Source organism: Burkholderia sp. 22PA0106 (genome assembly GCF_047497155.1).
GTDB lineage: Bacteria > Pseudomonadota > Gammaproteobacteria > Burkholderiales > Burkholderiaceae > Burkholderia.
Genome location: NZ_CP163163.1, coordinates 1,600,672 through 1,715,187 on the forward strand (window position 1 = coordinate 1,600,672; position 114,516 = coordinate 1,715,187).

Below are 114,516 nucleotides of genomic sequence, written 5' to 3' on the forward strand. Positions count from 1 at the left end.
CGTTTTTTATTGAAAACGAGTTGTCTAGACAACATGAGGCGGATAGACTCAGGCCATTCCTTCTTTCCTTCCTGGGGCCGTCATGAACCATCCGAAGCATATCGATCCGCGTCTCGATCCGACCCGCGTGATCCGCGCGCCGCGCGGCAGCGAGAAGACTTGCAAGACCTGGCTGGCCGAGGCGGCCTATCGCATGTTGCAGAACAATCTCGACCCCGAAGTGGCCGAGCATCCGCATGCGCTGGTGGTGTATGGCGGCATCGGCCGCGCCGCGCGCAACTGGGATTGCTTCGACCAGATCCTGGCCTCGCTCAAGGATCTGGAGGACAACGAAACGCTGCTGATCCAATCGGGCAAGCCGGTGGGCGTGTTCCGCACCCACGCCGATGCGCCGCGCGTGCTGCTCGCCAATTCGAACCTCGTGCCGCACTGGGCCACCTGGGATCACTTCAACGAACTCGATCGCAAGGGCCTGATGATGTACGGCCAGATGACGGCCGGCAGCTGGATCTACATCGGCAGCCAGGGCATCGTTCAGGGCACCTACGAAACCTTCTTCTCGGTGGCGAACCAGCATTTCAACGGCGATCCGTCGGGCCGCTGGATTCTGACGGGCGGCCTCGGCGGCATGGGCGGCGCGCAGCCGCTGGCAGCCACCATGGCCGGCTTCTCGATGCTGGCCGTGGAATGCGACGAGTCGCGCATCGATTTCCGCCTGAAAACGCGCTATGTCGACAAGAAGGCCAGCACGCTCGATGAAGCGCTGGCCATGCTCGACGAAGCCAAGCGCGCCGGCAAGCCGGTGTCGATCGGCCTGCTCGGCAACGCGGCCGACGTGTTTGCCGAAGTGGTCGAACGCGGCATCGTGCCCGATTGCGTGACGGACCAAACCAGCGCGCACGACCCGATCAACGGCTACCTGCCGCAAGGCTGGGGCGTCGAGCAGTGGCGCGAGGCGCAGAAGGTCGATCCGCAAAGCATCGTGCTGCCGGCCAAGCAATCGATGGCCAAGCAGGTGCAGGCGATGCTGAGCTTGCAGGCGCGCGGCGCGGCCACGCTCGATTACGGCAACAACATCCGCCAGATGGCGCTCGACATGGGCGTGAAGAACGCGTTCGACTTCCCGGGCTTCGTGCCGGCCTATATCCGCCCGTTGTTCTGCGAAGGCAAGGGGCCGTTCCGCTGGGTCGCGCTGTCGGGCGATCCCGAGGACATCTACAAGACGGACGCGAAGGTCAAGGAACTGATCCCCGACGATCCGCATCTGCACAACTGGCTCGACATGGCGCGTGAGCGCATCGCGTTCCAGGGCTTGCCGGCGCGGATTTGCTGGGTGGGCGTGAAGGATCGTTACCGTCTCGGCCAGGCATTCAACGAGATGGTCAAGAACGGCGAGCTGAAGGCGCCGATCGTGATCGGCCGCGACCACCTCGATACCGGCTCGGTGGCCAGCCCGAACCGCGAAACCGAAGCGATGAAGGACGGCTCGGATGCGGTCAGCGATTGGCCGCTGCTGAACGCGCTGCTCAACACGGCGGGCGGTGCGTCGTGGGTGTCGCTGCATCACGGCGGCGGCGTGGGCATGGGCTTCTCGCAGCACTCGGGCGTGGTGATCGTGGCCGACGGCACCGATGCCGCGCACGAACGCCTCGGCCGCGTGCTGTTCAACGATCCGGCCACGGGCGTGATGCGGCATGCCGACGCCGGCTACGAACTCGCGCGCGACACGGCGCGCGAGGCCGGGTTGAAGCTGCCGATGCTGGGCCGATAACGCGCCATAAGCAAAACGCCGAGTTCATAAAAAACGCGACGCCCACTTCGGCGTCGCGTTTTTCCTTTACACCGCCATCCCGCTCATCAAGCCGGGTCGGCGTACTTCAGCGTCCAGCTCAACGTGCGGCTCTGCCCCGAGCCGAGCGTGAACGGCTGCGTCGTGCAGGCGAACTTCGAATGCAACTGCCCGATCGGCGTGGTCGACAGCGGATTGGTCGCGTTGTTCGCCGTGCTGAAGTCGGACAGCGCGCAGCTCGAGAAGCCCGTGGTCGCATAGCCGGTGGCCGCGCCGTTGCCGTAATTGACCGACACGCCGTCCGCGTTCGCCGTGGTGCTCGCCAGATCGTTGAACGCCGTGTAGTCGGTTTCCACCGCCAGGTTGCCGGTCAGCGTGGCCGAACCGAGCGTGTCGGTGCGCGAGATCGAGCCGTGCGCGAACGTGAGCACCGTATGCGTCTGCAAATCCAGGTCGGTCGACGCGGCGGCATTCTTCGACGCCACGCGGAACTTCGTCGTGTCGAAGCTCACGACCACCTGGCCGTTGCTCTCCTGCACGTTGAGGTTCTGGTAGTACGTGACCGGCTGATAGGTCTTGCCGTTGTAGCTGACCTGCGGGATCAGCAGCGCGTAGGCCAGATCGGTGGTGCCGTAGATCAGCTTGTCGGAGAACGGCACCGGGTAGTACGGCGTGAACGAGTTGTAGTCGGGCGCCTGGCTCAGGTTCAGGTTGATCACGCGCTTGCCGTCGCGCACCGTCACGAGCGCCGCGCTGTACGGGTGCGCGGTATCGGTCGGCTGGTTGTACCAGGTCAGCTTGACGTGCGGCTGGGTGCTGTCGAGCCAGGACTGGAACTGCGTGTCGGTCAGCGGGGCGGCTGCGCCGAAGCCGAGCTTGTTCCACCAGGCGTTCACGTACAGGTACTGATGCAGCAGGCTGAAATTCTCGCCCATCGCGCGCGGCTTGCCGCGATAGGTATCGGTGCCGCGGCCCTTGACCCACATGTTGACCGACGGCGTGGGCAGCGTCGGGTCGTACCAGTAGTTCTCGAAACGCAGCGCGGCGCGGTAGATATACGCGTAGGCGGCCTGCTTCTCGGCGTCGGTCAGCACGCCGGCATTGGCGGCCGCCGTCAGCACCTCCATGAACGCCGAATCGCCGTACGGGCCGATCGAGCGGCCGTAGTTGAAGCCTTCGCCGTCGGTATTGAGCTGCGGCAGGATCAGGTCCACCGACTTGCGCAAGTAGCCCTTCAGCTCGGGCGTCAGGTTCGCCTCGTTGCCCATCTCGAACGTGCGCTCGGTCACCTCGCCGATCAGCAGCGTGCTGTAGCGGTCGAAGCGCGCCTGATCGTAGTAGGTCTTGCTGGTGTTCGACGCCTCGTCGGAAAATCCGCCCGACGAATCGTTGCGGATATGGTTGGTCAGCGTATAGAGCAGGGCGTCGCGCGCGTTCATGCCGGTCACGCTCGCATCCGTCTTCGATGAAAAGCTCGGGCTGCTCCAGCCGAGCTTCTGACGCAGGCCGGCGATGCCGTACGACACCGCGTAGTAGTTCTGAGCAGTATTGAGCGAGGCGATGTCGATCGGCGTGCCGCTGGCCGGGCAGGTGTTGGTCTTGCCGCTGGCGTCGGCGCCGAACATGTCGCAGAACATCAGGCGCTGCTGGAGCGTGGCCAGCATCGTGCTGCTGAACACCTCGTCGAGCATGCCGTGCGCCTGGAAGTTGTTCAGCGCGACCAGGTAGTAGTACTCGCCCCAGGACGTGTTCGCATACAGATAGTTGCTGCCGTTCATGGCCATCATGGCCGTTGTCACCTTCTGGTAGGCGGCCAGGTAATCGGCGTACTGCGGATCGTTCTTCGACTTCATGTCGATCAAAATCCACGACAGGCCGAGCGCGAGCTTGCCGGGCAGGAATTTGTCGCCGGTGTTGGTGTCGAGCACGTGCACGGGGCTGCCGTCGCCGAGGTCCATTACCACTTGCGTGAAATCGGGCGCGGCCTTGATCCGGTCGAACAGCGCGCGCATCTGGCCCATCATCGTGATCGGCACGTTCGCGCCGCTCGGCACCGAGGTGGTGGCGGTGCCATACACGATGCCCTGCAACGAAGTGGCCAGCGTAGACGCGACGCCCGAACCGCCGGAGCCCGATGCGGGCGAGGTGCTGGTTTCGCCGCCGCAGGCGGCAAGGGCGAGCAGGGCAACGGCGGTGCTGACGGCGAGTGCGGATCGCGTCCGTGTTATCGAAAGCATGGTATCTCCATCGTTTTAATGTTGTGGTGTACGAAACAATTGCGCGGCGAGCGTCAATCCATGGGCGACCTCCTCGTGATGCCGGCTGCGCCTGCGGCCCGACGCGGGACGAACGGTCCCGCGCGACGGCGTTTCGGAAACGGTCGCGGCCAGGCAGCAGCAAGCGACGGCCGGTCGGAAACCGGTCGTGCCAGCGTGCAGGGTTTTAAATCATCAGTTATCGGACAACATGGAAAGGCATCGGCCGACGCGCGCGTTGTGGGCGGCATCGCGATCCATCTCCCCCTCGATTGCGGATTCGCATGATTCTGATACGTCGTCAAACGCCGGCCGTTTCGCCACAGCGGTCGTGTGGCGGGGCGGGCTGTCGTCCATTCGGGCACGGTGACGGACGACTGACTGCAGGCTTACCAATTTGTTGTCGGATATCCTATCTCGTAGAACGCGGGATGCCTGTCGGGGATAACCAGACGTCGTCATCATTGCTGGGCGGGGCGGTGCCGACGAGGTTCGCCGGGGCGGATGGCGCGAGCGAGAGGAGGTCGGATGACGGAACGCCGCCATCGGCCGCGCGGCGCGGCGCCACGCGCCACCATGAAAAAGCCCCTCGCCGGCACGCATGCCGACGAGGGGCCAACGCATTGCGAACGGATCGCGGCCGCGAGGCCGCCAGCGCTTATTCGCTACGCTTGCGCGCCACGAACTTGCCGTTGTAGCGCAGCACCGGGCGCGTCTGGCGCACCACCGATTCGCCCACCGCCAGTTGCCGCAGCGCGACCGCGGCCGGCGGCGTGATCGAACTGAGCGCGGCCGTGCGCGAGGCCGGCGCGAGCTGCTTCGAGACCAGCAGGCTCGCGTCGTTGCGCAGGTTGGTCAGCAGCACCGGGTCGGTGGTTTTCGACAGTTGCGGCAACAACGCGCTCCAGGCCGAATCGCTGTAGTTCGTCACGTAGTAGTCGAAGCCACTCGGGTTCGCGAGCACGGCCGAACAGCCGTCGAGCCGCACCTGCGCCTGCGTGTCCTTCAGCGCGAGCGTGGTGCGCTTGATCAGGCCGTCGCCATAGGCCAGCGTGACCGGCACCGTCCACTGCGTGCCCGGATACGCATTGGTGTTCGGGAACGGCGCCTGTTTGATCGTCACGACGTTCTGGTTCTTGGTCAGATCGCATTGCGCGTCGAGCGTGAGCAGCGGCACGCCGGTCTGGCGCACGAAGCTGTCGCCGATCGGGCCGACCTTCTGGCCGCTGGCGTTCGACAGCGCATCCCACAGCCGCTGCGGCGTGCCGTTGCCGAACGAGTAGTCGGCCAGATACTGCTGCAAGCCGCGGCGCATCACGTCGTCGCCGAGATAGCCCTCCAGCATCTTCAGTACGTGGCCGCCCTTGTTGTAGACGAACGCGCCCGCGTTCACCACGAAGTCGTTCGAGCCGAACGCGTTGAAGTTCGGCTGCACCGGGAACGCATTCGGGCCGATGTCGGCGCGGATCACGGCCGCCTTGTCGCCCACGTCCTGCACCCAACTGAAGCGGTCGGGGTGGAACTGGATCGAGGTGCGGGTTTCGAAGTACGTGGCGAACGATTCGTTCAGCCAAACGTCATCCCACCAGTCGAGCGTGACCAGATCGCCGAACCATTGATGCGAGGCCTCGTGCGTGAGCACTTCCATGCCGTACTTCGACATCGTCGTGCCGGGCTTCGGCAGGATGTCGTCGGCGAATTCGAGGATGGCCCCCCAGTTCTCCATGCCGCCGAAGTTCAGGTCCTTCTGCGCCTTGAACTTGTCGTTGGCCGCCACCGTGTCGAACTTGGTCAGCGGCAGCGGGATGCCGGTGTAGCGGTAGTAGTAATCGAGCGCCTGCTTGGTTTCCTGCATCGCCGGCTTGGCCCATTCGCTCATGCCCGGCGGCGTGAAGATCCGCAGGTGCATGCCCCGGCCGTCGGGCAGCGGGCTCGTGAAGTCGTCTTCCAGCACGTCGAAGCGCCCGCCGCCGAAGAACACCAGGTAGGACGGCATCGGCGGCGTCTTGTCGAACGACACCAGCTTGTAGCCGCCGCCCACGTTCGACGCCGGCTTTTCGGCCGCGTTCGACACCACGCGCCATTCCTGCGGCACCTCGGCCGACACCTCGTAGGTCGGGCGGAACGCCGGCTCGTCCCAGCCCGGGAACCACTGCCGCGACAGATCCGATTCGCCCTGCGTGAGCACCGCGCCGCTGCTGGTGCCGTCGGTGCCCACCAGATCGACGCGGAACATGCCCTCGGCGGCCGAGCAGCCCGGGTAGGGATCGTTGTCGCAACTGCCCACCGTGCCCTTGGTCGGATCGCCGTGCGTATCGAAATTGATGATGCCCTGCCATTCCATGTGCAACGAATAGCTGCCGCGCGCGATCGTGCCGCTGGCCGGGCGCAGTTGCACGTAATCGCCCTGGCCCTGCGGCGTGGCGATCAACTGGATGTTGCCCGGCTGCAGCGTGATGCGGCCATTGGTGAATTGCAGCCGGTGCGCGGCCACCACGATCGCGTCCACCGGCTTCAGCACGTTGATCTCGACGTCGGCGCGGCCCTGGAACTGGTCGAGTGCCGCGCTCGGCCGGAACCACAGCCGGTAATTGACCGGCACCACCGTGTCGGGCATTTCGACGGGTGCGGTGCTGCGGTTCGCGGCCGGCGCCACGGGCGCGGTGGTATTGGCCGTCTGATTGCCGACGGCGCCGAACGAGACGGCCGAGCCGGAGCCGCCGTCGTCGCCGCCGCAGGCGGCCAGGGCGAGCGCGGCCACCAGCGGCAGCAGGCGGAAATGACGAAAATGGCGAAGCGTGATTTCCATACCGATTCCTTTGAAAGTGGAATGAACGGTGAATGGCTGATTGAAATGCCGCGGGCAATAAAATGCCGTCGCCGGTATTTCGCAGCGAAATGAAATGGCATCGAGGTTTGAATGAAACGCGGGGAAGCGCCGGCAAAAGCGCTGGCGCTTTTAAGTAAAGTTCTGCATGTCTGAAGGCCCTGTTGTTTATCAAGCGAGCAGCAACGATCCGCGCTCTATGGCGCCGATTCGTACGCGGGTAAGCATGGCGTGGCCATGCGTTTTCACGCGGCAATGGACGCGCCGCGCGATCTTTTCTGCCAATGACGAATTGATCCGGAGGCCTGACGGTTTGATCCGGACGGTTCAAATGGAAGGCTTGCCGACAATCCCTGAACAACTGCCTGACAATCCAATCCGAGGCTGAATATACAGCGTAATTTTTTGTAATGGTTAAAAAAGTTTGGTGAAATAATTCAGGATGAATTTATTGCCGAATGAGATGCGAAGCATGAAAAAACTGCTGATTCCGGATTGAATCGGCGGCGTCATCGGGCGAATCCGGGTTAGCCCGAATGGTCAGGCCTGCCGGCCTCGTCGATCTTCACTGGATTGGTTGGACCTTTGGTCCGATGGGCGGCCAAGGCTCGGCCACCCCTGGATTCACGACATCACCCATTAGGAACGCGATCGATGCCCTTGCGTCTTGACGCCCATCAGCACTACTGGCGAATCGCCGCGCGCGAAGGCGAGTGGCCGCCGCCGAGCCTCGCACCGATTCATCGCGATTTCGGGCCGGCCGATCTCGCGCCGCACTTACATGAAAGGCAGATGGACGGCACCGTGCTCGTGCAGTCGCTGCCGACGCTCGACGACACGCGCGAACTGCTCGCGCTCGCCCACATCACGCTGAGCGTAAAGGCCGTGGTCGGCTGGGTCGATATGAAAGCGCCCGACGCGCCCGCGCAGATCGCCACGTTCGCCGCCGAACCGAAATTTCGCGGCCTGCGCCCGATGCTGCAAGCGCTGGACAACCACTGGATCGACGACGATGCGCTCGCGCCCGCGGTGGCCGCGATGCTCGCGCACGACCTGCGTTTCGATGCGCTCGTCACGCCTGCGCAACTCGATGCGCTGCATGCGTTCGCGAGCCGCCATCGCACGCTGCCGATCGTGATCGACCACGCCGCCAAGCCGCCGATCGCAAGCGGCGAACGCGCGCCGTGGCACGACGCGATGGCGCGGCTCGCGCAATTGCCGAACGTGTTCTGCAAGCTCTCGGGCCTCTGGACCGAGGCCGACGCGCACACCAGCGCGCAACAGATCGGCGCGTTCATCGATGCAGCCGCCACGCTGTTCGGCCCCGAGCGCCTGATGTGGGGCAGCGACTGGCCGGTGCTGCGGCTCGCGTCGGCGCATGGCGGCTACGCCGATTGGTTCGACACCTGCCGCCGCCATTGCACGCGCCTGTTCGGCGAGGACGACGCCGCGCTCGACGCGATCTTCGGCGGCACCGCGCAACGCTTTTATCGCATCGGCTGAAGCCCCGGCGGCGCGGGCCGTCGAGGGAAAACCCGCAGCGCGGATGGCGTGACGCCGCCCGGCAACCGACGTATGATGGCCATCAAATTGGTTGGACCATTAAACCAATAAGCGCGATGCCGGTACGCCGGCCGCGCCGTTCGCCCTCTCGAAACCCGGCAGTACGCAACACGAAACAAGACAACCGACCATGACGATCATTCGCTCGATGCGCGTCCTCGACGTGCGTTTCCCGACCTCGCAACGGCTCGATGGCTCCGATGCGATGAACCCCGATCCCGATTACTCGGCCGCCTACGTGATCCTCGAAACCGATCGCCCGGGCCTCGAAGGCCACGGCCTGACGTTTACGATCGGGCGCGGCAACGAGATCTGCTGCGCGGCCATCGAGGCCATGCGCCACCTGGTGGTGGGCCTCGATCTCGACTGGATCCGCGAGGACATGGGCCGCTTCTGGCGGCACGTCACGTCCGACAGCCAACTGCGCTGGATCGGCCCGGACAAGGGCGCGATCCACCTCGCCACCGGCGCGGTGGTCAACGCCGCGTGGGACCTGTGGGCCAAGGCCGAAGGCAAGCCGCTGTGGCAACTGGTGGCCGAGATGACGCCGGCGCAACTGGTGCGCTGCATCGATTTCCGCTACCTCGGCGATTGCCTGACCGAGCAGGACGCGCTGCAACTGCTGGAGCGCCAGGCGCCGGGCAAGGCCGAGCGGATCGAGACGCTGCGGCGCGAGGGCTACCCGTGCTACACAACCTCGGCCGGCTGGCTCGGCTACAGCGACGACAAGCTGCGCCGCCTGTGCCGCGAGGCGGTGGAGGCCGGCTTCGACCACGTCAAGCTCAAGGTGGGCGCGAACCTGGAAGACGACATCCGCCGCGTGACGATCGCGCGCGAGGTGATCGGCCCGGATCGCAAGCTGATGATCGACGCCAACCAGGTGTGGGAAGTGGACGAGGCGATCGACTGGGTGCGCGAGCTGGCGTTCGCCAAGCCGTGGTTCATCGAGGAACCGACCAGCCCGGACGACGTGGAAGGCCATCGCAAGATCCGCGAGGCGGTCGGCCCGGTGCAGGTGGCCACCGGCGAGATGTGCCAGAACCGCGTGCTGTTCAAGCAGTTCATCATGCGCGGCGCGATCGACGTGGTGCAGATCGATGCGTGCCGGCTCGGCGGCGTCAACGAAATCCTGGCCGTGATGCTGATGGCCGCCAAGTACGGCCTGCCGGTGTGCCCGCATGCGGGCGGGGTGGGGCTGTGCGAGTACGTGCAGCATCTGTCGATGATCGATTACCTGTGCATCGCCGGCACCCGCGAGGGGCGCGTGATCGAGTACGTCGATCACCTGCACGAGCATTTCGTCGATCCGTGCGTGATTCGCGACGCGGCCTACCTGCCGCCCGCCGCGCCGGGCTTCTCGATCACCATGAAGCCCGAATCGCTCGAACGCTACCGGTTCCGCGGCGCGCAGGCGCAGCCGGCCGACGCGGTGGCCTGAAGGAGATAACAACGTGCATCTCGATCTCGATGGCAAGGTGGTGTTGATCACGGGCGGCGTGTCCGGCATCGGCGGCGCGATCACCGAAGCGGTGGCGGCCGAGGGCGCGATTCCGGTCGTGCTCGATCGCAACGCGCCCGACGAGGCGTTCGCCTCGCGGTTGCGCGATCGCCAGCCCCGCACGCGCTTTTTGCGCACCGACCTGCTCGACGACGCGCAATGCCGCGCGGCCGTCGACACGGCAATCGCCGAATTCGGCCGCATCGACGGCCTCGTCAACAACGCCGGCGCGAACGACGGCGTGGGCCTGGGCGCGGGCCGCGCGGCGTTCGTGGCCTCGCTCGAACGCAACCTGCTGCATTACTACGCGATGGCGCACTACTGCGAGCCGCACCTGAAGGCGAGCCGCGGCGCGATCGTCAACATCTCGTCGAAGACGGCGCTGACCGGGCAGGGCGGCACCAGCGGCTACTGCGCGGCCAAGGGCGCGGTGCTGTCGCTCACGCGCGAATGGGCCGCGTCGCTGGCCGCCGACGGCGTGCGCGTGAACGCCGTGGTGCCGGCCGAGGTGATGACGCCGCTCTACGAAACCTGGCTCGGCAGCTTCGATGATCCGGCCGCCAAGCTCGACGCGATCACGCAGCGCATCCCGTTCGGCAAGCGCATGACCACGCCGGCCGAGATCGCCTCGACCGCCGTGTTCCTGCTGTCGCCGCGCGCCTCGCACACCACCGGCCAGTGGCTGTTCGTCGACGGCGGCTACACGCACCTGGATCGCGCGCTCGGCTGAGGGCGGCCCCACACACAAGGAGACACGACGATGCGGCACTGCCTGGCGCTGGACCTGAAGGACGATCCCGAATCGATCGCGCGCTACGAGGCGCATCACGCGCGGATCTGGCCGGAGATCGCCGCGCACCTGCGCGGGCAGGGCGTGCGCGAGATGGAAATCTGGCGGATCGGCAACCGCCTGACGATGGTGATGGAAACGGACGACGCGGTGTTCGACGCTGCCCGCATGGCGGCGGCGAGCCTTGCCGACCCGAAGGTAGTGGAGTGGGAGACGCTGATGGGCACGTTCCAGCAGCCGACCCCGTGGACCCCGGCCGGAACCAAATGGACGCCGATGGCGCGCGTTTTCGACCTGGCCGGGCAATGACGACAGCCGGCGACGGCACCCCGTAACAGCACATCGAGACTGACACGGAAGGAGACAGGAATCATGCAACAGGCATCGGGAGCCGGCTTGGCGCCGGCCGGCACGGCCGAACGTACGCGCGACTGGCGCACGGCGTTCATTTTGGTGACCAGCCTCTTTTTCATGTGGGGGCTGTCGTACGGTTTGCTCGACGTGCTGAACAAGCATTTTCAGGACGTGCTGCACGTCAGCAAGGCGCAGTCGGGCCTGTTGCAGGGCGCGTATTTCGGCGCGTATTTCGTGATGGCGATTCCGGCCGCGATGCTGATGGAGCGCTTCGGCTACAAGCGCGGCATCCTGCTGGGCCTCGCGCTCTACGCGATCGGCGCGCTGCTGTTCATTCCGGCCTCGTCGGCGGCGAGCTTTCCGTTCTTCCTGTTCGCGCTGTTCGTGATCGCCTCGGGCCTTGGTTGCCTGGAGACGGCCGCCAACCCGTACGTGACCGAACTCAGCACGCCCGAGACGGCCGAGCGGCGGCTCAATCTTTCGCAGTCCTTCAATGGCCTCGGCAGCTTTCTCGGGCCGCTGATCGGCGGTGCATTCTTCTTCCGCGCGTCGGCCGCGCCGCAGGTGGCCAGCGAAGGGCTGGGCTCGGTGCGCATCACCTACGTGGCGATTGCCGCCGTGGTGGTGCTGCTGGCGCTGCTGATCGCACGCACGCCGATGCCCGACATCCGCCGCGCGGCCTCGCCGGCACAGCGGGCGGCGGGCGCCTCGGTCTGGTCGCGGCCGCACTTCGTCGGCGGGATCGTCGCGCAGTTCTTCTACGTGGCCGCGCAGGTGGGCGTGGGCGCGTTCTTCATCAACTACGCGATCGTCCACTGGCCCGATCTCACGGCGCAACGCGCCTCGTTCATGCTGTCGGTGGCGTTGCTGCTGTTCATGGCCGGGCGCTTCATCAGCACGGCCCTGATGGCGAAGGTGTCGCCCGCCGCGATGCTGACCGTCTACGCGCTCGCCAACGTGGTGCTGACGGCAGTGGTGCTGGCCGGCATTCCGGTGGTGTCGGTGCTGGCGCTGATCGGCGTGTTCTTCTTCATGTCGATCATGTTCCCGACCATCTTCGCGCTCGGCGTCAAGGATCTCGGGCCGCACACCAAGCGCGGCGCGTCGTACCAGGTGATGTCGATCGTCGGCGGCGCGATCATGCCGTATGCGATGGGCCGGGTGGCCGATACCTCGGGCGTGAGCATCGCCTACGCGCTGCCGCTGGTGTGCTTCGCGATCGTCGCGTGGTACGGCTGGCGCGGCAGCCGCGTGGTGGATGCCTGAGCGCGTGGGGCGGGGCGAGCGCGCATGGTCCGGCTGCGTGCGGGCCGCTGGCCCCGGCCCGATACACGGCGTCGCGCGCGCCCGGCGCCGCAGCGGCGGCGGCCCGGCAGCGCGGACGTATTAGAATCGGCGTCTGGCTCGCGGTCGTTGCCTGAACGGCACCGGCCGCGAGCCGTTTCGATCCCGACGGGTCCCGCCAGCGAACGTATGCCGATCCAACCCATTCAGAACCGCCGCCTCTACCAGCAGATCGCCGACCAGCTTCGCGCGATGATCGAATCCGGCAGCTTTCCGCCGGGCAGCTACTTGCCGCCCGAGCGCGAGCTGGCCGCGCAATTCGGCGTGTCGCGCACCTCGGTGCGCGAGGCGCTGATCGCGCTGGAGGTGATCGGGATGGTGTCCGTGCGCGTGGGCGACGGCGTGTCGGTGCGCCAGCGCGAGCAGCCCGCGGGCGACACGCCGCCGGCGCGCGCCGCTGCACGTTCGAGCGTGCTCGAAGTCGATCCCGAACTCGGCATCGAATTCGATCTCGACGCCGAGATCCCGCCGTTCTCGCTGTTGCAGGCGCGCAAGCTGATCGAGCCCGAGGCGGCCGAGCTGGCCGCGCTCCAGGCGTCCGACGCGCAGCTTGCGGCGGTTCGCGAGGCGTTCCTGCGCAACCAGCAGGACAACCGCAGCGGCTCGACCACGCACCCCGGCGACCGGCTGTTCCATATCCGCATCGCCGAGGCCAGCGGCAACGAGGCCTACGCGATGATGATCAAGCAGTTGCTCGCGCATCGCTACGACCTGCTGTTCCAGCGCCTGCAAACGCTCTATACGCCGCGCGACATGCCGCATCGCTCCGAGGTTGAGCACCGCGCGATTCTCGACGCGCTGGAGGCGCGCGACGCGAAGGGCGCGCGCCGCGCGATGCTGACCCACCTCAATTCGGTGATCCGGATCTTTTCGCGGCAGTCGGCGTGATCAGGCCGGTTTCGCCAGCAACACCACCGTCAGCGAGCGCACGCCCTGTGCGCCCTGGATCAGCACGCCCTCGATGTCGGCCGTGGCCGACGGCCCGGTGACGAGCGCCGCGTAGCGCGCGCCGTGGAAATCGGGCAGGCGATACAGATCCTGCAAGCCGTCGACGAGATCGGCCGGATCGAGCAGCACCACCAGGTGCTGGACCAGATAGCCGAGCGCATTGACGCCGTATTCGGCCTCCGACAACCACACCGAGCCGGTTTCCGCCACGCCGTAGCGTGCCCGCACCACGCCCACCTCGACCTCGTGCAGCGAGGCCGGCGCGCGCGCCGGATCGAGCGGCGCGGCGCCCGGCACCTCGGGCGCGGCCGACAGCGGCACATGGCCCGGGAAGCGCTCGGCAAACCAGCCGGGCAGGTCCTGCACCGAATCGAGCGCGACGTGCTTGCCGCCCATCGTCGCGAGGCTCGCGCAGAAGCGTTCGCGGCGGTCGCCGGGCGGCGTGTCGAACACCGGCAGCGCGGGCAACGGATGCGGATCGTCGCCGCTGGCGGCCGCGAACGGCGCGCGCGCCGCGCCACCGTCCTCGCGCACGGCGACGCGCTGCGCCGCCCGCACGCGCAACAGGAATTCCTCGCGGGTGGTGCTCATCGTTGCGTCTCCTTGTCGGCGGCCGGGGTATTGGCGTCGGCCGGGGTGTCTTCGGTGGGGTCGGGAAGGTTTGGCGGCGTCGCGCCCTTGCCGCGATTCGCCTCGTACCAGTCGCGGAACGTCTGGCGCGGCGCGTCGGGCAGCGTGCGGCCCTTGCCCCAGGTGTTCAGCGGGTTGTAGAGCACGAGGTTCGGCAGGCGGTGCAGGGCCGTCTGCATCGAGCGCACCGAGGCGCGATAGAGCGCCGGGTTCGCCAGCAGCTTGCCGGCCACCTTGATCAGCCCGCGCTTGACGCGCGGCAGTTCGCCTTCCTCGGCCACGATCTGCCGCCAGCGGTAAAGCTGTTCGTGGATGTTGATCTTGACCGGGCAGACGTTGGTGCAACTGCCGTTCATGGTGGAGGCGAACGGCAGCGTGCTGAAGCGCTTGAGGTCGTAGGCCGGGTTCAGGATCGCGCCGATCGGCCCGGCGTAGGTGCTGCCGTACGACAGGCCGCTGCTGCGCCGGTACACCGGGCAGGTGTTCATGCAGGCGCCGCAGCGGATGCATTTCAGCGAATACCAGAAGTCGTCCATCGCGAGGCGCGCCGAGCGGCCGTTGTCGACGATCACGAAATGCATCTCGGTGCCGGGGCGCGGCTGGCGGAAATGCGAGGTGTACTGCGTGATCGGCGAGCCGAGCGCGCTGCGCGACAGCAGCCGCACGAACACGCCGAGGTCGGCCACGCGCGGAATCAGCTTCTCGATGCCCATGGAGACGATATGCACGGGCGGCACGTTCGCCGACAGGTCGGCGTTGCCCTCGTTGGTGCAAACCACCACCGTGCCGGTTTCGGCCACCGCGAAGTTGCAGCCGGTCATGCCCGCGCCCGCTTCGAGAAACGCCGGGCGGGTGGTGACGCGCTGGCTTTCGGCCAGGTAGTGGATGTCGTGATTGGTCGGATCGGTGCCGAGCGTGCGGCCGAACAGCTCGGCCACGTCGCCGCGCAGCTTGTGCACGGCCGGCATCACCACATGCGACGGCGGCTCGTTGTCGAGTTGCTGGATGCGCTCGCCGAGGTCCGTCTCCATCACGCTCACGCCGCGCGGCGCCAGATATTCGCGCAGCTCGCATTCGTCGGTCAGCATCGATTTGCTCTTGACCAGCGAGGTCACGCCATGCGATTCGAGGATTCGGTACACCGCCTCGTTGTGCGCCTCGGCGTCGAGCGCCCAGTGCACCTTGACGCCGTTCGCCTCGGCGTTGGTGGCGAACTGGTCGAGGTAATCGGCCAGCCGCGACAGCGTGTGCTCCTTGATCTGCGAGGCCAGCGCGCGCAGCGTTTCCCATTCCTCGATCGAGGCGGCCTGCGCGTCGCGCTTCTTGCGGATGTCCCACAGGCGGCGGTCATGGAACGCCACGTGATCGGTCTTGGCGAGGAACGCCTCGGCGGCCTTCGCGTGATCCACCTTGGGGAGGTTGCGGGTCGGCTTGCTCATGCGTGGGCCTCCTGGCCGGCGGCCGGCGCGAGTTGCGCGGCGTCGATGCCGTTCAGCACCTGGGCGATGTGCAGGAAGCGCATCGGAGTTTTCTCGCGCGCGGCGCAGCCTTGCTGGTGCATCAGGCACGACATGTCGGCCGACACGATGAACTGCGCGCCGGCCTGCAGGTGGTCGCGCACCTTGTCCTGGCCCATCCGCACCGACACCGCCGCCTCCGACACCGAGAACGTGCCGCCGAAGCCGCAGCATTCGTCGGGCCGGGCCGGCGCGGCGAAGCGGATGCCGCGCACGCCGTCGAGCAGCGTGCGCGCCTTCGACCACGGCTCGCCCGGGATCTCGCTCATCGAGGCCGCGTGCAGATGGCGGATCGCGCTGCAACTGTTGTGCAGGCCCACCGTGTGCGGAAACGCGGCCCAGGGGAACTCGCGCACCTTCAGCACGTCGTGCAGGAATTCGGTCAGCTCGTAGGTGTTGGCGCGCACCGCCGCGATGCGCGGCGATTCGCCCGCCGCCGTCAGATGCTGGCGCACGTGGTGGACGCAGCTCGACGACGGCGCGACCACGTAGTCGTAGCCCGCGAAGTTGTCGACGAACAGCGCTTGCGCGCCGGCCGCGTCCGAATCGCAGCCGTTGTTGGCCATCGGCTGGCCGCAGCAGGTCTGGCGGCGCGGGTAATCGACGTCGAGCCCGAGCTTTTCGAGCAGTTCGAGCGTCGCGATGCCGACCTCGGGGTAGAGCGCATCGATGAAACAAGGCACGAACAGGGCCACCTTCATGGAATTCTCCTGCGGGGGATGCGAGGCGCGCGTCGGGGCGGGCCGTGTTGTTCGGGGAGTCGCGGGCCGGGGCGCGGGGCGGTGATCGCCTGCCGCGTGCGTCGGACTGCGCAAGCGCCATGATCGACAGCCGGAGGGCGATCCGGCAAACTGGTACGACCAGTTTACCTACCTCGACCCTTCATGAAGACAGCCACCCGAACCGACCGCATCCAGCGCGAGATCGAAACGCAATTGCTGGAGGGCGTGTGGTTGCCCGGCGAGCGCATTCCGGGCGAGCGCAAGCTGGCGGACGCGATGGGCGTGGCGCGCTCGACGGTGCGCACGGCCTTGCAGCGGCTGGTGGCGCGCGGGCTGCTGACGAGCCGGCCGATGTCGGGTTTCTACGTATCGGAAAGCTTGCAGACGGGGCTGATCTCGCCGTGGCGGCAACTGGTGGGCGACCATCCGGAGCTGCGCCCCGACATGCTCGAATTCCGGCTGATGCTAGAGGGCACCACCGCGTATCTGGCCGCGCTGCGCGCCGGCCCCGACGATCTGCAACGGATTCAGGACGTGCTCGACGGCATGGTGGCCGCGCATCGCGACGGCGACCACGAACGCGAATCGCGGCTCGACGGCGATTTCCACGCGGCGCTGGCCAGCGCCTCGCACAACGCCATGCTGCGGCATCTGCAAGGCAGCCTCGCGAAGATGCTGCATACCCATATCTCGCTGAACAACCGCAACCTGTTCGCCTTGCGCGAGCAGGTGGGCGAGCAGATCCTCGCGCAGCATCTGGCCTTGTGGGAGGCGATCCGCGCGCGCCAGCCGGAGGAGGCGCGGCGGCGGATGGTCGAGCATATCGGCTTCGTCTGGCAGAAGCTCGAACCCGATCTGCCGGTGACGGCGATGTGAGAAGTGCGGTTCAGGCCAGGGGTTCAGGCCCGGGGTTCATACGATCGCCAGCGTGAAGAAGCCGGTGGCGGCATCCATTTCCGCCGTGACCTGGGCATTCGGATTCGTGGTGGTGGCCGTCGCGGTGGTCACGCCGTCGATGACGGCATAGAACGAATACGTGTCGCCGATCGTCAACGTCTGGGTGTCGAACGAACGCTCCACGACCACGCTTTGCAGCAGCGTGTCGTATTGCGATATCGAGAACGTCACCGGGCCGAGCGTGGTTTTCACGAACTGCAGTTGATCGGCGACGGTGCTCGCCCCGACCTCCATGTCGAAATCGTACGTGCCTTGCGGCCCGGTCTGCTTGACCTGCGCGAGAAAGCTGGCCTCGCCGGTGATGGTGGCCGGCGCCGACGTATACGTGTCGCCGTCGATCAGCGTGGAGGCGGTGACTTCGAACCTGTCGTTGGCGGCCATCGTCAAGCGTGCCTGAGGCTCCAGGCCCGGCGGCCGGGCAATGATCTGCTGCCCTCTAGCGACAACGAACTGCGCGATATACGGCGTGGTGTTCAGGAACGTCAGTTGGCTCATGGAGGTCTCCTCGATGCCGTTGCGATTGTGTCGTGAAATCTTGTCGAACGGGCCTTATCGCGCCGCGTCGTGTTCGCCTTCGGCCAGCGCTTTCGCGCGCGCCAGCCCCAGCGCATACAAGCCCTCGTAGTGCGCGATCATGCGCGCCGCGCCCTGCGGATCGTTCGGCTTGAAGCGGCTTTGCCAGGTGGCTTTCGCGCTCGCGTCGCCGGTGCGCTCGACCGACAGCGTGGCGATGTAGTCGGTCACCGGGTCCGGGCCTTCGAGGATCGTGTAGCTGTAGCGGCGCTCGGCGTCGCTGTGTTCGAGCAGTTGCTCGACCACCACCAGCCCGCCCCGGATTTCCAGGTGGCGCGTGCGGCCGTCGTCGGACAGCCGCGAGGCCAGCACCGGCGCGAGCCAGACGGGCAGGGCATTGAAGCCGCCGACGATGGCCCACACGCGTTCGGCGGGCGCGGCGATCTCGACGGATTGGCTGACATTCGGCTGGGTGGGCATGGTGCGCTGTCCTGATGATCGAAAAGGAGCGTCGAGTATGCGGGCGCGGCGCGCGGGCTGCCAGCCGCCGTCGATCGAATTTCCCTTGCCCCGCGATCAACAATCGGTGCGGCGGATTCAACCGGCCAGCGCTTCGGTCAATTGATAGATACCGTCGCTGAACGCTTGCAGGTCGGGCTTGCCGCCCTGGCGTTCGAGATCGCGTTGCGCTTCCTGCCAGTCGGGCAGGCAGGTTTCGTACAGCGCCTCGCCGGTGCGCGTCAGGCACCACAGATGCACGCGGCGGTCCGCCTGATCGGGCTGCGAGCGCACCAGCGCGCGCGTGCGCAGCGTGGCGAGCGTTCGGCTCAGGGTGGTCTGGTCGAGCAGCAGCGCGTCGGACAGCGCGCGCATCGAGGCGGGTTCGGCGCGAAACAGCGCTTTCAGGATCGTGAACTGCGTGACCCGCACACCGTGACGCGACAGCCGCGCATCGTAGATCGCCGTGACGGCGCGGGCGGCCTGCCGCAAGGTGGCGCAATGGCAATCGAGTTTCAACGGGCCGTGATTCATGCCGTGCTCACCTTATCCGGATCGAAGACTGCATAGGCTGCATGGGTTGTGTGATGGCGGCGTTTCCCGTCCGGCCAGGCCACGACGTACCGAGCGGCATCAAGCCGGCACGGCCGCGTCCTGTTCGAGCGGCGCGCGCGCCGTGCAGATCGCGTTGCGGCCTTGTTGCTTGGCGTCGTAAAGCGCGCGGTCGGCACGCACATACAGGCGTTCGAGCGTGTCGCCGTCCTCGGCCATCGCTACGCCCCCGCTGATCGTGTAGCGGCACGGCCCCGACGGCGTATCGGCCGTGTGCGCCGCCACCGCGATGCGCAGGCGCTCGCCCACCTGCCAGGCCTCACGCTCCGACAGCCCCGGCAGCAGCACGCCGAATTCCTCGCCGCCCACCCGCCCGAACGTTGCGTCGGCGCGCAGGTTCTCGAGCGCCAGCACCGCGAAATCGCGCAGCACGGCGTCGCCGCCCGCGTGGCCGAATACATCGTTGATCGCCTTGAAGTAATCGAAATCGATCAGCAGCAGCGCGACCTTGCGGCAAGACGTGCGCTTCTTCAACTGGTTGCGTGCGATCAGCTCGAAGCGCTTGCGCGACAGCAGGCCGGTCAGGTAATCGCGGTTCGACGCCTCGCTGGCATCGGCCAGCAGCTCGTCGTGCACCAGCATCATCGCGGCCATCGACAGCATCGGCAGCACCGCGGAGCCGATGGTCGAGAGGATCACGCTGCCCGGCGTGGCGAGCAGCGCCGGTGACGACGCGGCGTGCAGATGCAGGAACCAGAAGCCGCGCACCAGCTCCATGGCGGCGCAGATCGTGGCCAGCGTGGCGATCGCGAGATAGGGATAGCGGCGTCGGCCGGGCTGGCGCGGCCGGGTGATGGCGTAGACGGTGGCGAGGCTGGTGGCGGCGAAATACATGCTGACCGCGAACACGCGCACCTGGATGTTGTCGACCACGAAGCGCCAGTAGCCCAACACGCCGCCGAGCACGATCAGCGCCAGCAGCCAGGCGGGCCAGCCGGGCTGGCGGTTCATGAAGCGCGCGCAGCCGGCGAAGAAGCAGGTGGCCGCCACCGCCATCAGCAGGTTGGCCGGCACGATCACGAACACGTCGTGCACGTGGCCACGCAGCAGCATCAGGCTCAAGCCGAGCGCCATCACCAGGTTCGAGGCCATCCATTCCCGCACGCCGCGCACGCGCGAGTGCGCCAGCGAGCCGAGCAGCGCCAGCAGGAGCAGGCTCATCATCGCGGACGACACCAGGGCGACGGTTGGATTGGGCATGGCGTGGGCTAGGTCGGCAGATCGTCAAGGCGGCGCACCGGCTGTCCGCACAGGGCCGTCGAGCGAAGGCGGCCGACGCGGCGGGGTGCGGCGCTGCCAGCACGCATCGGCTCACCGGTCGGACGTTCTGCCCCGGACATGCTTGGTCTCGATCCCGCTGATTGAGTGATCCTGTTCGTGCGGTGCCCAGCCCGGCGGCTTCGCCGGATGGCTGCCAGGACACTGCGTCGCGTGATTGTAGGGGGTCAAAACCGGACTGGCCACAGCGCGCGCATGGATTTGTGCAAATTTTGCAAACAATATGCGATTCGAGTGCCTGGCATGCCAAGCACAGGCAGTTATTTTTACCGATCGTCAGGCGGCGGAAAGCGGACTGTCAATGGCGAACGCGCCGCCGAAGCGCGATGGCCATTCACATGACCGATCTGACAGCCAAGCCAGGCAAGGACTTAGGTAAATCCCTCGATTTATCGAATAATCGATGAGATAAATCATGATAAAAGTAACAATTACCGAATTCGGTCACGAGCGCGAAAAAATTCCTCTTAACAATGAGTGCGATCGATGTCTTGATCGCGACAACTGGGAGGCGAAATGGATCGCAAGTTCAACGTGCTGTTCCTGTGCCGGGCAAACGCGGCACGCAGCATCATGGCCGAGGCCTTGCTGCGGCAACTGGCGCCGGGCCGTTTCGAGGCGTTCAGCGCCGGCGTCGAGCCGGAGCAGGACGTGCATCCGCTGGCGATCGCGCAACTGCGCGCGACGATCGGCGATCTGGGCAAGCTGCGGCCCAAGAGCTGGCTGACCTACACGGCCGACGACGCGCCGCGCATGGACGTGATCATCTCGATGAGCCCCGAAGTGGCCGAGGAACACGCGCCGGCCTTTCACGGCGCGCCGCTGTTCTGCACCTGGAATTACCCGGACCCGTTGATGGCCGAAGGCAACGAGGCCGAGCGGCAGCGCGAATTCGAACGCGTGTTCCGGCAGATCCTGCGCCGCATGAGCGTGTTCGTGGCGTTGCCGCTCGATTCGATGCGCCGCGACGCGCAGCGCGATGCGATCGACACCGCCGCGCAGGGCGGCGCGATCGATCGGGCCAATGAACTTCAGCCCGCACCCTGAAGAGTTGCGCGTGTCGTGCCGTAAACCCATGTGCGGGTCGCCGCCGTTTTTTGCCCGTTTTTTGCCGTTGCGGGCACGCGGCGACCCGGGATCGGCCCACGGCGCGTCGACGAAAAAATTCGACGTGCCACGCGCGAAAGTCCCATGCGCACGGGCGATTCGAATTCCTCTGACGATAGGAAACGTTTGCGGAAATCCGCTTTCCGGGCTTTCGCAAATACACCCGATGTCGTACGTGTTTTGTCACATTGTGTACACGTAGACTCGTTAGCGTCCGTTGTTTCCTCCTCACCCGCCGCGTTGCCATGCATCCTGCTTTCTCGAGGTTCCGCCGTTCCTCAGCATCCGGAAACCCGCGCACGGCCGGCGATCTCTGCCACGACGTGCCCTGCGTCGATGCCGGGGATCCGAACTCGGTGGTGATGGAGATCTTCTCGTCGCGACGCGACATGGGCAGCCTGGCGGTGATCGAGGCCGATCGCCCGATCGGCCTGATCAACCGCAATATCTTCCTGTCGCAGATGAGCAAGCCGTTCCATCGCGAGCTGTACGACAAGAAGAGCTGCATCGCGTTCATGGACAAGGAGCCGCTGATCGTCGATGCCGACATCAGCATCGAGGCCTTGGCGTTCCGCACCGTCGAGGCGGGCGAGAAGGCGCTGGTCGACGGCTTCGTGGTGACGCGCGAGGGCCGCTTCGTGGGCCTCGGCAGCGGCCTGCAACTGGTCAGCGCGGTGGCCGAGATCCAGGCCGAGAAGAATCGCGAGGTGATGCAGAGCATCGAGTATGCGAGCGTGATCCAGCGCGCGATGCTGAGCGCCTCCAGCGAGACGCTGTCGAAACTGCAGGGCGCGGCGATGGCCTGGCAGCCGCGCGACGTGGTCGGCGGCGATTTCTACCATTTCTCGGCGAACGACAAGGGCTGGTTCGGCGCGGTGGCCGATTGCACGGGCCACGGCGTGCCGGGCGCGTTCATGACGATGCTGGCGTCGGCCTCGCTGTCGAAGGAACTGGAGCAGACCGGCCCGCGCGACCCGGCGGCGCTGCTGGCCGCGGTGAATCGCAACGTCAAGAGCCTGCTCGGGCAGGCCAAGGGTTCGGCCGAGCGCACGGAATCCGACGACGGGCTCGACGCGGCGTTCTTCTGGTTCGATGCCATCGAGAGCGTGCTGCATTTCGCCGGCGCGAAGATCGGCCTATATATCCTCGCGCCGGGCGCCGAGCAGTTCGACACCCTCGCCGCCGACCGGATGGGCGTGGGCTACGTGGACAGCCGCGCCGATTACGCCTGGAAGCTGCATTCGCTGCCGGTGGCCGCGGGCAGCGTGCTGTTCGTCTGTACCGACGGCCTGACCGACCAGATCGGCGGCCCGCGCAAGATCGCCTTCGGCCGCCGCCGCGCGCTCGATACGATTCGCGCGCATCGCGACGCTGCCCCTGCGGCGATCTGCGAGCGGATCAACGAGGCGCTGGCCGAATGGCAGGGCCGGCAGCCGCGCCGCGACGACGTGACGTTTTTTTGTGCCCGTATCTAGTCAACCGCAACCATGTCTCACATGCTCGAACAAGACAGCGCATTTTTCGACCTGGCGCAGCGCCGCAACGTGCTGTTCTATCACAAGGGTTACTTCTCCCATAACATCGTCGCCGCGATGGGCGAGGTGGTGAAGTTGCAACTGGAAGTGGCCGGCGTAGCCGGCCCGACACGCCGCAAGCTGTTCTCGTCGTTCATCGAACTGTCGCAGAACATCATTCATTACTCGCTCGACGCGCTGCAGCCCGGCGGCGACGGGCAGGGCGCGATCCGCGAAGGCGCGGTGTGCGTCTCGAAGGACGGCGACCGCCACGTGATGTGGTGCGTCAATCCGGTGGCGACCAGCCAGGTCGAGCCCCTGCGCAACAAGCTCGAACCGCTGCGCACCATGTCGCTGGAAGAAATTCGGCAGGCATACAAGGTATCATTGCGCGCCGAAACACCCGAGGACAGCAAGGGCGCAGGCCTGGGCTTCCTCACCATGGCGCGCGATGCCAGCGCGCCGCTGGAATTTGCTTTTTATCCGCGTGACGACGATTCCGGGATCACGCTGTTTTGTCTCACGGCCATCATCTGAGTAGGAGGCACTCGATCCATGGATAACCTTTACATTGCCGCCACGACGACGTCGCCTGAGATCGATTTCCGTTTCGATCAACATCAGCTGGCGATCAAGGGCGAGTCTTACCCCGAAAACGCGGCTGCATTCTATGCCCCCATCATCGAGCAATTGGGTCAGTACCTCGACGCCAGCTCCGGGGCCGAAATCACAATCAATGTCGCGCTGACCTACTTCAACAGTTCGAGCACCAAGATGCTGTTCAGCATTTTCGATTCGCTCGATCAGGCCGCCCAGTCGGGCAGCCATGTGGCGTTGAACTGGTATCGCGACGAGGAAGACGAGACGATCGCCGAATTCGGCGAGGAACTGAAGGCGGATTTCGGCGCCATCGAGTTCACCGATCGTCCAGTCGCGCATTAAGGAAGGCAAGGTGAGTTCGACGTCTTCACGAGACACGTCCGCGGGCGCCGCGCCCGATCTGTTCCAGAACGAGAGCGCCGCGCTCGAACGCGCGCGCGCCACGCACCTGGCGGGCGACGCCGATGCCGATACCTATCGCCGCTCGCTCGGCGAACTGATCGAGCATTACGAGCGGCTGATGCGCGAGACGCGGCGGCTGATCGGCCGCAGCGATCGCGCCGAGCGCGAGATGCAGGCGCTGGCGCAGCAACTGGCGCATCGCGCCTCGCACGATGCGCTGACCGGCGTGCTGAATCGCAGCGCCGTGATCGAGTTGACCGCCAAGACCTTGCGCACCAGCAACGCGGCGATGGTGGTGCTCGACATCGACGAGTTCAAGCGGGTCAACGACGATTTCGGCCACCCGGTCGGTGACCTGGTGATCCTCGGCGTGGTCGATTGCCTGCGGCGCATCGTGGGCGAGCTCGGTTTCATCGGGCGGGTGGGCGGCGAGGAATTCACCGTGCTGCTGCCGCGCAGCGATTTCGCCCACGCGGCCGACCTGACCGAGCGCATGCGGCAGAGCATCAGCGATTCGCTCTCGGTGCCGCAGGTGCCCCGGCGCATCACGGCCAGCTTCGGCGTCAGCGTCAACGTGGCCGGCACCAGCTTCGATACCGCCTACGGGCTGGCCGATGCTGCGCTGTACCGGGCCAAGCGCGGCGGGCGCAATCGCGTGGAATTCGCCGAGCAGTAAGGGGCGAGGGCGGCCATGGGCTGCCTCGTCCGGGTTTTTCTTCGGTTTTCCCCGTCGTTTCCCATGGCCGGCTTGCCCGGATTTTTCCGCCGTGCCGCGGCTTGCGGCGCATCGCATCCCATCTTCCGCCGTGCCGATTTCCCTGGCTGACTTGCCGTGCCGCTCGAACGCGCGCGGTCACGCCGCGCCGGGCAAGCCCTATGCGTGCTCAGCCGCCGCGCGCCGCGTGGCGAGCCGGTCCCACAGCAGGCTCGCGCGGTTGCCGCTGCGGCAGTACGCGAACACCGGCTTCGGCAGTGCGTCGATCAGCGCGGCGAACGCATCGAGTTCCGGCTCGCCGATGCCGTTGGCCGATGCGATCGGCAGATGGCGCGCTTCGAGGCCAAGCGCGCGGGCGCTCGCGGCGATCGTCTCGAAGGCCGGCTGATCGGCGCTTTCGCCATCGGGCCGGTTGCACAGGATCGAGCGGAAGCCCGCGTCGCGGATCGCCTTCAGGTCGGCCGGTGCGATCTGGCGTGACGCCGTGAAACCGCTGGCCTCGGCGGCGCGGCACGATGCGATGGCCCGGCGAAAACACTCGACGGCGAAATCGACGTCCTGTTCGGTCGTGAAGCGCCCGAAGCTCAGGCGCACGGTGCGGCCCGCCGCGCCGGCATCGAGGCCGATCGCGCTCAACACGTGCGACGGCGTGCCGGCCGCCGAATTGCAGGCCGAGGTGGACGACACCGCGAGCGACTCGCCGAGCATGAACGGCAGGAAGCCGGGCACGTCGACGCGCAGGCTCGAGGTGTGCGGAATGCGCGCGGCCGCTTCGGCGTTCTGCACCACGTTGCCGAGTGCCCGGATGGCCGCGCTCAGGCGCGCGTTGAGCGCCGCGATACGGGCGATTTCGGCTTGCAGCTCACTGGCCGCCAGCTCGCAGGCCACGCCCATGCCGACGATCTGATGGGTGGCCAGCGTGCCCGAGCGCAGGCCCTGCTCGTGGCCGCCGCCGTGCATCTGCGGCGCGATGCGGGCCGCGATCTCGCGGCGCACGTACAGCGCGCCGATGCCCTTCGGGCCATATACCTTGTGCGCCGACATCGACAGCAGGTCGATGCCGAGCGCCTGCACGTCGATCGGCGTCTTGCCGAGCGCCTGCGCGGCATCGACATGCAGCAGCGCGCCGGCCGCATGCACCACGCGCGCGATCGCGCCGATGTCGGTCAGCGTGCCGATCTCGTTGTTGACCAGCATCAGCGACACCAGGCCGGTGTCGGGGCCGATGGCGGCCGCCACGGCAGCCGCCGTGATCGCGCCGGTGGCGTCGGGCGCCACGTGGCTCACCGCCAGGCCCTGCCTGGCCAGATGCGCCATCGTATCGAGCACGGCCTTGTGTTCGAGGCGGCTCGTGACGAGGTGGCGCCGGTCGGTGGCCCGTTCGGCATAGCCCTTCAGCGCGAGGTTGTTCGATTCGGTCGCGCCCGAGGTCCAGACGATCTCGTCGGGCTGCGCGCCGATCAACGCGGCCACTTGCCGGCGGGCCTGTTCGACGCGCACGCGTGCCGCGCTGCCGGCCGCATGCGAGCTGGACGCCGGGTTGCCGAACACGCCGTCGAGGCCGAGGCAATCGGCCATTGCGGCGATCACGCGAGGGTCGGCCGGCGTGGTGGCGGCGTAGTCGAGGTAATGCAAGGTGTTCATGTCTGGCCTTCTGCCCCTTTCTGAGTGGAAGAAATGATACGTGGGGCAGCCCGGAAAAAATCTCCAAACTTTGTTCTGAAATCGCCGATCCGGGGAATAAATTTCTCCGCCGTGGCGGCGCGCGGCATTGGTGGCGGCGGCAGCAGCGGAGGCAGCGGGGGCACGACGGCGGGAGCGGGCCGCCGTCGCGTGGTGACGGGGTCGCGCCGTTCCTTCGTCGTGCCGTCAGGCGGTCGCGCCCATGTCCGCGCCACGCATCGACTGCTCGATGCGTGGTGTACGGACTTCAGTGCGCCGCGCTCGCCGTGGCGACCCACTGATCGAACTGCGCCTTGTTGCCGTCGAGCCAATCGGTCGCGAGCTTGCGGATCAGCGTTTGCGAACCGCCGTTGCGGCTGATCGCGTATTCCCAGCCGGACCACGTCGACGACGGGAACTTGATCTGCTCGACCAGCACGCGCACCGCCGGGTTCGCGGCGATGAACGCGCGGTTCGCCACCGAGGTCCAGTTCCACGAGGCCATCGCCATCCGGCACGGGTCGGCGTTGCCGGCGCAGCCCTGCACGCCGTTGACGAGCGGCGAGCCGGTGTTGCTGACGTTCGGCGGCAGCGCGGCCTCGGGCGTCGGCAGCCACACCACGTCCTTGCCGGGCACCAGCGCGTTGACCGTCCACGACGGGCTCCAGGCGTAGAAGAACGCCGGTTTGCCCTGCCGCACGCGCGCCACGGTATCCACCATCAGCGCTTCGTACTTGCCGCGCACGGCCCGCACGGTGTTTTGCAGCCCGAAACGATTCAACTGGTAATCGACCACGTCGCCGCAGCTCCAGCCCGGGTCGCAACTGATCAACTGAGCCTTGCCGTCGTTGCCGAACAGGGCGGCCAGCTTCGGGTCCTTCAACTGCGCGAGGTTGGTGATCTTGTAGGCGTCGGCCGTCTTCTTGTCGATCAGATAGCCGTTGATGCCGCCGCCGATGATCATGCCGGTGCCGACCACCTGCGCGTCCTTCTCGACCGAGCGGAACGCCAGCTCGCGCTGCGGGAAGTTCACGTCGGTCGCCAGATCCTCGTCACCCTGCGCCGCCGCCTGGAAGAACAGCGTCGTGTTCATGGTGGTCAGCTTCACGTCGTAACCGAGCTGTTTGATGCCCTGCATGACGATCTGGGTGGCGACGTAGTTGCCCCCGAAACTGTCGCCCTGCGCGTAATGCACGGTCTTGCCCTTGCCGGGCAAGGTTTGCGCCCCGGCGGGCAGGCCCGCCATCATCATCACCGCGAGCGCTGCCGCGCCGCATGCTGCCGCCAACGTCTTCATCAAGCCACTCCTGCATGGGTAGGATCGTCGTCCGGCGTTGCCGCCGGATGGCCCGGGCACGGGGTGCCGGGCCGGTTGGTTTTACTTCGAAACTTCGCAATGCCACGGCGTGCGGCGCGGCGCGCTTACAGCGCCTGCCGGCTGTCGCTGTCCTGCGGCAGCGGGTGGCCCGGATGGGAAGGCGGGGAGGCCGGAGCCGTGCCGCCGGCGCCGCTTCGGGCGGCGCGCTCGCCGCGCACGAAGCGGCCCAGCACGGTGCGCCAGCCGCTGCCGCCCGAGGGGCGGGCGCGCGCCAGTTTCTGCGTGATGCGGTCCAGCATCATCGCGAGCAGCACGATGGCGATGCCGCCGATCGCGGCCTGCCCGACGTCGAGCCGGCCGAGCCCTTGCAACACCACCAGCCCGAGCCCTTCGGCGCCGATCATCGAGATCACCACCGACATCACCATCGCGGTCAGCACCGTCTGGTTCAGGCCGCCGAGGATGGTCGGCACCGCGAGCGGCAGTTGCACTTCCCACAGCAGTTGCCGGCGGTCCGCGCCGAACGCGAGGCCGGCTTCCACCAGCTCGTGATCGACCATCCGGATGCCCAGATGCGTGAAGCGGATCAGCGGCGGCATCGCGGCCACCACCACGGCCACCTCGCCCGGCACCGTGCCGACGCCGAACAGCATCACCACCGGCACCAGATAGACGAAGGTGGGCGTGGTCTGCATCACGTCGAGCAGCGGCTGCACGATGCGCCAGACGCGCTCGCTGCGGGCGCAGGCGATGCCGACCGGAATCCCGATCGCGGCGCAGAACACGATCGCGGTGACGATCAGCGCCAGCGTGGTCATCGCGTCGGCCCACACGCCGAGCGCGGCGATCGCCACCAGCCCGGCCAGCGTGAATATGCCGATCGCCTTGCCGGCCGCGCGCCACGCCACCAGCGCGGCGAGCACCACGAACACCGGGAACGGCAGCGCGTGCAGCGCATCGACGTTCGCCTCCAGCAGCTTCTGGATCGGCCACTTGATCACGGAAAACAGCGGGCGCAGATGCAACGCGACCCATTGCACGAAGGTCTGGATCCAGTCCGCGACGGGGAATACCGCCAGGTCGTCGGCTTTAAGCATGATGGACTCCGTTGGCGCTTTGCGCGCCGATGCGGGCGAGCACGCGGGCCGCCTCCAGTTGGCCGACCAGGCGGCCGGCTTCGTCGGTCACGCCGATCGTGCCGTGGTTGCCGAAATGCGGCGCGGCGTCGATCAGGCGCGCCGAGGCGGGCACGCAGGCGATGCCGCGTTCGAGCGGCGGCAGTGCGCCGCCGTCGCGCAGCGCGGCCAGTTGCGCGGCGTCGCGGCGGGCCAGCGTGCCGAGCAGGCGCGTGTCGGCGTCCACCACGAACGCCGGGCCGGCCGCGCCGTCGCCGAGCACGCGCCAGCCGTCGCGTTGCACCAGCGTGTCGAGCGCGGTCATCGAGGCCTCCGCGCAGAACAGCCTGGCGCGATCCACCTCGCGCGTGAAGCCGGCCACGTAATCGCTGCCCGGCTCCGTCACGATCGATTGCGGCGTGCCTTCGCGCACCAGCCGCCCCTCGGACATGATGGCGATGCGCGTGCCGAGCTTCAGCGCTTCCTGGAAGTCGTGCGTGATGAACAGGATGGTCTTGTTCAGCGTGCGTTGCAGGCGCAGCAATTCGTCCTGCATCTCGGCGCGGATCAGCGGATCGAGCGCGCTGAACGCCTCGTCCATGATCAGCACGTCGGCGTCGGTGGCCAGCGCGCGGGCCAGGCCGACGCGCTGGCGCATGCCGCCGCTCAGTTCGTGCGGCATCTTCTCGGCCCAGCGCCCGAGGCCCACCACCTCCAGCACCTGGGAGGCGCGCTTGCGGCGCGCCTCGGCCGACATGCCGCGCAGCTTCAGGCCGAACTCGACGTTCTCGATCACGCGGCGGTTCGGCAGCAGTGCGAAATGCTGGAACACCATCGAGATGCGCTTGCGGCGCACTTCGCGCAGCGCGCGCTCGTCGAGCGTGCACAGATCCTCGCCGTCGAGCAGGATGCGCCCGGCGCTCGGCTCGTTGAGGCGGTTCACGCAGCGCGCCAGCGTGGATTTGCCGGAGCCGGACAGGCCCATGATCATGTACATCGCGCCGGCGGGCACGCTCAGCGACACGTCGTCGAGGCCGACGGCCTGGCCGGTGTCGCGCAGCACGTCGGCCTTGGTCGCGCCCTGGCGCAGCATGCCGAGCGCGCGCTCGGGGCGGTCGGTGAACACCTTGTACAGGTTTTCGATGGTCAGGCGTGGGGTCATGCTCGGAGCTCCTTCGACGGTTCGCCGGCGCCGGGCAGCGCGCGCAGCGGCGAGAATGCGGTCGGCACCAGGATGCGGTTTTCCGCGTGTTCGATCCACTCCGACAGGCGCGGCACGAACGCCTGCCAGCGCGCGTCGTCGGCGAGGCGCTGGCGGCGCGCGCGGCGATCTTCGAGATCGGCGTAGCCCCACCAGTGCACCACCTGGCTCAGTACGCCGATCTCGGTGGTGAAATAGCCGAGCAGGTTGCCGAGCACCGGCTGTTGCAGCGGCAAGGCCTCGTCGCGCACCAGCGCCAGGAAGCGCGCCATGCCGCCGTTGCGGATCTTGTAGATGCGTTCCTCGACGATCATCGTTCGTCCTCCTGCACATCCGGCGAAACATCCGACGAAACATCGAGCGTGGCGTCGAGCAGGAAGCGGCGTATCAGCGCGGCCACCGCATCGGGTGCTTCGTTGAGGATCGAATGGCGCAGGCCGGGCAGGATCGCCAGTTGCGAACGGGCGATCCGCTCGTGCATGTAGCGCGCCATGCGCGGGTTCGAGCCGAGGTCGTCCTCGCCGGTGGCGATCAGCGTGGGCACGGCGATCTGGTCGATCAGGCCGCCGAAATCGGTCTGCGCGAGCAGCCGGTAGGCGGCCGCGTAGCAGGCCGGATCGTTCTCGGCGTTGCGGCGGCGCAGCTCCGCCACCAACTGCGGGTGCGCGGCCTGGAACGGCTCGGTCAGCCAGCGCGACAGCGACGCGTCGTAGTGCGCGCCGCGCTCGCCGGCCTGCAGCGCGGCCAGCCGCGCCAGCACGCGGGTGCGTTCGTCATCGGTGCGGCCGGCCACGGTGGACAGCAGCACCAGCCGGTTCAGGCGTGCCGGCTCGGTCAGCGCAAGACGCTGCGCGACCAGCCCGCCGAGCGAGAAGCCCGCCAGGTCGAAGCGCGCGAAGCCGGCATGATCGGCCAGCGCGATCACGTCGCCGACGAACTCGTCGATCTCGTAGCGGCCCGGCACGCGCGTCGAGCCGCCGTGGCCGCGCAGGTCGAAACTGAGCACGCGAAAGCCGCTGCCGAGCGCGTCGATGGTGGCCTGCCACGCGTCGAGATACGAACCGACACCATGCACGCAGATCAGCGCGCGCGGGCCGTCGCCTTGCAGCCGGTAGTGGAGCGCCACGTCGCCGCGCACGAAGTGCGCGTCGATGGCCGAGGGCGGGGCGGCGGGAAGGGCGTCACGCATCGCTCAGGCCCCCGCCGCGGTGGTGCTCAGGGCCGCGCCGGCGGCCGGCTCGCGCGCCGTGAAATGCGGCATCACCTCGTCGATGAACAGGCGCAGCGTTTTCATCTGGAGTGCGAACGGCAGGTTGAACGACAGGCCCAGGCAGAATTGATCGACGCCTTCATCTTCGTAGATCTTCAGCTTGCGGATCACTTCGTCGGGCGTGCCGAACATCAGGTTGTCGCGCACCGCCTGCGGATCGTAGTTGGCGCGGTTCGACACGGTTTCGTACGGCACCGCTTCCGGAAAGCCGTTGCGCACCGTGCCGATATTCTGCATCAGGTTCTCGAAGTAGCGGCCGTAGTCCACGCTGTGGCGCACCGCCGTTTCCCAATCTTCCTGGCGGTCGTACACGCAGGTGCGGCGCTGCATCATGAAGCGCGGGCGCGGATGCTCGGGGTGGTCGGCCACCGCCTTGCGGAATTTCTCGCCGAGCACCGACACCTCCGAGGCCGGCGCGGACAGCGGCGTCGACAGGATGTTCGCGCCGATCCCCACCGCCCAGTCGAAGCTCGCCGGATCGCGTGTGGCGACCCAGATCGGCGGATGCGGCTGTTGCAGCGGCTTCGGCACCGAGGTGGCGAGCGGGAATTTCCAGTAGTGGCCGTCGTGCTCGTAATCGCCTTGCCACAAGCTGCGCACGGCCGGCACCAGTTCCTTCATGTAGGCCACGCCTTCCTGCTGCGGCATGCCGCCGGCCATCCGGTCGAACTCGTACTGATACGCGCCGCGCGCGATGCCGAATTCGAGCCGGCCGTTGGTCAGGTGGTCGCACATGGCGGCTTCGCCGGCCAGCCGGATCGGCGACCAGTACGGCGCGACCAGGGTCGCGGTGCCGAGCCGGATCCGTTCGGTGTGCTGCGCAAGCCAGGTCAGGATCGTGAACGGGTTCGGCGAGATCGTGCACTCGATGGTGTGATGCTCGGCGGTCCAGAGCGTCTCGAAGCCGCCGGCGTCGGCCACGCGCGCCAGCGCGAGCAGTTGCGCGCGGGCGTCGGACATCGAATCGTCGGGAGAAAAGCGCTCCATGCTGAGCGATACGGCGAATTTCATGCTTGCCTCAAATCGGAAGAAGGTTGCGCGTTCAACGCAGACGAATCACGAACGGGTCGTGCATCGCGCCGGAGTAATCGAGAACCACGTTCTTCACGCGCGAGAACTCGCGCATCACCTCGAAGCCGCCGCGCCGGCCGTAGCCGCTGTGCTTGAGGCCGCCGTTCGACGACATGTAGGCCGCCGAGCGATAGGTGTTGATCCACACCGTGCCGGCGTCGATGTCGCGCGCGAAGCGCATCGCGCGATCGATGTCGCGGGTCCAGATGCCGGAGGCGAGGCCGTAGTCGGAATCGTTGGCCAGCCCGATCAGTTCTTCCTCGGTCGAGAACGGCACCACGCCCACCACCGGCCCGAAGATTTCCTCGCGCATGAAGCGCATCCGGTTGGTGGCGTTCGTGAGCACGGTCGGCTCGAAATACCAGCCGTCGGCCAGCTCGGCGGCGGCCGGCGTGCGCCCGCCGGCCGCCACCTTCGCGCCTTCCTCGATGCCGGAGGCCACGTAGCGCTGCACCTTGTCGAGTTGCGAGGCCAGCGCGAGCGGGCCGATGTCGGTGTCGTCGTGCATCGGGTGGCCGACCCGCACGCGGCGGGTGCGCTCGACCAGCGCCTCCACGAACTGGTCGTGGATCGACGCCTCGACGAAGCAACGCGAGCCGGCCACGCAGGTCTGGCCCGCCGCCGCGAAAATGCCCGACACCACCCCGTTGACGGCGCGCTCGATATCCACATCGCCGAACACCACGTGCGGCGATTTCCCGCCCAGTTCCATCTGGCACGGCACCAGGTTCTGCGCGGCGTTGCCGGCGATCTTGCGGCCGGTGACGGTGCTGCCGGTGAACACGTACTTGGCGATGCCGGGGTGGCGCGTCAGCGCATCGCCCGTGCGCACGCCGTCGCCCGTCACCACGTTGAACACGCCCGGCGGAATGCCGGCCTCGATCGCCAGTTCGGCCAGCGCCAGCGTGGAAGCGGTGGCGTGCTCGGACGGCTTGGCGACGATCGTGTTGCCGATCGCGAGACACGGTGCGAGCGTGCCGGTCAGCATCATCAGCGGCGAATTCCACGGGATGATCATGCCGACCACGCCGATCGGCTCGCGCAGGTTGAAGTTCAGCGTGTCGAGCTTGTTGACCGGAATCGTGTCGCCCTGCAGCTTGTCGGCCATGCCGCCGAAATACAGGTAGGAATCCGGAATGGCGCGCATCTGCACGCGCATTTCCTTGAGCAGCTTGCCGTTGTCGCGGCACTCGATCATCGCCAGTTCGTCGGCGTGCTCGAGCACCAGCTCGCCGAGCCGGCGCACCAGCTTGCCGCGCTCGGTCTGGGTCATGCGGCGCCAGCTCGGGTGCTTCAGCGCGGCCCGCGACGAGCGCACGGCGGCGTCCACGTCGGCTTCGTTCGATTGGGCGAACTCGTACCACGGGCGGGCCGTGGTCGGATCGAAGCTCGGGGCGTATTCACCGCTGGCCGGCTCGACGAAGCGTCCGTCGATGAAGTTGCCGATGCGCCGGCCTTGCAGGGTGTCGATGGTGGTATTCATGAAGTGTTCCGGAATCCTGTCGGTTCGTCACTGCGGCGCGCGCGCCGCCCACGGTTGAGCGGCGCCCACGGCCGCGACGCGTCCGCCGTCGTGGGCGCCCAGATAGATCGAGTAGCCGGCGCCGCCGGTGGTTTCGAGCACGAAGCGGCGCAGCATGGCGCGCATCTCGACCGATTCGATTTCGTCGTACGGAAGGTTCGCCATCGGAAACAGGCGGAAGCCGGGCGGCAGCGCCAGCGCGCCGCGCGGCTCGGCCAGGCGCGCCCGGTAGATCAGGTAGCCGGAGTCGTGGCCGTCCACGTCGTACACGGAATAGAGGAAGGTGTCGTCGGCCACCAGCGCCAGCTCGCCGCCGCCGGCCAGCGGCAGCCGGCCGTTGGCGCGCCGGCGCGGCGCGGTGGGCAGCACCCAGCCGCCCTTGCCGTCGGACACCAGCAGCAGATCGCCCTGCGCCTCGATCAGATAGCCCACGATCATGTCGTTCGACGACAGCCAGCCGGCCGGCAGCGGATCCTTGACTTGCGCGTAGCGGCCCCGGCAGAAGCCGAGCGGCGCGGCCGGGCTGGTGCCGAACGCCTGCACGCGGCCGATCAGGATCACGTGATCGCCGGCATCCACGCGGTCATGCATGGTGCAGTCGAACCACGTCATGCAGTCGGTCAGCACCGGCGCGCCGGTGTGCACCACGTCATGATTGACCGAGGCGAACTTGTCGGCCGCCTTCGAGGCGAACAGGTTCGATACATCGGTTTGCGCGTCGCCGAGCAGGTTCACCGCGAAGCGCTCGGCCGCCGCGAATGCGGGGTAGCTCGACGCGCCCTTGCCGACGCACACCAGCAGCAGCGGCGGATCGAGCGAGACCGAGGCGAACGAGTTGGCCGTCATGCCGCGCGGGCGGCCTTCGGCATCGATCGTGGTGAGCACCGTGATGCCGGTGACGAAGGTCCCGAACGCGCGGCGCAGCGCGATCGGGTCGAGGGTGTTGCGGATATCGGATACTGCCGCTTGCATGGCCATTCACCTCGAACAGTGTTGCGTTGAGATGAATGTATGTGGCGGAAATTGGGATGGCTTCCTGCGGAACGAAGGAGAAGGCGCGCCGATTCCCCTTCGGTCTGTCGGACGTCGCCGCGCTAATGGGCCTCGTGAGCCGCGTGGGTGGCCAAGCGGGCGGGGTGGCCGCCTTCGAGCAACTGATGCAGTTGCAGCGCGAGTTCGATCGAGAAGCGCCGTTCGGGCGTTTCGACGTCGATGCCGAACAGTTCGCCGATGCGCGAGAGCCGGTAGCGCAGCGTGGTGACGTGCAGGCCCATCGCGTCGGCGCAGGCCTGGCTGCGGCAGCCGTGGCGGATGTAGGTGGCGAGGGTATCGATATAGGAGGCGCGATGCTGCTCGTCGTAGGCCACCACCGGGCCGATCGTGCCGGCGATGAACGCGCGCACGTCCGACGAATCGGCCGCGCCGATCAGCATCGGCAGCGGGCCGAGGTCGGGCACGCTGAGCACGCCGGTCTTGCCGAACGCGCGCGCCACGCGAATCATCCGCCAGCAACGGTCCCATTCGTTGGCCAGCGCGTCGAGCCCGGCCACCAAATCGCCCGCCACCAGCGTCGGCTCGCGGCCGAGCAGCGGCACCAGCGCCGCGCACAGCTGGCGCGAGAACGCCGCCACCGCCGCCGGGCTGCGCGCCGCCGCCTCGGGCAGCAGGCACACCAGGCCGCTGCCCACCGTGACCGGATGGATCGTCAGTTTCTGTTGCGCGGCCAGCAGCGTGGCGATCCGGTGGCACTCGTGCGAGCGGTCGAGCGCCGCGCCGTCGCGTGCCGGATAGTCGATCACCAGCAGCCGGCTCGGCGCCGCCAGCGCCACGCCCAGGCGGCTCGCGCGCGCGAGCAGGTCCTGCTCGTCGCGCCAGCGGCGCTCGACCACCTCGAAGAACAGTTCGGTCAGCGTACGGTTTTCGGAACGGAAGCGGATCACGCCGCGCATCAACTGCACGCTCATCGCGAACTTGGCGTTTTCGATCGCCACGGCCCGCAGTTCGCCAAGCTCGCCCGGTTCGCGATCGCCGAAGCCGAAACCGAGCAGCGCGCCCACCGTTTCGCCATCCACCAGCAGCGGCTCGATGTCGGCATGCAGCGCCGCGCCCGACGGCAGGTCGAAACGCACGCGCCGCAGCGCGCGCCGCTCGATCGCCTGCTGCACGTCGGCGCGGATCTGCAGGCCGGTGTCGCCGTCGAGCAGCGCGCGCCAGCCGGCTTCGTCGAGCGCGGCGTCGGGCGAATGCGAGGCCATCATCTCGCCGCCGTAGAAATCGATCACCAGCAGCGGCGCTTCCAGCAGGTCGGCCAGCATGCGCGTGAGCGTGGCCATCGAGCCGCCGGCCAGCACCTCCTGGAGCATCGCGCCCTGCACGGCGGCGATCCGCTGCATGCGCTCGGCGGCCGCGCGCTGGGCGCGCTGCTGATGGGCGCGCTCGATTGCGATGGCGCCCAGGTGCACGATGAATTCCATGAACGCGAGCAGCTCGGGCGGCAGGTCCACCACCTGCCGCGACGACACCGACAGCACCATCGGCCGGCCCTCGATGTCGCGGCTCGCCATCGGCAGCACCAGCACGGTGCGGTAGCCGCGCTCGGGCGCCTCGCGCCGGTAGCCGAGAAATTCGGTGGTTTCGAGCGCATCGCGGATATACACCGCCTCGTTGCGCTGCAGCGCCACCAGCGCCGGGCTGGTGGCCAGCTCCCAGCGGTCGGCCAGCGGCTTCTTGAGCAGGGTGGGGTCGCGCCGCGCGATCACGTGCGCGTAACCGTGCGCGCTGTCGACGCTCATGATCGCGCCGATATCCCAGCCGCCGTGGCGGCATGCCAGCTCGATCACGCTGTTGAGCAGCGCATCCGCTTCGGCATCCGTACTGATTCGGCTCGCAATGTCGCGCAGCGACGACATCAGCGCCAGCGTGTCAGGCATCGAGACCTCCCTTGGGTTGTGACGGACTATACGACTTATCGCAGTGTCAAAAAAGTCGGGCTTCCGCTGAATCGGAGGAAGACGCTCGATTTCACGCTACATAGGATTCGCTCCATCGTCACTGACCCGATGGAGAACGCAGATGAATACCGAAGTTCGCAAGATCGCCACGTTTGTCGAAACCCTGATGATCGAAGGCGGCAAGCCCGCGGAGCAGCCCATCACCACGGTGGTGGTGGCCGCCGTGCTGCGCAACCCGTGGGCCGGCAAGGGCTTTTGCGAGGATCTGCGCCCCGAGATCCTGCGGCTCGCGCCCGCGCTCGGCAAGGAACTGACCAGCCGCCTGGTGGCGCTGATGCCGGCCGAACGCGTGCAGGCCTACGGCAAGGCCGCGGTGGTGGGCGTAAACGGCGAGATCGAGCATGCCTCGGCGCTGATCCACACGCTGCGCTTCGGCAACATGTTCCGCGAGGCGGTGAACGGCACCACGTTCCTGAGCTTCACGAACACGCGCGTCGGCCCCGGCGCGATGCTGTCGATGCCGATGATCCACAAATCGGCCACCGGCCAGCGCTCGCACTTCCTGACGGCAACGTTTCAGATTGCCGACGCGCCCGCGCCCGATGAAATCCTGATCGCGATCGGCGCGGCCGACGGCGGACGCGCGCACCCGCGCATCGGCGACCGCTTCACGGACATGGCCGAAATGGACGAAGAGAAAGCGCAGGCCTGAGCCTGCTCCGCGCCCGGCGCCGCGCCATTGGATGACGCGGTCCCGGGCGGTTTCCTCCTACTTTGCGGTTTCGATGCCATGTCCGACGTCATCACGCTGATCACCCGCCTGCCGGCTGATCAGGAATCCGAATATCTTGCCGCGCTGGCGGCGGCCATGCCGGACGAAACCGTCGTGCCGTTCCGGCAGGCCGACGCGGTGCAGCGCGCGCGCAGCACGATTGCCGTGGTCGCGCGCCCGGATCCGGCCGAGCTGGCCGCGCTGCCGAAGCTCGCCTGGATCCAGAGCCTGTGGGCCGGCGTCGAGCAACTGGTGGCCAGCCTGCCGCCCGGCGCGCCGCCGGTGGTGCGGCTGGTCGATCCGGAGATGTCGCGCACCATGGCCGAGGCCGTGCTGGCGTGGACCTATTACCTGCAACGCGACATGCCGGCCTACCGCGCGCAGCAGCAGGCGCGCGACTGGCTGCAGCGCCCGTACCGCAAGCCGGCCGATACGCGGGTGGGCATCGTCGGGCTCGGCACGCTCGGCGCGTGCGCGGCGGCACGGCTGATCGAGGCGGGCTTTCGCGTGGCCGGCTGGAGCCGCACGCCGAAGCAGGTCGAAGGCGTGCAGGCCTGCCACGGCCCCGACGGGCTGATGCGGATGCTGGCGGGCAGCGACATCGTCGTGTGCCTCGTGCCGCTGACCGACGCCACGCGCGGCCTGCTCGATCGCGAGCGGCTCGGCGCGATGAAGCGCGGCGCGGCGCTGATCAATTTTTCCCGGGGGCCGGTGGTGGCGACGCGCGACCTGCTCGCCGCGCTCGACACCGGCCACCTGTCGCATGCCGTGCTCGACGTGTTCGACGTCGAACCGCTGCCGGCCGCCTCGCCGCTCTGGGCGCATCCAGCGCTGACGGTGCTGCCGCATGTGTCCGCGCCCACCGACGTGGCCACTTCGGCAGCCGTGGTCGCGGCCAACGTGGCCGCCTATCGCGCCACCGGGCGAATGCCCGACGCGGTCGATCGATCGCGCGGCTACTAGGCCGGCAGCAAGACCCGTAGTCAGACCCACAGTCAGAGCCGCCTTACCGGCAGTTCCCGCACGAAGCTTCCGCGCCGTCACGTCGAGCGCGCGGATTCGTGCTGCCGAATGTTTTCGATGGCTTCCGTTTCGCTTCATGTCACACCACACCACCCAGGGGAAATCATGAGATTTGCAGCACGATGGACGGCGGCAGCCGTGTTGTTCGGCGGCACGGCCGCGGTGGCGCACGCGCAAAGCAGCGTGACGCTGTACGGCATCATCGACGAAGGCCTGAACTTCACGAGCAACGCGCGCGGCAAGGGCACGTTCCAGATGAAGAGCGGCGACACGCTCGGCAGCCGGTGGGGCCTGAAAGGCGTCGAGGATCTCGGCGGCGGCTACCGCGCCGTGTTCCAGCTCGAGAACGGCTTCGACGTGAACAACGGCGCGCTGAAGCAGGGCGGGCGCGAGTTCGGCCGCCAGGCGTGGGTTGGATTGCAGTCCGAACGATTGGGCACGGTGAGCTTCGGGCGCCAGTACGACCCGACCATCGACCTGTGGAGCGGCTACACCGGCGCGGGCGGCGTGAGCGGCGACGTGGCCTCGCATCCGTTCGACAACGACAACGCCGACTTCGATTTCCGCGTGAACAACTCGGTGAAGTACGTGTCGCCGACGTTCGGCGGACTGAAGGCCGAGGCGATGTACGGCTTCAGCAACGATCCGGGCTTCGCGAACAACCGGCTCTACAGCGCGGCCGTGCAGTATCGCGCGGGCGGCCTGAGCGCGGCGCTCGGCTACCTGCGCACCGACGCGGCCGGTTCCGCCGGCTCGGCCAACGGCGCGGTAGGCAGCGACGCGGCGTTCAGCGGCTCGTCGGAGCAGAACATCGTGGCGGGCCTCAGCTATACGTTCGCCACCGCGAAGATCGGCGTGTCGTATTCGCATGTGGACGTGTACGACCCGACCGCCAGCGCCTATATCGCCGCGGCTGCCACGCAGCCGGTAGGCGGGCGCTGGCAATCGTGGAAGTTCGACAACTATGAAGTCAACGGCAAGTACTGGATCACGCCGGCCCTGTGGCTGTTCGGCGCTTACACGTTCACCGACGCGCGCCTGAGCGCCAACATCGGCACGTACCAGCCGAAGTGGCACCAGTTCTCGCTGATGGTGAACTACGACATCAGCAAGCGCACGGCGCTGTACGTGCAGGGCATGTATCAGCACGTGGTCAGCGCGCACACCGGCACGGCGTTCGACTTCGCGACCACGCCGGCCTCGGCCGGCGCGTCGTCGGGCGAGAACCAGACGCTGGTACGGCTCGGCATGATTCACCGCTTCTGAGCGCGGTGCGGCCTGAGCCGGCTCGGTGTCGGTTCAGTGCCGACTCAGTTTCGACTCAGGCACGCGGCGATCGCGATCCACAGCGCCGCGCTGGCCAGCAGCGCCCATCTCGCCTCGGCGGTCGAGCCGTCGGGGCGAGGCGAGCGCAACAGCAGCGCCAGCGAAACGAGCCCGCCGTGCAGGCTGATCACGGCCGTCAGCAGCACACCGAAATAAAGGACCAGGCCGCCCTCGCTGAACGTGGCGTGTTGCGCCGCGCGGGTATCGACCACACCATAGGCGATCAACCAGCCTGCCTGCGCCAGCAGGCCGAGCGCCTGCGCGATGCGGTGATAGCGTTTCAACGCGACGCGCTCCCGTCCGTGCCCGCCGCCTCGGCGAGATTGCGCACCGAGCCGCGCTCGACCAGCGGCCCGTCCAGCTTGACCGCATGGCGCCGCACCGGCACGCCGGCCGCACGGTTCTGCTCCTCCTGCATCAGCATGTCCACGGCCCAGCGGCCCAGCTCGTAGTTCGGCAGCACGATGGTCGAGAGCGGCGGATGCGTGTGGCGCGCGATTTCCTGGTCGTCGTAGCCGATCACCGACACGTCGCCCGGCACGCGCAGCCCCCGATGCTTGACGGCCTCGATCGCACCGAGCGCCATCAGGTCGTTCGCGCAGAAGATCGCCGTGGGCGGCTGCGGCTCGCGCAGCAGCGACAGCGTCTGCTCGAAGCCCGCGCCGGAACTCCAGTCGCCTTCGCGCACCAGTTCCGGCGCGTACGGAAGGTCGGCCGTGGCCAGTGCCGTGCGATAGCCCTTCAGGCGATCGCGCGCCGCATCCTGCCACGGCTCGCCGTTGATATAGCCGATCCGGCGATGGCCCGCGCGCAACAGGTGATCGGTGGCCAGTTGCCCGCCCGCCACTTCCGACGGCACCACCGACGACAGCGCGCCATCGGCGCTCGTGCAATTGAGCAGCACGGCCGGCACGTTCAGCAGCGCGGGCGGCAGCGTGACCTTGCGTGTGTAGACGGTGGCGTAGATCACGCCGAGCAGGTTCGGCAACGCCAGCACTGCATCGAGCACCTGGCGTTCGATGTCGGCATTGCCATGCGTGGAGTACACGGCAAGCATCTTGCCTTCGACATACGCGCCGTCGCGTGCGCCATCGATGCTGACCACCGGGTGCGGGCTGGTGGAAATCTCGTCGGCCAGATAGACGATCAGGTCGCGCTCGCCGCCGTGCGTCATGGCCGGCACGCGCGTCGCGAAGCGATAGCCGAGCGCGGCGGCCACTTTCAACACCTTGTCGCGCGTCGCGTCCGAGAACTTGGTGCCGGCCGCGTTGTTGAGCACCAGCGAGACGGTGGATTGCGACACGCCGGCCTGCTTGGCGATGTCGGTCATGGTGGGGCGGCGTTGCGTGGCGCGCTTCATGAGAACCGGTGCGGCATGAACGAACGCGGCCAGCCGGACGGCTGCCGCTGCATCGATACGATCATCGATGAACCCCGTAACGAATTAATATTATTAGTCATAGATACCCCCGAGCATCGAGCGTGGCGCAGGGCCGTGTCCGACGCGTTCATCACGTTAACGCAGCCGCGCAGGCCACGGCCATCACCGACCCTCGTCGTGGCGTCGAAACGACGAATCCACGCATGATCCAGGCCCGGTCCACGATTCCAAGCAGGCCGCCGGCGATAGTCGTGCCAGGTGCGACTACGGGATTATCCCGACTCGTAAAGTCGGCACATCAGGAAATATTATTACCAACAAATATCGCTAGAACATATCGCCTACTACGTTGATCCGCGGCACCGCCCGGACATGGAGACAAGGATGACAAGCCGTGGCAAGCGGCACGCTGCCGTCACGCCGCCGCAAGGCGGAGCGGCAGCACACACCGAACACAGCGCGCGGCGGCCGGAGAGGGGGCTTGACGGCCAGGCGCGCAGCAAGGGAACGCCGCCGGCGTTCCTGCCTTCCCGCATCCGTTTCATCGACTGACCCGATTCGATCGCCGCCGTGCCTCGCGCCGCTCGCCCTGGTGTTCGCACCGGGCGGCGTGCCGCCTCGCGCCGGTCGTCCGCCTGAAGAAAATTCATCAGTAGTGCTTGCAAGTGTGTGAAGTGGCATCGCGTATCGAATATTTCGGAAAACTTATCAATACACAACGTTTGATCGGACGGAGGGTAGGGTTATGTTGAAGCGAAGCGAATTGGGCCTGGCGGCAGCGGCGGTCATGACGCTGGCGTTGGCCGCCTGTAACGGCGATTCGGACGGCGGCGTGTCGCAGTCCCTCAAGCAGAACCCGCCGAGCGACAGCTCGGCCAGCGGCGCGGCCACGTCCGGCAACGCGGCCGCGGCCACCGCAGCGGCCTTGCCGTGCGACGCGCTGGCCTCGGCCGGCACGGCCTGTTCGGCCGCGCACAGCGTCACGCGGCTGCTGACCAAGAGCTATGCCGGCCCGCTGTTCCGCGTGCTGAACCTCACCAGCAACGCGCAAACCAACATCTTCCCGTACGCGGCCAATTCGGGCGTGGCGGCGAACCTGGTCGGCACGACCAACCTCGACACGCTCAAGCGGGCCTGCGGCAGCGACGCGAGCGGCTGCGTGGTGGACCTGATCTACGACCAGATCGACCTGGTCGCGCCGCTCCAGTCGTCCGGCAAGTACGGCAACGTGCCGGCCACGCTGAACGTGCTCAACAATCAGGCGCAAACCTTGACGATCACCGCCACCGGCCAGAGCGTGCCGGTCACCGCCGGCTTCGCGCAACTGCCGCTGCCCAACGGCACCAAGCTGACGGTGCAGGTGCATCGCCCGTCGGTCAATTTCCCGAGCCTGCTGAACAACCCGACGCCGACCAATCAGGCGATCACGGTGGGCAACGACCTGCCGTTCGCGGGCGACAAATCGCCGTCGACCATCCGGCTCGTGTCGTTGCCGGGCGGCCGGACCACGGTGGCGCTCGACATCCAGGCGCGGCAGTCGTATCGCAACCGGATCGGCACGGTCAACCAGTCGATCGGCGACACGGAGATCGCCGAATACATGGTCAACGGCGCGACGCTGCCGTTCGGCTCGACCTCGGCCTGCTGCGGCACCTACGGCAACATGGAAGACAACTCGAGCGGCCAGTTCCAGGGCAGCGGCACGGTCGCGCCGTCGGGCGGCACGATCCCGGGCGACTCGGTGCTGGTGGATACGAACGGCAGCAAGGGGCAGATCGAGGGCATGATGTTCGGGCTGTCGTATTCGAGCGGCAATGCGGCCGTGTTCGGCTACGGCCCCGGCTACAAGAACGGCGGGCCGACCTATTCGGCGAACAACACCGGCGTGAACTGGCCGGGCGTGGATGCCGAGGCGGGCGTCTATCTGTATGGGCCGAAGCAGCCGCTGACGGCCGACTTCGTCACGGTGCTGGCGAAATACTCGCCGCAGGGCCAGGCCAACCGCTTCTCGGTGAAGGGCGGCGACGCGGCGGCCAGCGCGCTGACCTCGTTGTACGACGGCGTGCCGCCCGAAGCGGTGGATTTCTTCAACGACACCGGCCACCACCTGATCGGCCGTTGGGAAGGCGGGCTGTCGCTGGGCGAGGGCGGCGACGCCTCCGATGCGCCGATCACGTTCTATGAAGGCGCGATCGTCACGAAGATGAGTTCGGACAAGGCGGACGACGCGGTGCAGACCAGCATCCAGGGCTTCTACGGCCCGTCGGTCGACACCACGGCCGCCGCCTGCCAGACCAACAACCTCGTCACGCAACCGCTGTCGCTGGCCAGCACCTCGGCGTGGTTTACCGGCAGCGGCGGTTCGGTGATCGGTCTGACCACCGATATTTCCGGCAGCACCAATCACGCGGCGGTGATCGGCAACGCGAGCGGCAGCCCGTTCGCGCAGATCAACCAGTGGGTCAAGGTGCAGGGCGGCCAGCGCTACACGTTCAGCGACTACCTGCCGGCCACCTCGGGCGAGACGATCTTCCCGGCGTTCTCGGTGCAGACCGACGACAGCAGCGGCACGGAGTTCGCCACCGTGGTGAACACCAATAACGGCACGGTGGTGCCCGGCTCGTGGGGCTCGCCGAACACCCAGCTGGCGGCCACCAAGGTCGGCAACTGGTGGAAGGTCAGCATGACGTTCACCGCGCCGGCCGGCTCGTCGAACGCGCATCTGTTCCTCGATCCGCGCACGTCGAACGCATCGGGGGCGCGCGGCAACCAGAACGTCAACGACGATCTGTCGGCCACGCACTACTGCCCGAGCCTGTCGATCGCGAGCAACTGATCGCGCGGCGTACCGCTCAGGCAGTCGATCGGGCAGTCGATCGGGCCGCCACCGTCGAAGGTGGCGGCCCGATCGTTTCGGGGTCCGTATTGCGTGCGCTCGGGCGTGCGCGCTCAGGTGCGCGCCAGCGCCTGATCGAGATCGGCGAGCAGGTCGTCGATATGCTCGATGCCGATCGACAGGCGCACGGTTTCCTCGCTGACGCCGGCCTTGCGCAGCTCGTCGGGCGAGAGCTGGCGGTGGGTGGTGGAGGCGGGGTGGGTGGCGAGCGATTTGGCGTCGCCGATATTGACGAGCCGCGTGAACAGTTGCAACGCATCCTGGAACGCCGCGCCGGCCGCGCGGCCGCCCTTGACGCCGAACGTCAGGATGCCCGGCCCGCGCCCGCCCAGGTAGCGCTGCGCCAGCGCGTGATCGGGATGCTCGGGCAGCCCCGCGTAGTTGACCCACTCGACGCGCGCGTGCTGCTTCAGGAAGCGTGCGACCCGCAGTGCGTTGTCGGTGATCCGTTCGAGGCGCAACGCCAGCGTCTCGATGCCTTGCAGGATCAGGAACGCGTTGAACGGCGAGATTGCCGCGCCGGTGTTGCGCAGCGGCACCACGCGCGCGCGGCCGATATAGGCGGCCGGCCCGAACGCCTCGGTATACACCACGCCGTGATAGCTGACGTCCGGCTCGTTCAGGCGCGGGTAGCGCGCCTTGTGCTCGGCCCACGGAAAGCGGCCCGAATCGACGATCGCGCCGCCGATGCTGGTGCCGTGGCCGCCCAGGTATTTCGTCAGCGAATGCACGACGATGTCGGCGCCGTGCTCGATCGGCCGCAGCAGGAACGGCGAGGGCACCGTGTTGTCGACGATCAGCGGAAGGCCGTGGCGGTGCGCGATATCGGCCAGCCTGGCGATATCGACGAGGTTGCCGAGCGGGTTGCCCACCGATTCGACGAAGATCGCCTTGGTGCGCGCATCGATCAGCGGTGCGAACGATTCGGGCTCGCGCGGATCGGCGAAGCGGGTCTGGATGCCCGACAGCGGCAGCGTGTGGGCGAACAGGTTGTAGGTGCCGCCGTACAGCGTGCTGGCCGACACGATGTTGTCGCCGGCCTCGGCGATGGTTTGAATCGAATAGGTGACGGCCGCCTGCCCCGAGGCCAGCGCCAGCGCCGCGATGCCGCCTTCGAGCGCGGCCACGCGCTGCTCCAGCACGTCCTGGGTCGGATTCATGATGCGCGTGTAGATATTGCCGGGCACCTTGAGGTCGAACAGGTCCGCGCCGTGCTGCGTGTCGTCGAACGCATAGGCCACCGTCTGGTAGATCGGCACCGCGACGGCGCGTGTCGTCGGGTCGGGCCGGTAGCCACCATGCACGGCCAGCGTTTCGAGACGCCAGGCCGGTTGTTTCGGTTCAGTCATGTCGCCACTCCGCATCGTCGGTATCGGACCCAGGGCGGTCCAATCTCGGCATCGATTCTAGGATGCGAGCGCGGCGGCCTTTAGCGGCATTTTGTCTTTGCTTAGTCGAGCCAAACACAAGCGCGGCGGCCGTTTCCAACCCGGCCGCCGCGCCTCGGCGAATGCCTCGGATACCGCGTTACACGCGGTGCGCCGGATCTTCGTGCAGCTCCTCGATGCTGGCGTGGGAGGCCGTGTCCGAGCCGGCCGGCTCCTTGGTGTTGCCCATCTGCGCGAACGGCGCATAGAGCAGCAGGCCGAGCATCAGGCCCACGGCCAGGTTGTTGACGTTGGTCTGCGTGGTGGGCGAGCTGCCCGTCATGTGATCGGCGACGATCTGCGACAGCAGCGTGCTGGCCGTAAACAGCGTCGCGCGCGCCGGGAACGCGCCGGTGGCCGTGTCGGCCAGATCGGAGAGGCTCGGGATCTTCCCCGACAGCGTCAGTTGCGGCATGCCGCGTGCCGTGATGGCGTTCGACACCATGTCGTCCATCACTTCGCCGCCCAGGTTGTAGCCGGCGCGCTCGCTGCCGTGGCCGGTTTGCAGCGGCTCGCCCGCGGCGCCCGCGCCCGACGGCGTGGCCGTGTAGGACATGCCGCTGCCGGCCGCCATCTGATCGACGGCGTACGCGCCGCCCGATGCCATCGATTCGCCGAGCGACGGTTGCTTGGCCTCCTTCGGGGCGAGCTTGACGAACGACTGCACGCTGTCGCGCATCGCGCAGTACAGCACGAAGGCGCCGAGGCTGGCCGCCGCGCCGGCCATCGCGCCGGTGCCGAGGCCCGCGATCATCATGGTGCTGCCGACCGCGGCCAGCGCGTAGCGGGAAATCTTGCTGGTATCGGTGGCACGGCCTTTCTGCGCGTCGCGCACCGCGCCGGCCAACAGCAATGCGATCGGCACGAACGTCAGCGCGCTGCCGAGCGCGCTGCGCGCGCCGGTCGACCATTGCTGGTGTTCCATGCCTTCGGCGAAGCGCTGGCCGGCCAACTGGCGGCCGAACGTCGGCACGTACACGGACGCGGTGCGCGCGACGATCGAGTTGGCCAGCGACACCAGCCCCTTTGCATAGGTGTTGTCGAAGTTGTTGTTGGCGATATCGGACAGGCTGACGCCGCCGACCTGCGAATGCGTGACCGTGTGAATCACGTCGTTCAGCAGTTGCGTGACGGCCGCGAGCATCTGGCGCTGCTGCGGATCGTGCACGTCGGCGGCCGGCATCTGCTCGACCAGCGATTGAACGGCGGCCAGCTCGGCTTCGCTCGGCGCGGGCACGTTCAGTTGCGCGACCTGCCGATGCACCTCCTCGATCTGCTCGTCCTGCTCGGCGATCGGCGGCAGGCGCAGCGGCACGCCGGTGAACGCGGCGCTCGCGATGTCGTCGTGCGACGCCAGCGGGCGCGGCGGTGCGGCCGAGGTGCTGGCCTCGGAAGCGGTCATCGCCAGTTGCAGCGGATGCGGCTGGAACGGCAGCGCGGAATCCGTGTCGGCGTCGTGGCTGGCAGCGGTCGAGGCGGTCGAGCCATGATGCAGCGGCGTCGACCCCTGATGGTGCAGGCGCGCCGGATTGCGGCGCGGCCGCGCCGGCGGGGGCGGCGTCGGACGGCTGATCGGGAGATGCGCGGGCGGCGGGCGCAACGGCGCGGCCGTCGAACTGCTGGGGGGCGGAGGCGGCGGTTCGTGCGACGTCGATGCGGTGGAGGAGGTCGACGTGCTCGCCTCGGTGGACACCGTGCCCGGCGGTTTCGGCCGATTGGCCGAGCGCGGCGGAATCGGCGGCGGCGTACCCGGCGTCTGGCCCGCGTTGCGCAGCGGCGAGCGCGGCGGCGGCGCGCCGGTCGAGGTCGATGTCGAGGCCGACGTCGAGGCGGTGGCTGGCAATTCGGGGGCCGACGAGCGTGCCGTGATGCGCGGCGAACCCTCGCCGCGCGGGGCGTCGGTCGAGGGTGTCAGGTCCGATAACGCATGATTCGACGCGGACCGGCGCGCCGCGCCGGCATCGGTCGCCGGGGTGGAATGCTCGGTGTGTGTGCTGGAATCGGCGCCGGGTTGCGGGCCGATCCGGTTCCCCGAATTGACGTTATTGAGCATGACGAAGTCCTTTGAGTGCGCGGCGTGATCGAACGCTGGGCCTTTTGTCATGAAAATTTAATCTTCCGATCAAATGGAAAACAATCCCATGCGAACAGGCGTCGCGTGATGCGAAGCACTCAGGGTTTCGGCTTGCTCCGTTCAGGCCACCACGGTTGCGGTGTCTCGCGAATCCGGTAGTCGTCGAGGTTCTTGCCGACGATCCATTGCGGGCGCTGGCCGCGCCCGGACCAGGTCTGCCCGGTTTCCGGGTTGTAGAACTTCGCCTGCACCGGCGTGCGCTTGGGCTTGATGAAGCCCGCCGCGCGCAGCAACTCCAGCTCGGAGATGTCGTACTCCTGGACATCCTTGGCGAGCTGTTCGAGCTTGGCCAGCTTTTCCCGTTGACGGGTTTCCTCCAGCAACTGGTTCAGTTGCCCGAGCCGTCGTTGCAACTGGCGGATGGTGGGATTGGTCATCGTGCAATGTCATGAGCAGATCATGGCGTGGCAGGCCGACCTCACCCCACCATCGTTCGTCAGTCGTGCCGGGCCGCGGCCGGCGAGTCAGGTCATCGTGAACTCCGCCTGCGTGCCGGCGGCGACCGGGCGGACGTGTTCCCGGCGCACGGCGAGAAAAATTTCCTGAAGCAGTGCGAAGCATTCGGTGGTCACGTCCTCGCGGGCACGCCGGTTCAGCACTTCGTGATCGACGTTGTCCAGCACCAGCGCGTTGAGCCGGGGCAGGCTGCCGAGCTTGCGGCGGCTCGCGCCGAAGTGCAGGTAGAACTCGTCGAGCGCGTGATCCTTCGGGCTGAACAGCAGCCGCACGCGCACGCCCGCCGCGTCGAGCCGGCGGAAGTGGCGATGCACCTGATGGCTGGAGGTGGTGGCGAACAGCCGGTCGTTCGACAGCGTCGCCAGATGGTGCTGCGCGCGCGTCATGGCATGACGCCACAGCGTGCGGGCCGCCGGACGCAGGCTGACCTCGCCGCGCAGCACCTTGGTCCATTTGTCGGCGCGCGTCATCGAGCGCAGGTTGGCACGCGCCGAGCCGCGCGGGTTCTGCGCCGCCTGCAGGATCGTGCAGTTCTCCGGCAGCAGGAAGCTGGCCGGATTCACGAGGATCAGCCCACGGATGCCGAGGTTCTTGCGCGCCGCGACCAGCGCCGTGTACGCCCCGGCGCAGATGCCGAAGATCACGATCTGCCGGTAGCCCTGCGCGGCCAGCCAGTCCACCCAGGCCGACAGATCCGCCGCCATCGATTCGTACGGAATCTGGCCGGGGCCGCGTGCCTGCGCCGCGCCCGCGCTGTCGCCGATGCCGTCCGCATCGACGCGCAGCGACGCGTAGCCATGAAACACCATCTCGCGCGCCAGCTCCACGCCGAAGCGGCCGTCGCCGACGTGATGGGTGGCCCCGGTGTTGGCGATCAGCAGCGCGGGCGCGGCCATGTCGCCGTGTTGCATCGGCTCGCACAGGATGCCGGCGAGCCGGCCATCGCCGGTGCGCACCGGGCGTTCGACGCCGCCCGGCACCGGCATGCCGGGGTGCAGGCGCTCGACGGTGCGGCCCGACGCGACGGTGGCGGTGCCGTCGTGCCGCGACAGCCAGTCCGCCGCCGCGTTGAGCATGATCACCGGCGATTCGGTCATCCAGGGCGGGCAGAGCGTTTGCGCGTAATGGGTGAACTCGATCGATTCGACCGGCACGCCTTGCGTGCCGAGCCGTGCGGCGAGCTTGTCGCTGCCGTCGTTCTGCCCGCTGTGCGCGATCAGCACGCGGCCGGCCGACGGTCGCGGCCCGCTGGCGAGATCGTATTCGGCGATCGCGTCGAGCCCGCCGGCGCAAAACAGATGGCCGAAGATTTCGCGTGTGCCGTCCGGGGGCGGCGCTTCGTCGTCGGCGAGGCCGGCCTTGCGGCGCCAGGTTTGATGGAGGAAATTCATTTCACGCAGGAACAGCCGAGCCGACACCACGGGCGCGAACAGCGCTAGCGAATCGACCTCGACCTGCCGCGCCGCCAGCGCAGCGATCATCGCCCCGAAGCGGAACCCCGCCAGCGAAACGTGCTTGACCGCCGTGGTGTCCTTCAGCCAGTTGACGGCGTCCACCACCTCGGCCACCCAGTCGGCCGGCCGTACCCAGGCGCCGTTGTCGGTCGAGTCGCCCGTGCCCAGGTAGTCGAAGCGCAACACCGTGACCCCTCTCAAGGCCAGATAGTCGGCCAACTGACGCATGGCCTGATGCAACCACATCGCTTCGTGCCCCAACGGATTGCAAAGCACGACCCCGCAGTCGCCATCGGCTTCATGCAGCCATCCGGCGTGCCCACTGAAAATGATCGGTTCCATATACTCATCGCGGTCTAATATTGGTCAAATTGGCGAAAGTCTCTCGTCATTCGTCATTCGAGGATCCCTCATGGTGAGCCTGGCGGAGCCCCCTTCCGCTGTCGAATGCGTCTCCCCCGTCCCGACGATATCGTCGTGCGTTCGGCATTCCTGATCGCCTTACCCTTCACGTCATTCCTCGTGCAGCCAGCATGCAATGCCGGTGCCCGGACGTTCGGTGCGCTGGCGCACTTTGATGGGGCAGGCGGACGCGCGAGCCATCAGGAGCACGAAATATCGGGGCGGCGGCGCCTGTGTTCGCGACCGAACGGTGTGCAGTGCAGCAAGCTTTTACGTTGGCAGGTACCGCGCGCCCGCCCGTTGCGGCGCACTTGCAGCGGACCGGCGCCGCGCGATTGCGCGAATCCCTCGTGAAACTGGAGCCCATCGATGAGCACACCCCTCGCATTCCAAGCTGCGCAACCTGTCCATGCGGCGGCCGCCAGCCTGCCGATCCAGCACGTGATCCTGGCGGGTGGCGCCGGCACGCGGCTGTGGCCGCTGTCGCGCGAGCAGTATCCGAAGCAGTTGCTGAAGCTGCTTGGCGAGGACTCCTTGCTGATGGCCACCGCGCGCCGCCTCGACGGCCTGCAGGCAAGCTGGCCGACCGCCGGCGAACTGCTGCTGGTGTGCGGCGAATCGCATCGCTATATCAGTGCCGAGCAATTGCGCTCGTGCAGCAAGCCGGCGCGCATCGTGCTGGAGCCGTGCGCGCGCAACACCGCGCCGGCGCTGACCGCCGCCGCGCTGGTCAGCGTGGCCAACGGCGACGACGCGATCCTGGTGGTGACGCCGGCCGACCACGCGGTGCCGGACGCCGCCGCGTTCCAGGCCGCCGTGTTGCGTGCCGCGCATTACGCGGCGAATGGTGCGATCGCAACCATCGGCGTGGTGCCGCGCCGCGTGGAGCCGGGCTACGGCTACATCCGCACGGGCGTGCCGATCGGGCAGGACGGCGGTTTCGTGATCGACCGTTTCGTCGAGAAGCCGCGCCGCGAGCTGGCCGAGCAATACGTGCATTCCGGCGAATATCTGTGGAATGCCGGCGTGTTCGTGCTGCGGGCCTCGGTGTGGCTCGATGCGATCGGCACGGTGCGCCCCGATATTCTCGCGGCCTGCCGCGAGGCGCATCGCGGCAGCACGTCCGACGACGTGTTCGTGCGCCTGAACAAGCCGGCCTTCGATGCCTGTCCCGACGATTCGATCGACTACGCGGTGATGGAGCGGCTGGACGAATGCGGCAACATCGCCGGCGTGGTGGTGCCGATGGATGCGCCGTGGTCCGACGTCGGATCGTGGGATGCGATCTGGGAGATCCTGCCGCGCGATGCGTCCGGCAATGTCGGGCAGGGGCGCGTGATGTTCGAGGACACCGAGAACACCTTCGCGCATTCGCAGGGCCGGCTGATCGCCTGCGTCGGGCTGCGCGACGTGGTGGTGGTCGAAACCGCCGACGCGATCCTGGTGGCCGACCGGCAGAACGCCCAGCAGATCAAGGCCGTGGTGTCGCGAATCCGCGCCGAGCGCGGCCCCGAGGCCGACAACCACCGCAAGGTGCATCGCCCGTGGGGCTATTACGATTCGATCGATTCGGGCGAGCGCTTCCAGGTCAAGCGCATCGTCGTGACGCCGGGCGAGAAGCTGTCGCTGCAAATGCATCATCATCGCGCCGAGCACTGGATCGTCGTGCGCGGCACGGCCGAGGTGACGCGGGGCGAGGACACCTTCCTGATTTCGGAGAACGAATCGACCTATATCCCGCTCGGCACCGTGCATCGCCTGGCGAACCCCGGCAAGACGCCGCTCGAAATCATCGAGGTGCAGTCGGGCACCTATCTCGGCGAGGACGACATCGTCCGCTTCGAGGACAACTACGGCCGGCTGGCCTGATTCGCCAGACGAAGCCTGCCGGCGCGGGGCGGGGCGTCCCGTCTCGCGCGGACCGGCTTGCCTCGCCTACAGGCCGTAGGTATTCAGCAGACGGTACAGCGTGGCGCGCGACACGCCCAGCTCGGCCGCCACCTCGAAATGGCGGCGGCGGTGCTTCAGCAGCGCGGCTTCGATGGTCAACTTCTCGGCGCGTTCGCGGGCTTCGGCGAGCGTCGTCGGGGCTTGCGCCGTGAACTGGTCGAGGCCGAGATCGGCCGCCGAAATCAAGCGCCCGTCGGCCATCACGATCGCGCGGCGAATCCGGTTGATCAGCTCGCGCACGTTGCCCGGCCAGCCGTAGCTGTACATCGATGCGATCGCACAGGCCGTGAACCCGCGAATCTTGCGCGCCCCATCGCTGGCGAACTTCTGCAACATGTACTGCGCGAGCAGCTCGATATCCTTGCCGCGCGCGCGCAGCGGCGGCTCGTCGATGCGCAGCACGCACAGGCGATGGAACAGGTCCTCGCGGAACTGGCCGACGCGAATCGCCGCCTCGAGATCGACGTGGGTGGCCGAGATGATGCGCACATCGATCGGAATCGATTCGTGCCCGCCGAGCCGCTCGATCCGGCCTTCCTGCAGGAAGCGCAGCAGGCTGGCCTGGCTTTCGAGCGGCATGTCGCCGATTTCGTCGAGAAACAGCGTGCCGCCGTGCGCCGCCTCGACGCGCCCGATCTTCTGCTTGTTCGCGCCGGTGAAGGCGCCGCGTTCATAGCCGAACAGTTCGGACTGCAACAGATGGTGCGGAATCGCGCCGCAATTGATCGCGACGAACGGCGCCTTGCGTCGTGAGGATTGCTTGTGGATGGCGATCGCCGTCAGTTCCTTGCCGGTGCCCGATTCGCCGGAAACGAACACGGTCGCATCGGTGTTCGCAACCTTGCGAACGGTGCGGAACAGGCGCTGCATCGCTTCGCAGGTGCCGACCATCGCGCCGCCGCCGGTCTCCACTTCCACCGCCGGCTCGCTGTCGCACAGCGTCATCATGCCGTAGGCATGCGTCACCAGGTAATCGACCATGGTGCGCGTCAGCGGGCGCTTCACATAGTCGAAGCAGTACTGATGAATCAGCTTGCGAATCTCGGGATCGGCCAGCCGGGCCGAGTCCACCAGCGCGATCCAGCCGGTCTGCTTCTGGCGCAGGATCGGCTCCAGCGCGGCCAGCTCACGCGCCTTGAAGCTGTCGAGATCGACGATGCCGGCCTGCGCGACGCCCGGGTTCTCCACGCGCTTCGCATCGGCCGAGGTGCTCGCGCAACGCACCTCCCAATGCTGCTCCTTGAGGTAGGCCACCAGCGTGGGGTCGGGATGACGCGACAGATACAGACACGGGCGGGCCGAAGGCGCGGGGGCCGGCGCATGCACTTGCGTGCCGCTCGGCAAGGATGTCGCAGTACGAAAGATCGGGGAAATCACATGATGAAATTCGTGCATGTTGTCCTCGTAAAGTAACCGCGCCCCGGTTCACGGAAGGAAGCGCTGGCAGATGCTGTCGTGCTTCGCGGCGGGTAGGCTCCCGGCGCGGCCGACGCATCCGGCGTCGAATGCTGTCGAGCGGCCGTGAAGGCCGCCTCCGGCCCCGGCTGCCGGTTGTTACGCGGGTTCGTGGCGAGGCACGTTGCCGATTCCGCCTCGGTCAGTCGGGCTGCCCCGCATCCGCCCTGGCTGAGTCGTCGATCCTCGAGGCCGACGAGAGCTGCTCCCGGAACTGCTTTCGCCAATGCGAAAGCTGACTGGGATTGATGTTGTGCCGCGCTGCCACCGTCTGCAGCGACGTGCCGGGGTCGAAGCTCTCGGCCACGATTTCCCGTTTTCGTTGTTTCGTCCAACGTCTGCGCCGCTTCGCGAGCTGATCCATTTTTCGGTCGAATATCAAGTTCAAGGGCACGGTCACAATGATTCCCAAAATTGATCGCTTCTGTTCGGTATCGCGCGCGGCAATTGAACGCGACATCGACCGCGCAGCACGGGCCGACGCGCGCGCAATACCTGGCAATCGGCCTGGTATTGCGCCCGTCGGACCCCTCACGATTATTTTTCGGACAAATCAGATGCCATCGAACATCACCGTTTCATTCGGACCTCATGAAACGGTGCGCGTGATGGTAGCCCTGTCAGACACTGGCCTGGATCTAAGCGACTGGCATCGCGGTGCTGCGGCAATTGATGTGATTTAAGATAAGTCAGAAAACTGGCTTATCCATCAAGTGAAGCTGTCGACGCTATTGTTCACTAAATTCGCACGCAGCAGGGAGGACTGTAAGACTATTTAGCAGTTGCACCAAGCGGGAATATCCCGATTTTCATTTCAAGAAAACAAACTTATAATGTTGCGCCTCGTTTTCGTGTGACGATTTCTTGCTGCCTGTATCGAAACATTTCTTCGGATTCCTGCCCGATTCCTTGTAATTGTTGATTTTTGATCGGCAATTCAATTCGAGGATGCAGGATTCTGCCTCGGTGCGACGTGAATTCGTGCAAGTCCCCGGCTGCGCGTTGGTTTTCTTCAACAGGGTCGATTCACGGCGCTGCCTGCGCTCGATTTTCCGACGAATACCGACATCGGTAGTTTCCGGAACAGCGCGTCGCCAATCTCATGAAATACAAATCTAACGCACCTATGATTCGGTTTTTGGCGATTTCGAGTCGAGACGATGAAACCAGGATTAATCAATTCGATGTAAAACGTTTGCGCGGTCATTTCAGGTAAAAACAGCCGATTATTACTTCTTCACAGGAACGAGATAAATTCGATGTGAGATGGAAGGGCGGTAATTTTTATAAAGCAATTTGTTGCGCAGGCGGTACGCTTCTCGTGATTCGGTAATTCATGCCAATATTGTTTTTTGGCGGCGAGCGTGTCTGTTTCGATACGGCAGGCCGTCGTTATTGCCGAATTCTTTCGGCCTACGCCTTGCTCCATTGCGAAAGCCCGACGGCATCGCGGTCGATTCGGGCCGATACCGGCGCGACCTTGCCGTGATACATCACGACGGCCGCGAGCGCAGCGGCGGCGAACAAGGTGGGATCGTGCAGCGTGAAGCCGCCGGGCTTGCCGAACAGGGTGTGCGCGAACGTGAACTGGAAGCAGGTCAGGGTGGCGACCAGCATGCCCGCCACCAGGCCGCACACCACTTCGGCGGTCGAGTGATAGCCGAGCAAGATGCGCGACACGCCGATCGCCGTGGCCAGCAGCAGGCCGCCGGCATAAGGGCCGACCACGGCGCCGCGGCGCGTGCGGTTGTCGCACAACGAGAACACGGTCGGATACACCGCACCGGCAAGCATCGCGTGGCCGCTCACCACCGTGAAGTTCAGCGCCGGCACCTCGATGCCCCAGATTACATGCACCACCCGGCTGGCCGCCACCACCGACGCGCCGAGCGTCATGCCGCCGGCCCAGAACAGCGCGGCTCGCCAGGAGCGCATCATCGCCAGCCACAGCAGGATCAGCGCGGCCAGCGGAATCGTCAGATAAGGGTCGCCGAAATTCGTCACGTAACTGAGCAGGGGCATGGGGCAGATCCATTCGGGGTACGAACTGGCTTGAACAGGCAAGGGGAGTGTCGCGTCGATCTGACAGCGGCAGGAGACGAGCTCGAAGCAGGGCGCGGCGATCGCGGCAGGGCCCGCCGGCTGTGGCAAACTTGCGGCGCGGGCGAGCGTTGTCCCGCGTTCCCGGCCTTCTCCAGCCCTCGACCGCCATGCACCTCTTGATCGTCATCGTCATTACCGTTCTGGAAGTCGGCGCGATCCTCTTCGTCGTGGCGCTGTGCGTGGCGGCACGCCGCGCGGACGCGCGTACCGAGCGGATGCTGACGCGCGACGAAGTCGAGGCGCGCCAGCGCGTGGCGGAGGCGCCGCGGCGCCGGCCCTTGACCGTGACCGCCGGGCGTTGGCTGCGCCGGCTGTTCGGCGCCAGCCGGGGCTAGGCACCGGCGGGGCGGCTCGGCACGGCGCGCACCGGCAGCAGATAGCGCGGCAGCGGCCCGAGTTGCCAGAGGAACGGCCGGCTGGTGACCGTCACCGCCGTTTCCACGCCTTGCCAGTCGCGTTCCACATAGCGCCCGGGCGGCAGATCGATCGACGCCGTGCCCGGCGTGGCGCTCACCGTCCAGCCCACCGTGACCGCATCGTCTCCCGTCGCATACCGATAGACCTTCACGTCGCCATCGGCCAGCGCATTGCGCCAGGGCCGGCTGCCGAGCGTCGCCGCCAGCACCGAGGCGGCGACGAACGCGGGCTTCGGCGACATGTCGTGATGCAGCAATCCGAAGTTGTGCTCGATATTGTTCGGATCGGTGCCGTCGTCCATGAAGTCGTACCAGAACAGCACGCGGACCGAATCGGCGCGTCGCGACATCAGATAGCTGCGCACCAGGTTGCCGGCCTGGCTCGCCTCGTCTTGCCCCGGCACCTTCGGATCGACGGGCCAGCCGTATTCGGTGATCCATACCTGCAGCGGCGTGCCGTTCTTTTTCGAATATCGCGCGCCCACGGATTTCAGATATGGCCAGGTGGTCGGGATGCTGACGGTATCGATCGGGCCGCCCTTGGCCGCATAACCGCGCTCGGGCGTGTTCGGCGACATGTAGGGGTGCACGCTGAAGCCGTCCTGATAGTCGAGGGCGCCGGCCTTGACCAGCTCGATCGGGCAATCGGCGCCGGGGCCGCCGCCGATGCCGCCGCCGCCGCACGCGATGACCGTCGCGGCCGGGCTCAGGGCCTTGATCGCCGGGTAGACGGCCTTCAGCAGCGCGCCGTAGGTTGCGTAGGAGATCTGATCGAACGACGGCTCGTTCCACAGCTCCCAATGCTTGACCAGGCTGCCGTAGCGCTTGACGACCTGTTCGACGTAGCCGACGAAGCGCTGGCGCGCCTCGGGGGTTTGCGGGAACGACGCCTTGCCGAACTGCGCCGGATAGGCGCGGGGGTTGCCGTAATCGAGCACCACGAGCGGCGCGATGCCCAACTGCGCGGCCTGCTTGAGATAGGCATCGTATGGCGGCGGGAAGCGGAACCGGCCCGGGGTTTTCTCGATCTCCTGCCAATAGAGTTCGTCGCGAATCCACGAAAATCCGGCTCGCTGCACCATCGGCAGCAGCACGGCCGGCGAGCCCTGCAGTTGCGCGAAGTGCGTCACCACGCCGAATCCGGGCAAGCCGGCCACGCGGCGTGTCGGCTGGAGCGTGAACGTGGTGGCCGCGCGGCCGAGCAAGGTGCCGGCGCGCGAATACAGTTCGGCCTGGGCCCGATAGAAGCCGGGGCGGGTCAGCGTGACCGGCACGCTGACCGCCCGGCCTTGCTGGCCGGGGTCGACATCCTGGAAGTAGGTGGCGGCCGGCGACGGATTGAGCCGGCCCGTGGCGTCGTACGAAAACACCAGCACCGTCAGCGTCGCGCCCAGGGCGTCGAGCGAAGCCGGCGTGAACTTCAGCGAAAATCGCTCGCCCGGCACCCCCTGCAAGGCGACCGCATCGTTGGCATTGCGAAGCTGTGCCGAGGATTCGGCCGACCATCCGAGCAGCGGCGCGATAAACAGGGTGAAAAGCAGTGCGAGAAGCGGCATCGCACGCCAGGCTGCCCGCGGCGCCGGATGCATGAGCGCGAGCCTCATCGCAGCAAATGACGTGGCGGAACCGCGATCGGCGCCGGGGGTGGCCGCGAGATCAACCGCGAACGGTCCGGCGCGGCGGGGCGTTCGCGTTGCGCGCTCAGATACCGCGCGAAGCTCGGCCAATACGCGATCAGGTAGGCAAGCGGCACGAACGAGGTCACGGTGGTCAGGCCGACGGTGGTGGTGATCAGCAGGCAAAGCAGGATCACGAAGCCGTCGCTGGCCGTAAACGCCAGCACGCCGAGCACCACCAGCGCGCCGAGCAGCCCCACATCGGCGAACAGGCCCGGGATTCCCGTGAACGTGACCGAGCTGATGGCGTACAGCTCGCGATTCGAGGCCAGGTAGGGCAGGTAGCCGTATTCGTCGTTGAGCTGTTGCGAGGTGACGCCCCGCACCAGGTCGGCGAAGCTCGCGTCCACCAGGAACGGATAGCCGGCAAACCGGTGCGCGAAGGTTTCCGAGCCGAAGAAGTCGTGGGCGCTCATGTACAGCGCGATCACCATCGTCACGCCGAAGAACGCGGCCAGCGAAAACAACGGCAGCATCGCGCGCAGTTGCCGCCGCATGCCGTACAGCGCGGCGAAGATCAGCAGCACGAACGAGGCTTTGGACAGGCTGATGAACAGGCCGACGCAGTACATCGCGATGATCCAGCGGTTGCGCCGCCCCTGAAACAGGTACAGCACGAACGCGGCCGACAGCAGCGAAGAGAAGAACCCGGCTTCGCGCGAGAAGCCGCTGACGCGCGCGAAATAGAGGATGGCGTAATAGTTCGCGTTGGTCTGGGTGGCCGAGTCGCCCCACAGCATCTTCGACACCTGGTCGGGGCCCATCGATACCGACAGCGAATAGTCGGCGTAATACAGCACGAACTGCGCGAGCCCGAACAGGATATTGACCATCATCCACGGGTGCAGATAATCGATCCGCTTCGAAATGGTGTACATCAGGTAGCCGACACTGGCGAAGATCGAGACGATTTTCGCGGCCATCATCGGGTTGGTCAGCAGGCACGCGGCCATGGCGATGCCGATCGGGATCAGCCAGCGGCGCGAGGTGGCCAGCAGGAACCGGCTGAAGCCCGGGTCGAGAAACGGCAGGAACGTGTAGAGATAGATCGTGACGCCGGACACCTGCGGATTGAAGATCACGCAGGTGAAGAACAGGTAAAACAGCATCGAAATCGACTTCGCGTACATCGAAACCTCCGGCGGTACGGCTGGACGATCGGCTGACCGAGGTCGCCACCTTAAGTCAGGTTGGGAGGCGGTTCAGTGTGCCAGCGCACTTGGGCCGGAATGGCGGATGCGCTGGTTCATGCATCGTCATGCGCGGCCGACGCCGGACGGCCGGCATCGAGCGCGCCGCGGCGCGGGGCGACGCCGCCCGGCGAGCGGCGGGTCGGCGTCAGCGCGTAACCCGCGTCGATGCCCGCCGTCTCGACGAGCCGGTAGCTCGCCCAGGCCAGCGCCAGCGCCGGGGGCACGGTCAGCACCATGTACACCCCCAGCGGGCCGCCCGTCAGGCCATTTGCTTTGCAGTACCAATAGATCAGGTAAAGCGGCACGCCATGAAGCAGATACAGCGAATAGCTGATTCGACCGATCCAGGCGAACACGCGCGCCCGGATGCGGATCACGGTGGCGAACAGCAGGAACGCGAGGATTCCGAACAGATAGCCGATCGACGCCGAAACGTGCACGAAATCGCGATGCAGCAGGTCGATGCCGGCCATCAACACGGCGATGCCCACCACGACGGCCGTCACGGCAACACACGCCGCGCGATACGACAGCGAAACCCTCCGCCGGAACACGCCGAAGCTCACGGCGGCGCGCGGGGTGTCGTAAGCCTGCCGGAAGCAGGCGCCCCAGAACATGATCGCGAGGTGATACAGCATGCCCTTGTATTGGCCGAGCGCATCGGCGGGAATCAGCTTCAACGCGGAACCGAGCACGAACGCGGCGCACAGGCCGAGGCAGGTCAGGCACAGCGTGCGCATCTGGTGCAGGCCGCCGAGCCAATGCAGCGCCAGGCACAGCGCGTAGAACGCCAGCTCGGTTTCGAGCGTCCAGTAATGCGACATGATGGCGTCCCAACCGAATGCGGTGGGGATCATCGACAGGTTCGCGGCCAGCCCCATCGGCGCCATTCGGTGGCCGAACAGCAGCCAATACACGGCATAGCCGATCGGCAGCGACAGCCAGAACGCCGGATACAGGCGAAACACCCTTCGGATCACGAAACGGCGCGTGCCGTCGGCCACCGAGCCGCGCAGGCTGTTGGGAATCAGCATGCCGCTGATCCCGAAGAAGATCACCACGCCGATCCGGCCGAAATTGATCGACTGCTGCATCGTGTCGAACGCGAATTGCGAGCCGGCGATGGTGCCGTACAGCTCGGCGTAGTGCGTCCACATCACGAGCAGCACGGCGATCGCGCGCATGGCGTCGACATGATCGAGACGGTGCGGGCTGGCGGCGCTGGGCATGAGGGTCGGTAGGAAAACGAAACGATTTGACGGCGCGCGCTGCCCGGCGGGCCGGCGCCGCGATGTTGCCCAAGCATGCTCGGGGCATCGTGGCGATCCATCGGTGCGCCGTCGCACATTGGCGAACGCGGGGCAGTGTGCGAGATCGTACGGTGCGCACCGGGCGCGAATTGCCTAATGCGCAGACCGACGTCAACCCCGGAGAGCCACGCCCGATGAGCCAGACGATCAAGGAGTCGCACACGCGCGCCACGGACCCGGCCCTGCCGCGCGGTTCGGTCATGCGCGGCGCGGATCACGAGCTTCGCGACCGGTCGAGCCGATCCGGCCGGGGCGGGCGGTTCGCCATCAACGGCAAGTTCGCCTCGCAGCGCATGACCGGCGTGCAGCGGGTGGGCTACGAACTGGCCATGGCGTTCGCGCGCCTGTTTCCATCAGGCAGGCGCCCGGCCTTGCTGCTGCCCGCGAACGCGCAGGATGGCGTGGTGTTTCCGGCCGAGCAGATTGTGGCGGCACGCCTGAGCGGCTCGCTGTGGGAACAATTCGGACTGCCATGGGCCGTGGGCGGGCGCGTGCTGTTGAGCCTGTGCAATATCGGCCCGCTGTTCGCCCGACGGCAGGTGCTGATGGTGCACGACGTGGCCGTGTACGACCTGCCCGGGAACTACTCCTGGAAATACCGGCTCTGGTATCGCTTCGCCTACGCGATCCTGAAGCGCACCGCCCACCATATCGTGACCGTGTCGGAGTTCTCGAAGCTGCGCATCATGGCCCGGCTGAACATTCCCGCGTCGCGCATTTCGGTGGTCCACAACGGCGTGGATCATTTCGACCGGATCGCGCCCGATGCAGGCATCCTGTCGCGGCTGAACCTGCGCGCCGACCATTACGTGCTGATCGTCGGCAGCCTGTCGGTCGGCAAGAACCTGGCGCGCGTGCTGGCGGCCATCGCGCTGCTCGACGGCGGCCACGACTGGCAGTTCGTGGTGGTGGGCGGCTTCGACCTGCGGGTGTTCAACGCGAAGGAGAAAGCCGATATCTCGCTGTCGAACGACGTGGTGATGGCCGGCTTCGTGTCCGACGGCGAATTGAAGGCGCTCTACGAGCACGCCGGCTGCTTCCTGTTTCCTTCGCTCTACGAAGGTTTCGGCCTGCCGCCGCTGGAGGCCATGTCGTGCGGCTGCCCGGTGATCGCCTCGCGCGAGGCCGCGCTGCCGGAAGTGTGCGGCAACGCCGCGCTGTATTGCGACGCGCGCTCGGTCGAGGACATCGCCGCCAAGGTCGTGCAGATGATGACCGACCCCGACACGCGCGACACCTTGCGCGCACGCGGCCGCGCACGCGCCGCCGATTTCCGTTGGGACGTGGCCGCCTGCCGGCTGCTCGACATCGTCGAACGCGAACTGCCGGCGAGGCACTGAGCGGCTGGCGGCCGGCAGCCGCCGGTCAGGCCGCGTCCGCCTGCTGCAACGTGCCGATCGCGTCGGCCAGCGCGTCGATGCTTTCGAACATCTCGTAGGTCAGCATCGCGTCGGGAACATGAATGTCGAATGCGCGTTCGATTTCCAGAAGCAGTTGCACCGACGTCAACGATGTCAGGCCGACCGCGTAAAGGTCGGTGCGGTCGGTCACGGCGTCGACCGGCACGTCGAGGCAGTTCAGGTCGGCGATGATGTTTCGGACTACGTGCTGCGTGTTGTTCATGAAGTCACTCCATGGCGATGCCGGAACGGCAAAACGGCAGAAGGAATACCTCGTCGCGGCGCGGCCTGATCACTCAACGCCACAGCACGCGGCGCACCGACTCGGGCCACGCGCCGGGATCGAAGCCGTGGTGCCGGAACAGGCCCAGCGCCAGGCGCTCCAGCCCGAACCCGCAACAGCCGGTGTGGGCCGTGTCGCCGGTGCCCGTCTCGATCTTCCAGAGTTCGCCGAAGCGGTCGAGGTGGTAGTTGAAGCTGCCGCAGGCGGTGGGCTTGTCCGGGTTGATGCCGTCGACGAGCAGTTCGAACTTCAGCGCACGTTGGCGCTGGCTGTTCGCCATGAACTTGCCGATGCGGCCGAAGAACGGATCGTTGGCCAGCTCGATCGACCAAGGCAGGCCGAGCGAGCCGATCGCCGCCTTCGCGTAGTCGATCAGGTCCTCGCGAAACGCCTGCACCTGTTCGGCGGTGCCCAGGCACACGAATTCGCGCTGCCGGAACATCAGCATCCGTTCCGGCTCGCGAGACGGTTCGTGTCGGCAGCAGTACGAAAAGATATCGATCAACCGGCCGCCGGCGGGCAGCGGGCCGCGCGCGGCCATGATCGGGTAGACAGGATAGCAGGCCACCGGCGTGACGGCGAGGCGGGTGGGCTTGACGTCTTCGGTCCAGTCTTCCTGCCGGTCGAGGCAGGCCAGCAGGCGTTGATGGCGAACCTCGTCACCGCTGAAGCAGAACACGCTGCCGATCTGATCGGGGAAATGCTTGAAATAGCCGCTTTCTTCAAGAATCGTGCGGTTCATCGCGGGCGGGAAGCGCAACACTTCCACTGGTTTGCCGTCGCCCCAGCGGCCGATCAACGCATTCACGCGCTCGACCACCTCCTCGAACACCGCGCTGCGGCCGTACAGGCCGTCCACGCCGGTGGAGATCAACAGGCCCGCCTCGAGCAGATCGTCGAGATAGGTCGGGGCGTCATGGTGCGGCAGTGCGCTTGCGTGGCCGGACGAACCGGCCGGGACAGCTGACTGGGACATGGCGGACTCCTATGGAAATCGGGCATAGGTTGGCGGCCCGCGTGGCGACGAGCGTGTCGCCGCGACGCGGGCAGGTAGCGCGTGGTCCTTTTCGGTATGGGTTCGACTATCGGTCAGGCCGCGTGCGCCGTTTGTGCGGCGCCGCACGCAAGGGTTAACGCGACACCGGAATCAATCGATTTTCAGCGCCACGTCCGCCTGCTGCGAACCGGACGCCTCGGGCGCGCGCAGCGCATCGCGCAACGCCGTGCGGATCTTGCGGGCAGCCGGCAGCGATGGCCGGGATTCGGCTGCCCCCAATACGGCGGTCAGCAGGCCGCGCCGGAATTCGGCCTTCGAAAAGCGCTCGGCATTGAGACGGCAACTCACCGGTGAGAATCTGCCGACATTTGCCTCGAAGCGGCCGACGGCCGCCTGGATCGATTCCACCGTCTGCGCCTCGAAGAACAGGCCGGTGGGGTGGGGCTGCGTCTCGTCGATGACGGTTTCGCATGCGCCGCCCTTGCCGAACGCGATCACCGGCGTGCCGCACGCCTGTGCCTCGACCACCGAAATGCCGAAATCCTCTTCCGCCGCGAACACGAAGGCGCGCGCGCGTTGCAGGTGATCCTTCAGGACGGCGAACGGTTGATGGCCGAGGATCGTCACGTTCGAGCCGGCCTTGGCGCGCACCTTGGCCATGTCCGGGCCGTCGCCGATCACCACCAGCTGGCGGTCCGGCATCGCGGCGAACGCCTCGACGATCAGGTCCATGCGCTTGTACGGCACCATCCGCGAAACCGTCACGTAGAACGCTTCCTTTCGTGAGCACGGCTCGAACGCCTCGACGTCGACGGGCGGATGCACCACCACCGAATCGCGCCGGTAGGCCCGCTCGACACGCCGCCCGATGAACCGAGAATTGACGATGAACGTGTCGACGCCGTTCGCGGTACGCACATCCCAGATCCGCAGGTAGTGCAGCACCGCGCGTGCGAGAAACGCGCGCAACCCTTTCGTCAGGCCACTTTCGTTCAGATACTGGTGCTGCAGATCCCACGCGTAGCGGATCGGCGAATGGATGTAGCTCACATGCAATTGATCGGGGCCGACCAGCACGCCTTTCGCCACCGCATGCGAACTCGAAATGATCAGGTCGTAGCCGGACAGGTCGAACTGCTCGATCGCCAACGGAAACATCGGAAGGTAGCCGCGATAGCGGCGCTTCGCGAACGGCAGCTTCTGGATGAACGAGGTCTTGACCGGCTTGCCCTTCAGCAACGGGTGATCGGGCATGAAGTTGACGAGGCTGAAGAGATCGGCGTCGGGAAAGCATTCGAGAATCTGCTCGAGGACTTTTTCCGAGCCGCCGTACGTGACCAGCCAATCTTGAATCAGTGCGACCTTCATCGCCGTTCCTCCGTGATCGTTCAGTCCGCGCCAGCACGCCAGCGCCGAGTCGCGGGGATGATTCCGCAGACGCGATGCTATCGGGCGCGGTGGCGTGATTCGGTACGCCGTCGCACAGAGTTTCGGTATTCGGAAAGTCGATGCGCGGACCTGAACGTCAGGGGAATGACAGTGCGTGATCGCGCATTTTCAGGCCGCGTATCAAATATGAAGCAGTTCGAATCAAATCGCGCTTGCCGAAAATCACCGCCTTGCGGCGACCGCACGAGAGGGCTTATCGCGCCCTGCGCCTTGACAATCTTGCATCCGAGCCGGCTTGAGTGCAGCGCAGCATCTTGTGCAATGCGTCGAGGCTGCGGAGCGAGGCCGGAAAGTAGCTCAGATTCGAGACATTTCCGACATAAAACCCCTCACTGTTTAAAACACATTTTAAAAAAACGTTTATAAACAATGACTTGGCATTGTTGGCATGGTTATCGCTGTATGAATTTCACCAACGGCAGATGACCGTCGGCAGTTGTCCTGCACCGGAGTAAGGGCTGGTGCGCTGCAAAAAAATGCTTGGCTGTCCTGCTTTCCAGCTTACAGGCCCGAATTGCTTCGGTATGTCAAATGACCCAGCGCCAATATTTATGTCCGATGTCATGACCACACAACCTGCAAATCATCTTCTCGCGTCCTTGCCCGCCTCGGATTTCGACGCGCTTGCGCCTCATCTTCAACTCGTTCAATTGAAGAGCGGCCAGTTATTGTCCGATGCCGGGGAAACCGTCAAGAAAGTCTATTTCCCCACCAGTGCCATCATTTCCATGATTTTCCTGATGGCGGACGGCGCCACCGCGGAAGTCGCCGCGGTGGGCAATGAAGGCGTGATCGGCGTGCCCGCCCTGACAGGCGGCTTCACGATGCCGACCCGCATCGAAGTGCGTAGCGGCGGTTATGCCTATGCGATGAATGCGCAATTGTTCAAGCGCGAATTCGATCGCCACGGCTTCGTGCATCAGTTGATGCTCTATTACATCCAGGCGCTGCTCACGCAGGTCGCGCAGAACTCGCTGTGCAACCGTCGCCATCACATCGTCAGGCAGGTCAGCAGTTGGCTGCTGCTCACGCAGGATCGTCTCAAGACTGACGAGCTGGCCGTCACCCAGCAATTGATCGCCTCGATGCTCGGCGTGCGTCGCGAAGGCGTGACGGAGGCCACCGGCAAGCTGCAGGACGCCGGCTTGATCGCGCAGCGGCGCGGCAAGATCACCATCCTCGATCGTGCCGGCCTCGAAGCGTCGGCCTGCGAGTGCTACGGAATCATCAAGGGCGAGTTTCAGCGTCTGCTGCACGCCAGCTCCTCGGCCGAAAGCGCCAGCGACGGCAACGTGCGTCGCATGCATGAGATGCCGTCGAAATCGGCAGGCAGCTATCTCGGGCATCAGATCCGCGCGGCGGCCTATTGAACGCGCGCCGCCCGATCGATTCGTACTGCGTATTGAACTGCATATTGAAAACGAACACCGACCTAGATCGATTCGTACCTCGTCACGGGATGACCAACATGAAAAGCATCGGCAGGATATTCGCACTGTTGACGTGCTGGGCGGCAGCCGCTTGCACGTTCGCCCCCGGGCCGTATCTCAATCCGGCTCAAATGCAGGAACCGGCGAAAAGCGATGCACCGCCGCCGGTGTACCCGGTGCAGATGATCGACGCCGGCGTCATTACCGGCCAGGTGCAGGCCATGAAGTCCGAGCCGCCGGCGCTGCCGCAGGCGCCGGACGGCCCGCAGATCGACTATCGGGTCGGCCAGGGCGACATTCTCGGCATCACGGTGTGGGGGCACCCGGAACTGACCGTGACCGGTGCGGCCGCCACGCCGCTGCCGCCGCTCGACAACACGGGCGGGGGCGGCGTCGGCGCGCCGGGCGTGCAGATCACGCCGGACGGCGCGCGCGTGGCGGCCGACGGCACGATCTATTTCCCGACGGTGGGCCGCGTCGCGGTGGCCGGCAAGACCACCGCGCAGATCAGCGCGATGCTGGTGTCGCGCCTGGCGGGCTACGCCATCAAGCCGCAGCTCGACGTGCGCGTGATCCAGTACCGCAGCCAGCAGATCCAGCTCGCCGGCGAAGTGAAGAACCCGGGCTCGCTGCCGATTACCGACCTGAAGCTCACGGTGCTCGACGCGATCACGCGCTCGGGCGGCTCGCTGGCCGATGCGGATCTGCAACGCGTGCAGCTCACGCGCGGCGGCAAGACCTACCAGCTCGACGTGCAGCGCACGCTCGATCGCGGCGACATTTCGCAGAACGTGGCGCTGGAAACGGGCGACATCGTCTACGTGCCCGATCACAACGCGAGCCGCGTGTTCATGCTGGGAGAGATCTCGAAGCCGCAAACCCTGTTCATGGACAAGGGCCGCATGACGCTGGCCGACGCGCTCTCCAATGCGAACGGCATCAACCCGCAAAGTGCGCAGCCGCGGCAGATCCTCGTGATCCGACGCACGTTGAGCGACCCGACCAAGCCGAGCATCTACCGGCTCGACATGACCAAGGTCGATTCGATCCTGCTGTCCACCCAGTTCGACCTGAAGCCGCTCGATGTCGTGTACGTGGGCACCGCGCAGATCGCCCAGGTCAATCGCCTGCTGGAGCAACTGCTGCCGACGGTGACGAGCCTGTATCTGTTCTACGCCGCCACCCGCTAATGCCTGGCCCTGCGCCGCATCCATTCTCAACGAGCAAGGTTTAGAGGAACGACCAACGTGAACAGTCCGAATATGAACGCCCGATATTCCGGAGGCATGCCAGACGACGCGCCGGACGCACTGGGCATGATTCGCGTGTTGCGCGACCATCTGTGGACGGTGGCGGCCATCACGGTTGCCGTGGTGGCGCTGGCCGTGGTGTATATCTGGCTGGCCACGCCGATCTATTCGGCGAGCGCGGTGATCAAGGTCGAGGCGCAGGGCCGCAACGCGCTGGGCTTTGCCGCGGACGGCCAGCAGGTGGTGGTCGGGCAACGGCCGGCGCGCACCGAGGCCGAGATCGGCATGATGCAGAGCCGCTCGGTGCTCGATCCGGTGCTGGCGCAATACGGCTACAACGTGACCGCTTCGCCGCGCGTGCTGCCGTTGCTCGGCATGCTGTCGCACAAGTTCGCGACGCCGGGCGAACTGTCTCATCCGTGGTTCGGTTTGACGTCCTATGCATGGGGCGGCGAGCAGATCGAGGTCGAATCGATGAAGGTGCCGACCCGCTTCGAGAACCGGCGGCTGCGGCTGCGCGCGCTCGAGAACGGCGCCTACGCGCTGCTCGACGGGAACGGCGCGGTGCTGCTGCACGGCAAGGTGGGCGAGCCGGCGCAGGCCGGCGGCGTATCGATCCGGGTCAAGCAGCTCGCGGCGTTGCCGGGCACCGAATTCAACGTCACGGCCTGGAACGGCGTGAATGCGCTGCAACGCTTCGCGCGCAAGCTCAAGATCGTCGAGAAGGGCAGCGATACCGGGCTCGTGCAGATCACCTACGACAGCGACAACCCGGATCTGTCCGCCAACGTCGCCAATTCGATCGCGGCGGGTTATGTCGCGGCGACCATCGCCGCCAGCCGCGCCAACGACAGCCAGACGCTGGATTTCATCAACCGCGAACTGCCGCGCTTGCGCGACGAACTGCACCAGGCGGAGGCTTCGCTGATGGGCTATCAGGCGTCGGTCGGCTCGCTGCAGCCGACCGCCGAGGCGCAATCGTATCTGCAGGGCGGCATCGATATCGAGCGGCAGATCGCGACGCTGCAACTGCAGCGCACGCAGATGATGCAGAACTTCACGCCCGACAGCCCGCCGATGCAGAACATCAATCAGCAGATCGCGCAGTTGTCGGCGGCCAAGGCGCAGTTCAACGCGCGTTTCGTGCGCATGCCGGCCTCCGAGCGCACCAACGCGGACCTGAGCCGCAATGCCAAGGTGGCCGAATCGATCTACATCGCGATGGTCAACAAGGCCGAGGAACTGACGGTGCGCCGCGCGAGCACCACGGGCGACGTGCATATCGTCGACGATGCGGTGCGGCCGGTCGATCCGGTGTCGCCCAACGGGCCGATCATCCTGCTGGCCAGCCTCGGCCTCGGCCTGATGCTCGGTGTGCTGCTGGTGTTCCTGCGCCACCGCTACCTGACCGGCGTGACCGATACGAAGTTCATCGAGCGCAACCTGCGCATGCCGATGCTGGCCTCGGTGCTCTACAGCGCGCACCAGGCGCGGCTCGATCAGGCGATGCCGAGCAAGCTGGTGTTCGCGCCGCCCGACGCGGCGATCCAGCGCCGCACGCCGCTGCTGTCGTCCAACGTGCGTACCGACGAGCCCGCGCAGCCGGCCGCCTCGCAATACCTGCTGGCGCGCAGCTTCCCGCATGATCCGTCGGTGGAGGCGCTGCGCGGCCTGCGCACGGCCCTGCACCTGCATCTGTACGAGACGGACCGGCCCGACGACGGCGTGATCGTGCTGACCGGCCCCACGCCCGAAACCGGCAAGAGCTTCATCGCGGCGAACCTCGCCGTGCTGGAGGCCGAAACCCGCAAGCGGGTGCTGCTGGTGGATGCGGACATGCGCTGCGGCCGGGCGGCGTCGTTCTTCAGCAAGCCGAACGCGGGCGGCCTGGCCGAACTATTGGCAGGACGCCTGAGCATCGATCAGGCGATCCAGCCGTCGGGCGTGCCGGGCCTGTCGCTGGTGTCGTGCGGCAAATACCCGCCGAACCCGTCCGAACTGCTGATGATGCCGGGCTTCAGGTCGCTGCTCGACGAGTTCAAGCGGCGCTTCGACCTGGTGATCATCGACACGCCGCCGCTGCTGGCCGTGAGCGATGCTGCGATCGTCGCGAACAGCGCCGGCAAGACCGTGATGGTGCTGCGCTCGGGCTCGCATACCGAAGCCGAGATCGAGGAAACGCTTACCCAGCTCGACCGTGCCGGCGCCTGGACGGTGGGCGCCATCTTCAACGTGGTGCCGTTGCGGCGCAGCGAGCGGCGCAGCTACGGCTATACCTCCTCGTATCTCGAACACAACCAGATGGCGACGTGATCCGTGCCCGAGAGTGTGGGGCGACGTACTGAATCAATATCGCGATCGAGTGTTCAATAGACCTGAACAATAGAGCCGTGGGCGGCATGTCGGCGATACGGTCGGTCGATATCGGGATCATCAGGAGTGCGTCAATGAAGTGGCAACTGGCGAGTATTCAACAGGGAGGGTGGGCGCGTATGCACAGCGGGCGTGATCGGGCTGTCGGCAAGCATCGGGGCGTGGCCGGTCGCGCGCCGTTTTTATGTCTACCGTGGTTGACCGACGCCTTCACCTGGAGCACGCCGACATGGCAATCCAAGTGACCGCAACGGCCTTGCCCGAAGTCAAGCTGATCGAACCGGCCGTGTTCGGCGACCGGCGCGGCTTCTTCTTCGAAAGCTTCAACGCGCGCGAATTCGAGGAATCCGTGGCTCAGGGCTTCGAATTCGTGCAGGACAATCACTCGCGCTCGTCGCGCGGCGTGCTGCGCGGCCTGCATTATCAGATCGTGCATCCGCAGGGCAAGCTCGTGAGGGTGACCGCGGGCGAGGTGTTCGACGTTGCCGTCGACCTCAGGCTCAGTTCTCCTAACTTTGGTAAATGGGTGGGCGTGCGGCTCAGTGCCCGCAACCATCGGCAGCTCTGGATTCCACCGGGCTTCGCGCATGGCTTCATCGTGCTGTCGGTGGCGGCGGAGTTCGTCTACAAGGTGACCGATTACTGGTTCCCCGAATACGAACGCAGCCTGCTGTGGAGCGACCCGATGATCAATATCGACTGGCCGATCGAATACCCGCCGGTGCTGGCGGCGAAGGATGCCGAAGGCAAGCCGCTGTTCGAGGCCGAGTGCTACCCGTGATGCGCGGCGCGGCCACGGCGCGCACGGCGTGGCCAACGCATCGCAGGGACGATCCAGCGCCCGCCTGTCATTTTGCATTCCGAATCGATTGTCGTAGCTGTCTCAATCATGAACCGGGCAGTGTGCGAGCCCGTACATTCCCGCCGGTTGTCCACCACTAAATTGGCTTCGTTGCGTGCAGTGCAGCATGACTTGCGGGCAGCGTCCGCTGTCGATGGGCATCGCGGGTTCGTCTGTCGCGATCCGAATCATCCCGTCTCTTATCGCCTACCAAGATGCTCAAACGCAGCCTGATTTCGAACTATGCAGGTCAGATCGTGACGGTCGTGCTCGGCATGGTCATGGTGCCGGTGTATGTGCATCATCTCGGCGTCGAGGCGTATGGCCTGATCGCGTTCAATGCCGTGCTGCTTGCCTGGGTGCAATTGCTGGATCTCGGACTGTCGCCCACCTTGTGCCGCGAGCTGGCCCGCGCCACCGACGATGGCTCGAAAGCCGAGGTGCGCGTGTTGTTGCAATCGCTCGAGAAATTCGTGGCCGGCATGTGCGCCGTGCTGGTGGTGCTGTCGATCTTCGGCGCGCCGTTCTTCGCCACCGGCTGGCTCAAGGCGAAGACGCTGCCCGCGCACGACATCGCGCTGGCCTTCGTGCTGATGATGCTGACGGTATCGGCGCGCTGGCTGTCGTCGCTGTATCGCGGCGGCATGGTGGGGATCGACCGGCAGGCGACGCTGAACACGGTGATCGTGATCTTCTCGGTGATTCGCGCCGTGCTGGTGGTGCCGCTGATCGCGATCTGGCCGCGCGTGGACGTGTTCTTTCTGTGGCAACTGGCGGCGATCGTCGGCGAGGCGCTGACCATGCGCCTGCTGCTCGGCCGCGCGATCGGCGCGCCGGTGCTGTCGCGCACGTTTTCACGGGTGGTGCTGGCGGCCCGCGCCAGGCTCTCGCTGTCGATCGCGTTTTCGGCGCTGATGTGGGCCACCTCCACGCAGGCCGACAAGATCATCCTGTCCAAGGTGTTGCCGCTGTCCGCGTTCGGCGTGTTCAGCATGGCGACGCTGCTGGCCAGCGGCATCCTGCTGCTCGCCAGCCCGATCCAGCAGGCGTTCACGCCGCGCTTCACGGCCGACAGCGCGCGCAACCGCGGCTCGCTCGAATCGAGCTATTTCCTCGCCAGCGAGATCCTGATGATCGCGGTGATTCCGGTTGCGATGCTGTTCGCCAGCGTGCCCGACCTGGTGTTCAAGCTGTGGGCGATGTCCCTGCCGGTGAATCCCGACGCCATGACCGTGCTGCGCTGCTATGCGATCGGCAACGGCTGCTCGGCCATCGCGGGCTTGTCGTTCCTGATCCAGTACGCGGACGGCGACCTCTCGCTGCATATCAAGGGCAACCTCGGCTTCGTCGCGATCCTGGTGCCGGCGGTGCTGATCGGCGCACTGCATTACGGCGCGGTGGGCGCGGCCTACGCGTGGCTCGCCATCAACCTCGCGCAACTGTTTCTGTGGGTCGCCGTGGTGCACCGCAAGTTCCTGCCCGGCATCAACGCGGCCTGGTATCGCGGCCTGCTGATACGGGTGGTGGCGGCCAGTGCGCTGGGCGTGGCGTTTCATTACACCCAGTTCCCGCCGGTCAACCGCTTCGCGCTGCTGATGATCGTGGCGAGCATGTGGCTGCTGATGGTGGGCGCGACGATTGCCGTCTCGCCGATTTCGCAGCGCAAGGCCCGCGATCTGGCCCGCCGCTTCGCCTTGAATTGAGGAGCAAGACATGGAGATTCAACCCGTGAAGCCGCCGGTCATCTCGGTCGTGGTGCTGTGCTACAACCTCGAACGCTATATCGGCCCGTGCCTCGACAGCATCCTGAGCCAGGAAATCGGCGTGCCGTTCGATATCGTGATCGGCGACGACGGCTCGGCGGACGGCTCGCTCGCCATCATCGAAAGCTTTCGCGCGCGGTATCCCGACATCATCAAGCTGGTTGCGCACGAAACCAACGTCGGCTATTCGCGCAACCTGGCCGATGCGATGGCGCAGGCGAGCGGCGAGTACATCGCCACCGTGGACGGCGACGACATGGTGCTGCCCGGCAAGCTTGCGCATCAATACACCTTCCTCGAAACGCAGCGCGAATTCGGCATGGTGGCGCACAAGATGCGCACGGTCGACGCATTGACCGGCGAGCCGGTGGATTTCGCGCTCGCCCGCGACAAGCCTGCCGTGTTCGACGCCGAATACCTGATCGAACACGGTCCGTTCTTCCTGAACAGCTCGGTGATGTTTCGCGGCGCGTTGCGCCGGCGCCATCCGGTCGATCTCGAACTGAAGGTGGTGGCCGACGTGGCGAACCTCGTGCAATGCCTGCACGGCAGCCGGGCCGCGTATCTCGATCGGGAACTGGGCGTGTATCGCGTCAACCCGAAGGGCTTCACCTCGACGGTGATCCTCAACCCGGCGCGCCACGAAACCAATATCCAGGACCTGATGCGCACCTGCAACATGGCCGAGGCGCTCGGCATGAAGCGTGATGTGGTCGATCGCGGCCGGGCAGGCGTGTTGCTGCGCTCGGCGATCCTGTACCTCGAAAGCGGCCTGTACGAGCAATTCCAGCATTGCATCGGCAGGAGCGCCGAGTTCGCGGATGTCGGCGTCAAGCAGCGCGCACTGCATGCGCTGCGAAGCCGGCCACGGATGCTGCGCTCGCTGTACGTGTTCGCCAAGCAGATGGCCGGCCGGCCGACGGTGCGCGCATGAGCGTGCTGCCGCGAGGCCTCGCGAGGTTCGGCGAAGCGAACTGGCTCGAACGGATCAACACCGTGAAGCGCGCCTATTTCATGCTCAAGACGCGCCTCTGGTATGCCCATCTGTTCGAGCGGGTGGGCAAGGGCAGCGTGATCTATCAGCCGTATCTGCTCGCGAACGTGCAGCACGCCACGGTGGGCGAACGGGTGCTGATACGCGCCGGTGCGCGCATCGAGCTGGTGGTGGGCGAAACCGGCGTGCCGCCCCGATTGTCGATCGGCAACGACGTGAATATCGAACAGAACGTCCATATCGTGTGCGGGTCCCGCATTGAAATTCAGGATGACGTAACGATTACCGGCGGCTGCGCGATCGTCGACGTCGAGCATCCGTTCGAGGATGTGAACGACCCGGTGCGCATCGGCATGCGGCTGCGCACGCAGGGCAACCGCGTGGTGATCGGCGCGGGCAGCTTTATCGGCTTCAACTCGATGATCTTGCCGAACGTGGTGATTGGACGCAACGCGGTGGTGGGCAGCCACGCCGTCGTGACGCGCGATGTGCCTGACTACTGCGTGGTGGCCGGCAATCCGGCGCGCGTGATCAGGCGATACAACCGGAACACGCAAACCTGGGAGCACTGCAAATCATGAAAGTCCTCATCACCGGCGGCGCCGGCTTCATCGGATCGCACCTCGCCAGACAGCTCGCCAGCCAGAACGCGACCGTCACCGTGCTCGACAACCTCGCGCAACAGATTCACGGCGTGGACCCTTATCAGGAATCGTCGCTGCTGCGCTCGCTCGGCAATTCGGTACGCCTGATCGAAGGCTCGGTATGCGACCGCTCGGTGGTCGAGCGCGCCATGCAGGGCCAGGACGCCGTGGTGCACCTGGCCGCCGAAACCGGCACCGGCCAATCGATGTACGAGGTCGGCCATTACATCGACGTGAACGTGGGCGGCAGCGGCGTGCTGCTCGACGTTCTCGTCAAGAACCGCAGCAACACCGTGCGCAAGTTCGTGGTGGCCTCGTCGCGGGCGATCTACGGCGATGGCAAGTACCGCTCGCCGGCGCTCGGCATCGTGTACCCGGATGCGCGCGAGGAGCGCGACCTGCTGGCCGGCCGCTTCGATTACCTGTGCCCGGAATCGGGCGAGCCGCTCGAATGCCTGCCCACCGACGAGGAATCGAAGATCCACCCGTCGTCGGTGTACGGCATCACGAAGTACGACCAGGAACAGATGGTGATGACGGTGTGCCGCTCGATCGGCGTCGGCGCGTCGGCGCTGCGTTATCAGAACGTGTACGGGCCGGGCCAGTCGCTGTCGAATCCGTACACGGGGATTCTGTCGATCTTCTCGACCCGCATCAAGAACGGCAACGAGATCAACGTGTTCGAGGACGGGCAGGAGAGCCGCGATTTCGTGTATGTGGACGACGTGGTGGATGCCACGCAGGCCGCGCTGCTGAACCCCGAGGCCGCCGGCCGCGTGTTCGGCATCGGCTCCGGCCACCGCACCGCCGTGATCGACGTGGCGCGCCGGCTCAACGAACTGTATGGCAGCCAGGTGCCGATCAACGTGACCGGCGCATTCCGCCTGGGCGACATCCGCCACAACTACGCCGACCTCACGCGCGCCCGCGAATTTCTCGGCTTCGAGCCGAAGGTGCATTTCGACGAAGGCATCGCGCGTTTCGCCGCCTGGGTGGAGGGGCAGGAGGTCAAGCAGGACAACTACGAGCAGAGCATCGTCGAGATGCAATCCAAGGGGCTGTACCAGGCCAGTCGGGCCGTGGCGTGAGCGGGGAGGGTGGGGCAATGGGCAATGGACGTGTGAAGCCGCTCGGCAAGCCGGGCGCGAAGCCGCTGGTGGGCGTGGTGACGGTGCTGTATCACTCCGACGACGTGCTACCGGATTTCTTCGACAGCCTCGCGGCGCAGGCCGGCGTGGCGATGAAGCTCTACGTGATCGACAACAGCCCGAGCGACAGCGGCAGCATCCTGTCGCGCGAGCTGGCGAGCCGGGCGGGCCTGGCCGCGCAGGTGGTGTTCAACGACGCCAACGTGGGCGTGGCGCGCGGCAACAACCAGGGCATCGCGATGGCGCTGGCCGACGGTTGCGACTACGTGCTGCTGGCCAACAACGACGTGGAGTTTCGCAACCCCGATACGGTGGCCAGCCTGATCCGGCCGATCGAGGACGGCCCGGACACGCTCGCGACGTTTCCGAAGATCCTCTATCACGGCACCAACCGGATCTGGTGCGCGGGCGGCACGATCTCGCGCATGAAGGCCACCACCGCGCATATCGGCGATGGCGACGAGGACGTCGGGCAGTTCGATCACCCGGGCGAATCCGAATACGCGCCCACCTGCTTCATGGCGCTGCACAAGAGCGTGTTCGCGCGCGTCGGCATGATGGACGAGAAGTATTTCGTCTATTACGACGACACCGATTTCGTGTGGCGCATGAATCAGGCCGGCATTCACCTGTGGTACGTGCCGAGTTCGCTCGTCGCGCACAAGGTCAGCTTCTCGACCGGCGGCGGCGAAAGCCCGTTCAGCCTGTTCTATTGCACGCGCAACCGTTTGTACTTCAGCCGCAAGAACCTGGGCTTTCCGTATTCGCTGCTGGCGCAGACCTATTCGGTCGCGGCCATGCTCGTGAAATGCGCGCGTTTCACCTCCGACGGCCGGCGCAGCGTGTTCCGGGGCATCGCCGAAGGCATGCGGCTGCGCGGCGCGCCGGGGCCGGGCTGAACCACGAATCGAGATCGGGCCAGACGGATGGCCAGCCAATCGATACGGAGTGCGATGCAATGAGGCACGCACGCCAAGCCAACGGGGCGGGAACGAGCGATGCGTAAGGGAATCATTCTGGCGGGCGGATCGGGCACGCGCCTCTATCCGATCACGCATGCGGTATCGAAGCAGCTCTTGCCGGTGTACGACAAGCCGATGATCTATTACCCGCTGTGCACGCTGATGGTGGCCGGCATTCGCGAGGTGCTGGTGATTTCCACGCCGCGCGACCTGCCGTGCTTCATCGCCTTGCTCGGCGACGGCAGCCGCTGGGGCATGAACATCCAGTATGCCGAACAACCGTCGCCCGACGGGCTCGCGCAGGCGTTCGTGATCGGGCGCGCGTTCGTCGATGGCCAGCCGTCGGCGCTGATTCTCGGCGACAACATTTTCTACGGCCACGATCAGGTCGCCCAACTCGAAGCCGCGGACCGGCGCACGCAGGGCGCCACCGTGTTCGCCTATCACGTACGCGACCCCGAGCGCTACGGCGTGGTGGAGTTCGACCCGCAGTTCCGCGCCTTGTCGATCGAGGAGAAGCCCGAGGTGCCGCGCTCGAACTACGCCGTCACGGGCCTGTATTTCTACGACGGCGAGGTGTGCGACATCGCCGCCGGGATTCGCCCGTCGGCGCGCGGCGAACTGGAAATCACCGACGTCAATCGGCGCTATCTCGAACGCGAGCGCCTGCAGGTCGAAATCATGGGGCGCGGCTATGCGTGGTTCGACACCGGCACGCACGATTCGCTGACCGAAGCGGCCAACTTCGTTGCCACCTTGCAGAAGCGTCAGGGCCTGATGGTGGCCTGCCCGGAGGAAGTGGCGTACCGCCGCAACTGGATCGATGCCGGCCAGCTCGAACGGCTCGCCACGCCGCTGAAGAAGAACGCCTACGGCAAGTACCTGATCAACCTGATCGAAGACGGCGTCGCATGAGCGATAACCGGCTTCTGTGCGAAGCCGAACCGAGTATCGGACGGGCCGCACTTAGGATTAACCCGAGCACGGCGCTTGCCGCGACTTCAACGAGTTCGGAATCCGAATGATTGCGGTGGACGTTCACCAGAACCAGCGATGCCAACATCAATACGAGGACAGGTCACGTGAGCTCAATCATCAGTCTCGACAGTCTGTCGGAACGGCACATCGAACTGCGCCCGTTTCCGGCCTTGACGATCAAGGTGGCGCTGGCGGCCACCGATGTGATCGGTTTCGCCGTGGCCCTGCTGATCACCGCCAACGTGCTCGGCACGTTCCAGAGCGATCCGCAGATCAGCCTCTGGAAAGCGATCAGCCAGCAGCCGATGGTGGTGTACATGCTGCTGTCGTTCGGCGGCACGCTGTGGTTCTGGCTGCGCGTGCGGCACTACGGGCTGCGCCGGCCGTTCGGGCGCGAGTTGCGCGAGGTGTTCGAGGCGCTGGTGGTGCTCGCGATCCTGCATCTCGCGTTGACCACGCTGACCAAGGGCATGTTCTCGCGCGGCTGGTGGGCGATGACCTGGAGCGGCGCGTTCGTGCTGGTGCCCACGTTCCGGCTGGTGACGAAGAAGGTGCTCGACATGGCGCACCTGTGGAAGCGCCCGACGCTGATCGTCGGCTGCGGCGAGTCGGCGCTCGAAGCGCAGCGCCTGATGTCGGCGCAGTTGTACCTGGGCGCGGACGTGGTGGCCTACGTGGCGCCCGATGGCCGGGCCGACACGGCGTTCGTCGGCGACGTGCCGGTACTGAAGGGCTTGTCCGCCGCCACGCTCAAGGCCTTGCCCGGCGCGCAGGTGGTGATCGCGCTGGAGCCGGAGGACAAGGAGCTGCGCAACGCGTGGATTCGCGACCTGACCGAAAGCGGCATTCGCGACCTGACCGTGATGGCGCCGATGCGCGGCGTGCCGCTCTGCAAGACCGACGTGTCCTACTTCTTCGGCCATGAAGTGATGATGCTGCGCGTGCAGAACAACCTCACGCGCTTCTCGGCGAAGGTGCTCAAGCGGGCGTTCGACGTGACGGCGGGCGGCCTGCTGATGCTGATGCTGCTGCCCATCTTCGCCATCCTGACGATTCTGGTGGCGAAGGACGGCGGCTCGGCGTTCTTCGGCCACACGCGCATCGGCCAGAACGGCAGGAAGTTCAAGTGCTACAAGTTCCGCTCGATGGTGCTCGACGCCGACAAGGTGCTCAAGGAGTTGCTCGCGAACGACCCGGTGGCGCGCGCCGAATGGGACAAGGATTTCAAGCTCAAGCACGACGTGCGCGTCACGCGCATCGGCTCGGTGCTGCGCAAGACCAGCCTCGACGAGCTGCCGCAATTGTGGAACGTGCTGCGCGGCGACATGAGCCTGGTCGGGCCGCGCCCGGTGGTGGAAAAGGAAATCGAGCGCTATGGCGCCGATGCCGCCTACTACCTGCTGGCCAAGCCGGGCATGACGGGCCTCTGGCAGGTCAGTGGCCGCAACGACACCGATTACGCGCGCCGCGTGTTCCTCGACGCCTGGTACGTGCGCAATTGGTCGCTGCGCAGCGATATAGCGATCCTGTTCAAGACGATCGGCGTGGTGCTCCATCGCGACGGCGCCTACTGACCGCCGGCCAGCCGGCTCGGGACCGCCAGCCAGCCAGCCAGCCAGCCGGACCGGCCGCCGCCGTCTTCTGCAGTCCGGAACATTCAACCGATGTGGGAAACCCCGCCATGCTGAAAGTCACCAAAGCCGTATTCCCGGTCGCCGGCCTCGGGACGCGGTTCCTGCCGGCCACCAAGGCCAGCCCGAAGGAAATGCTGCCGATCGTCGACAAGCCGCTGATTCAATATGCGGTGGAGGAAGCGGTGGCGGCCGGCATCACCGAGCTGATCTTCGTGACGGGGCGCAGCAAGCGCGCGATCGAGGATCACTTCGACAAATCCTACGAGATCGAGGCCGAGCTGGAGGCGCGCAACAAGCACAAGCTGCTCGACATCGTCCGCAACATCAAGCCGGCCAACGTGGATTGCTTCTACGTGCGCCAGGCCACCGCGCTCGGGCTCGGCCATGCCGTGCTGTGCGCCGAGAAGCTGATAGGCGACAGCCCGTTCGTGGTGATCCTGGCCGACGACCTGCTGCACGGCACTACGCCCGTGGTGAAGCAACTGATCGAGATGTTCGATCACTATCACAGCTCGGTGGTGGGCGTCGAAACCATCGCGCGCGAGGACAGCGCCTCGTACGGCGTGGTGGACGGCCGCCTGTGGGGCGACAACGTGATCAAGCTGTCGGGCATCGTCGAGAAGCCGGCGCCGGCCGACGCGCCGTCGAATTTCGGCGTGGTGGGCCGCTATGTGCTGATGCCCACGATCTTCCGCCATATCCGCGCGCTGCAGCCCGGCGCCGGCGGCGAACTGCAACTGACCGACGCGCTGCAATCGCTGCTGACCGAGGAGCAGGTGCTGGCCTACCGGTATCACGGCACGCGTTTCGATTGCGGCAGCAAGCTCGGCTACCTGAAGGCGACGGTCGAATTTGCGCTGCGTCACCCCGAGGTCAAGGCGGAATTCGAGGCCTACCTGCAGCAATTCCTGCAAGCCCAACCGGCCGTGGCCCTGTCCTGACGGCCGTTGCATCGCATTCGTCGGAAGATTCCCCCCCCGCACCGGGCGGCCCGCGCTGGCCGGTGCGCGTCCCTGTTTGATCTTGCGCTTATCGGCGCGGCCCACGCGTGCGCTACACTCCTTGCCTTGAAAACTGAATCGCTAGAGAAACTGAATGAGACGGATCGGCGTGTATGTCGACGCAAGCAATATCGGGATGAACGGCGGCCACGGCATGCGCTATGAAGCGCTGCGCGAGCTGGCGTGCCGCGCGGAAGGCTTCGCGCAACGTCTGAACGTGTATATCGCCTACGACCTGCAGCGTGCCGAGCAGTCGCCGGAATACAGCGCGAAGGCGCTCGGTTATCAGTCGGCGCTGCGCGACCAGGGCTTCCGTGTCACGGTCAAGCACGTCAAGCATTTCACCGACGACGAAGGCAACGAGGTGTCGAAGTCGAACGCCGATCTCGACATGGCGGTCGACGTGCTGATGGAATCCGAACGGCTCGACACCGTGATGCTGGTCACCGGCGACGGCGATTTCGTTCAGGTGGTGCGCGCGTTGCAAAGCAAGGGCTGCCGCGTGGAGATCCTCGGCTTCGGCAATGTGTCGCGCGAGTTGCGTGATGCGGCAGATCAATACATCAACGGCTACCTGGTGCCGGGGCTGTTGTCGACCGACAGCTCGCCCGATCCGCGTGCGCGCTGGGGCAGCATCGGCAGCCGCGTGCGCGGCGCGTGCAACCGCTTCGATCATCAGGAAGGGCGCGGCTTCCTCAATTTCTGGCCCGATATGCCGCGTGCGTCGATCGTGACGGCCAGCGAAACCAAGGGCGCGTATTTCCGCACGGCGTCGCTGGTGGACCCGCAGATCATCTCGAAGCTGCCGTCGCGCCAGTATGTGTTCGAGTTCGATCTGGTCGAGCCGGCCAAGCCGGATGGCTTGCCGGAGGCAAAGCGGATCGTGCTGGTGAATTGAGCGGCGGGCTCAGGCTCGCCGCCTGCCGTCCGTCACTTTGCATCACGCAATCGCCTCACGCAATCTTCGCCACCCGCGCGCCGCCTTCACTCGCCATTGCTTCGCGCACACAGGCCGCGAACGCCAGCGCCGCCGGCTTCGCTTCGGCCGGCGGCGCTGGCGTTTGCAGGCAAATCGCGAACGGCGGCAACACCGGCAAGCCGGCCGCATGCGGCGCGAGCGTTTCGAGATCGGCCGGCACCGTCGACACGAGCCACGCCGTCACGGCCAGCCCTGCACGAACCGTGGCGGCGGTGGCCTCGATGCTGCCGCTCTCGAACACGGTGCGCCAGGCGATGCCGCGCTCGGCCAGCGCGCCGAGCACCCAGGGGCGGAACGCGCAGCGCTCGTCCACCATCGACAGCGGCAACGGCCGTTTCTGCCATGCGTCGCTGCCGCGGCCCGTCACCCACACCAGCGGTTCGATGCGGATCACTTCGCCGGCGGCCTCGCTCGCGACCGATTCGACCAGCGCCACGTCGACCCGGCCGGCATCCAGCGCGTCGCCCAGCTCGGCCGACGCCGCGCACACCAGCGACAATTCCACCTGCGGATGCGCTTCGGCGAACGCCTTCATGGCCGGCGCGAGCGGCGTGACGAGATCGAACGGCACGCCCACTCGAAGGCTGCCGCGCAACGCATCGGCCTGCATGTCGGCCCAGATTTCGTCGTTGAGATGCAGCAATTGGCGCGCCTTGACCAGAAACGTCTCGCCCTGACGCGACAGCGCGAGCTTGCGCGTCTGGCGCACGAACAGCAGGCAGCCGAGCCCGTCCTCCAGGCGCTTGACCTGCTGGCTCACGGCGCCTTGCGTCATGTGCAGGCGGTTCGCGGCGACGGTCATGCCGCCGCTGTCGGCAACGGCCACAAAGGTGCGGATCAGGTCGAGATCGAGGTTTCGGGTCATCGACGCATTATGCGGCGTAATGCATCGCATCAAAATTATTGGTTTTCCTGATGAATGGCGGCTCGGTACAGTCATCGCTTTCGATCGACGGGATTCGTACCGATGGCTGCCTCTTACGCTCCGCTGTTTCTGTTCGTCGCGGTGGCGACCGTCACGCCCGGCGGCGCCACCACCCTGGCCACGGCGTCCGGCGCGCGCTTCGGCTTCCTGCGTTCGATTCCGCTGATGCTGGGGATCGCGCTGGGGCTGGCGTCGCTGGCGGCATTCGCCGCACTCGGGCTGGCCAGCGTGCTGCTGGCGATGCCGGCGTTGCAAACGGCGGTCAAGGCGATCGGTTCGGCCTATCTGCTGTGGCTCGCCTGGCGCATCGCGCGCAGCGGCCCGATGAACGCGGGCGAGGGGCCGGCGCAACCGATCACGCTCGTCAACGGCGCGCTGCTGCTGTGGCTCAATCCGAAAAGCTGGGCGATGACGGTGGGCGCGGCGGCATCGTTCGCACTGCTGGCGAACACCCCCGGGCGGCTCGCGCTGCTGCTGGCGGTGTCGTTCGCCGTGGCGGCGAGCGCATCGCTGGCGCTGTGGTGCTCGCTCGGGGCGCTGCTGGCGCGCGTGTTCCGCACGCCGCGTCAGTGGCGTGCGCTCAATCTGGTGCTGGGGGCACTGCTGGCGGGGTCGGTGGTGCTGGCCTGGCGCTGAGGATGCCGAACCGTTTCGCTCCGTTTCCCGTGAAAGTCCGTCAATCGTCGTGGGCGCTGCCCGCGAGCAGCAGGTCGATATAGTCGTTCGCCACCCGCAACGCCGATTTGGTGTCGAACGGCTGGCCGGCCGTCGCGCCGCGCAACCACAGGCCGTCGATGATGGCGGCGAGGCCGGTGGCCGCACGCCGGGCGGCCGCCACCGGCAGCGCGTGCTTGAACTCGGCGCACAGGTTCGAATAAAGCCGCCGCGTATTCAATCGCTGCAACCGGCCCAGCGTGGGCTGGTGCATGCTCTCCGCCCAGAACGCGAGCCATGTCTTCATGACGGGCGAGCTGACCTGCGACACATCGAAATTCGCCGCGACGATGGCGCGCAACCGCGCGCGCGGCTCGGCGCGCGCCGCGAGACGGCGGCGCTGCGTGGCCGTCCACAGGTCATGCAGGATGTGGCGCATGGTGGCTTCCAGCAGCCCGTCCTTGCCGCCGAAATAATGGCTGACGATCCCGGTCGAGATATTGGCGCGCTGCGCGACCAGCGCGAGCGTGGTGCCGGACAAACCTTCGTGCTCGATGGTCTGCAAGGTCGCATCGATCAATTGCGCGCGCCGCACTTCGCGGATTCCGATTTTTGGCATGGCGATCCGCCTGGGTTCTCGAACAGGCGCCAATCTTATGCGGACATTCAATCCCGAACAATGGGCAATGCCGACTCGACGGCGCGGCAAGCGGCCGATGCCGCGGCGGCAGGTTCGACGCGGGCCGATCCGCCGCCTGCCTCACGCCGACGCGAACCGGTGTCGATCGCGCCGCCGTCGCGCTACGATGCCGATGCCGCGCCTGGCGGGCCGTGCGCCATGCCGGTTCGATTTCCTGAAGTTGAAGACGCGTTCAATAAAAGACCTTATTGCACAAGGCTTCTAGAAAAACAGTGAAGTCGCATTTGGAAAAGCTTCTGTCGCAAAACCTCGGCTGCGCCGAATTGATTCCACCAATGATTCGATACATGGGATTTGCACCGCGCAGGCCGCCACGGGCTCGGCGCGAGCCAACCCGCGGCAGGTTGCCGGGAAGCCGGCTCCCTCATGCCGATAACCTCCAATACGTACGGGAGTCCTTCATGTTGACGCGATTCAAGCAATTCAAGGCAGCCGGCGCCGTTCAGGCGTTGAGCGCGGTGTCGTTGATGGGCGCGCTGGCCGCGCCGGCCCAGGCGGCCGACCCGGCGGCGTGCTCCGCCGTGCGCTTCGCCGATGTCGGCTGGACCGACATCGCCGCCACCACCGGCCTCGCGTCGAGCGTGCTGGCCGGCCTCGGCTACAAGCCGACCAAGACGATCGCCTCGGTGCCGATCACGTTCGCCGGCGTCAAGAGCGGGCAGATCGACGTGTTCCTCGGCTACTGGTCGCCCACCATGGACCCGATCGTCGCGCCGTTCGTGCAGGCCCATTCGTTCACGGTGCTGCCCACGCCGAACCTGACCGGGGCGAAATACACGCTGGCCGTGCCCGATTACGAATACGCGGCGGGGCTGCGTTCGTTCGCCGACATCGCCAAGTTCGCGGACAAGCTCCAGGGCCATATCTACGGCATCGAGCCGGGCAACGACGGCAACCGCCTGATCGAGAAGATGATCGGCAGCAACCAGTTCGGCCTGGGCAAGTTCAAGCTGGTGGAATCGAGCGAGGCCGGCATGCTGGTGCAGGTCAACCGCGCGGTGCGCGAGAAGCAGTGGGTGGTGTTCCTCGGCTGGGAACCGCATCCGATGAACGTGCAGATGAAGATCAACTATCTGAGCGGCGGCGACGACGTGTTCGGCCCGAACTTCGGCGAGGCGAAGGTGATGACGGTCGAGCCGACCAACTACGCCGCGCGCTGCCCGAACGTGGCGAAGTTCGTGTCGAACCTGCAATTCACGACCGACATCGAGAACCACGTGATGCTGCCGATCACCAACAAGGTTTCTCCCGACAAGGCCGCCACCGATTGGCTCAAGGCCAACCCCGGCGTGCTCGACAAATGGCTGGCCGGCGTGACCACGCTGGACGGCAAGCCGGGCCTGCCGGCCGTCAAGGCCTACCTCGCGGCGCACTGAACGCAACCGTGCAGTGGGCGGGGCCGCTACGCCGCGCAGGCGGGCGGCGCACGGCGCCGATTGCATCGACCTGACGCCGCCGTCGCGCGGCGCCTGAAAAACCGGCTGCCTCGGCGCGCAGCCACACCTCGCTTCACCCATCTTCAGCAAGCCGCGCCACGCCGCACCACGCGGTGCGACGCATCAATCAGTTCGCAATACGAATCAATTCATAAAACCTACTCGACAGGGGTCCGTCATGAAACGATTGGCATGGGGTGTCACGTTCGGCATGTTGGCCGCGGCAAGCGGCAGCGCACATGCGCAAAGCAGCGTCACGCTGTTCGGCGTGCTCGACGAGGGCATCAACCTGACCAGCAACGCGAACGGCAGCAAGGCCTGGCAGACGTCCAGCGTGGATCTGGTGACGAGCCGCTGGGGTTTGAAGGGCTCGGAGGATCTCGGCGGCGGCGTGCACGCGATCTTCGATCTCGAAAGCGGCGTGATGCTCGACAACGGCAAGGCCTATTACGGCGGCCGCGAATTCGGCTATCAATCGTACGTGGGGCTGGAATCGGCCACGCTCGGCACCGTGACGCTCGGGCGCCAGTTCGACACCGTGACCGACACCATCGGACTGATGACGGCCAACGGCAACTGGGGCGGCTTCCTGTTCTCGCACCCGGTGGACAACGACAACACCGATGCGTCGTTCCATGCCAACAATTCGGTGAAATACCTGTCGCCCGAATTCCACGGGCTGTCGGTCACCGGCCTGTACGGCTTCGGCAACCAGCCCGGCTTCGCCGGCAACCGGATCTACGCGGCCGGCATCAAGTATCACTATGCGACGCTGTCGCTGGCCGCGGTGTACGAGGACCTGTCGTCGCCCGGCACCACGGCGGGCGGCGCGATTGCTTCGGATGACTACGGGTTCGTGGCGGCCAATGAAAAGATCTACGGCGTGGCGGGCAGCTACGGCATCGGCCAGGCCGTGATCTCGACCACCTGGACGCACGTCGCGCTGCAACGGCCGACCTCGTCGATCTATGTGGATTCGCTCGGGCCGAACAACGACGGCCTGAACTTCGACAACTTCGAGGCCAACATCAAGTACAACCTCACGCCCGCGCTGTTCGTGGCCGGCATGTACACGTACACGATGGCGCATCTGAGCCAGGGCGGGGCGGCGGCGTCGCTGCACTGGAACCAGCTCGGCGCGATGGCGCAGTATTCGCTGTCGGCGCGCACCGCCTTGTATGCACAGGCCGTGTATCAGAAGGTGAACGGCGGCCCGGCGGGCTTCGCGCTCGACAACGCCTATGTTCCGGGCTCGGCCGGGGTGTCGTCGAACTCGCATCAGATCGTCGCGCGGGTGGGGCTGACGCATTCGTTCTGACGAGGCGAGGGCGGCGCCAACGTACCCACGCCTCGGCGCCGCCCGCCGCCGACTCGCACCATCATTCGCACCGAGTACACCATTTACCCTCCGCGCCATAGTGGAAATTTCAAACATATTTGCCGATTCTCCGAATATAAAAACAAAAAGAGATTTAATGCATAGGCAGCAGTGAGATTTGAAATTGATATGGATTTACGCGAAATTGGGATCGGATAATCGTTTGCGCGGCGGGGTTGTGATCGAGCGGCATCCGCGCAAGGCCGATGCATCGCGGCAATTTTCTCGAACCCCCTAAAGTTTTCGCGCGCAGCCCCGTAATCCAAGGGTTCGGCAGCATCGAGAGAGGCCGGCCGCGGTTCCATTACGCCACATTGCATTCCGATTACAACCGGTTGCGCATGCGCCGGGCCGCTGCAATGCAATACGGATTGCCGTCGATTTTTTTCTGATCGGGCTTCTCACCCCGGTCGAATTTAATTAGCATTGGGGCCGCGCGGGACGCTGAGTGCCGAATAAGTCGGTGCTGTTACGGGGGCGTTCGTTACCGGTGAATTGTGGGTCGTTTTTCACCCGGTTCCGTGGCTGGACCGCACCGCCCGACAATAAACGGATCTGCCGCGACGCCGGTTGCCTGCGCGTCGTCACGGGTCATCGGCACCAGCTTTGGAGTGCGTATGAATCAGTTCACCCGTCTCAACCTGATCGGATCGTCGGAGGCCATGGCGGCGCTGCGGCAGCAGATCGAGAAAATCGCGAGCGTCGACGTGCCGGTCACCGTGCTCGGCGAGACCGGGACGGGCAAGGAACTGGCCGTGCGCGCGGTGCATTATCTCGGCGCGCGGCGGCACGGCCCGTTCGTGCCCGTCAATTGCGGGGCGCTGCCCGAGGCACTGGTGGAGAGCGAACTGTTCGGCCACGAACGCGGTGCGTTCACCGACGCCAAGCTCGTCAGCGACGGCCTGATCGGCGAGGCCGAAGGCGGCACGCTGTTCCTCGACGAGGTGGACGCGCTCGGCCTGAAAGCTCAGGCGGCGCTGCTGCGCTTCCTGCAGGACGGCAGCTACCGCCGCGTCGGCGGCGCGAAAACCCGCCAGGCCGACGTTCGCGTGATCGTCGCGACCAATGCCGATTTGCTCGAACGGGTGCAAGCGCGCCAGTTCCGGCAGGACCTGCTGTACCGGCTCGACGTGGTCACCCTGCGCATTCCGCCGCTGCGCGAGCGCACCGGCGACGCGCTCGAACTGGCCGAGGCGTTCCTGGCGCGGCTGCGCACGCGCTACGCGAAACCGGCGCTGCATTTCCATCCGCAATCGCAGGCCTATCTGCGCGCGCACACCTGGCCCGGCAACGTGCGCGAGCTAGAAAATGCCGTGCACCGCGCCGTGCTGATGAGCGAGGATGCCGGCGTGCGGCTCGGCGCGGCCAGCCAGGCCGGCGCCAGCGCCGATACGCTGGCCGCCGACGGGGATCCGCGCCCGTTTCGCACCGAGCGTGCGGCGGCGATCGCCAGCTTCGAGGTCGATTATCTGCGCCGGCTGCTGGCGCGCGCCAACGGCAATCTCTCGCATGCCGCGCGGCTGGCGGGGGAAGAGCGCAGTGCGTTCGGCAAGCTGGTGCGCAAGCACGGCCTGGAGCGGGAGCGCGCGAATCAGGCGGCCATGGGTGATTGAGGTAAGCTGGCGGCTTGACGATTCGACGGCGGGGTAGGCGCATGAATGACGAGTTGGTCCGGCACGTCGCCGACCGCATTGCGCGCTATCTCGAAGCCTGTCCGGCCGCGGCCGATACGATCGAAGGCGTGCACCGGTTTTGGATCGATGCGCACGACGCGCAGGAGTCGATCGACGTCACGCTCGCGGCGCTCGAATCCTTGCGTGCGCGCGGCGTGGTCGCCCGCGTGGCGATCGGCAACCGCACGCTGTGGCGCGTGCGGCGCGAAGGCGATCACCCGCCGGAGGACGATGCCGGGCGCTGAGCGCGCCCGTCTTCCTTCAACGCAGGCGCCCCTTGAAGCGCGATTCGTGCTGCCAGCCTGCTTCGCCCTGGCTGTCGACGAAACACACCTTGATTTGCGCCATGCCGACACTGCAGAAGTACGCGATGGCGGTGGCCTCGTGGCGATCGCGGGTGATGTACCAGAGCGCATCGCCGTGGGCGTAGCCCCGGCTCGTCACGCGGTGCACCAGCAGGTCGGCTTCGCCGCGCGAGGTGAGGGCGATACGCACGGTCGCTTCGCCCATGCTGGCAGCTTGATAGATTCGAGCCATCGAATCGGTTCCTGAATGTGAAACGGGCGTCAACCGCGCCCGCGTTGTGTGGTGTTGTCGAATCCGGCGCTCGCGTCGGCCCCCGAACTCCGGATCATCGCCTGCGTCATGCCCAAGAACAAGCCGTTTCCGCCGCCCACGTTGCGCTTGCGCGGCGATGCCCATCGCGTCGAGGTGATCGTGCCGAACGGCGCGACGCGCCCCGTGCTCGGCACACGCGACCCCGGCGATACCGAGCGCCGCGCGGCCACCATCGCCGCGGCCGGGGGCGCGGGCCGCTCGCCGCGCCAGGCGCCGCCGGCCTCGATCGAACTCGCGTTGCCGCGTCGCACGCAAACCATCCTGTCGCATCACCTGCCGCGCGCCGTGCAGGATCGTCTCAACGGTGGCGGTGGGGAATCGGCACTGCCTGCCTCGCGCAAGGCCGATCCGGCGGGCACCGGCGCGCATCCGCTCGAGGTGCCGAACCTGTCCGGCGCGCGAGACGACAACCCCTGAGCAACGCACGAGCGGGGCGGGCAGCGGCTTCAGCCCCGCAACGGTATCGCCGCGTGCACCTCCGAATCGAGATCGTCGAGCAACCTGAGCGACAGCCGAGCCGTCAGGGTGCCGGCTTCAGCCCCGCAACGGTATCGCCGCGCGCACTTCCGAATCGAGATCGTCGAGCAGCGTGTGCAGCTCGTCGGCCACGCGCCCCGCGTCCGCTTGCGGCCCGACCCGGTAAAACCATTGATCGTCGTACGGCGCCGCACCGCGAATGCCGGTGTCGCCGAACCCCATCCGTTCCAGCGTCCTGCGCGACGGCAGGTTGTACGCATAGACCTTCGCGTAACACACCGCCATGCCGGCATGCCGATGTGCGGCGGCCAGCAACATCGAAGCCGCATGCGCGCCAAAGCCGTGCCCCTGGAAGTCGCGTCCGATCCAGTAATAGAGGCACCCCACGCCGCGATGCAGCGACAGCCCGACGAAGCCGATCAAGCCCCAATGCCGATGCAGCACCGCGCAGGGGTTGTCGCCGAAGCGGTGCAGCCCGTCGAGCCAGTCGTGCCACGCCGCGCGGCTCTCGAAATGCGGCAGGCTGCATAGCGCGGCGATGTCGGGATCGTCGTACTGCCAGCCGAAATCGTCGCGATGATGATGGCCGAGCGGTTCGAGCCGCAGCACGTCGCCGGCGTGCGCGGGTTCGCTGGCCGGCAGCGTGCCGGCACGCCAGTCGCGCCATGCCACCAGCTCGCGGTGGCGGGCCGCATGGGCCGGCTGCGCGGGGCAGGCCAGTTGCAGCGCCACGCTCGCGTCGAACGCGGCGTCGGGTTCGCCCATCTGGTGATACGCATCGCGCAGCCGGTCGAGCAAGGCGGCGTCGTGACGTTGCACGCACAACAAGGCCTGGCCGACCTCGATCGCGAGCGGCCAGCAGCCCCAAGCGGCGGCCAGATCGAGCAGCTCGCGGCGCGCGGCCGGCGGGAACGCCTCGGGGGCACGTTGCCAGGCCTGGCGCAAGCCGATCAGCCAATCCAGCCGGCTCGCCGGGGCCAGCGCGTCGGCGTGATCGAGCACGCGGGGCAGGTGAGCCGCCAGTGCGTCGGCGGGCCAGTCCGCGTGCGTGAGATCCCCGAGCAGGCGCGCGAGCGGCGTGGCGTCGGCCGGCGATGCATCGCTCGCGGGCGCCGCGTGCCGGGCGTCGGAGGCGGGGGCAAGTTGCATGGTGGAGGGGGCTTGCGTCCGGTGGCGGCGACGGAATCAGGTTCAGATCGACGTGATCTTGCGCGGCCCCTTCACGCGGAAGATCGGGCGGGCCGTGACCGGCGACGTCGATTGGCTGAACGCCGAAAAGGGCGACGGGGCGAACGTGAAACCGCCCGTTTTCATGGTCGGGATGCCGCCCGACGGTGCGCTCGGAGGATTCAGCTTCGGTTTCTTGGTGGTCGGCGGCGCGGACAGCATGTAGGTGGCCGAGCGCTTGCCGGTGAGCGGCCGAGGGTTCGGCTCCTCCATGCTGCTCGACACGCGCACGTTGTTCTGGTCGATCGTAAACGTGCGATTTGGCGCATGCAGCCGGGGCGGCGCATAGGTCGCGTGGGCGTTCAGCAGCCGTTGGCCATGCGCCGTCGGCGTCAGGCCATCGGCCCGCAACGGTATGTCGATACCGGTACGGGCCAGGTTGTTGCCGTACTCGTCGCCCACCCGCAGGTTGCCGGGGGAGTCGAACGTCATGCGCAGCACGTCGCGATAGGCGCGCACGCGGGCGTTCGGCGTCGCGCCCTGAAACGCCGTGAGCGTGTGCTGCAACGCCATGTCGCGGGTCGGCTGCACCTGCAGCCGCTGGCCGGCTTGCGCGTTGCCATAGATGCGCCGGTTGGTGGCCGTGTTGTTCAACGGTTCGTTGCCGCGCTCGTTGATGATCGCGCGCGAGTAACCCTGCTGCCGGCCCACCGCCGCGGCCTGCTCGGCGATGCCGTGCATCACGTTCATGCGTGCCTGCAAGCGCCCCGGCCCCATCGGGCCGATGGCGGCGTTCCAATGCTGATTCACGCGTGCCTGGCCGGTCTGGAAGGACAGCGTGCCTTCGTTGAGCAGGTTCTGCCCGGTGCCCGAGGCGATCACATGGTTGATCGAGGCGTGGGTGGCCTGCCGGCCCGTGACGCGCGCCTGATCCTCCTGGATGGTGAGCGGCCGGTTGCCGGCCTGGGCCGCCGCCACATAGGTGGCGTGACGCGTGCTGTACTGCGTGACCCGCGCGAGCACCTGCGGCGTGCCGTAATGATTCTGCAGACGCTGCTGATCCAACGGGGCGATGTCGGCGGTCGGCCCGTAGCTGACCTGCCGATTCACCTGCGTGGGGTTCATCGTGTGGTCGACGTAGCGATAAGGCATGGCTTACCTCCTGGTTTCATGAAGCGAGGCGCGATCGGCGCCGCGCGTGCGGGACGTTCATTTGCCGTGGTTGAAGCGCTTTTCCATATGGTGATCGTGCTCGCCCATGCAGATGTCGCAGGAGTTCGCCATGCTGTCGACGCTCTTGCTGCGCGGCCGACCGCTGATCGCCGGCGACAGCGCGGCATCCGGCGCCACGGCGGACCCACGGCGCTTCTGCGCGGCGCTGAAATCGCTCAACAGGTTGCCGCGCCCGCTCGTGGCGGGGCTCATCATTTCGATCAAGGAATCGGGCGGCGCAATATCGCGCCGATGCACGGGCTGAACCGGCGACAGGGGCGACCCGTTCGCGGCGTTCGCGACGCTGCTCGCCACATGCGAGGCGCGCTTCGCGGCGCAGATGTTGAGGTCCGATTTGTCGGCGAACACGTCGGTGACGGCAACGCCTTCCAGTCGCCCGCTCCAGTGCTGTGCCAGGCCGTTGTCCCCGTAGTCCTTCTGCAGATCCAGCATGCGCTGCTCGACGGCGCGGGTGTGCGCCATGCCGTCCTGCGTCCCTGAAAACCCGACGCCCAGATGGCCGCCGACGTTGGCCACCCCGATCTGCCCCACCTGGCTCATGTCCCTGGGATTCTTGTACTCGCGATTCACCTCGTCCTGCGCCTCTTCCGCCATGCTCGAAGCGAAGCGCATCGCGGTCACTTCCCGCATGCCGACCGGGCCAAGCGCATTCATTTTCGGCCGGCCACCCCCGGAAAACTGCGCAACGCTTTCCGCGACGAGGTCGTGGCGCACCCTGACTTCCCGCTCGGCGCCTTGTCTGACGTGGACGCTGTCGTGCGTCTGCGCCAGCTCCATCAAATGCTCGGTCGGCAGCCGCCGCAGGCTGTTGGCGCGCTGGCGTCTCTCCACGGGCGCACCGAGCGGATTGTCCCGCTTGGCGGGTTTATCCGGCACCTTCGCATCGAGCTTTCGGCCGCGCGAGGTGTAATCGGGCTTCTTCGGAAACATCGCATTCCTCCGGACATGACATGACGGGACAGGAGCCGGCTGCCTCGCCGGCGTGGTTCGAATCGACGACGCGCGTTACTGCGCCGCGCCCGGGTTCGGGGCCTCGATGCCCAGCATCTCGAAGATGTTCAACTGCCCGCCCAAGCGCAGGAACACCTCGCGATACAGCTCCGGCGTGGAGAGCCGGCCCCATTCGGTGGCCGTGCGCACCAGGTACGGCGCCGGGCTGTGCGGCTCGACGCGCATCAGGAACGCGGCGATCTCGGCCAGACGCGCGTAGGCATCGGCGCGATCGCGCAGCACATCGGCCGCCAAGCCGGGGGCCGCGGCGAACGCGGTGTCCGTGGCCGGCTCCGAGGCCGGATCGGTCGCGGCGTCCGGCTCCCCGCCGGCCTCGGCCGCCGCCTGCGCAGCGGGCGCTGCGGTTGCCGGCGCGAAGCCGGGCGGCTCGATGCCGCGCTTGTGCAGCTCGCCGACGAACAACGCCCGCATCTGTTCGAGCAATTCGGCCAGCTTGCCGAGGCTCGGCGCCTCGGCGCCGAACAGCGGATCGACGCTCGCGCCCAGCGACGCCAGCGCGGCCAGCGCGCGCGCCAGTTCCGCATGCGTGGCGGCCAGCGCGTCGCTCGGCGTATCGGCCAGCGCGGTTTGCAGCTGGTCCAGCGTCGCACCTTCGGGCGCCGCGTCGAGGCGCCCGCGCGACACGCGCACCTGGGCGTGGTAGCGGGCACGCTCCCAGTCCGCCCAGCCATAGCTGCGCTCGGCGTGCTGGATCAGCGGCGCGAGGCGCAGCACGCCCAGATGCTTGTCGGCGATCGAACGCAGGATGTTGGCGCGATGCTCGTAGTCGCCGCCATGGGGGAACGGGTGGATCGGATCCCAGAAACGCGTGCACATCTCGCGCGTGAGCGTCAGGGCCGGCGCGATGCCGGCGATGCCGTGATGCTTGACCTGCGCCTCGAACAGCCATTGGAGCAGTTGCAGATCCTTGCTCTGGAGCGCGAGCATCTGGACGATCAGATGACTGACCTTGAGCCAGTCGGCGCGCTTCAGGTCGCGCTCCCAGCCGCCCATCGGCAGCGAGGGGTCGTCGTGCCGACGTTCCTGGGCGATCTGGCCGTAGCTGCGCGATTCGCGCGCGGGGCGTCCGCACGGCGCATGGGCGTCGATCGGCGCGAGCAACGCGTCCAGGCCGAGATGCAGGTGTTCCTTGAAATGCGTGTCGGCGGCGAGATAGAGGGCATCGTTCATGAGTCGGTTTCCATTCATTGAGGAGCGGTGGTCGGGAAGGCCGGCGGCAGCTTCAACACTGCGCCGGGCTTGGCCGTCGGGCTTGCCGACGAAGCCGAAGCCGCTGCAGGCGCCGCCGCGCCCGCGGCCGGGTTGGACATGCGAATCCCGATGTAGACATGGGCGGTGTCGCTCGCGGGGCTGCCCGGCTTGCTCGCATCGAGCACCGGCACGTCGAATTGCAGCAGCGAGCGGGCCGGGTCGCGCGGATCGGAAGCCGGGTCGGCCACCGGGCGATGCCGCTCGATCAGGCGCAGCAGCGCCCAGTTGCCGGCCGCCGCGAACGAGGCGGTATTGCCGTCCACCTGAAGATCGGGCGCGCTGGCCGCCAGCGACGGCCGCCAGAGCGACAGGCCGGCCCACGACAGGTCGAGCACCAGCGGCTCGCCGAACTGCCAGTCGAGGCTCGCGCCGCCGTTCGGGAAGGTGATGCCCTTGGCGCCCGACATCAGGTTCATCTCGCCGATCTGGTTGCTGCCGTTCGCGCCCGCGTGCAGCGCGCGGAAATTGACGTTCAGGCTCAACGATGCCGAACCGTCGCCGGCCGCCACCAGGTTGCCCGCCAGGAAATCGTCCACCTGATCGAGTTGGGCGAGGAACGCGCGCACGTTTTTCCAGTAGGGATCCTTGAGGCCCGCCACCTGCTTCTGCAGCGCGGCGCGCCGGCCTTCGTAGTCGGCCAGGAAGCCCTTGACGGCGGCCAGGCTCGCGTCGTCCGCATCGAGCGAGCCGAACGGATAGCGGCCGGCCAGATCGCGAGTGAAGCGGCTCGCCACCGGCAGCCACGCGTTCTGCGCCTGCGCGTAGCGCTCGCCCTTGCAGCGCATCTGCACGCTTTGCATCAACTGGCCGCGATGGCTCGAGAACAGGTCGTTGCCGAGCGTGGGCGCGTCGTAGCCGGCCAGTTGCTCGCCGCAGTTGCCGTTCTGCAGCGACGGCAACAGCTTCATGAACAGCGTGTCGAGCACGGCCGGCTGCGAGTTCGGGTCCTTGCCCTGCGTGTAGCGCGTCAGTTCGTTGGCGGTGTGGGTCCAGTAGGCCGCGTTCGAGGTGTTGGCGCCGGCGTTCGAGGCGCCCGGCTCGGCCTGCGCCAGATAGTTCAGCACCGGCTGCGCATAGCCCACCAGCACCTGCACGCGGCTGACCTGGCGCGACAGCGTGTCGGTGATCACGGCCGTGCTGCCGAGGTCGAAGAAGCTGGCGTCGGGATCGGACGAGGCCGGCTGGAACGCCGGCTGATAAAGCTGGCTCTGGTCGGCCAGTTGCGCGATGCGGCCGAGCTGGCTGTTGGCGAACTGATGCGCGCACTGCGTGATCTGGGTGGCGCTGCCGGCCATGCCGAGCGTGCGGAACTGCTTTTCCACGCCGAGCAGCAGCGGCGAAAGGTTGGCGAAATTGCCGCTGTCGGCGCTTTGCTGCGCGTCGGCCGTGGTGCCGTCGGAGTTGCCCGGCGCGAGGTTGGCGGCGGCCTGGGCCAGTTGCAGGCTGTTGTTCATCGCCAGTTCGAGCTGGTAGCGGGCCAGTTGGCGATACAGCGCATCGGGCTGCGCGCCCTTGAGCATCGGCTGGGCGATGAATGTCTGATAGTCGGCCGGATACTGGTTCGCATCCTTGAGCAGGCCCTGGCTCCAGTTCGCCATGTCGTTGTTGGCGCAGGCGAACGGCGCGACCGGGTCGATCGCCATGTAGCCGAGGCTGCCGAGCGCGTCGAGCCCCGTCAGCTCGTTCTGCATCGCCGGGTTCAGCGCGGCGGCGCCGTTGGTGGTGACGAACAGCGGGCCGTAGCCGGGCAGCGACATCGCGTTCAGCGTCTGCATCGCGAGCGGATACTGGCCGGCGGCATCGAACTGGGCGGTGGCTTGCGCGAGCACGCTGGCCGGGTAGCCGTCGTCGTCGATCAGCGGGCGCAGGCTGGCGGCCAGTTGCGCCTGCGCCGCGAGGATCGGGTTGCGCGTGGCGCTGGAGCCGAGCCAGTCGGTGCGAATCCAGTTCAGCCAGTGCGTGAACTGTTTGACGTGCGCGAGGATCGGCAGCGTGCGCGCCTGCAACTGCCCCAGCAGCGTCACGCCCGATTGCAATTCGGCCTGCGTCAGGTCGCGCGTCTGCGCGGCCAGCGCGACGATATGGTCGCTGACGTTCTGCTTCAGTTGCGGCGGCGTGCCGTAGCCGCCGGGGAAATCGGCCGCGTTCAGGCTCGCGAGCACGGCCGGCAGCAGGCCGGGCCGGGTGCGCAGATACGGCGAGAGCGGTGCGCCGTAGGCGTACTCCACCAGTTCGAGAAAGCCGGGCAGCGGCGTGCGCTCCTTGGCGTACGGCGATTTGCCGAGCAGGCGCTGGAAGCGGCTCGCATTGCGTTCGTAGCGGTCGGCCTGCTGCACGAAACCGCGCAGTTGCGCGGCGGCCCCGCTGTAGTCGAGCCGCGCGTCGATGCCGCGATTGGCATCGGCGCCGAGCGCATAGGCCTGCGCCGACATCCGGCACGCCAGGCCGGGCAGGATCACGCTGCGGAACGCATCGTCGGCCACCCGACGCGCGCTCTGGCTCGACAGGCGCGAATCGATCAGCGACATCGGCAGCAGCCAGCTGTGCGCATCGGCATCGATGCGCGCGACGTCGTCGATCAACTGATAGACGGGCGCCTGCGCGACGCAGCCCGCCGCCGGCGCCGCGGCTTGCAGCGTCTGCAGGCGGCGCAGCGCGTCGGTCACGCGGCCGATCTGGTCGTCGAGCTGCCAGGCGCGCACCACGAACGCGAGCAACAGCAGCGAGAAACCCGCCACGCAGCCCCATTGCACGCGGCGGATCAACTGGTTGCGCGACCACACGCCGGCCCGGGTGGGCCGCGCCAGATGGCGCTCCGCGAGCGCCTTGTCGAGCAAGGGGCCGTGCACGAACGCCACGTCGCGCCGCGTGTCGTCGAGCGGGGCCACGCGCTCGCCGTCGGCCGCGATCGCGCCGGTGAAATACACGCCTCGCAGGAAGAAGCCGGTCTGCCACGCCGACACCTGGAACACCACCGACAGCCACTGCTGGAACGGCGTGCTCAACTGCGCGAACCGGCTCGGATACAGGAACAGCGCGTCGGCGTCGTGCGCGGCGATCCGCTCGCAGTGCGCGGCGGCCTCCACCTGCAAGGCGCGCAACTGGCTGTCGATCTCGGCGAAGATCGGCTCGGCCCATTGCGTGGGCGGCGTCTCGAAGGCCTGGCTCGGCGCGGACCAGCCCACCATCTCGTCGCGCCGCTGCGGCGTTTGCGAGCGCCAGAACGCGGCGAAGCCGTCGAGCGCATCGCAGGCGGTCACGATCACGTACACCGGCAGCGCGAATTCGAGCCGCTCCTCCAGCGTGCGCAACTGCTGACGCGCGTTCTGCGCCACCGCCAGCGTGCGCGCGGGGTCGCCGCCGAGCAGCGTGGCGGCGGACACGGTCAGCACGATGCCGTCGAGCGCGCGCTCGGGGCGCAACGCGTCGAGCTGGTCGAGCGTCTTGCGCCAGCGGCGCGCGGCCGGTTCGTCGGCTGCGTCGCCGTCGAGCGCGGCGCGCGCGGCCGCTTCGGGCAGGCTGCCGTCCGGGTCGAGCACCAGCCCGCGGTCGAGCGAATACCAGGTGGCGCCGTCCACCGCGAGCGTGCGCTGATGCTCGCTGAGCGCTTGCGTGTGCGCGGGGCCGATCGATTCGAGCAGGCTGGTCTTGCCCGCGCCGGCCTGGCCCAGCATCAGCAGCCAGGGCGTGCCGTAGCGCCATTCGCGGCGGGTGTGCAGGTAATCGATGGCGAGCGAGGCGCGCGCGACCCAGCCCGGCTTGCGGGTGGCGGCGGCCGGCTCGCAGCCGCACAGCGCGGGCACGGCCGGCGCCTTCAGCAGCGGCTTGAGCTTGACCCACAGCGTGGCGGCCAGCTTCGCCGCCACGGCGAGCACGGCCAGCGCCGCCGCGCCGGTCAGCACGAGCTGCAGCGCGTGCGGGTCGAGCGTCCAGCCGGTCTGCGCCTTGAGCCAGGCGGTGAGAGGTTGCAATACGTTCACGGAAGCGCTCCGGCCTCGGCCACGCGGGCCATCGGGTGATCAGGAATTCAGGAATCGTTCGAACGGGTGCATCAGCACGAGCCACGTCACCACGCCGAGCACCAGGAAGGCGGCCAGCCCGTACAGCCCGAGGTTGCGCCACGGCGACACCGGCGCGAGCCGTTCGTCGCGGCTGCCGGTGAGCGGGTAGGCATAGGCCTGGGCGAACGCGGGGCCGTCGTCGTCGGGGCTCGCGCCGGCCGCGCTGACCCGCTGGAACAGGCGCTCGCGAATCCGGTCGAGGTGCGGCTGCGCCTGACGCGCGCGGTAGCGGCCGCGAAAGCCGAGTTCCATCGCCAGCAGGAACACCGCCGCCAGATCGACGTGGCGCGGCGTGGGCAGGCTCGCCTCGACCAGCGCCTCGGCCATCGCAAAGAAGCGCGAGCCGGCGTTGCCGGTGCCGAACATCGACTGTTCGAGCAGCACGTCGAGCCAGGCGTCGTGGCCGGCCCAATCGAGTTCGAAGATCAGGATCTCGTCGGCCAGCGCGGTCATCAGGTAGAGAGCCTGCTGTTCGAGCCGGCTCTCTTCGGTGCCCGGTGTTTCGGTGCAGCGGCGAGCCTGCTGTTGCAGCAGCGCGCGCAGCCGGGCGGCGGCGCGCGCCGCGAACTCGGCGCCGGTGGTGGGCAGCGCGCCGCCGTCGCCGGCCAGATGGGCGGCCATGCGTCCCTCGGCCTGGGCGCGCCTGAGCGCGGCCACGTCCTGGTAGAAATCGGCGAAGCGCGCCACCAGCACGTAGCTGCCGGTGCGCGGTTGCGGCCAGGCGGGCGCGTCATGCATGACGATCTCCTGCGGGCGCGGGCTGGGCCGGCGCGCCGGTGGCGAGCTTGTTGCGGTAGAGCACGATCGCGTTGGGCCGCGCATCGTTCTTGCGGCCGACGATCTGCAACAGCGACGCGTCGCCGAACGCGTGCAGCGCACCCTGGTCGTCGAGCGCGAGCGGCTGGTTGCGGATCGCGAACAGCAGCGCATGCGGGCGCAGCTTCTCGCGCTCGATCTCCTGCGCGCTCAACGCGCGCACCAGCGCGCCGGCCACCCGCGCGCGGCGCAGCTTCGGCTGCACGGCGGCGTCGGCGATCAGGGCCTCGTCGAGCCAGCCGAGCAGTTGCGTGGCGGTTTGCCCGTCGCGCGGTTCGAGTTCGACGATCAATTCGTCGCCCATGCCCGGCGGCAGCCGCCGCTCGAAGCACAGGTCGGGCTGGGTCGGCGAATACGATTCGACGCGCTTGAAATCGAGCTGTTCGTAGCGCGTGTCGAGCGTGTCGATGCGCGCCTGCACGAACTCGATCGCCTGCCGGAACTGCGGCGCGCAATCGTCGTGCTGATAGGGCTTCATCAGCAGCGGCGTGGGGTCGGCGCCGATCCCGGCCGCCGCGCCCACCAGGTGCGCGAGCGCCTGATAAAGCTGGCTCGGGTGGGTGCTGGCGGCCAGCAGCGTGGAGAACGGCGGCAGGCACGCGCCGATGCGCCGCGCCGCGTCGAGATGCTGGCGCTGCTCCACGCTCAGCGTGTCCTCGCGCGCATCGAGCTTGCCGTGCTCGCCCAACTGCACGACCTTGTCCCACAGCCGATCGTGCAGTTCGTGCAGGCCGCGCCACAGGTTGGTTTCGCCGAGGCTGTCGGCCACCGCGATGTTCAGCATCGGCGGATGGTAGGGCGTGATGCGCAACTGCTGGTTGTCGGCCCGCGAGATTTCGAGCAGCGGCACGGCGGTCTGCGTCGACGGCGAACTGGCGCCCAGGTGCAGATGGAAGCGCACCTGCAGACGCGGCAGTTGCACGGCCTGCTCGCCGGTGTTTTCGTCGAGGTTCGATTCGTCGAGCACCGAGTTGTAGCGGCGTTCCTGGCTGTCCTGCACGGCCGCATGCGCGCCGCGCGGGTTCACGCAGCACCACACCTTGACGGGCGGCTCGCCGCTGCGGCACGCCGCGCCCACGTCGATCTCGACGTTGCCGGGCGGCGTGTAGGGCAGCGCGCCGGGAAAGCCCACCAGCAGCCCGTCGGGCAGCAGGCATTCGAGTTCGCTGATGCTGAGGATTTCCTTCACCAGTTCGAAGCGCAGCGTCAGCACGCCCCAGTAGAACGGCGTCACGGTTTGCAGGCGATGGCGCAGATGCGCCTGCCAATAGCGGTCGTTCTGTTGCAGATGCTGCGGCGAAAGCATCATGCCTTCCGACCACTGGACGGCATCGGGGAGCGGGGCGGTGAGTGTCATGGCCTGTTCATTCCGGAAAACGCATCGCGAGCGGGCCTCACTGCGATTGATAGGTGACGGCGGTCGGCGTGAGCCAGATCGTCACGTTCTTGTACGGCGTGATGTTGCCCTTCGGCTGGCCGGCCGCGCTCAGGTAGTTCGCGTAGCTGTAGACGGCGATCGCCTTGCCGTGACGCTTCGGCAGGCTGGCGGTGGCCAGCGTGGCGGGCGGCACCTGCAGGCTCACCACGTCGATCGCGGTGGCGAGGCCGGCCAGCAGCGCGTCCTTTTTCTGGAACCAGTCGGGGCCGGTGGCCGGCAGCAGCGCGAGCACGTTGCTGTCGTACACGAACACCACGTCGAGCTGGGTGGCGGCGTTCTGGTTCGCGCTGATCTCGGCCACCACCTTGATCTGCGAGACGGCGGCCGTTTTCGGGCCGAACCAGCTGCAGGCGGCGAGCAGGGCGCACGGCGCGGCGAGCGACAGGCGGCGTAACCACGCCAGCGGGGCGGAGGCGGGGCGCATGCTCATCCCAGCAGCAGCACTTTGAACTGCGCCGGCACCAGCGACATGCCCATGGTGTTGAACGGCAGGCCGTTCATGCCGACCAGCGAGGTCATGCGGGTGGCGAACGCGGTGCCGACGATCACCTTCAGGCTGCCCGTCAGGTAGGTGTCCGGCCCCATGAAGATGCCCGAGACCACGCCGCCGAGCACGCCCGGCTCGTCGCCCATGCTGATGGTGCCTTCGGTCATCAGGTTCTCGGCCAGCCCCTCGCCGAACATCACGTTGAACACCGACGGGATATGGCTGGCCGACATCGTCAGGTTCGGATACGGCAGCGGAACGGGCACCAGGGCCGGCGTCTTGCAGACGTCGGGCACGGTGAACATCGACATGGCGGCGACGCTGTTGGTGGCGAACATGGCGGGCGGATCTCCGGTTTCGGTGGCGAGCGGTGCGGTAACGAGGCGTGGCGAGGTGGCGAGGCAGCGCGGCGTCAGCCCATGCTGATGCGCTCGCCGTCGACCTTGACGTCCTCGTCGGCCGTGACGACCGCCTGCTGGCCATGCAGGCGCAGCACCCGGCTGACTTCGAGCAAATAATGGCCGGCGCGGCCGACGAACTGCCCGACGCTCTGCACCAGGCTTTCCTGCACGGTGGTGAACAGGTTGCGCGCGTTCAGGCTCAGGGCGCCGGTGGCGGCGCTGATCTCCACGTCGGTCAGCGCCTGCACGGTGATCGCGTCGCTCGCGGCCAGGCCGATGCGCGGCTGCTCGATGCGCAGCTCGCGCGCACCCGGCACGCTCAATTGCACCAGGTGCGGCTCGCTGCGATGCAGGATGTGCAGCACGTAGCTGGTCGCATTGCGGCACGTGGCCACCAGCACGTGGTCGCCCACCTCGGGCCGGATCAGGCAGCTCAGGGCCTGGTGCGCGGCGCGCCCGTCGTCGAGCAAGAAGGCGTGCTGGTCGAGCGCCACGATGATGCGGGCCTCGACGAGGTGCAGCGGCAGGGGCGGCGGCAGCTTGTTGCCGGTCTTGGCGGTAGCCATCATTCGTTCTCCAGGGCGAGCGTGCGGGCCTCGGCGGCGAGGCGGGCGGGGTCGGTGCGGCCGATGCGGTGCTGGCTGGCGCCGCGAAAGTTCGTCTCGCACAGCGACGCGTTGTGGAATTGGGCGTGGTCGAGCGTGGCGTCGCCGAAATCGACGTGATCGCCCTCCACCTGTTCGAAGCGCGCGTGGCTCAGGTCGGCGCGCCGGAACGACACGTTGTCGTGATGACTGCGGTTCCAGATGCTGGCGCGCAGCCGCGCGCCGTCGAGCCGGCAGCCGTGCAGGCGCGCTTTCTGGAAGATCGCGCCGTCGAGTTGCGCGTCGGCCAGGCTGGTGTCGGTCAGCACGGCTTCGAGCAGCAGCGCGTGCGGCGCCACCGCATTGCTGAGGTTGGCGTGCGCGAGCCGCGCCCGGTACAGGTTCACGTGGCTCAGGTCGGCGCCGGCCAGGTCTGCATGCCCGAGTTCGGCGGCCTGCATCGAGCACCGCGGCAGGCGCAGCCCGCTCATCAGTTGGCCTTCGAAATTCGCGTTCGAGAAGATCGTGCCCTCGGCCTGCAGGCCGGCCAGGTTCACGGTGCGCCAGTCGGCCGGGCTGATCACGCATTGCCGCAGCGTCGCGCCGGCCACGCTGGTGCGATCGAAGCGGCTGTTCAGCAGCGTGCAGCGCGTCAGCGCGCCGCCATCCAGGCGGGCATGGTCGAGCGTGCCGTTGACGATCGTGCAGGCCTGCACCTGCGCATGCGCCCAATGGCTGGCGCTCAGGTCGCAATCGATCCAACTGACGTGGCGCAGGTTGCGCGCCGCGAGCCGCGCTTGCGACAGGTCGCATTTGACGAAGCTCGCGTGATCGAGATCGGCGTTGCCGAAATCGGCGCCCCGCAAATCGCAATCGATGAAGCGCACGCGCGCCAGGTCGGCCCCGGCGAACGAGGCGCCGGCCAGGTCTGTTTCGTTGAAGATCGCGCCGGCCAGCGCACGGTGGCGCGCGTCGAGGCCGCGCAGCGCGTGCGCGCGGATCGGCTGGTCGAGCCGGATCGCGAGCGCGATCTCGTCCCACGGCGCGGCGCTCTGCAAGGCGGGCACGGCTTGGTGCAGGGTGCTCATGCCGGGCTCCCGGTGGCGGCGAGCGCGCCTTCGGGCGGAATCGCGCCGCTGCGTTCGCATTGCAGGAAGGCGGTATCCACCAGGCGCGCGCCGGAAAAATCGGTCTTGCGGCACAGGCAGCGATAGAACTCGGCCGCGGCCGCGTCGCTGTCGCGCAGGTCGGTGCGATACAGGCCGCAGCGCGCGAACAGGCCACCGTCGAGCCGCGCCCCGCGCAGGTCGCTGCGGCCGAGATCGCAGCGCAGCAGGCGCGCGCCGCTGAGGTCGGCGCGGCCGAAATCCGCGCCGTTGAAGCCGCATTGCCTCGCCGTGACGCCGGCCAGCACCGCGTCGCGCCAGACCGTCGCGCCGCCTGCCTGCACGCCGTCGAGCACGGCCTCGTGCCAGCGGCTCGCCTGCAGGTCCGACATCGTGAACACCGATTTGAGCAGCCTGGCGCTGCCGAAATCGGCGCGCGCGAGCCGGGCGCGCAGGAACACCGTCTTGTCCAGCGTGGCGGCGTGCCAGCGGCTGTCGTCGGCGTCGAGATCGAACAGCGTGGCCTTGCTCGCGTCGGCGCCGTCGAACACCGCGTACGGGCAGGCGAGACGAATCGCGAGCAGGCGGCGCAGGCACGCGCCACGCAGGCTGGCATGCGGCCATTGCGCGTCGATCGCCTGGGCGCGAGTCAGGTCCGCGCCGTCGAACACCACGTCGTCGCCCCGGCTTTCGCACAGGTTCGCGCCTTGCAGGTTCGCGCCGCCGAAGTCGGCCCCGTCGAGCCGCGCGCCGAGCAGCACCGCGCCTTGCAGGTTCGTGCCCGCGAAACATGCGCCGCGCAGGTCGGCGCCGTCGAACATCGTCTCGCGGAGGTCCGCGCCCGAGAAATCGGCGCCGCGCAAATCCGCGCCGGCCAGATCGCGCCCGGCCAGCGGCACGCCGGCCGCATGCCATTGACGCACACGCGCGCCGAGCTGCGCCGCCACCTCGGGCGGATACGGCAGCGCGGCCTGGGCCAGCTTCGGCGCGGCGCGGCGCGACTGGCGCTTCAACGCCGGCAACTTGGCGATGGCCTCGCGCGAGGCCGCATCGCGAATGCGTTGCTGCTCGCTCGCATCGGCGGGCAGCGGCGGCCATTGCGCGAGCATCGATTCGACCTGCGGATCGCGGCCGGCCATGGCGGGCGGCAGCAGGTCATGGGCCGGCCGGGCCGCGCGCTCGAACGCGGCGTCGAGCAGGGCGGCCGGATCGACCGGCGCCGGCACGGCGGCGGGCACGCTGGCGAGCGCGGCCTTGCCGCGTCGTTCGGCGTCGTCGGCCAATGCCTTGGCCTTGGTGACGATCTCGGACAGATCGAAATCGCCTTCGGCGACTGTTTGCGAGGTCATCAGGCCGAGCGCCGGCAGCGTGGCGCGCGCCGGCACGTGACCGGCCGGCGGCGGCGTGCCGCGCCGCGCCCAATACTGCGCATCGAGCAAATCGAGCCGCTGCTGGCTGCGCGCGAGCGCGGCCTGTTCCGCCTCGTGCTGCCGGGCGGCGCGGCGCGCCAGCGCCTCGGCCGAGCGCTCGGGCGCGAGCTGGCTGTCGTTGAATACGTGCTGGCGGCCCAGCACCGGATCGAGACGCAGCGCCATCACCGCGTCGTAGTGCGAGCGCGGCTTGGGCTCGCCCGCATGCTCGTAGGCGGCCATCAGCACGGCCACGTCCTGCCCGTCGCTGTCGGCGATCTCGATCGTGCCGTGATGGATCGACACCCCCAGATCGTGATCGGGCACCAGCCACAGCGTGTCGAGCTTCATCGCCACCTCGCGGGCCTGCGCCGGCGCTTCACCCGCACCGAGCACGAAGGCGCGCGCGGCGAAGGCCGGCACCTCGCCGGTCAGTTCGGCATGGCGCGGATGCAGGTTGCGCAGAGTGTAGCGCTCGCCGCCCGCGAGCGGTGCGTCGAGCCACTGATCGGGCGGCGCCATGTTGAACACGTGCCAATCGATGTCCGGCGCGAAGCCGGGCTCGGCCGGCGCGCGCGAGCCGCGCCCGTAGCGGCCGAACTTGTCGCGCCGAGCGGCGTTGCCGATCGGAATCGGGCCGAACCCGGCCGGCACGCTGGCGCGCCAGGCGGCGTCCACCTCGCCGGCCGGGTAGGCCACGTTCGGCATCGCGCCGCTGCCGGTGCCGAAGCGCGCCTCGCGGGTGCCGCAGCCGGCCGGATTGACCGGATTGCGCGGGCCGCCGAATGCCCGCGCGTACGTCAGCGGCATCGTCAGGAACGGCTTCGCGCGGCCGACCTGGCGCGCACGCAGCGCATCGGCGCGCCATTCGCGCTCGCCGCAGACCGCCAGGCACTTGCTGATCAGCGGCCGGCCGTCGGCGGCATCCAGCCGCAGTTGCACGGTGAGGCTCGCGCACGCCTGCTGGCCGGGCGCATGGGCGGCGCCGAGCAGCAGCACCTCGGCGCCGGGGCGCGGCATCGCCTCGTCGAGCGGCTGGCCGGCCGGCAGGCTCGCGGCCACGTGCGGCCACTGGGTGCTTTCGGCCAGATAGCGCTCGCAGGGCGCGCCGAGCGGAAAGAAGCCGAGCGCGGCCACCGACAGGTAATGCCGGCCCGCGAACGTGTACGGCTTGAAGAACAGGCCGAGCGACTGGGGTTTGACGATTTTCATCGGGCGGCGCTCACATGAAGATCAGCGTGGCTTCGATCATGTGGATCCGCGTCACGATGTTGTCGACGTGGGGCGTTTCATCATTGTTCGACACGCGCGCGCCGGGGCCGGCCGTCTCCACCACGGTGATCGCCGCCATCGTGACGATGTTCGAGGTCGCGCCGCTGGTCTCGATGCGGGTGGTGTCGCCGTGGGTGGCGGTGGTGGTGGACGCGCCGCTGGTCTCGCTTTGCTGCACCACGCCGTTGATCTTGGTGACGGTTTCGCCGCAGTTCACGTGATCGACCACGGTGAGGCCGGTGGTTTCGGTGCGCGTGGTGTTGCCGGTAAACGAAGTTTCGACGACGTTGCCGGTGGTGGTGTTGCGGGTGACGTTGCCGGTCAGCGACACCTCCATCACGTTGCCCGAGGTGGTGTTGCGCATCACGTTGCCGCTCACGCTGTCCTCGATCAGGTCGCCGGACACCGAGTTGCGCACCGTGTCGCCCGACAGGCTGGTTTCAAGGGTGTCGCCGCTGATCGTGGTGCGCACCGTGCTGCCCACCATGGTGCTGTCGATCACCGAGCCGGTGATGTTGGTGTTCATGCTGACGCCGGTGGTCGAAAGGCTGACCGAGCTGCCGACGATCGATACCGCGCTGCTGTCGCCGACGGCGCGCGTCGATTGCTCGTCGCCGACCGTGCTGTCGCTGATCGAGGTGCCGAACGCAGAGTGGCTGTAGCTGCGCGTGCCGCTCGCGCGGTTGTAGGTCGAGCCGATCGCCTCGGTGGCGCTCAGGATGTCGCCCTCGGGCTCGGCGCCGCCATACAGCTCGGCCGGGTTCGAACGCGCGCCGGGCGCCGACGGGTCGGCGCAACTGAAGCTGTAGCCCGCGCCCTGCGAGAAGCTGGCGTTGCCGAAATGGCCGCTCGCATAGGCGCTGGAGACGATCCGCGTGGCCTGGCCCAGGTCCGGCGCGGACAGCCGGCCGTAGTTGATGGTCTGGTTGTCGCCGTAGTTGGTCGAATACTGGCTGCCCACATGGGTGTTCGACAGCCAGCCCGACGGCACCACCAGCGTGCTGCCGTTCGACTGGATCACGTTCTGGATCTCGGGCAGCTCCGATTCGTCCTGCGCGCGCGACACCACCACGATTGCGCCGATGGTGGGCGCAGTTTGCATCGACGCGGACAATTTGACCCACACCGGCGGGTCGTCCTTGGCGGCGGTCGAGAAACGCACATGCACGCCGATCTGCGGAAACGAGCCGGGGTTCAGGGTGTCGACGAAGCTGGCCTGCGCGGTGGCGAACGACGACGCCGCGCCGAAATCGATCGGCGGCTGGGCCGGCGCGCTGGTGCCCGACACCACCTCCGCCAGCACCGCGCCCTGCTGGGTGGACTGGATCGAGTAGGGCGTGATCAGGAACGCCGCGTCGCCGGCCTGGAAATGGTTCTGGTAGCCGCCGTCCATGCTGGCCTGATGCGACACCGAGGTCAGCACGAACGCGCCGTCGAGGAAGGTCGCCTCGGGTGCTTCCCCGTCGCCGGCCGCGCGCAGGCGGAAGCGATGGCCCACCCGGAATGCCGAGCAACGGCTCGCGCCGCTCAACTCGCGGCGGCTGCTTTCCAGCGAGCTTTGCGTGCTGCGCGAGAGGATGCGCGCCTCCTCCTTGCCGCCGCCGTACTGATAGCTCTTGTAGAGGTTGAACGGCAGCGGATCGGCATCGTGATGTTCGTCGGCACTGAACGAATTGAACTGCACCACGCGGTTGGTCAGCCACGCGCCGTCCTGCTGGGTCAGCACGCCATGCACGCCGGTGCTGGCCAGCGTCTGCTTCATGCTGAATTCGGTGACCAGATCGTCCTGCTCCATGCCGAGCGCGCTCGTCTCGGTGTACGTGTAGCGCAGCGGCGGCTGGCCGGGCGCGACCTCCGGGTATTGCGGCAGGTTCGAGAACACCACGCGGTGGCCGGTGGCGCCGTGCACGAAGTAGTAGTGCATCAAGGCCTTGCCCATCAGGCGCTTGAGGAATTCGAGATCGGTCTCGCCGGCCTGCATCCAGTCCTGGCGGCGGATCGTCGCCAGGTTGTCGAGCGTGGCCGCGATCGGCGCGTAGGCGATGTGGTGCGCGTCCAGCAGCAGCTCGATCATCTCGCGCACGGTGCGGCGATTGAACACGCGATAGTGGTTGGTCAGGCCGAGCCGGTGCAGCGCCGGCTTCATGCCGATGCTGTAGTTGCCGCGATGGCCGGCCGCGAAGCTCGTCACGATGCCGTTGAACAGCGAAAACTGTTCGGCGGCGACGCTGTCGCCATCGAGCGCGGCCTGGAACGCGCCCTCGCTCGACGCGGCGTCGCCCACCGGCCTGGCGATGCCGACCGTGATCGCGCGGCCCACCAGCTCGTCGAAGCGCAGCCGGCCCGAGGCCGCGCCGCTGGAATTGCCGCTCAGTTCGAGCTGGAATTCGAACGGCTCCGACACCTGCTCCTGGCCCTGGAAGCTCTCCAGCCGGAAGGTTTCCGCGCCGAGCACGGTGTTGCGATTGACGAACACGGCGCAGTGCAGGAACACGCGCGGCTCGGGCGCACCGAGCCGCTGCACGGAGAACGCGCGTGTGGCGTCGACGCCGAGAATCTCGTTCATGCGGCCTCCACGGCGTGATTGGTGCGAATCAGAAAGCGCACCGGGCGGCTCGCGTGCGGATGCGCGGGCTTGCCGGCCAGCCAGGCGCTCTGGCCGAGCCGCATCGAGGTGGTGTCGGTGCCGCGCGCCGGTTGCGGCAGCGGCACGCCCGGCACGCTGGCCTCGCGCACGTGCAGCACGATCTCGCAGTCGGCCAGGCGATCCACCAGCAGTTTCACGAGGCCGCACAGCATCGCGTAGTTCGACGAGGCGCCCGCCGCGCCGGCTTCACTCGCGGGCCGGCCGGCCGCGTGCATCGCGGCGGCCGACGCCGCCGAGCGGCCGAGGCTGTCGGGCGGATCGGCCGGTTCGGTCGGGTCCGAGCCGTCGGGCGGCGGCAGCAGGCGTTGCAGCGCGTCGTAATCCACCACGCCGATCTCGATGCGCAGCCGCGCCTGCTGGTCCCACACGCGGCGGCCCACCACCAGCGTGCGGCCGAGCTGATGGTTGCGCACGCCGAGCACGCAACGGTCGCGCACGTCGAGCTCGTGCCAGGCGCCGACGTTCTCGGTCACGCTGACCTGCGCGTCGAGCGCGGCGCCGAGCACGTCCACCAGCGTCGAGGCGGGGCGGCGGCGGTTCGCCAGCAGCCCGGCGATGCCTAGCCAGGCGCGCTGCGGCAGCGGCACGCGCGCGGCCAGCCGGGGGTCGGCGAGGCCCGACAGCGCGGCCAGGCAGCCGGCGATCTCGGTTTCGCCGGGCGGGCGGTCGTTCAGCCCCGGCGTGAGCGCCTGCTTGACCTGATAGCGCAGCACGTTGGCGCGCTGGTTGAACATGTCGAGGAAGTCCGCCATCGCCGTGGCGCGCTCGGAGGCCAGCTCCCGCACCCATTCGGTGAACGATTCCGGCAGCGGGCCGGTCACGCTGGCGATGCAGAAATTCGCGGTGCGGATGTCCACGCCGCGAATCCGGCGCGCGGCCGGTTCCTCGGCATCGGCAGCGCCGTCGTCGGCTTCGCCGGGCAGCAGCGAGATGCGCGTGAACTCGCGCGCCGGGAACGCCGCCGAGAGATCCGCGCGAAAACGCAGCCGCTGCCCGATCGGCAGCGCCGGGTCGGTATCCGAGAGCAGCAGGCGCATCAACTGGAACACGTCGAAGTCGCCGTACTGCTGGAACAGGTAGTCCCTTACAGTGCGATAGCGGTGCCGGCCGATGGCTGCCATGGCTTGTGGCTCCCCTTGAGATTGCGCGTTTCGAGCGCGACTTCCACCAGATGATTGACGCTGGCATAGCCGCGCAGGAAATGGCGCAGCACCGAACAGAACAGCACCGTGCTGGCCGCGCCGATATCGCTCGGGTCCATCGTCACGGTCAATTCGACGCCGCGCACGAAGCCGCGCCAGCCGTCACGCCCCACATGGCGCATGATGCTGCGGCTGCGCAGCGCCTGGATCGCGTCGATCTGCGCCCAGCCGCTCTCGCGCTGGGTGCCGACGTGCAGGCGCAGGATGTCCTTGAGCGCGGCCAGCGCCACCGGGCCGCCGTCGAGCGACAGGTGGTTCAGCGACAGTTGCGAGATCAGCGACCACGGGCGGTTGCCGATCTGCGGCGGCGTGTGGTGCGGCGTGGGCTTGGTCAGGGCGAGGATGCGGTTGGCCGGCCCCGCGTCTTCGAGATGCAGCGGGCTGCCCGACATCAGCCGCTCCGGCAGCCGGCGGTTGGTGCACAGCGCGCGGCCGCCCACCACCTCGTCGGTCAGTTGGCCGAGGTCGAAATGCTCGTCGAGGAACGACACGTACATCTCGCTGCCGGCCACGTATTGCGCGGTGGCGGGCAGCCGGCGCGGCAGGTAGAAATAATCCTGATCCTCCAGCCGCCGGAAATCGTCCATCGCGAAATATGGCGCGATCGAGCGCGGCTTGCCCTCGCTCGAGATCGATTCGAGCATTTCGATCGAATGGATCTCGCAGTAGCGGTGGTTCTTCAGGTCGCCGGTGACGTGATATTCGTATTCGGTATGGGTCAGCGCGATCGGCTCGATGCGTTGCGAGAACAGGTTCACCAGCGGCACGCAATTCAGGCGCAGCGACGCCGGGCCGATATTCCAGTCCGGCTGAAACGGCATGTCGAGCACCAGGATCAGGTCGAAGTAATCTTCCACGGCGCTGAAATCGATCTCGTCGAGACGGCCGATTTCGAAGAACAGGAATTTCTCGGGAAACGCGAAATACTCCTGGAGCAGCCGATAACCGGGGTGCGTGTGGTGGTTCGCGGTCAGCGCGGCTTCGTCCGGCTCCATGCCGAGCCAGCGCAGGCTGTCGGGCGGCAACTGGCGGGGCCGGCCCGCCATCGACGGCAGCACCGCGATGCCGCTCAGATGCAGCGCCAGGCTTTCATACAGTTCGATCGCGTCGGCCTGGGCGTTGTCGATATAGAAGCGCAGCCGGCGCGGGCCGGCGCCCTTGGTATGCAGCGTGCCCACGCCGTCGGCGCGCAGGCGGATGCGCAGCACCGATTGCGAGGCCGTCACGCCGCCCATCGATTCGTAGCCGTGGCCCGATTCGAACGACACCGTGTCGATGCGCAGCGGCAGCAGCGGCGTGTCGTAGCAGGTGCGGAACCGGCACTCGGTGCTTTGCCCGAGATGATTGGTGGGCGAGGCGCTCATCATGCGGCCGCGCGGCAGCACCTGTTCGCGCGAGAAATCCGCGCCGTCCGGCTTCGGTTCGATCTGCGCGATCAGCATCGACGGGATCGGCGCTTCCAGGTGCGGATACAGGAACGACAGCAGCGTATCGGGCAGGCGCGCCTTGTCCTGCGCGATCTGGTGGCGCAGCCGCGCCGCGAGAAACGCGAACGATTGCAGCAGCAGTTCCACCTGCGGATCGGTCGCCTCGCGCGCGTTGAGCCCGAGCGTGCGCGCCAGCTCGTGATGCTTCTCGCCGAACAGCACCGATTCGGTGCGCAGCGAGGCGAGTTCCTCGCGGAAGCAGTCGGCGAGGTTGGAGGTGGCGGGGCGCATCGTGACCTCGGGGCTCAGTGGGAGGGCAACTCGAAATGGAACACGTCGGTGCCGTTGCCGTCATCGAGCGAACCATAGATCGCGAGCCGGTACGGGCCGAGCGGCTGCCCGACCGACTCGATCTTCACGCGCGGCGCGAGCAGCCGCGGCTCGTGGCGGGCGATCAGCAGCGCCAGCCGCTGCGCATAGCGTTCGAGCTGCGGCTTGCTGTACATCTCCAGCTCGACCGCGCTCGGCATGCCGAAGCCGAGCAGATCCACGCCCGCGCCGGTGCTGCGCGCGCTGACGATGCGCTGGATCTGCGCGGCGACCGCCTCGCGCAAGTCGAACGGCCGGGAGCCGTCGAAGGCGGGCGCTTGCGCGAGGCGTTCGAGCAGGAACGGCATGGCGTGCTCCGGCTGCGGCGGATCAGAGGTTCGACGAGAACTTGCCGGCGATCGGCATGTTCTTCGCGATACTCCAGCCCGCCGTCTTCACGCCCTTGGTGGACATGTCGTTCATCTGCTGCGTGTAGGTCCAGATGACTTCCGTGAAGTTGAGCTTGAACTGCTCGGTCGGCATGTCGTCCGGATGCGTCTGCAGCTGGATCTCGCTGATGATGGCGTCCTTCAGCTCGATCTTCATGATGTTGGTGGTCTTGCCGCCCGATTCGCGCGCGATGTAGATCGTGCTCGGCTTGTCCGCGCCCTTGCCGAGCGTGGTGGCGCCCAGGCAGTACTCGTAGAGCTTGACCGAGGTCTGGTCCACGTACTTCACGAGCGTGAACTCGGTGATGATCGGCCGGCCCGAGGTGCGCGCGTTGTTGCTGACGTCGGTGGTGATCTGCTGCTTCATGCCCTGGTGCAGCGAGACGATTTCGATGCAGAGGCCGGAGGGGCCGTCCGCGGCCCAGGCCGAGTTGTCGACCTGGCTGCCGTCGTCGTTCATGATGCTTTGATCGCCCGGCTGGAAAAGAATCAGATCCATGATGGTTCCTGGAATGGAAGAGGTCGCGTATTACTTCGGCAGGTTGGCCACGAGGCGGATCGAGGTGGTCAGTTCCTCGAGCTGGAAGTGCGGCTTGAGGAACACCGTGGCGCGGTACGCGCCGGGCTCGCCCGGCACTTCGGTCACCACCACGCGCGCCTCGCGCAGCGGATAGCCGGCCTTGGCGTCCTGCGGCGCGTTGTCGTCGAGCAGCACGTAGTTCGAGATCCACGCGTTGAGGAAATCTTCCACGTTGCCGCGCGTCATGAAGCTGCCGATCTTCTCGCGCATGATCACCTTGATGTAATGCGCGAAACGCGAGGCGGCGAGCATGTACGGCAACATCGCCGAGATGCGCGCGTTGGCGTTGGCCGAATCGGAGAAGTACTTCTTCGGCTGATTGGTGGTCTGGCCGCCGAAGAACGCCGCCTTGCCGGTGCCCTTGCAGTGGCAGAGCGAGATGAAGCCGAGGTCGTTCAGTTCCTTCTCGCGACGGTCGGTGATCGAGATTTCGGTGGGACACAGCAATTCCACGCTGCCGTGCGCCGACGTGTAGGTGTAGCTCGGCAGGTTGTCCACCAGGCCGCCGCCTTCCACGCCGCGAATCGCCGCCGTCCAGCTGTACAGCGAGAACGCGTTGGTGATGCGCTGGGCCAGCAGGTAGGCCGGGTTGCCCCACAGGAAGTGGTCCGGCGCCGGATCGGGGTAGCTCAGGACATCGCCCGCGTCGGAAATCAAGGCCGTTTCGGCACCCGAACCAATGCGCTCGTCGAAATTGATGCCGTCGCACGGCACCGTGTTGCGCTTGTCCGGCGAGCCGTACGGCAGGCGCAGCAGCGCGCGCGGCAGGGCCAGCGTCACGTAGCGCGCGTCTTCCGTTTCGCGGAACGCCTGCCATTGCAGCGAATCCTGGCCTTCGAAGATCTTCGCTAGGTCGCGCGGCTTGTCGAGCTTGTCGAAGCCGTCCAGGCCGAACAGCGCGGGCGAGGCCTGCGCGATGAACGGCGCATGGGCCGCCGCCGCCACTTCCGACATCTTCGAGATGAAATCGATGTCGTTCGAGGTGTGGTCGATCGCGTAGTCGCCCACCAGCAGGCTGTACGGATTGCCGCCGAAGGTGCCGTACTCGGCCTCGTAGATCATCTTGAACAGCGCGCTCTGGTCGAACTCCACCGCCTTCATCATGTCCTGGCGCAGTTCGTCCTTGGTGGCGTTGAACACGCGCAGCTTCAGCATGGTGCTGGTCTCGGTGTTCATGACCAGGTAGTTCAGGCCGCGCCAGGTCGCTTCCATCTTCTTGAAGCTGTCGCTGTGCATGACGCCCGACAGCGCGATGCTCAGTTTCTCGTCGATCAGCGCCACCAGTTCGTCGATCACGGCGATCGCGCCGCGTGCGCTGGCGGTGTTGATGGCTTGCGTGGCGGCCTTGTCGGTCGCGACGAAATACAGGTTCAGCTGGTCGGCGAAGGCCTGCACCAGCGGCTTGATCTGATCGGCCTGCACGCCCGGCACGGCGGCGATGGTGGCTTGCGCGGCGGCCACGGCGTCGGCCGAGAGGGCCGGTGCGGGCGCGGCCGGCTTGGGCGGCACCACGGGCGGGGTGGGCTCGACCGGCGCGGCGGGATTGGCGGGATTGGCCGGATCGACGGGCGTGGCCGGGTCGACAGCCGGGGCCGGAGCCGGATCCTTGGCAGGGTCCGCGGCAGGCGCGGGCGCCGTGCCCTGCGACAGCTTGCCGATCAGGGTGTCGAGCGCCGCGCCGAGCGCATCGTTGGTTTCCGCGCGGGCCTGCAGATCGCGGATCTGCGTGCGCGAATCGTAGAGCTTGCTCAACGACGGCAGCGCCTTGACGATCGGCATCGGCTCGAACGCGTCGATGGTCTTGAACGTCAGTTCGAAATCGTCGCCGAGCAGCCCCTTCAGTTCGGCGTCGGCGTTCTTCGCCGCCGTCAACGTGACGCGCGGCAGGATCTGCTCCATCACGTTGTTGAAGTTGTCGCGGTCGATCTCGACCATCGAACGCTGCTTGATGGGCGGCGTCGCGTCGTCGGTGGCGCGGTCGCCCTTCAGGTCGGCGAGCACGCCGACGATGAACGGCAGTTCCTTCTTCTCGATCGCGCCGCCCGTTTCCACGTCGTACGTGATTCGGACCCGTGGAGGGCGGACTCGCAACAGCTTTTTCTGAATGCTTTCACTCATGATCTCACCTCGCGTTATTGACTTTGTTGAAGCAGCCGGTTCGTTCGTCGATGAGCAAGCTCGGCGCGCCGACGTTGCCAGCTACGGCAACACGGCCGGGGCCTCGGAATGGCGGACGCTGTACTGCTATCGATAAGGTCTTCACGACGGCGCGGAAAAACCGGCCGAGGGTGAACGCTTCGCGGCAACAATCTTGCAATCGGCGTGCCAGGCATGTGCGCGGCCGGCAACGCGATGATTTGAAATGGGAAATGACACCAGGCGCGGATCGGTGTTGGGTGCATGCGCACCCAATGCTCGCGGCCCGATTCGGCTTGCCGGTGCGTGCCGCGAGCCGGCCCGCATGGCGTTCCGGCCGGTGGGTGGAAGCTCGCCCAGGTGGGTATCGGCGGACTAGGCGGCCCATCAACTCAGGACTGAAAAACATCGTGCGGGGTTCGATACGTCGAGGTACATTGCCGGTCGCCGATACCAGGGGATCGTCATGCAATCGAATCGCAAGACCGATGTGGGGAAAACCGAACGCAAAAATACCAAGATGCCGGAGTCCGGCGGCGGGACGCCGCGCTTCAACCCCGCGCCGGCTTCAGCTTCGACACCGGCGTCGGCGCCGCCACCGCGGACTGCACCGCGTGGCACGCCGGCAACGCTCATCGTCTGGGGCAAGTCGCCGGCAGGGGGCGCGTTGGCCTCGTCATCGCTTGGCGCATCGGCATCAGCGAGCGGTGAGGCCACGCCGAGTGCGAAGCCGGCGCTATCGGCACAAATCCCCTACGGAACCTCGAGCGCGGCACGAAAAGTGGCGGTGGGTTCCGATGTGCTGTCGGCGCAGTTGCCGCATTCGGCGGCCCCCGCGCCCGCCAAGCCGCCCGCGTCGGCCTCGAGTAGTGGCGCCTCACGCGCCGCCGTGGGTCACATGGGAATCGATCGCAGGGCCGCGGACGATGCGCTCTATGGTTCGGATGACGAACAATTCGATCAACGGCAGCGGGTTGCCACGTTGACGGGTGAACTGGCCAAACGAAAAGCCGACGCGGTCAAACATGGGAGTGCCGACCTCACGCAAAATAAATATTGGAACAATGCGTTCGGTCACGCCAAGGCAATTCGAACCGTGGAAAGTTCGCTGGCGTCGGCCACGAGCCGCGTGGCCGGCACGGGCGGTGTGCAGCACTCCGAGGAGTTCGAGCAGCAACGCACCTTCCGGTTGCTCGATCGCCCGGCGCAGCCGAGCGATAAGCACATCCAGGAGCGCGACGCGATACGCAATGCGGGCGGTTCGCCGTTTGATGCGCCGCCATCGGCGAGCCGGCCGGGCGCCCACGCGCCGATCCCGTCTCGCAAGTCGCCCGCCGCGCCGGCGGCCGCGTCCTCGACGCCCGCTGCAGCCTTGTCCTCGCCGCCCGTACGCGGTGGCGCGCATGCGGCGCCGCCCAGCCCGCGCAAGGAAGGCGAGTGACGGTGGGCGACGGGGTGTGAATCGGCGGGTGTGACCGGGAGCGCGCCGGGCACGCCCCAATTGATCTGGAGTGCAAAGGAATAGGGCGGATAACGAAGCAACCAGCGACAATCCGAAGCCATCATCGCGCGGTCAGCGCAGCCGCACCCACGTATACCCGACACGCTTCAACGCATCTCCCCACT

Annotated in this window: 96 protein-coding genes and 1 pseudogene; 42 read left to right on the forward strand and 55 right to left on the reverse strand. The window is 67.1% G+C overall.

Annotated elements, in window-relative coordinates; translation table 11 throughout:
* Nucleotides 1-82 precede the first annotated feature (82 nt).
* Entirely contained in the window at nt 83-1,771 is a 1,689-nt protein-coding gene (gene hutU, locus AB4850_RS22090) for a urocanate hydratase (protein WP_414445114.1), read from the forward strand.
* An 86-nt stretch (nt 1,772-1,857) separates the two neighbouring features.
* Here the strand turns inward: hutU and AB4850_RS22095 are convergent, their stop codons facing one another.
* Nucleotides 1,858-4,026: a hypothetical protein gene (locus AB4850_RS22095; RefSeq protein ID WP_414445115.1), complete on the reverse strand. Its 2,169-nt coding sequence runs from the start codon at nt 4,024-4,026 to the stop codon at nt 1,858-1,860.
* A 676-nt stretch (nt 4,027-4,702) separates the two neighbouring features.
* Nucleotides 4,703-6,853, reverse strand: a complete 2,151-nt coding sequence (locus tag AB4850_RS22100; protein ID WP_414445116.1) for a M1 family metallopeptidase — start codon at nt 6,851-6,853, stop codon at nt 4,703-4,705.
* A gap of 672 nt (nt 6,854-7,525) precedes the next feature.
* Here AB4850_RS22100 and AB4850_RS22105 point away from each other — a divergent pair.
* The 6 genes from AB4850_RS22105 to AB4850_RS22130 all read left to right on the forward strand — a co-directional run bounded on the left by AB4850_RS22105 (nt 7,526) and on the right by AB4850_RS22130 (nt 13,308).
* Nucleotides 7,526-8,374, forward strand: a complete 849-nt coding sequence (locus tag AB4850_RS22105; RefSeq protein WP_414445117.1) for an amidohydrolase family protein — start codon at nt 7,526-7,528, stop codon at nt 8,372-8,374.
* A gap of 190 nt (nt 8,375-8,564) precedes the next feature.
* Complete coding sequence (locus AB4850_RS22110) at nt 8,565-9,872, forward strand: L-fuconate dehydratase (protein WP_414445118.1); 1,308 nt, start codon at nt 8,565-8,567, stop codon at nt 9,870-9,872.
* Between the two features lie 13 nt (nt 9,873-9,885).
* Complete coding sequence (locus AB4850_RS22115; protein ID WP_414445119.1) at nt 9,886-10,662, forward strand: SDR family oxidoreductase; 777 nt, start codon at nt 9,886-9,888, stop codon at nt 10,660-10,662.
* A gap of 30 nt (nt 10,663-10,692) precedes the next feature.
* On the forward strand, nt 10,693-11,031 hold the full coding sequence (locus AB4850_RS22120) for an L-rhamnose mutarotase (protein WP_414445120.1): 339 nt from the start codon (nt 10,693-10,695) through the stop codon (nt 11,029-11,031).
* 63 nt (nt 11,032-11,094) lie between these two features.
* A complete protein-coding gene (gene fucP, locus AB4850_RS22125; protein WP_414445121.1) occupies nt 11,095-12,342 on the forward strand; it encodes an L-fucose:H+ symporter permease in 1,248 nt (415 codons plus the stop codon).
* Nucleotides 12,343-12,549: 207 nt separating this feature from the next.
* The gene (locus AB4850_RS22130) at nt 12,550-13,308 is read left to right on the forward strand and encodes a FadR/GntR family transcriptional regulator (RefSeq protein WP_414445122.1); all 759 of its coding nucleotides are present in this window, start codon (nt 12,550-12,552) and stop codon (nt 13,306-13,308) included.
* Here AB4850_RS22130 and AB4850_RS22135 read toward each other — a convergent pair whose 3' ends face one another.
* The 3 genes from AB4850_RS22135 to AB4850_RS22145 are packed head-to-tail and all read right to left on the reverse strand — an operon-like array spanning nt 13,309 to nt 16,216.
* On the reverse strand, nt 13,309-13,959 hold the full coding sequence (locus tag AB4850_RS22135; protein WP_414445123.1) for a LutC/YkgG family protein: 651 nt from the start codon (nt 13,957-13,959) through the stop codon (nt 13,309-13,311).
* Entirely contained in the window at nt 13,956-15,437 is a 1,482-nt protein-coding gene (locus AB4850_RS22140) for a lactate utilization protein B (protein WP_414445124.1), read from the reverse strand. The genes AB4850_RS22135 and AB4850_RS22140 overlap by 4 nt, the downstream gene beginning before the upstream one ends.
* Entirely contained in the window at nt 15,434-16,216 is a 783-nt protein-coding gene (locus AB4850_RS22145) for a (Fe-S)-binding protein (RefSeq protein ID WP_414445125.1), read from the reverse strand. The genes AB4850_RS22140 and AB4850_RS22145 overlap by 4 nt, the downstream gene beginning before the upstream one ends.
* Nucleotides 16,217-16,399: 183 nt before the next feature.
* Between AB4850_RS22145 and AB4850_RS22150 the strand changes: the two genes are divergently transcribed.
* Nucleotides 16,400-17,113, forward strand: a complete 714-nt coding sequence (locus AB4850_RS22150; protein WP_414445126.1) for a FadR/GntR family transcriptional regulator — start codon at nt 16,400-16,402, stop codon at nt 17,111-17,113.
* A 36-nt stretch (nt 17,114-17,149) separates the two neighbouring features.
* Here the strand turns inward: AB4850_RS22150 and AB4850_RS22155 are convergent, their stop codons facing one another.
* From AB4850_RS22155 to AB4850_RS22170, 4 genes are all read right to left on the reverse strand, one after another.
* Nucleotides 17,150-17,689 (reverse strand): hypothetical protein, encoded by a 540-nt coding sequence (locus AB4850_RS22155; RefSeq protein WP_414445127.1) that lies wholly within the window; start codon nt 17,687-17,689, stop codon nt 17,150-17,152.
* 54 nt (nt 17,690-17,743) lie between these two features.
* On the reverse strand, nt 17,744-18,187 hold the full coding sequence (locus AB4850_RS22160; RefSeq protein ID WP_414445128.1) for an SRPBCC family protein: 444 nt from the start codon (nt 18,185-18,187) through the stop codon (nt 17,744-17,746).
* 117 nt (nt 18,188-18,304) lie between these two features.
* Nucleotides 18,305-18,724 carry a MarR family winged helix-turn-helix transcriptional regulator gene (locus AB4850_RS22165; RefSeq protein ID WP_414445580.1) on the reverse strand — a complete coding sequence of 140 codons (420 nt, stop codon included), beginning with the start codon at nt 18,722-18,724 and terminating at the stop codon, nt 18,305-18,307.
* Nucleotides 18,725-18,838: 114 nt separating this feature from the next.
* Complete coding sequence (locus AB4850_RS22170; RefSeq protein ID WP_414445129.1) at nt 18,839-20,017, reverse strand: GGDEF domain-containing protein; 1,179 nt, start codon at nt 20,015-20,017, stop codon at nt 18,839-18,841.
* A 594-nt stretch (nt 20,018-20,611) separates the two neighbouring features.
* On the opposite strand from AB4850_RS22170, the gene AB4850_RS22175 reads away from it, so the two are divergent.
* The 5 genes from AB4850_RS22175 (at nt 20,612) to AB4850_RS22195 (ending at nt 24,394) form a co-directional block, all read left to right on the forward strand.
* A complete protein-coding gene (locus tag AB4850_RS22175; RefSeq protein ID WP_414445130.1) occupies nt 20,612-21,142 on the forward strand; it encodes an arsenate reductase ArsC in 531 nt (176 codons plus the stop codon).
* A 305-nt stretch (nt 21,143-21,447) separates the two neighbouring features.
* Nucleotides 21,448-22,677 (forward strand): SpoIIE family protein phosphatase, encoded by a 1,230-nt coding sequence (locus AB4850_RS22180; protein WP_414445131.1) that lies wholly within the window; start codon nt 21,448-21,450, stop codon nt 22,675-22,677.
* A gap of 12 nt (nt 22,678-22,689) precedes the next feature.
* Entirely contained in the window at nt 22,690-23,253 is a 564-nt protein-coding gene (locus AB4850_RS22185; RefSeq protein ID WP_414445132.1) for a SiaB family protein kinase, read from the forward strand.
* Between the two features lie 18 nt (nt 23,254-23,271).
* Nucleotides 23,272-23,658: a DUF1987 domain-containing protein gene (locus AB4850_RS22190; protein WP_414445133.1), complete on the forward strand. Its 387-nt coding sequence runs from the start codon at nt 23,272-23,274 to the stop codon at nt 23,656-23,658.
* Nucleotides 23,659-23,668: 10 nt separating this feature from the next.
* On the forward strand, nt 23,669-24,394 hold the full coding sequence (locus AB4850_RS22195) for a GGDEF domain-containing protein (protein WP_414445134.1): 726 nt from the start codon (nt 23,669-23,671) through the stop codon (nt 24,392-24,394).
* A gap of 198 nt (nt 24,395-24,592) precedes the next feature.
* Here the strand turns inward: AB4850_RS22195 and AB4850_RS22200 are convergent, their stop codons facing one another.
* The 10 genes from AB4850_RS22200 to AB4850_RS22245 all read right to left on the reverse strand — a co-directional run bounded on the left by AB4850_RS22200 (nt 24,593) and on the right by AB4850_RS22245 (nt 36,522).
* Entirely contained in the window at nt 24,593-26,077 is a 1,485-nt protein-coding gene (locus AB4850_RS22200) for an aminotransferase class V-fold PLP-dependent enzyme (RefSeq protein ID WP_414445135.1), read from the reverse strand.
* 286 nt (nt 26,078-26,363) lie between these two features.
* Nucleotides 26,364-27,392 carry a glycine betaine/L-proline ABC transporter substrate-binding protein ProX gene (proX, locus tag AB4850_RS22205; RefSeq protein ID WP_414445136.1) on the reverse strand — a complete coding sequence of 343 codons (1,029 nt, stop codon included), beginning with the start codon at nt 27,390-27,392 and terminating at the stop codon, nt 26,364-26,366.
* Between the two features lie 125 nt (nt 27,393-27,517).
* Entirely contained in the window at nt 27,518-28,510 is a 993-nt protein-coding gene (locus tag AB4850_RS22210; protein ID WP_414445137.1) for an ABC transporter permease, read from the reverse strand.
* A complete protein-coding gene (locus tag AB4850_RS22215; protein ID WP_414445138.1) occupies nt 28,503-29,690 on the reverse strand; it encodes a quaternary amine ABC transporter ATP-binding protein in 1,188 nt (395 codons plus the stop codon). Before AB4850_RS22215 ends, AB4850_RS22210 begins: the two co-directional genes overlap by 8 nt.
* Nucleotides 29,687-30,043, reverse strand: coding sequence for an NIPSNAP family protein (locus AB4850_RS22220; protein WP_414445139.1), 357 nt, complete (start codon nt 30,041-30,043; stop codon nt 29,687-29,689). The genes AB4850_RS22215 and AB4850_RS22220 overlap by 4 nt, the downstream gene beginning before the upstream one ends.
* Nucleotides 30,040-30,918, reverse strand: a complete 879-nt coding sequence (locus AB4850_RS22225; protein WP_414445140.1) for an alpha/beta fold hydrolase — start codon at nt 30,916-30,918, stop codon at nt 30,040-30,042. Before AB4850_RS22225 ends, AB4850_RS22220 begins: the two co-directional genes overlap by 4 nt.
* A gap of 3 nt (nt 30,919-30,921) precedes the next feature.
* A complete protein-coding gene (locus tag AB4850_RS22230; RefSeq protein WP_414445141.1) occupies nt 30,922-32,010 on the reverse strand; it encodes an LLM class flavin-dependent oxidoreductase in 1,089 nt (362 codons plus the stop codon).
* Between the two features lie 31 nt (nt 32,011-32,041).
* Nucleotides 32,042-33,553, reverse strand: a complete 1,512-nt coding sequence (locus tag AB4850_RS22235; protein WP_414445142.1) for an aldehyde dehydrogenase — start codon at nt 33,551-33,553, stop codon at nt 32,042-32,044.
* 27 nt (nt 33,554-33,580) lie between these two features.
* Nucleotides 33,581-34,564, reverse strand: a complete 984-nt coding sequence (locus tag AB4850_RS22240) for a flavin reductase (RefSeq protein WP_414445143.1) — start codon at nt 34,562-34,564, stop codon at nt 33,581-33,583.
* A gap of 122 nt (nt 34,565-34,686) precedes the next feature.
* A complete protein-coding gene (locus AB4850_RS22245; RefSeq protein ID WP_414445144.1) occupies nt 34,687-36,522 on the reverse strand; it encodes a helix-turn-helix domain-containing protein in 1,836 nt (611 codons plus the stop codon).
* A 142-nt stretch (nt 36,523-36,664) separates the two neighbouring features.
* On the opposite strand from AB4850_RS22245, the gene AB4850_RS22250 reads away from it, so the two are divergent.
* The 3 genes from AB4850_RS22250 to AB4850_RS22260 all read left to right on the forward strand — a co-directional run bounded on the left by AB4850_RS22250 (nt 36,665) and on the right by AB4850_RS22260 (nt 39,604).
* Nucleotides 36,665-37,255: an amino acid synthesis family protein gene (locus tag AB4850_RS22250; RefSeq protein ID WP_414445145.1), complete on the forward strand. Its 591-nt coding sequence runs from the start codon at nt 36,665-36,667 to the stop codon at nt 37,253-37,255.
* A gap of 78 nt (nt 37,256-37,333) precedes the next feature.
* Nucleotides 37,334-38,278 carry a 2-hydroxyacid dehydrogenase gene (locus AB4850_RS22255; RefSeq protein ID WP_414445146.1) on the forward strand — a complete coding sequence of 315 codons (945 nt, stop codon included), beginning with the start codon at nt 37,334-37,336 and terminating at the stop codon, nt 38,276-38,278.
* A 165-nt stretch (nt 38,279-38,443) separates the two neighbouring features.
* Nucleotides 38,444-39,604, forward strand: a complete 1,161-nt coding sequence (locus tag AB4850_RS22260; RefSeq protein WP_414445147.1) for a porin — start codon at nt 38,444-38,446, stop codon at nt 39,602-39,604.
* Nucleotides 39,605-39,648: 44 nt separating this feature from the next.
* On the opposite strand, the gene AB4850_RS22265 is transcribed toward AB4850_RS22260, so the two are convergent.
* Complete coding sequence (locus tag AB4850_RS22265) at nt 39,649-39,948, reverse strand: hypothetical protein (protein ID WP_414445148.1); 300 nt, start codon at nt 39,946-39,948, stop codon at nt 39,649-39,651.
* Entirely contained in the window at nt 39,945-40,994 is a 1,050-nt protein-coding gene (locus AB4850_RS22270) for a LacI family DNA-binding transcriptional regulator (RefSeq protein WP_414445581.1), read from the reverse strand. Before AB4850_RS22270 ends, AB4850_RS22265 begins: the two co-directional genes overlap by 4 nt.
* A gap of 796 nt (nt 40,995-41,790) precedes the next feature.
* On the opposite strand from AB4850_RS22270, the gene AB4850_RS22275 reads away from it, so the two are divergent.
* The gene (locus AB4850_RS22275; RefSeq protein WP_414445149.1) at nt 41,791-43,881 is read left to right on the forward strand and encodes an arabinofuranosidase catalytic domain-containing protein; all 2,091 of its coding nucleotides are present in this window, start codon (nt 41,791-41,793) and stop codon (nt 43,879-43,881) included.
* A gap of 113 nt (nt 43,882-43,994) precedes the next feature.
* Here the strand turns inward: AB4850_RS22275 and AB4850_RS22280 are convergent, their stop codons facing one another.
* The 4 genes from AB4850_RS22280 to AB4850_RS22295 form a co-directional block, all read right to left on the reverse strand.
* Entirely contained in the window at nt 43,995-45,290 is a 1,296-nt protein-coding gene (locus AB4850_RS22280; RefSeq protein ID WP_414445150.1) for an O-acetylhomoserine aminocarboxypropyltransferase/cysteine synthase family protein, read from the reverse strand.
* A 178-nt stretch (nt 45,291-45,468) separates the two neighbouring features.
* Nucleotides 45,469-47,421 carry a hypothetical protein gene (locus AB4850_RS22285; RefSeq protein WP_414445151.1) on the reverse strand — a complete coding sequence of 651 codons (1,953 nt, stop codon included), beginning with the start codon at nt 47,419-47,421 and terminating at the stop codon, nt 45,469-45,471.
* Between the two features lie 119 nt (nt 47,422-47,540).
* On the reverse strand, nt 47,541-47,879 hold the full coding sequence (locus AB4850_RS22290) for an H-NS family nucleoid-associated regulatory protein (RefSeq protein ID WP_414445152.1): 339 nt from the start codon (nt 47,877-47,879) through the stop codon (nt 47,541-47,543).
* 87 nt (nt 47,880-47,966) lie between these two features.
* Entirely contained in the window at nt 47,967-49,640 is a 1,674-nt protein-coding gene (locus AB4850_RS22295) for a serine aminopeptidase domain-containing protein (protein WP_414445153.1), read from the reverse strand.
* A gap of 543 nt (nt 49,641-50,183) precedes the next feature.
* Here AB4850_RS22295 and AB4850_RS22300 point away from each other — a divergent pair.
* On the forward strand, nt 50,184-51,683 hold the full coding sequence (locus AB4850_RS22300) for a mannose-1-phosphate guanylyltransferase/mannose-6-phosphate isomerase (protein ID WP_414445154.1): 1,500 nt from the start codon (nt 50,184-50,186) through the stop codon (nt 51,681-51,683).
* Between the two features lie 66 nt (nt 51,684-51,749).
* Here the strand turns inward: AB4850_RS22300 and AB4850_RS22305 are convergent, their stop codons facing one another.
* Both AB4850_RS22305 and AB4850_RS22310 read right to left on the reverse strand, forming a co-directional pair.
* Entirely contained in the window at nt 51,750-53,159 is a 1,410-nt protein-coding gene (locus AB4850_RS22305) for a sigma 54-interacting transcriptional regulator (protein ID WP_414445155.1), read from the reverse strand.
* Nucleotides 53,160-53,361: 202 nt separating this feature from the next.
* On the reverse strand, nt 53,362-53,583 hold the full coding sequence (locus AB4850_RS22310; RefSeq protein WP_414445156.1) for a transposase: 222 nt from the start codon (nt 53,581-53,583) through the stop codon (nt 53,362-53,364).
* Nucleotides 53,584-53,620: 37 nt separating this feature from the next.
* Here AB4850_RS22310 and AB4850_RS22315 point away from each other — a divergent pair, with 37 nt between their 5' ends.
* Complete coding sequence (locus tag AB4850_RS22315; RefSeq protein WP_414445157.1) at nt 53,621-53,902, forward strand: hypothetical protein; 282 nt, start codon at nt 53,621-53,623, stop codon at nt 53,900-53,902.
* Between the two features lie 730 nt (nt 53,903-54,632).
* Here AB4850_RS22315 and AB4850_RS22320 read toward each other — a convergent pair.
* Nucleotides 54,633-55,241 carry a phosphatase PAP2 family protein gene (locus tag AB4850_RS22320; protein WP_414445158.1) on the reverse strand — a complete coding sequence of 203 codons (609 nt, stop codon included), beginning with the start codon at nt 55,239-55,241 and terminating at the stop codon, nt 54,633-54,635.
* Between the two features lie 188 nt (nt 55,242-55,429).
* On the opposite strand from AB4850_RS22320, the gene AB4850_RS22325 reads away from it, so the two are divergent.
* A complete protein-coding gene (locus AB4850_RS22325; protein ID WP_414445159.1) occupies nt 55,430-55,657 on the forward strand; it encodes a hypothetical protein in 228 nt (75 codons plus the stop codon).
* Here the strand turns inward: AB4850_RS22325 and AB4850_RS22330 are convergent.
* The 3 genes from AB4850_RS22330 to AB4850_RS22340 form a co-directional block, all read right to left on the reverse strand.
* Nucleotides 55,654-57,294, reverse strand: a complete 1,641-nt coding sequence (locus tag AB4850_RS22330) for a beta-glucosidase (protein WP_414445160.1) — start codon at nt 57,292-57,294, stop codon at nt 55,654-55,656. The genes AB4850_RS22325 and AB4850_RS22330 overlap by 4 nt on opposite strands.
* A gap of 44 nt (nt 57,295-57,338) precedes the next feature.
* On the reverse strand, nt 57,339-58,544 hold the full coding sequence (locus AB4850_RS22335) for a hypothetical protein (protein WP_414445161.1): 1,206 nt from the start codon (nt 58,542-58,544) through the stop codon (nt 57,339-57,341).
* Between the two features lie 116 nt (nt 58,545-58,660).
* The gene (locus AB4850_RS22340; protein ID WP_414445162.1) at nt 58,661-59,836 is read right to left on the reverse strand and encodes an acyltransferase family protein; all 1,176 of its coding nucleotides are present in this window, start codon (nt 59,834-59,836) and stop codon (nt 58,661-58,663) included.
* Nucleotides 59,837-60,117: 281 nt separating this feature from the next.
* On the opposite strand from AB4850_RS22340, the gene AB4850_RS22345 reads away from it, so the two are divergent.
* Nucleotides 60,118-61,257, forward strand: coding sequence for a glycosyltransferase family 4 protein (locus AB4850_RS22345; protein WP_414445582.1), 1,140 nt, complete (start codon nt 60,118-60,120; stop codon nt 61,255-61,257).
* 25 nt (nt 61,258-61,282) lie between these two features.
* On the opposite strand, the gene AB4850_RS22350 is transcribed toward AB4850_RS22345, so the two are convergent.
* The 3 genes and pseudogenes from AB4850_RS22350 to AB4850_RS22360 all read right to left on the reverse strand — a co-directional run.
* Entirely contained in the window at nt 61,283-61,540 is a 258-nt protein-coding gene (locus tag AB4850_RS22350; protein WP_414445163.1) for an acyl carrier protein, read from the reverse strand.
* A 73-nt stretch (nt 61,541-61,613) separates the two neighbouring features.
* Nucleotides 61,614-62,576 carry an amino acid--[acyl-carrier-protein] ligase gene (locus AB4850_RS22355; RefSeq protein ID WP_414445164.1) on the reverse strand — a complete coding sequence of 321 codons (963 nt, stop codon included), beginning with the start codon at nt 62,574-62,576 and terminating at the stop codon, nt 61,614-61,616.
* Nucleotides 62,577-62,771: 195 nt separating this feature from the next.
* A pseudogene (locus tag AB4850_RS22360) lies at nt 62,772-64,064 on the reverse strand (glycosyltransferase family 4 protein); the annotation flags it as partial.
* A gap of 545 nt (nt 64,065-64,609) precedes the next feature.
* On the opposite strand from AB4850_RS22360, the gene AB4850_RS22365 reads away from it, so the two are divergent.
* From AB4850_RS22365 to AB4850_RS22425, 13 genes are all read left to right on the forward strand, one after another.
* Nucleotides 64,610-65,416 (forward strand): Crp/Fnr family transcriptional regulator, encoded by an 807-nt coding sequence (locus tag AB4850_RS22365; RefSeq protein WP_414445583.1) that lies wholly within the window; start codon nt 64,610-64,612, stop codon nt 65,414-65,416.
* 98 nt (nt 65,417-65,514) lie between these two features.
* The gene (locus tag AB4850_RS22370) at nt 65,515-66,666 is read left to right on the forward strand and encodes a polysaccharide biosynthesis/export family protein (RefSeq protein ID WP_414445165.1); all 1,152 of its coding nucleotides are present in this window, start codon (nt 65,515-65,517) and stop codon (nt 66,664-66,666) included.
* Between the two features lie 96 nt (nt 66,667-66,762).
* Complete coding sequence (locus AB4850_RS22375) at nt 66,763-69,039, forward strand: polysaccharide biosynthesis tyrosine autokinase (RefSeq protein ID WP_414445166.1); 2,277 nt, start codon at nt 66,763-66,765, stop codon at nt 69,037-69,039.
* 289 nt (nt 69,040-69,328) lie between these two features.
* Nucleotides 69,329-69,880: a dTDP-4-dehydrorhamnose 3,5-epimerase gene (gene rfbC, locus AB4850_RS22380; RefSeq protein WP_414445167.1), complete on the forward strand. Its 552-nt coding sequence runs from the start codon at nt 69,329-69,331 to the stop codon at nt 69,878-69,880.
* 275 nt (nt 69,881-70,155) lie between these two features.
* Nucleotides 70,156-71,643, forward strand: coding sequence for a lipopolysaccharide biosynthesis protein (locus AB4850_RS22385; RefSeq protein ID WP_414445168.1), 1,488 nt, complete (start codon nt 70,156-70,158; stop codon nt 71,641-71,643).
* Nucleotides 71,644-71,653: 10 nt separating this feature from the next.
* Nucleotides 71,654-72,637: a glycosyltransferase family 2 protein gene (locus tag AB4850_RS22390; RefSeq protein WP_414445169.1), complete on the forward strand. Its 984-nt coding sequence runs from the start codon at nt 71,654-71,656 to the stop codon at nt 72,635-72,637.
* Nucleotides 72,634-73,278: an acyltransferase gene (locus AB4850_RS22395; protein WP_414445170.1), complete on the forward strand. Its 645-nt coding sequence runs from the start codon at nt 72,634-72,636 to the stop codon at nt 73,276-73,278. The genes AB4850_RS22390 and AB4850_RS22395 overlap by 4 nt, the downstream gene beginning before the upstream one ends.
* Nucleotides 73,275-74,429, forward strand: a complete 1,155-nt coding sequence (locus AB4850_RS22400) for an NAD-dependent epimerase/dehydratase family protein (protein WP_414445171.1) — start codon at nt 73,275-73,277, stop codon at nt 74,427-74,429. The genes AB4850_RS22395 and AB4850_RS22400 overlap by 4 nt, the downstream gene beginning before the upstream one ends.
* Before the next feature lie 17 nt (nt 74,430-74,446).
* Nucleotides 74,447-75,388: a glycosyltransferase family 2 protein gene (locus AB4850_RS22405; RefSeq protein ID WP_414445172.1), complete on the forward strand. Its 942-nt coding sequence runs from the start codon at nt 74,447-74,449 to the stop codon at nt 75,386-75,388.
* A gap of 99 nt (nt 75,389-75,487) precedes the next feature.
* Nucleotides 75,488-76,366 carry a glucose-1-phosphate thymidylyltransferase RfbA gene (gene rfbA / locus AB4850_RS22410; protein ID WP_414445173.1) on the forward strand — a complete coding sequence of 293 codons (879 nt, stop codon included), beginning with the start codon at nt 75,488-75,490 and terminating at the stop codon, nt 76,364-76,366.
* Between the two features lie 233 nt (nt 76,367-76,599).
* The gene (gene wbaP, locus AB4850_RS22415; RefSeq protein ID WP_414445584.1) at nt 76,600-78,003 is read left to right on the forward strand and encodes an undecaprenyl-phosphate galactose phosphotransferase WbaP; all 1,404 of its coding nucleotides are present in this window, start codon (nt 76,600-76,602) and stop codon (nt 78,001-78,003) included.
* A gap of 107 nt (nt 78,004-78,110) precedes the next feature.
* Nucleotides 78,111-79,004: a UTP--glucose-1-phosphate uridylyltransferase GalU gene (gene galU / locus AB4850_RS22420; protein WP_414445174.1), complete on the forward strand. Its 894-nt coding sequence runs from the start codon at nt 78,111-78,113 to the stop codon at nt 79,002-79,004.
* Nucleotides 79,005-79,158: 154 nt separating this feature from the next.
* Complete coding sequence (locus AB4850_RS22425; protein ID WP_414445175.1) at nt 79,159-79,962, forward strand: NYN domain-containing protein; 804 nt, start codon at nt 79,159-79,161, stop codon at nt 79,960-79,962.
* A gap of 55 nt (nt 79,963-80,017) precedes the next feature.
* On the opposite strand, the gene AB4850_RS22430 is transcribed toward AB4850_RS22425, so the two are convergent.
* A complete protein-coding gene (locus tag AB4850_RS22430; RefSeq protein ID WP_414445176.1) occupies nt 80,018-80,908 on the reverse strand; it encodes a LysR substrate-binding domain-containing protein in 891 nt (296 codons plus the stop codon).
* Nucleotides 80,909-81,010: 102 nt separating this feature from the next.
* Between AB4850_RS22430 and AB4850_RS22435 the strand changes: the two genes are divergently transcribed.
* Complete coding sequence (locus tag AB4850_RS22435; RefSeq protein WP_414445177.1) at nt 81,011-81,604, forward strand: LysE family translocator; 594 nt, start codon at nt 81,011-81,013, stop codon at nt 81,602-81,604.
* A 40-nt stretch (nt 81,605-81,644) separates the two neighbouring features.
* On the opposite strand, the gene betI is transcribed toward AB4850_RS22435, so the two are convergent.
* The gene (gene betI, locus AB4850_RS22440; RefSeq protein WP_414445178.1) at nt 81,645-82,241 is read right to left on the reverse strand and encodes a transcriptional regulator BetI; all 597 of its coding nucleotides are present in this window, start codon (nt 82,239-82,241) and stop codon (nt 81,645-81,647) included.
* 60 nt (nt 82,242-82,301) lie between these two features.
* On the opposite strand from betI, the gene AB4850_RS22445 reads away from it, so the two are divergent.
* The 5 genes from AB4850_RS22445 (at nt 82,302) to AB4850_RS22465 (ending at nt 87,054) form a co-directional block, all read left to right on the forward strand.
* Nucleotides 82,302-82,538, forward strand: a complete 237-nt coding sequence (locus tag AB4850_RS22445; protein ID WP_414445179.1) for a hypothetical protein — start codon at nt 82,302-82,304, stop codon at nt 82,536-82,538.
* A 251-nt stretch (nt 82,539-82,789) separates the two neighbouring features.
* The gene (locus AB4850_RS22450) at nt 82,790-83,698 is read left to right on the forward strand and encodes a choline ABC transporter substrate-binding protein (RefSeq protein WP_414445585.1); all 909 of its coding nucleotides are present in this window, start codon (nt 82,790-82,792) and stop codon (nt 83,696-83,698) included.
* A 238-nt stretch (nt 83,699-83,936) separates the two neighbouring features.
* A complete protein-coding gene (locus AB4850_RS22455) occupies nt 83,937-85,076 on the forward strand; it encodes a porin (protein WP_414445180.1) in 1,140 nt (379 codons plus the stop codon).
* 677 nt (nt 85,077-85,753) lie between these two features.
* Nucleotides 85,754-86,749, forward strand: a complete 996-nt coding sequence (locus tag AB4850_RS22460; RefSeq protein WP_414445181.1) for a sigma 54-interacting transcriptional regulator — start codon at nt 85,754-85,756, stop codon at nt 86,747-86,749.
* 41 nt (nt 86,750-86,790) lie between these two features.
* A complete protein-coding gene (locus tag AB4850_RS22465; protein WP_414445182.1) occupies nt 86,791-87,054 on the forward strand; it encodes a hypothetical protein in 264 nt (87 codons plus the stop codon).
* Between the two features lie 16 nt (nt 87,055-87,070).
* Here AB4850_RS22465 and AB4850_RS22470 read toward each other — a convergent pair whose 3' ends face one another.
* Nucleotides 87,071-87,346, reverse strand: a complete 276-nt coding sequence (locus AB4850_RS22470; protein ID WP_414445183.1) for a DUF6150 family protein — start codon at nt 87,344-87,346, stop codon at nt 87,071-87,073.
* Nucleotides 87,347-87,454: 108 nt separating this feature from the next.
* On the opposite strand from AB4850_RS22470, the gene AB4850_RS22475 reads away from it, so the two are divergent.
* Nucleotides 87,455-87,844, forward strand: coding sequence for a hypothetical protein (locus tag AB4850_RS22475; RefSeq protein WP_414445184.1), 390 nt, complete (start codon nt 87,455-87,457; stop codon nt 87,842-87,844).
* Nucleotides 87,845-87,961: 117 nt separating this feature from the next.
* Here the strand turns inward: AB4850_RS22475 and AB4850_RS22480 are convergent, their stop codons facing one another.
* The 18 genes from AB4850_RS22480 to tssC form a co-directional block, all read right to left on the reverse strand.
* A complete protein-coding gene (locus AB4850_RS22480; protein ID WP_414445185.1) occupies nt 87,962-89,053 on the reverse strand; it encodes a GNAT family N-acetyltransferase in 1,092 nt (363 codons plus the stop codon).
* Nucleotides 89,054-89,095: 42 nt separating this feature from the next.
* Nucleotides 89,096-90,223 (reverse strand): hypothetical protein, encoded by a 1,128-nt coding sequence (locus AB4850_RS22485; protein WP_414445186.1) that lies wholly within the window; start codon nt 90,221-90,223, stop codon nt 89,096-89,098.
* 57 nt (nt 90,224-90,280) lie between these two features.
* Complete coding sequence (locus AB4850_RS22490; RefSeq protein WP_414445187.1) at nt 90,281-91,234, reverse strand: hypothetical protein; 954 nt, start codon at nt 91,232-91,234, stop codon at nt 90,281-90,283.
* 75 nt (nt 91,235-91,309) lie between these two features.
* The gene (tssA, locus tag AB4850_RS22495; protein WP_414445188.1) at nt 91,310-92,485 is read right to left on the reverse strand and encodes a type VI secretion system protein TssA; all 1,176 of its coding nucleotides are present in this window, start codon (nt 92,483-92,485) and stop codon (nt 91,310-91,312) included.
* A 14-nt stretch (nt 92,486-92,499) separates the two neighbouring features.
* Nucleotides 92,500-96,546, reverse strand: a complete 4,047-nt coding sequence (locus AB4850_RS22500; RefSeq protein ID WP_414445189.1) for a type VI secretion system protein — start codon at nt 96,544-96,546, stop codon at nt 92,500-92,502.
* Between the two features lie 39 nt (nt 96,547-96,585).
* Complete coding sequence (locus AB4850_RS22505; protein WP_414445190.1) at nt 96,586-97,365, reverse strand: DotU family type IV/VI secretion system protein; 780 nt, start codon at nt 97,363-97,365, stop codon at nt 96,586-96,588.
* Nucleotides 97,358-98,800, reverse strand: coding sequence for a type VI secretion system baseplate subunit TssK (tssK, locus tag AB4850_RS22510; RefSeq protein WP_414445191.1), 1,443 nt, complete (start codon nt 98,798-98,800; stop codon nt 97,358-97,360). The genes AB4850_RS22505 and tssK overlap by 8 nt, the downstream gene beginning before the upstream one ends.
* Before the next feature lie 37 nt (nt 98,801-98,837).
* Complete coding sequence (locus AB4850_RS22515; protein WP_414445192.1) at nt 98,838-99,305, reverse strand: hypothetical protein; 468 nt, start codon at nt 99,303-99,305, stop codon at nt 98,838-98,840.
* Between the two features lie 2 nt (nt 99,306-99,307).
* Nucleotides 99,308-99,706, reverse strand: coding sequence for a DUF4150 domain-containing protein (locus tag AB4850_RS22520; protein WP_414445193.1), 399 nt, complete (start codon nt 99,704-99,706; stop codon nt 99,308-99,310).
* 74 nt (nt 99,707-99,780) lie between these two features.
* Complete coding sequence (locus AB4850_RS22525) at nt 99,781-100,338, reverse strand: DUF3540 domain-containing protein (RefSeq protein ID WP_414445194.1); 558 nt, start codon at nt 100,336-100,338, stop codon at nt 99,781-99,783.
* Nucleotides 100,335-101,441, reverse strand: a complete 1,107-nt coding sequence (locus AB4850_RS22530; RefSeq protein WP_414445195.1) for a pentapeptide repeat-containing protein — start codon at nt 101,439-101,441, stop codon at nt 100,335-100,337. Before AB4850_RS22530 ends, AB4850_RS22525 begins: the two co-directional genes overlap by 4 nt.
* A complete protein-coding gene (locus AB4850_RS22535; protein ID WP_414445196.1) occupies nt 101,438-104,080 on the reverse strand; it encodes a DUF2169 domain-containing protein in 2,643 nt (880 codons plus the stop codon). The genes AB4850_RS22530 and AB4850_RS22535 overlap by 4 nt, the downstream gene beginning before the upstream one ends.
* A 10-nt stretch (nt 104,081-104,090) precedes the next feature.
* Nucleotides 104,091-106,706, reverse strand: coding sequence for a contractile injection system protein, VgrG/Pvc8 family (locus tag AB4850_RS22540; protein ID WP_414445197.1), 2,616 nt, complete (start codon nt 106,704-106,706; stop codon nt 104,091-104,093).
* Nucleotides 106,703-107,908 carry a type VI secretion system baseplate subunit TssG gene (gene tssG, locus AB4850_RS22545; RefSeq protein WP_414445198.1) on the reverse strand — a complete coding sequence of 402 codons (1,206 nt, stop codon included), beginning with the start codon at nt 107,906-107,908 and terminating at the stop codon, nt 106,703-106,705. Before tssG ends, AB4850_RS22540 begins: the two co-directional genes overlap by 4 nt.
* Nucleotides 107,872-109,707 (reverse strand): type VI secretion system baseplate subunit TssF, encoded by a 1,836-nt coding sequence (gene tssF, locus AB4850_RS22550; protein ID WP_414445199.1) that lies wholly within the window; start codon nt 109,705-109,707, stop codon nt 107,872-107,874. The genes tssG and tssF overlap by 37 nt, the downstream gene beginning before the upstream one ends.
* Nucleotides 109,708-109,721: 14 nt before the next feature.
* Nucleotides 109,722-110,093, reverse strand: coding sequence for a GPW/gp25 family protein (locus AB4850_RS22555; protein WP_414445200.1), 372 nt, complete (start codon nt 110,091-110,093; stop codon nt 109,722-109,724).
* Nucleotides 110,094-110,115: 22 nt separating this feature from the next.
* Nucleotides 110,116-110,673 (reverse strand): Hcp family type VI secretion system effector, encoded by a 558-nt coding sequence (locus tag AB4850_RS22560; protein ID WP_414445201.1) that lies wholly within the window; start codon nt 110,671-110,673, stop codon nt 110,116-110,118.
* 30 nt (nt 110,674-110,703) lie between these two features.
* Nucleotides 110,704-112,872 carry a type VI secretion system contractile sheath large subunit gene (tssC, locus tag AB4850_RS22565; RefSeq protein WP_414445202.1) on the reverse strand — a complete coding sequence of 723 codons (2,169 nt, stop codon included), beginning with the start codon at nt 112,870-112,872 and terminating at the stop codon, nt 110,704-110,706.
* A gap of 484 nt (nt 112,873-113,356) precedes the next feature.
* Between tssC and AB4850_RS22570 the strand changes: the two genes are divergently transcribed.
* A complete protein-coding gene (locus AB4850_RS22570) occupies nt 113,357-114,331 on the forward strand; it encodes a hypothetical protein (RefSeq protein WP_414445203.1) in 975 nt (324 codons plus the stop codon).
* Nucleotides 114,332-114,516 lie beyond the last annotated feature (185 nt).

What these genes read in the sequence shown, in the direction of transcription:
- hutU (WP_414445114.1), top strand. Translation starts at nt 83, where the DNA reads ATGAACCATCCGAAGCATATCGATCCGCGTCTCGATCCGACCCGCGTG.
- AB4850_RS22095 (WP_414445115.1), bottom strand. Translation starts at nt 4,026, where the DNA reads ATGCTTTCGATAACACGGACGCGATCCGCACTCGCCGTCAGCACCGCC.
- AB4850_RS22100 (WP_414445116.1), bottom strand. Translation starts at nt 6,853, where the DNA reads ATGGAAATCACGCTTCGCCATTTTCGTCATTTCCGCCTGCTGCCGCTG.
- AB4850_RS22105 (WP_414445117.1), top strand. Translation starts at nt 7,526, where the DNA reads ATGCCCTTGCGTCTTGACGCCCATCAGCACTACTGGCGAATCGCCGCG.
- AB4850_RS22110 (WP_414445118.1), top strand. Translation starts at nt 8,565, where the DNA reads ATGACGATCATTCGCTCGATGCGCGTCCTCGACGTGCGTTTCCCGACC.
- AB4850_RS22120 (WP_414445120.1), top strand. Translation starts at nt 10,693, where the DNA reads ATGCGGCACTGCCTGGCGCTGGACCTGAAGGACGATCCCGAATCGATC.
- fucP (WP_414445121.1), top strand. Translation starts at nt 11,095, where the DNA reads ATGCAACAGGCATCGGGAGCCGGCTTGGCGCCGGCCGGCACGGCCGAA.
- AB4850_RS22130 (WP_414445122.1), top strand. Translation starts at nt 12,550, where the DNA reads ATGCCGATCCAACCCATTCAGAACCGCCGCCTCTACCAGCAGATCGCC.
- AB4850_RS22135 (WP_414445123.1), bottom strand. Translation starts at nt 13,959, where the DNA reads ATGAGCACCACCCGCGAGGAATTCCTGTTGCGCGTGCGGGCGGCGCAG.
- AB4850_RS22140 (WP_414445124.1), bottom strand. Translation starts at nt 15,437, where the DNA reads ATGAGCAAGCCGACCCGCAACCTCCCCAAGGTGGATCACGCGAAGGCC.
- AB4850_RS22145 (WP_414445125.1), bottom strand. Translation starts at nt 16,216, where the DNA reads ATGAAGGTGGCCCTGTTCGTGCCTTGTTTCATCGATGCGCTCTACCCC.
- AB4850_RS22150 (WP_414445126.1), top strand. Translation starts at nt 16,400, where the DNA reads ATGAAGACAGCCACCCGAACCGACCGCATCCAGCGCGAGATCGAAACG.
- AB4850_RS22155 (WP_414445127.1), bottom strand. Translation starts at nt 17,689, where the DNA reads ATGAGCCAACTGACGTTCCTGAACACCACGCCGTATATCGCGCAGTTC.
- AB4850_RS22160 (WP_414445128.1), bottom strand. Translation starts at nt 18,187, where the DNA reads ATGCCCACCCAGCCGAATGTCAGCCAATCCGTCGAGATCGCCGCGCCC.
- AB4850_RS22170 (WP_414445129.1), bottom strand. Translation starts at nt 20,017, where the DNA reads ATGCCCAATCCAACCGTCGCCCTGGTGTCGTCCGCGATGATGAGCCTG.
- AB4850_RS22175 (WP_414445130.1), top strand. Translation starts at nt 20,612, where the DNA reads ATGGATCGCAAGTTCAACGTGCTGTTCCTGTGCCGGGCAAACGCGGCA.
- AB4850_RS22180 (WP_414445131.1), top strand. Translation starts at nt 21,448, where the DNA reads ATGCATCCTGCTTTCTCGAGGTTCCGCCGTTCCTCAGCATCCGGAAAC.
- AB4850_RS22185 (WP_414445132.1), top strand. Translation starts at nt 22,690, where the DNA reads ATGTCTCACATGCTCGAACAAGACAGCGCATTTTTCGACCTGGCGCAG.
- AB4850_RS22190 (WP_414445133.1), top strand. Translation starts at nt 23,272, where the DNA reads ATGGATAACCTTTACATTGCCGCCACGACGACGTCGCCTGAGATCGAT.
- AB4850_RS22200 (WP_414445135.1), bottom strand. Translation starts at nt 26,077, where the DNA reads ATGAACACCTTGCATTACCTCGACTACGCCGCCACCACGCCGGCCGAC.
- proX (WP_414445136.1), bottom strand. Translation starts at nt 27,392, where the DNA reads ATGAAGACGTTGGCGGCAGCATGCGGCGCGGCAGCGCTCGCGGTGATG.
- AB4850_RS22210 (WP_414445137.1), bottom strand. Translation starts at nt 28,510, where the DNA reads ATGCTTAAAGCCGACGACCTGGCGGTATTCCCCGTCGCGGACTGGATC.
- AB4850_RS22215 (WP_414445138.1), bottom strand. Translation starts at nt 29,690, where the DNA reads ATGACCCCACGCCTGACCATCGAAAACCTGTACAAGGTGTTCACCGAC.
- AB4850_RS22220 (WP_414445139.1), bottom strand. Translation starts at nt 30,043, where the DNA reads ATGATCGTCGAGGAACGCATCTACAAGATCCGCAACGGCGGCATGGCG.
- AB4850_RS22225 (WP_414445140.1), bottom strand. Translation starts at nt 30,918, where the DNA reads ATGCGTGACGCCCTTCCCGCCGCCCCGCCCTCGGCCATCGACGCGCAC.
- AB4850_RS22230 (WP_414445141.1), bottom strand. Translation starts at nt 32,010, where the DNA reads ATGAAATTCGCCGTATCGCTCAGCATGGAGCGCTTTTCTCCCGACGAT.
- AB4850_RS22235 (WP_414445142.1), bottom strand. Translation starts at nt 33,553, where the DNA reads ATGAATACCACCATCGACACCCTGCAAGGCCGGCGCATCGGCAACTTC.
- AB4850_RS22240 (WP_414445143.1), bottom strand. Translation starts at nt 34,564, where the DNA reads ATGCAAGCGGCAGTATCCGATATCCGCAACACCCTCGACCCGATCGCG.
- AB4850_RS22245 (WP_414445144.1), bottom strand. Translation starts at nt 36,522, where the DNA reads ATGCCTGACACGCTGGCGCTGATGTCGTCGCTGCGCGACATTGCGAGC.
- AB4850_RS22250 (WP_414445145.1), top strand. Translation starts at nt 36,665, where the DNA reads ATGAATACCGAAGTTCGCAAGATCGCCACGTTTGTCGAAACCCTGATG.
- AB4850_RS22255 (WP_414445146.1), top strand. Translation starts at nt 37,334, where the DNA reads ATGTCCGACGTCATCACGCTGATCACCCGCCTGCCGGCTGATCAGGAA.
- AB4850_RS22260 (WP_414445147.1), top strand. Translation starts at nt 38,444, where the DNA reads ATGAGATTTGCAGCACGATGGACGGCGGCAGCCGTGTTGTTCGGCGGC.
- AB4850_RS22270 (WP_414445581.1), bottom strand. Translation starts at nt 40,994, where the DNA reads ATGACCGACATCGCCAAGCAGGCCGGCGTGTCGCAATCCACCGTCTCG.
- AB4850_RS22275 (WP_414445149.1), top strand. Translation starts at nt 41,791, where the DNA reads ATGTTGAAGCGAAGCGAATTGGGCCTGGCGGCAGCGGCGGTCATGACG.
- AB4850_RS22280 (WP_414445150.1), bottom strand. Translation starts at nt 45,290, where the DNA reads ATGACTGAACCGAAACAACCGGCCTGGCGTCTCGAAACGCTGGCCGTG.
- AB4850_RS22285 (WP_414445151.1), bottom strand. Translation starts at nt 47,421, where the DNA reads ATGCTCAATAACGTCAATTCGGGGAACCGGATCGGCCCGCAACCCGGC.
- AB4850_RS22290 (WP_414445152.1), bottom strand. Translation starts at nt 47,879, where the DNA reads ATGACCAATCCCACCATCCGCCAGTTGCAACGACGGCTCGGGCAACTG.
- AB4850_RS22295 (WP_414445153.1), bottom strand. Translation starts at nt 49,640, where the DNA reads ATGCGTCAGTTGGCCGACTATCTGGCCTTGAGAGGGGTCACGGTGTTG.
- AB4850_RS22300 (WP_414445154.1), top strand. Translation starts at nt 50,184, where the DNA reads ATGAGCACACCCCTCGCATTCCAAGCTGCGCAACCTGTCCATGCGGCG.
- AB4850_RS22305 (WP_414445155.1), bottom strand. Translation starts at nt 53,159, where the DNA reads ATGCACGAATTTCATCATGTGATTTCCCCGATCTTTCGTACTGCGACA.
- AB4850_RS22310 (WP_414445156.1), bottom strand. Translation starts at nt 53,583, where the DNA reads ATGGATCAGCTCGCGAAGCGGCGCAGACGTTGGACGAAACAACGAAAA.
- AB4850_RS22315 (WP_414445157.1), top strand. Translation starts at nt 53,621, where the DNA reads ATGATTCCCAAAATTGATCGCTTCTGTTCGGTATCGCGCGCGGCAATT.
- AB4850_RS22320 (WP_414445158.1), bottom strand. Translation starts at nt 55,241, where the DNA reads ATGCCCCTGCTCAGTTACGTGACGAATTTCGGCGACCCTTATCTGACG.
- AB4850_RS22325 (WP_414445159.1), top strand. Translation starts at nt 55,430, where the DNA reads ATGCACCTCTTGATCGTCATCGTCATTACCGTTCTGGAAGTCGGCGCG.
- AB4850_RS22330 (WP_414445160.1), bottom strand. Translation starts at nt 57,294, where the DNA reads ATGCCGCTTCTCGCACTGCTTTTCACCCTGTTTATCGCGCCGCTGCTC.
- AB4850_RS22335 (WP_414445161.1), bottom strand. Translation starts at nt 58,544, where the DNA reads ATGTACGCGAAGTCGATTTCGATGCTGTTTTACCTGTTCTTCACCTGC.
- AB4850_RS22340 (WP_414445162.1), bottom strand. Translation starts at nt 59,836, where the DNA reads ATGCCCAGCGCCGCCAGCCCGCACCGTCTCGATCATGTCGACGCCATG.
- AB4850_RS22345 (WP_414445582.1), top strand. Translation starts at nt 60,118, where the DNA reads ATGCGCGGCGCGGATCACGAGCTTCGCGACCGGTCGAGCCGATCCGGC.
- AB4850_RS22350 (WP_414445163.1), bottom strand. Translation starts at nt 61,540, where the DNA reads ATGAACAACACGCAGCACGTAGTCCGAAACATCATCGCCGACCTGAAC.
- AB4850_RS22355 (WP_414445164.1), bottom strand. Translation starts at nt 62,576, where the DNA reads ATGTCCCAGTCAGCTGTCCCGGCCGGTTCGTCCGGCCACGCAAGCGCA.
- AB4850_RS22365 (WP_414445583.1), top strand. Translation starts at nt 64,610, where the DNA reads ATGACCACACAACCTGCAAATCATCTTCTCGCGTCCTTGCCCGCCTCG.
- AB4850_RS22370 (WP_414445165.1), top strand. Translation starts at nt 65,515, where the DNA reads ATGAAAAGCATCGGCAGGATATTCGCACTGTTGACGTGCTGGGCGGCA.
- AB4850_RS22375 (WP_414445166.1), top strand. Translation starts at nt 66,763, where the DNA reads ATGCCAGACGACGCGCCGGACGCACTGGGCATGATTCGCGTGTTGCGC.
- rfbC (WP_414445167.1), top strand. Translation starts at nt 69,329, where the DNA reads ATGGCAATCCAAGTGACCGCAACGGCCTTGCCCGAAGTCAAGCTGATC.
- AB4850_RS22385 (WP_414445168.1), top strand. Translation starts at nt 70,156, where the DNA reads ATGCTCAAACGCAGCCTGATTTCGAACTATGCAGGTCAGATCGTGACG.
- AB4850_RS22390 (WP_414445169.1), top strand. Translation starts at nt 71,654, where the DNA reads ATGGAGATTCAACCCGTGAAGCCGCCGGTCATCTCGGTCGTGGTGCTG.
- AB4850_RS22395 (WP_414445170.1), top strand. Translation starts at nt 72,634, where the DNA reads ATGAGCGTGCTGCCGCGAGGCCTCGCGAGGTTCGGCGAAGCGAACTGG.
- AB4850_RS22400 (WP_414445171.1), top strand. Translation starts at nt 73,275, where the DNA reads ATGAAAGTCCTCATCACCGGCGGCGCCGGCTTCATCGGATCGCACCTC.
- AB4850_RS22405 (WP_414445172.1), top strand. Translation starts at nt 74,447, where the DNA reads ATGGGCAATGGACGTGTGAAGCCGCTCGGCAAGCCGGGCGCGAAGCCG.
- rfbA (WP_414445173.1), top strand. Translation starts at nt 75,488, where the DNA reads ATGCGTAAGGGAATCATTCTGGCGGGCGGATCGGGCACGCGCCTCTAT.
- galU (WP_414445174.1), top strand. Translation starts at nt 78,111, where the DNA reads ATGCTGAAAGTCACCAAAGCCGTATTCCCGGTCGCCGGCCTCGGGACG.
- AB4850_RS22425 (WP_414445175.1), top strand. Translation starts at nt 79,159, where the DNA reads ATGAGACGGATCGGCGTGTATGTCGACGCAAGCAATATCGGGATGAAC.
- AB4850_RS22430 (WP_414445176.1), bottom strand. Translation starts at nt 80,908, where the DNA reads ATGACCCGAAACCTCGATCTCGACCTGATCCGCACCTTTGTGGCCGTT.
- AB4850_RS22435 (WP_414445177.1), top strand. Translation starts at nt 81,011, where the DNA reads ATGGCTGCCTCTTACGCTCCGCTGTTTCTGTTCGTCGCGGTGGCGACC.
- betI (WP_414445178.1), bottom strand. Translation starts at nt 82,241, where the DNA reads ATGCCAAAAATCGGAATCCGCGAAGTGCGGCGCGCGCAATTGATCGAT.
- AB4850_RS22445 (WP_414445179.1), top strand. Translation starts at nt 82,302, where the DNA reads ATGGGCAATGCCGACTCGACGGCGCGGCAAGCGGCCGATGCCGCGGCG.
- AB4850_RS22450 (WP_414445585.1), top strand. Translation starts at nt 82,790, where the DNA reads ATGGGCGCGCTGGCCGCGCCGGCCCAGGCGGCCGACCCGGCGGCGTGC.
- AB4850_RS22455 (WP_414445180.1), top strand. Translation starts at nt 83,937, where the DNA reads ATGAAACGATTGGCATGGGGTGTCACGTTCGGCATGTTGGCCGCGGCA.
- AB4850_RS22460 (WP_414445181.1), top strand. Translation starts at nt 85,754, where the DNA reads ATGAATCAGTTCACCCGTCTCAACCTGATCGGATCGTCGGAGGCCATG.
- AB4850_RS22465 (WP_414445182.1), top strand. Translation starts at nt 86,791, where the DNA reads ATGAATGACGAGTTGGTCCGGCACGTCGCCGACCGCATTGCGCGCTAT.
- AB4850_RS22470 (WP_414445183.1), bottom strand. Translation starts at nt 87,346, where the DNA reads ATGGCTCGAATCTATCAAGCTGCCAGCATGGGCGAAGCGACCGTGCGT.
- AB4850_RS22475 (WP_414445184.1), top strand. Translation starts at nt 87,455, where the DNA reads ATGCCCAAGAACAAGCCGTTTCCGCCGCCCACGTTGCGCTTGCGCGGC.
- AB4850_RS22480 (WP_414445185.1), bottom strand. Translation starts at nt 89,053, where the DNA reads ATGCAACTTGCCCCCGCCTCCGACGCCCGGCACGCGGCGCCCGCGAGC.
- AB4850_RS22485 (WP_414445186.1), bottom strand. Translation starts at nt 90,223, where the DNA reads ATGCCTTATCGCTACGTCGACCACACGATGAACCCCACGCAGGTGAAT.
- AB4850_RS22490 (WP_414445187.1), bottom strand. Translation starts at nt 91,234, where the DNA reads ATGTTTCCGAAGAAGCCCGATTACACCTCGCGCGGCCGAAAGCTCGAT.
- tssA (WP_414445188.1), bottom strand. Translation starts at nt 92,485, where the DNA reads ATGAACGATGCCCTCTATCTCGCCGCCGACACGCATTTCAAGGAACAC.
- AB4850_RS22505 (WP_414445190.1), bottom strand. Translation starts at nt 97,365, where the DNA reads ATGCATGACGCGCCCGCCTGGCCGCAACCGCGCACCGGCAGCTACGTG.
- tssK (WP_414445191.1), bottom strand. Translation starts at nt 98,800, where the DNA reads ATGACACTCACCGCCCCGCTCCCCGATGCCGTCCAGTGGTCGGAAGGC.
- AB4850_RS22515 (WP_414445192.1), bottom strand. Translation starts at nt 99,305, where the DNA reads ATGCGCCCCGCCTCCGCCCCGCTGGCGTGGTTACGCCGCCTGTCGCTC.
- AB4850_RS22520 (WP_414445193.1), bottom strand. Translation starts at nt 99,706, where the DNA reads ATGTTCGCCACCAACAGCGTCGCCGCCATGTCGATGTTCACCGTGCCC.
- AB4850_RS22525 (WP_414445194.1), bottom strand. Translation starts at nt 100,338, where the DNA reads ATGATGGCTACCGCCAAGACCGGCAACAAGCTGCCGCCGCCCCTGCCG.
- AB4850_RS22530 (WP_414445195.1), bottom strand. Translation starts at nt 101,441, where the DNA reads ATGAGCACCCTGCACCAAGCCGTGCCCGCCTTGCAGAGCGCCGCGCCG.
- AB4850_RS22535 (WP_414445196.1), bottom strand. Translation starts at nt 104,080, where the DNA reads ATGAAAATCGTCAAACCCCAGTCGCTCGGCCTGTTCTTCAAGCCGTAC.
- AB4850_RS22540 (WP_414445197.1), bottom strand. Translation starts at nt 106,706, where the DNA reads ATGAACGAGATTCTCGGCGTCGACGCCACACGCGCGTTCTCCGTGCAG.
- tssG (WP_414445198.1), bottom strand. Translation starts at nt 107,908, where the DNA reads ATGGCAGCCATCGGCCGGCACCGCTATCGCACTGTAAGGGACTACCTG.
- tssF (WP_414445199.1), bottom strand. Translation starts at nt 109,707, where the DNA reads ATGCGCCCCGCCACCTCCAACCTCGCCGACTGCTTCCGCGAGGAACTC.
- AB4850_RS22555 (WP_414445200.1), bottom strand. Translation starts at nt 110,093, where the DNA reads ATGCCGTTCCTGCTCGAACGCCTCGCGCAAGCGCCCGCCTTCGACGGC.
- AB4850_RS22560 (WP_414445201.1), bottom strand. Translation starts at nt 110,673, where the DNA reads ATGGATCTGATTCTTTTCCAGCCGGGCGATCAAAGCATCATGAACGAC.
- tssC (WP_414445202.1), bottom strand. Translation starts at nt 112,872, where the DNA reads ATGAGTGAAAGCATTCAGAAAAAGCTGTTGCGAGTCCGCCCTCCACGG.
- AB4850_RS22570 (WP_414445203.1), top strand. Translation starts at nt 113,357, where the DNA reads ATGCAATCGAATCGCAAGACCGATGTGGGGAAAACCGAACGCAAAAAT.